At 72.6% G+C, this 111,484-nt stretch carries 110 protein-coding genes (1 of these 110 only partly in view); 64 read left to right on the forward strand and 46 right to left on the reverse strand.

Features of this window, described 5'->3' with window-relative positions; genetic code table 11:
- Positions 1–85: 85 nt before the first annotated feature.
- A complete protein-coding gene (locus ACWEN0_RS22035) occupies positions 86–946 on the reverse strand; it encodes a PaaX family transcriptional regulator (protein ID WP_451976354.1) in 861 nt (286 codons plus the stop codon).
- A gap of 117 nt (positions 947–1,063) precedes the next feature.
- Between ACWEN0_RS22035 and ACWEN0_RS22040 the strand changes: the two genes are divergently transcribed.
- Together ACWEN0_RS22040 and ACWEN0_RS22045 are read left to right on the forward strand one after the other, a co-directional pair.
- Positions 1,064–2,365 (forward strand): MFS transporter, encoded by a 1,302-nt coding sequence (locus tag ACWEN0_RS22040; protein ID WP_451976357.1) that lies wholly within the window; start codon positions 1,064–1,066, stop codon positions 2,363–2,365.
- Positions 2,362–3,687, forward strand: coding sequence for an alpha/beta hydrolase (locus ACWEN0_RS22045; protein WP_451976360.1), 1,326 nt, complete (start codon positions 2,362–2,364; stop codon positions 3,685–3,687). Before ACWEN0_RS22040 ends, ACWEN0_RS22045 begins: the two co-directional genes overlap by 4 nt.
- Here the strand turns inward: ACWEN0_RS22045 and ACWEN0_RS22050 are convergent.
- The 3 genes from ACWEN0_RS22050 to ACWEN0_RS22060 form a co-directional block, all read right to left on the reverse strand.
- Positions 3,599–4,291: an alpha/beta hydrolase gene (locus ACWEN0_RS22050; protein WP_451976363.1), complete on the reverse strand. Its 693-nt coding sequence runs from the start codon at positions 4,289–4,291 to the stop codon at positions 3,599–3,601. The two genes, ACWEN0_RS22045 and ACWEN0_RS22050, sit on opposite strands and share 89 nt — an antisense overlap.
- A complete protein-coding gene (locus tag ACWEN0_RS22055; RefSeq protein ID WP_451976366.1) occupies positions 4,288–5,475 on the reverse strand; it encodes an acyl-CoA dehydrogenase family protein in 1,188 nt (395 codons plus the stop codon). Before ACWEN0_RS22055 ends, ACWEN0_RS22050 begins: the two co-directional genes overlap by 4 nt.
- Positions 5,476–5,556: 81 nt before the next feature.
- Positions 5,557–6,510, reverse strand: a complete 954-nt coding sequence (locus tag ACWEN0_RS22060; protein ID WP_451976369.1) for a VOC family protein — start codon at positions 6,508–6,510, stop codon at positions 5,557–5,559.
- A gap of 138 nt (positions 6,511–6,648) precedes the next feature.
- Between ACWEN0_RS22060 and ACWEN0_RS22065 the strand changes: the two genes are divergently transcribed.
- From ACWEN0_RS22065 to ACWEN0_RS22075, 3 genes are all read left to right on the forward strand, one after another.
- On the forward strand, positions 6,649–7,629 hold the full coding sequence (locus ACWEN0_RS22065) for an AraC-like ligand-binding domain-containing protein (RefSeq protein WP_451976371.1): 981 nt from the start codon (positions 6,649–6,651) through the stop codon (positions 7,627–7,629).
- Between the two features lie 96 nt (positions 7,630–7,725).
- The gene (locus ACWEN0_RS22070; protein WP_451976374.1) at positions 7,726–8,370 is read left to right on the forward strand and encodes a helix-turn-helix transcriptional regulator; all 645 of its coding nucleotides are present in this window, start codon (positions 7,726–7,728) and stop codon (positions 8,368–8,370) included.
- Positions 8,367–9,326, forward strand: a complete 960-nt coding sequence (locus tag ACWEN0_RS22075) for a pyridoxal-phosphate dependent enzyme (RefSeq protein ID WP_451976377.1) — start codon at positions 8,367–8,369, stop codon at positions 9,324–9,326. Before ACWEN0_RS22070 ends, ACWEN0_RS22075 begins: the two co-directional genes overlap by 4 nt.
- Here the strand turns inward: ACWEN0_RS22075 and trpA are convergent.
- From trpA to trpM, 3 genes are all read right to left on the reverse strand, one after another.
- Positions 9,289–10,116: a tryptophan synthase subunit alpha gene (trpA, locus tag ACWEN0_RS22080; protein WP_451976380.1), complete on the reverse strand. Its 828-nt coding sequence runs from the start codon at positions 10,114–10,116 to the stop codon at positions 9,289–9,291. The two genes, ACWEN0_RS22075 and trpA, sit on opposite strands and share 38 nt — an antisense overlap.
- The gene (gene trpB, locus ACWEN0_RS22085) at positions 10,113–11,336 is read right to left on the reverse strand and encodes a tryptophan synthase subunit beta (RefSeq protein ID WP_451976383.1); all 1,224 of its coding nucleotides are present in this window, start codon (positions 11,334–11,336) and stop codon (positions 10,113–10,115) included. The genes trpA and trpB overlap by 4 nt, the downstream gene beginning before the upstream one ends.
- A gap of 99 nt (positions 11,337–11,435) precedes the next feature.
- Positions 11,436–11,600, reverse strand: coding sequence for a tryptophan biosynthesis modulator TrpM (gene trpM, locus ACWEN0_RS22090; protein ID WP_451976386.1), 165 nt, complete (start codon positions 11,598–11,600; stop codon positions 11,436–11,438).
- A 24-nt stretch (positions 11,601–11,624) separates the two neighbouring features.
- Here trpM and ACWEN0_RS22095 point away from each other — a divergent pair, with 24 nt between their 5' ends.
- On the forward strand, positions 11,625–11,888 hold the full coding sequence (locus tag ACWEN0_RS22095; protein ID WP_451976389.1) for a hypothetical protein: 264 nt from the start codon (positions 11,625–11,627) through the stop codon (positions 11,886–11,888).
- Between the two features lies 1 nt (position 11,889).
- Positions 11,890–12,639, forward strand: coding sequence for an LLM class flavin-dependent oxidoreductase (locus ACWEN0_RS22100; protein WP_451976392.1), 750 nt, complete (start codon positions 11,890–11,892; stop codon positions 12,637–12,639).
- Here the strand turns inward: ACWEN0_RS22100 and ACWEN0_RS22105 are convergent.
- The 3 genes from ACWEN0_RS22105 to ACWEN0_RS22115 form a co-directional block, all read right to left on the reverse strand.
- Positions 12,636–13,289: a DUF4230 domain-containing protein gene (locus ACWEN0_RS22105; protein ID WP_451976395.1), complete on the reverse strand. Its 654-nt coding sequence runs from the start codon at positions 13,287–13,289 to the stop codon at positions 12,636–12,638. The two genes, ACWEN0_RS22100 and ACWEN0_RS22105, sit on opposite strands and share 4 nt — an antisense overlap.
- A gap of 78 nt (positions 13,290–13,367) precedes the next feature.
- Positions 13,368–14,246, reverse strand: a complete 879-nt coding sequence (locus tag ACWEN0_RS22110) for a glycosyltransferase family 2 protein (RefSeq protein WP_451976397.1) — start codon at positions 14,244–14,246, stop codon at positions 13,368–13,370.
- A gap of 105 nt (positions 14,247–14,351) precedes the next feature.
- Positions 14,352–15,485: a hypothetical protein gene (locus ACWEN0_RS22115; protein WP_451976400.1), complete on the reverse strand. Its 1,134-nt coding sequence runs from the start codon at positions 15,483–15,485 to the stop codon at positions 14,352–14,354.
- A gap of 658 nt (positions 15,486–16,143) precedes the next feature.
- On the opposite strand from ACWEN0_RS22115, the gene ACWEN0_RS22120 reads away from it, so the two are divergent.
- Genes ACWEN0_RS22120 through ACWEN0_RS22150 form a run of 7 tightly spaced genes read left to right on the forward strand, consistent with a single transcriptional unit; the run spans position 16,144 to position 23,380 of the window.
- Positions 16,144–18,405 (forward strand): YcaO-like family protein, encoded by a 2,262-nt coding sequence (locus ACWEN0_RS22120; protein ID WP_451976402.1) that lies wholly within the window; start codon positions 16,144–16,146, stop codon positions 18,403–18,405.
- A 9-nt stretch (positions 18,406–18,414) separates the two neighbouring features.
- Positions 18,415–19,641 (forward strand): MFS transporter, encoded by a 1,227-nt coding sequence (locus ACWEN0_RS22125; RefSeq protein ID WP_451976404.1) that lies wholly within the window; start codon positions 18,415–18,417, stop codon positions 19,639–19,641.
- The gene (locus ACWEN0_RS22130; protein WP_451976406.1) at positions 19,638–20,813 is read left to right on the forward strand and encodes an insulinase family protein; all 1,176 of its coding nucleotides are present in this window, start codon (positions 19,638–19,640) and stop codon (positions 20,811–20,813) included. Before ACWEN0_RS22125 ends, ACWEN0_RS22130 begins: the two co-directional genes overlap by 4 nt.
- The gene (locus tag ACWEN0_RS22135; protein WP_451976409.1) at positions 20,810–21,850 is read left to right on the forward strand and encodes an insulinase family protein; all 1,041 of its coding nucleotides are present in this window, start codon (positions 20,810–20,812) and stop codon (positions 21,848–21,850) included. Before ACWEN0_RS22130 ends, ACWEN0_RS22135 begins: the two co-directional genes overlap by 4 nt.
- Before the next feature lie 11 nt (positions 21,851–21,861).
- On the forward strand, positions 21,862–22,350 hold the full coding sequence (locus ACWEN0_RS22140) for a GNAT family N-acetyltransferase (RefSeq protein WP_451976412.1): 489 nt from the start codon (positions 21,862–21,864) through the stop codon (positions 22,348–22,350).
- A gap of 23 nt (positions 22,351–22,373) precedes the next feature.
- Positions 22,374–22,961 (forward strand): Chromate resistance protein ChrB, encoded by a 588-nt coding sequence (locus ACWEN0_RS22145; RefSeq protein WP_451976415.1) that lies wholly within the window; start codon positions 22,374–22,376, stop codon positions 22,959–22,961.
- A complete protein-coding gene (locus tag ACWEN0_RS22150) occupies positions 22,958–23,380 on the forward strand; it encodes a YkvA family protein (protein ID WP_451976417.1) in 423 nt (140 codons plus the stop codon). The genes ACWEN0_RS22145 and ACWEN0_RS22150 overlap by 4 nt, the downstream gene beginning before the upstream one ends.
- Positions 23,381–23,391: 11 nt before the next feature.
- Here ACWEN0_RS22150 and ACWEN0_RS22155 read toward each other — a convergent pair whose 3' ends face one another.
- The 3 genes from ACWEN0_RS22155 to hxlA (ACWEN0_RS22165) are packed head-to-tail and all read right to left on the reverse strand — an operon-like array spanning position 23,392 to position 24,974.
- Positions 23,392–24,009, reverse strand: a complete 618-nt coding sequence (locus ACWEN0_RS22155) for a GPR1/FUN34/YaaH family transporter (protein ID WP_451976420.1) — start codon at positions 24,007–24,009, stop codon at positions 23,392–23,394.
- 46 nt (positions 24,010–24,055) lie between these two features.
- Complete coding sequence (locus ACWEN0_RS22160) at positions 24,056–24,325, reverse strand: hypothetical protein (RefSeq protein ID WP_451976423.1); 270 nt, start codon at positions 24,323–24,325, stop codon at positions 24,056–24,058.
- Positions 24,326–24,344: 19 nt separating this feature from the next.
- Positions 24,345–24,974, reverse strand: a complete 630-nt coding sequence (gene hxlA, locus ACWEN0_RS22165; RefSeq protein WP_451976426.1) for a 3-hexulose-6-phosphate synthase — start codon at positions 24,972–24,974, stop codon at positions 24,345–24,347.
- A gap of 258 nt (positions 24,975–25,232) precedes the next feature.
- Here hxlA (ACWEN0_RS22165) and pqqB point away from each other — a divergent pair, with 258 nt between their 5' ends.
- The 9 genes from pqqB (at position 25,233) to ACWEN0_RS22210 (ending at position 34,796) form a co-directional block, all read left to right on the forward strand.
- A complete protein-coding gene (pqqB, locus tag ACWEN0_RS22170) occupies positions 25,233–26,144 on the forward strand; it encodes a pyrroloquinoline quinone biosynthesis protein PqqB (protein WP_451976429.1) in 912 nt (303 codons plus the stop codon).
- Positions 26,141–26,836, forward strand: coding sequence for a pyrroloquinoline-quinone synthase PqqC (pqqC, locus tag ACWEN0_RS22175; protein ID WP_451976432.1), 696 nt, complete (start codon positions 26,141–26,143; stop codon positions 26,834–26,836). The genes pqqB and pqqC overlap by 4 nt, the downstream gene beginning before the upstream one ends.
- Entirely contained in the window at positions 26,836–27,111 is a 276-nt protein-coding gene (pqqD, locus tag ACWEN0_RS22180) for a pyrroloquinoline quinone biosynthesis peptide chaperone PqqD (protein ID WP_451976435.1), read from the forward strand. Before pqqC ends, pqqD begins: the two co-directional genes overlap by 1 nt.
- Entirely contained in the window at positions 27,108–28,208 is a 1,101-nt protein-coding gene (gene pqqE, locus ACWEN0_RS22185; protein WP_451976438.1) for a pyrroloquinoline quinone biosynthesis protein PqqE, read from the forward strand. The genes pqqD and pqqE overlap by 4 nt, the downstream gene beginning before the upstream one ends.
- Positions 28,205–30,595, forward strand: a complete 2,391-nt coding sequence (locus ACWEN0_RS22190; protein ID WP_451976441.1) for a M1 family aminopeptidase — start codon at positions 28,205–28,207, stop codon at positions 30,593–30,595. The genes pqqE and ACWEN0_RS22190 overlap by 4 nt, the downstream gene beginning before the upstream one ends.
- 148 nt (positions 30,596–30,743) lie before the next feature.
- The gene (locus ACWEN0_RS22195; RefSeq protein WP_451976444.1) at positions 30,744–31,781 is read left to right on the forward strand and encodes a LysR family transcriptional regulator; all 1,038 of its coding nucleotides are present in this window, start codon (positions 30,744–30,746) and stop codon (positions 31,779–31,781) included.
- Between the two features lie 27 nt (positions 31,782–31,808).
- Entirely contained in the window at positions 31,809–32,786 is a 978-nt protein-coding gene (locus tag ACWEN0_RS22200; protein WP_451976447.1) for a class I fructose-bisphosphate aldolase, read from the forward strand.
- A gap of 85 nt (positions 32,787–32,871) precedes the next feature.
- On the forward strand, positions 32,872–33,795 hold the full coding sequence (locus tag ACWEN0_RS22205; protein ID WP_451976450.1) for a fructose-bisphosphatase class II: 924 nt from the start codon (positions 32,872–32,874) through the stop codon (positions 33,793–33,795).
- A complete protein-coding gene (locus ACWEN0_RS22210; RefSeq protein WP_451976453.1) occupies positions 33,792–34,796 on the forward strand; it encodes an HAD-IIA family hydrolase in 1,005 nt (334 codons plus the stop codon). The genes ACWEN0_RS22205 and ACWEN0_RS22210 overlap by 4 nt, the downstream gene beginning before the upstream one ends.
- A 142-nt stretch (positions 34,797–34,938) precedes the next feature.
- On the opposite strand, the gene ACWEN0_RS22215 is transcribed toward ACWEN0_RS22210, so the two are convergent.
- A complete protein-coding gene (locus tag ACWEN0_RS22215) occupies positions 34,939–35,403 on the reverse strand; it encodes a ribose-5-phosphate isomerase (RefSeq protein ID WP_451976456.1) in 465 nt (154 codons plus the stop codon).
- 530 nt (positions 35,404–35,933) lie between these two features.
- Between ACWEN0_RS22215 and ACWEN0_RS22220 the strand changes: the two genes are divergently transcribed.
- From ACWEN0_RS22220 to ACWEN0_RS22240, 5 genes are all read left to right on the forward strand, one after another.
- The gene (locus ACWEN0_RS22220) at positions 35,934–36,482 is read left to right on the forward strand and encodes a manganese efflux pump MntP (RefSeq protein WP_451976459.1); all 549 of its coding nucleotides are present in this window, start codon (positions 35,934–35,936) and stop codon (positions 36,480–36,482) included.
- Positions 36,483–36,505: 23 nt separating this feature from the next.
- Positions 36,506–38,707 (forward strand): catalase/peroxidase HPI, encoded by a 2,202-nt coding sequence (gene katG, locus ACWEN0_RS22225; protein WP_451976462.1) that lies wholly within the window; start codon positions 36,506–36,508, stop codon positions 38,705–38,707.
- Positions 38,708–38,848: 141 nt separating this feature from the next.
- Positions 38,849–39,304 (forward strand): MSMEG_3727 family PQQ-associated protein, encoded by a 456-nt coding sequence (locus tag ACWEN0_RS22230; protein ID WP_451976464.1) that lies wholly within the window; start codon positions 38,849–38,851, stop codon positions 39,302–39,304.
- 16 nt (positions 39,305–39,320) lie between these two features.
- On the forward strand, positions 39,321–41,003 hold the full coding sequence (locus tag ACWEN0_RS22235; RefSeq protein ID WP_451976467.1) for a PQQ-dependent dehydrogenase, methanol/ethanol family: 1,683 nt from the start codon (positions 39,321–39,323) through the stop codon (positions 41,001–41,003).
- Between the two features lie 104 nt (positions 41,004–41,107).
- Entirely contained in the window at positions 41,108–41,302 is a 195-nt protein-coding gene (locus tag ACWEN0_RS22240) for a recombination activating protein 1 (RefSeq protein WP_451976470.1), read from the forward strand.
- A 10-nt stretch (positions 41,303–41,312) separates the two neighbouring features.
- On the opposite strand, the gene ACWEN0_RS22245 is transcribed toward ACWEN0_RS22240, so the two are convergent.
- On the reverse strand, positions 41,313–42,707 hold the full coding sequence (locus ACWEN0_RS22245) for a LytTR family transcriptional regulator DNA-binding domain-containing protein (protein WP_451976473.1): 1,395 nt from the start codon (positions 42,705–42,707) through the stop codon (positions 41,313–41,315).
- Positions 42,708–43,078: 371 nt separating this feature from the next.
- On the opposite strand from ACWEN0_RS22245, the gene ACWEN0_RS22250 reads away from it, so the two are divergent.
- On the forward strand, positions 43,079–44,530 hold the full coding sequence (locus ACWEN0_RS22250) for a LytTR family transcriptional regulator DNA-binding domain-containing protein (RefSeq protein WP_451976476.1): 1,452 nt from the start codon (positions 43,079–43,081) through the stop codon (positions 44,528–44,530).
- Between the two features lies 1 nt (position 44,531).
- Here the strand turns inward: ACWEN0_RS22250 and rpe are convergent, their stop codons facing one another.
- Positions 44,532–45,194 (reverse strand): ribulose-phosphate 3-epimerase, encoded by a 663-nt coding sequence (rpe, locus tag ACWEN0_RS22255; protein WP_451977130.1) that lies wholly within the window; start codon positions 45,192–45,194, stop codon positions 44,532–44,534.
- A gap of 169 nt (positions 45,195–45,363) precedes the next feature.
- On the opposite strand from rpe, the gene hxlA (ACWEN0_RS22260) reads away from it, so the two are divergent.
- From hxlA (ACWEN0_RS22260) to phoU, 6 genes are all read left to right on the forward strand, one after another.
- Positions 45,364–45,993: a 3-hexulose-6-phosphate synthase gene (hxlA, locus tag ACWEN0_RS22260; protein ID WP_451976479.1), complete on the forward strand. Its 630-nt coding sequence runs from the start codon at positions 45,364–45,366 to the stop codon at positions 45,991–45,993.
- Positions 45,994–46,020: 27 nt separating this feature from the next.
- Positions 46,021–48,120 (forward strand): transketolase, encoded by a 2,100-nt coding sequence (gene tkt, locus ACWEN0_RS22265; RefSeq protein WP_451976482.1) that lies wholly within the window; start codon positions 46,021–46,023, stop codon positions 48,118–48,120.
- The gene (hxlB, locus tag ACWEN0_RS22270; RefSeq protein ID WP_451976485.1) at positions 48,117–48,704 is read left to right on the forward strand and encodes a 6-phospho-3-hexuloisomerase; all 588 of its coding nucleotides are present in this window, start codon (positions 48,117–48,119) and stop codon (positions 48,702–48,704) included. The genes tkt and hxlB overlap by 4 nt, the downstream gene beginning before the upstream one ends.
- Before the next feature lie 50 nt (positions 48,705–48,754).
- Positions 48,755–49,696 carry a fructose-bisphosphatase class II family protein gene (locus ACWEN0_RS22275; RefSeq protein WP_451976488.1) on the forward strand — a complete coding sequence of 314 codons (942 nt, stop codon included), beginning with the start codon at positions 48,755–48,757 and terminating at the stop codon, positions 49,694–49,696.
- Between the two features lie 9 nt (positions 49,697–49,705).
- A complete protein-coding gene (locus tag ACWEN0_RS22280; RefSeq protein ID WP_451976491.1) occupies positions 49,706–51,088 on the forward strand; it encodes an ATP-dependent 6-phosphofructokinase in 1,383 nt (460 codons plus the stop codon).
- 119 nt (positions 51,089–51,207) lie between these two features.
- Complete coding sequence (gene phoU / locus ACWEN0_RS22285) at positions 51,208–51,861, forward strand: phosphate signaling complex protein PhoU (protein WP_451976494.1); 654 nt, start codon at positions 51,208–51,210, stop codon at positions 51,859–51,861.
- Between the two features lie 42 nt (positions 51,862–51,903).
- Here phoU and ACWEN0_RS22290 read toward each other — a convergent pair whose 3' ends face one another.
- From ACWEN0_RS22290 to ACWEN0_RS22305, 4 genes are all read right to left on the reverse strand, one after another.
- The gene (locus ACWEN0_RS22290; RefSeq protein ID WP_451976496.1) at positions 51,904–53,046 is read right to left on the reverse strand and encodes an FAD-dependent oxidoreductase; all 1,143 of its coding nucleotides are present in this window, start codon (positions 53,044–53,046) and stop codon (positions 51,904–51,906) included.
- Between the two features lie 239 nt (positions 53,047–53,285).
- Positions 53,286–53,720, reverse strand: coding sequence for an SRPBCC family protein (locus ACWEN0_RS22295; protein ID WP_451976499.1), 435 nt, complete (start codon positions 53,718–53,720; stop codon positions 53,286–53,288).
- 18 nt (positions 53,721–53,738) lie between these two features.
- Positions 53,739–54,176 carry a PPOX class F420-dependent oxidoreductase gene (locus ACWEN0_RS22300; RefSeq protein ID WP_451976502.1) on the reverse strand — a complete coding sequence of 146 codons (438 nt, stop codon included), beginning with the start codon at positions 54,174–54,176 and terminating at the stop codon, positions 53,739–53,741.
- Between the two features lie 81 nt (positions 54,177–54,257).
- Entirely contained in the window at positions 54,258–55,352 is a 1,095-nt protein-coding gene (locus ACWEN0_RS22305; protein WP_451976505.1) for a CaiB/BaiF CoA transferase family protein, read from the reverse strand.
- 189 nt (positions 55,353–55,541) lie between these two features.
- Between ACWEN0_RS22305 and ACWEN0_RS22310 the strand changes: the two genes are divergently transcribed.
- Positions 55,542–56,768 (forward strand): acyl-CoA dehydrogenase family protein, encoded by a 1,227-nt coding sequence (locus ACWEN0_RS22310; RefSeq protein ID WP_451976508.1) that lies wholly within the window; start codon positions 55,542–55,544, stop codon positions 56,766–56,768.
- A 6-nt stretch (positions 56,769–56,774) separates the two neighbouring features.
- Here ACWEN0_RS22310 and ACWEN0_RS22315 read toward each other — a convergent pair whose 3' ends face one another.
- Positions 56,775–57,413: an MFS transporter gene (locus tag ACWEN0_RS22315; protein ID WP_451976511.1), complete on the reverse strand. Its 639-nt coding sequence runs from the start codon at positions 57,411–57,413 to the stop codon at positions 56,775–56,777.
- Between the two features lie 250 nt (positions 57,414–57,663).
- On the opposite strand from ACWEN0_RS22315, the gene ACWEN0_RS22320 reads away from it, so the two are divergent.
- Positions 57,664–58,512 (forward strand): SCO6745 family protein, encoded by an 849-nt coding sequence (locus ACWEN0_RS22320; protein WP_451976514.1) that lies wholly within the window; start codon positions 57,664–57,666, stop codon positions 58,510–58,512.
- On the opposite strand, the gene ACWEN0_RS22325 is transcribed toward ACWEN0_RS22320, so the two are convergent.
- Together ACWEN0_RS22325 and ACWEN0_RS22330 are read right to left on the reverse strand one after the other, a co-directional pair.
- Entirely contained in the window at positions 58,509–58,868 is a 360-nt protein-coding gene (locus ACWEN0_RS22325; RefSeq protein ID WP_451976518.1) for a hypothetical protein, read from the reverse strand. The genes ACWEN0_RS22320 and ACWEN0_RS22325 overlap by 4 nt on opposite strands.
- Entirely contained in the window at positions 58,865–60,040 is a 1,176-nt protein-coding gene (locus ACWEN0_RS22330) for an FAD-dependent monooxygenase (RefSeq protein ID WP_451976520.1), read from the reverse strand. Before ACWEN0_RS22330 ends, ACWEN0_RS22325 begins: the two co-directional genes overlap by 4 nt.
- Positions 60,041–60,151: 111 nt before the next feature.
- Here ACWEN0_RS22330 and ACWEN0_RS22335 point away from each other — a divergent pair, with 111 nt between their 5' ends.
- Together ACWEN0_RS22335 and ACWEN0_RS22340 are read left to right on the forward strand one after the other, a co-directional pair.
- Positions 60,152–60,634 carry a MarR family winged helix-turn-helix transcriptional regulator gene (locus ACWEN0_RS22335; protein WP_451976523.1) on the forward strand — a complete coding sequence of 161 codons (483 nt, stop codon included), beginning with the start codon at positions 60,152–60,154 and terminating at the stop codon, positions 60,632–60,634.
- A 114-nt stretch (positions 60,635–60,748) separates the two neighbouring features.
- On the forward strand, positions 60,749–62,767 hold the full coding sequence (locus ACWEN0_RS22340) for an acyltransferase family protein (protein WP_451976526.1): 2,019 nt from the start codon (positions 60,749–60,751) through the stop codon (positions 62,765–62,767).
- Between the two features lie 27 nt (positions 62,768–62,794).
- Here ACWEN0_RS22340 and ACWEN0_RS22345 read toward each other — a convergent pair whose 3' ends face one another.
- Entirely contained in the window at positions 62,795–63,553 is a 759-nt protein-coding gene (locus ACWEN0_RS22345) for an FAD-binding domain-containing protein (RefSeq protein ID WP_451976529.1), read from the reverse strand.
- Positions 63,504–64,067, reverse strand: coding sequence for a deoxyribodipyrimidine photo-lyase (locus ACWEN0_RS22350; RefSeq protein ID WP_451976532.1), 564 nt, complete (start codon positions 64,065–64,067; stop codon positions 63,504–63,506). Before ACWEN0_RS22350 ends, ACWEN0_RS22345 begins: the two co-directional genes overlap by 50 nt.
- Positions 64,068–64,148: 81 nt before the next feature.
- On the opposite strand from ACWEN0_RS22350, the gene ACWEN0_RS22355 reads away from it, so the two are divergent.
- Complete coding sequence (locus ACWEN0_RS22355; RefSeq protein ID WP_451976535.1) at positions 64,149–65,162, forward strand: Ppx/GppA phosphatase family protein; 1,014 nt, start codon at positions 64,149–64,151, stop codon at positions 65,160–65,162.
- A gap of 1 nt (position 65,163) precedes the next feature.
- Here the strand turns inward: ACWEN0_RS22355 and ACWEN0_RS22360 are convergent, their stop codons facing one another.
- Positions 65,164–65,343 carry a hypothetical protein gene (locus ACWEN0_RS22360; RefSeq protein ID WP_451976538.1) on the reverse strand — a complete coding sequence of 60 codons (180 nt, stop codon included), beginning with the start codon at positions 65,341–65,343 and terminating at the stop codon, positions 65,164–65,166.
- Between the two features lie 162 nt (positions 65,344–65,505).
- Between ACWEN0_RS22360 and ACWEN0_RS22365 the strand changes: the two genes are divergently transcribed.
- The 3 genes from ACWEN0_RS22365 (at position 65,506) to ACWEN0_RS22375 (ending at position 68,057) form a co-directional block, all read left to right on the forward strand.
- Complete coding sequence (locus ACWEN0_RS22365; RefSeq protein WP_451976540.1) at positions 65,506–66,120, forward strand: DUF47 domain-containing protein; 615 nt, start codon at positions 65,506–65,508, stop codon at positions 66,118–66,120.
- Entirely contained in the window at positions 66,120–67,115 is a 996-nt protein-coding gene (locus tag ACWEN0_RS22370; RefSeq protein ID WP_451976543.1) for an anion permease, read from the forward strand. Before ACWEN0_RS22365 ends, ACWEN0_RS22370 begins: the two co-directional genes overlap by 1 nt.
- A gap of 90 nt (positions 67,116–67,205) precedes the next feature.
- Positions 67,206–68,057, forward strand: a complete 852-nt coding sequence (locus tag ACWEN0_RS22375; protein WP_451976546.1) for a MerR family transcriptional regulator — start codon at positions 67,206–67,208, stop codon at positions 68,055–68,057.
- On the opposite strand, the gene ACWEN0_RS22380 is transcribed toward ACWEN0_RS22375, so the two are convergent.
- From ACWEN0_RS22380 to qcrB, 3 genes are read right to left on the reverse strand one after another with little or no spacing between them, the layout of a single operon-like run.
- Positions 68,022–68,342: a DUF3099 domain-containing protein gene (locus tag ACWEN0_RS22380; RefSeq protein ID WP_451976549.1), complete on the reverse strand. Its 321-nt coding sequence runs from the start codon at positions 68,340–68,342 to the stop codon at positions 68,022–68,024. The two genes, ACWEN0_RS22375 and ACWEN0_RS22380, sit on opposite strands and share 36 nt — an antisense overlap.
- Positions 68,339–68,737 carry a hypothetical protein gene (locus ACWEN0_RS22385; protein WP_451976552.1) on the reverse strand — a complete coding sequence of 133 codons (399 nt, stop codon included), beginning with the start codon at positions 68,735–68,737 and terminating at the stop codon, positions 68,339–68,341. The genes ACWEN0_RS22380 and ACWEN0_RS22385 overlap by 4 nt, the downstream gene beginning before the upstream one ends.
- Complete coding sequence (qcrB, locus tag ACWEN0_RS22390; RefSeq protein WP_451976555.1) at positions 68,734–70,302, reverse strand: cytochrome bc1 complex cytochrome b subunit; 1,569 nt, start codon at positions 70,300–70,302, stop codon at positions 68,734–68,736. Before qcrB ends, ACWEN0_RS22385 begins: the two co-directional genes overlap by 4 nt.
- Before the next feature lie 171 nt (positions 70,303–70,473).
- Here qcrB and ACWEN0_RS22395 point away from each other — a divergent pair, with 171 nt between their 5' ends.
- The 4 genes from ACWEN0_RS22395 to ACWEN0_RS22410 all read left to right on the forward strand — a co-directional run bounded on the left by ACWEN0_RS22395 (position 70,474) and on the right by ACWEN0_RS22410 (position 74,766).
- Positions 70,474–71,835, forward strand: a complete 1,362-nt coding sequence (locus ACWEN0_RS22395; RefSeq protein WP_451976558.1) for a TIGR01777 family oxidoreductase — start codon at positions 70,474–70,476, stop codon at positions 71,833–71,835.
- The gene (locus ACWEN0_RS22400; protein WP_451976561.1) at positions 71,832–72,305 is read left to right on the forward strand and encodes a TspO/MBR family protein; all 474 of its coding nucleotides are present in this window, start codon (positions 71,832–71,834) and stop codon (positions 72,303–72,305) included. The genes ACWEN0_RS22395 and ACWEN0_RS22400 overlap by 4 nt, the downstream gene beginning before the upstream one ends.
- A 12-nt stretch (positions 72,306–72,317) precedes the next feature.
- A complete protein-coding gene (locus ACWEN0_RS22405) occupies positions 72,318–73,253 on the forward strand; it encodes an SDR family NAD(P)-dependent oxidoreductase (RefSeq protein WP_451976564.1) in 936 nt (311 codons plus the stop codon).
- Between the two features lie 355 nt (positions 73,254–73,608).
- Positions 73,609–74,766 (forward strand): acyl-CoA dehydrogenase family protein, encoded by a 1,158-nt coding sequence (locus tag ACWEN0_RS22410; RefSeq protein ID WP_451977133.1) that lies wholly within the window; start codon positions 73,609–73,611, stop codon positions 74,764–74,766.
- A 4-nt stretch (positions 74,767–74,770) separates the two neighbouring features.
- On the opposite strand, the gene ACWEN0_RS22415 is transcribed toward ACWEN0_RS22410, so the two are convergent.
- Positions 74,771–75,925 carry an epoxide hydrolase family protein gene (locus ACWEN0_RS22415; protein ID WP_451976567.1) on the reverse strand — a complete coding sequence of 385 codons (1,155 nt, stop codon included), beginning with the start codon at positions 75,923–75,925 and terminating at the stop codon, positions 74,771–74,773.
- A gap of 82 nt (positions 75,926–76,007) precedes the next feature.
- On the opposite strand from ACWEN0_RS22415, the gene ACWEN0_RS22420 reads away from it, so the two are divergent.
- Positions 76,008–76,583: a CGNR zinc finger domain-containing protein gene (locus ACWEN0_RS22420; RefSeq protein WP_451976569.1), complete on the forward strand. Its 576-nt coding sequence runs from the start codon at positions 76,008–76,010 to the stop codon at positions 76,581–76,583.
- A gap of 244 nt (positions 76,584–76,827) precedes the next feature.
- Here the strand turns inward: ACWEN0_RS22420 and ACWEN0_RS22425 are convergent, their stop codons facing one another.
- The 3 genes from ACWEN0_RS22425 to ACWEN0_RS22435 all read right to left on the reverse strand — a co-directional run bounded on the left by ACWEN0_RS22425 (position 76,828) and on the right by ACWEN0_RS22435 (position 80,071).
- On the reverse strand, positions 76,828–78,162 hold the full coding sequence (locus ACWEN0_RS22425) for an NtaA/DmoA family FMN-dependent monooxygenase (RefSeq protein WP_451976572.1): 1,335 nt from the start codon (positions 78,160–78,162) through the stop codon (positions 76,828–76,830).
- Positions 78,163–78,173: 11 nt separating this feature from the next.
- Positions 78,174–79,379: an LLM class flavin-dependent oxidoreductase gene (locus ACWEN0_RS22430; RefSeq protein WP_451976574.1), complete on the reverse strand. Its 1,206-nt coding sequence runs from the start codon at positions 79,377–79,379 to the stop codon at positions 78,174–78,176.
- Between the two features lie 116 nt (positions 79,380–79,495).
- Positions 79,496–80,071, reverse strand: coding sequence for a TetR family transcriptional regulator (locus tag ACWEN0_RS22435; RefSeq protein ID WP_451976577.1), 576 nt, complete (start codon positions 80,069–80,071; stop codon positions 79,496–79,498).
- 100 nt (positions 80,072–80,171) lie between these two features.
- Here ACWEN0_RS22435 and ACWEN0_RS22440 point away from each other — a divergent pair, with 100 nt between their 5' ends.
- Positions 80,172–81,191: an NAD(P)-dependent alcohol dehydrogenase gene (locus tag ACWEN0_RS22440; protein ID WP_451976580.1), complete on the forward strand. Its 1,020-nt coding sequence runs from the start codon at positions 80,172–80,174 to the stop codon at positions 81,189–81,191.
- Here ACWEN0_RS22440 and ACWEN0_RS22445 read toward each other — a convergent pair whose 3' ends face one another.
- The 3 genes from ACWEN0_RS22445 to ACWEN0_RS22455 form a co-directional block, all read right to left on the reverse strand.
- Positions 81,192–83,039 (reverse strand): DUF5107 domain-containing protein, encoded by a 1,848-nt coding sequence (locus ACWEN0_RS22445; RefSeq protein ID WP_451976583.1) that lies wholly within the window; start codon positions 83,037–83,039, stop codon positions 81,192–81,194.
- Positions 83,036–85,228, reverse strand: a complete 2,193-nt coding sequence (locus ACWEN0_RS22450) for an RICIN domain-containing protein (RefSeq protein ID WP_451976586.1) — start codon at positions 85,226–85,228, stop codon at positions 83,036–83,038. Before ACWEN0_RS22450 ends, ACWEN0_RS22445 begins: the two co-directional genes overlap by 4 nt.
- Positions 85,229–85,372: 144 nt before the next feature.
- Positions 85,373–86,125, reverse strand: coding sequence for a PIG-L deacetylase family protein (locus tag ACWEN0_RS22455; RefSeq protein ID WP_451976589.1), 753 nt, complete (start codon positions 86,123–86,125; stop codon positions 85,373–85,375).
- Positions 86,126–86,485: 360 nt separating this feature from the next.
- Here ACWEN0_RS22455 and ACWEN0_RS22460 point away from each other — a divergent pair, with 360 nt between their 5' ends.
- Positions 86,486–87,001: a hypothetical protein gene (locus tag ACWEN0_RS22460; protein ID WP_451976591.1), complete on the forward strand. Its 516-nt coding sequence runs from the start codon at positions 86,486–86,488 to the stop codon at positions 86,999–87,001.
- Here the strand turns inward: ACWEN0_RS22460 and ACWEN0_RS22465 are convergent.
- The 3 genes from ACWEN0_RS22465 to ACWEN0_RS22475 are packed head-to-tail and all read right to left on the reverse strand — an operon-like array spanning position 86,945 to position 89,401.
- Positions 86,945–88,243 carry an APC family permease gene (locus tag ACWEN0_RS22465; protein ID WP_451976595.1) on the reverse strand — a complete coding sequence of 433 codons (1,299 nt, stop codon included), beginning with the start codon at positions 88,241–88,243 and terminating at the stop codon, positions 86,945–86,947. The two genes, ACWEN0_RS22460 and ACWEN0_RS22465, sit on opposite strands and share 57 nt — an antisense overlap.
- A 28-nt stretch (positions 88,244–88,271) precedes the next feature.
- Entirely contained in the window at positions 88,272–88,661 is a 390-nt protein-coding gene (locus tag ACWEN0_RS22470) for a VOC family protein (protein ID WP_451976598.1), read from the reverse strand.
- Positions 88,658–89,401 carry a metalloregulator ArsR/SmtB family transcription factor gene (locus ACWEN0_RS22475; protein ID WP_451976601.1) on the reverse strand — a complete coding sequence of 248 codons (744 nt, stop codon included), beginning with the start codon at positions 89,399–89,401 and terminating at the stop codon, positions 88,658–88,660. Before ACWEN0_RS22475 ends, ACWEN0_RS22470 begins: the two co-directional genes overlap by 4 nt.
- Positions 89,402–89,491: 90 nt before the next feature.
- Between ACWEN0_RS22475 and ACWEN0_RS22480 the strand changes: the two genes are divergently transcribed.
- From ACWEN0_RS22480 to ACWEN0_RS22520, 9 genes are all read left to right on the forward strand, one after another.
- Positions 89,492–91,087, forward strand: coding sequence for a carboxylesterase/lipase family protein (locus ACWEN0_RS22480; protein WP_451976604.1), 1,596 nt, complete (start codon positions 89,492–89,494; stop codon positions 91,085–91,087).
- Between the two features lie 145 nt (positions 91,088–91,232).
- On the forward strand, positions 91,233–92,552 hold the full coding sequence (locus ACWEN0_RS22485) for an MSMEG_0569 family flavin-dependent oxidoreductase (RefSeq protein ID WP_451976607.1): 1,320 nt from the start codon (positions 91,233–91,235) through the stop codon (positions 92,550–92,552).
- Positions 92,552–93,388, forward strand: a complete 837-nt coding sequence (locus ACWEN0_RS22490; protein ID WP_451976610.1) for an amidohydrolase family protein — start codon at positions 92,552–92,554, stop codon at positions 93,386–93,388. Before ACWEN0_RS22485 ends, ACWEN0_RS22490 begins: the two co-directional genes overlap by 1 nt.
- A 4-nt stretch (positions 93,389–93,392) precedes the next feature.
- Positions 93,393–93,905, forward strand: a complete 513-nt coding sequence (locus ACWEN0_RS22495) for an MSMEG_0572/Sll0783 family nitrogen starvation response protein (protein ID WP_003073383.1) — start codon at positions 93,393–93,395, stop codon at positions 93,903–93,905.
- 9 nt (positions 93,906–93,914) lie between these two features.
- Entirely contained in the window at positions 93,915–94,985 is a 1,071-nt protein-coding gene (locus ACWEN0_RS22500; RefSeq protein ID WP_451976613.1) for an MSMEG_0568 family radical SAM protein, read from the forward strand.
- A gap of 1 nt (position 94,986) precedes the next feature.
- Complete coding sequence (locus ACWEN0_RS22505; protein WP_451976616.1) at positions 94,987–96,357, forward strand: MSMEG_0567/sll0787 family protein; 1,371 nt, start codon at positions 94,987–94,989, stop codon at positions 96,355–96,357.
- Positions 96,354–97,184, forward strand: coding sequence for a carbon-nitrogen hydrolase family protein (locus ACWEN0_RS22510; RefSeq protein ID WP_451976619.1), 831 nt, complete (start codon positions 96,354–96,356; stop codon positions 97,182–97,184). Before ACWEN0_RS22505 ends, ACWEN0_RS22510 begins: the two co-directional genes overlap by 4 nt.
- On the forward strand, positions 97,185–98,015 hold the full coding sequence (locus ACWEN0_RS22515) for a carbon-nitrogen hydrolase family protein (protein WP_451976621.1): 831 nt from the start codon (positions 97,185–97,187) through the stop codon (positions 98,013–98,015). It abuts the gene before it with no gap.
- Positions 98,015–99,055: an MSMEG_0565 family glycosyltransferase gene (locus tag ACWEN0_RS22520; protein ID WP_451976624.1), complete on the forward strand. Its 1,041-nt coding sequence runs from the start codon at positions 98,015–98,017 to the stop codon at positions 99,053–99,055. The genes ACWEN0_RS22515 and ACWEN0_RS22520 overlap by 1 nt, the downstream gene beginning before the upstream one ends.
- Here ACWEN0_RS22520 and ACWEN0_RS22525 read toward each other — a convergent pair.
- Positions 99,037–100,635: an FAD-dependent monooxygenase gene (locus ACWEN0_RS22525; RefSeq protein ID WP_451976627.1), complete on the reverse strand. Its 1,599-nt coding sequence runs from the start codon at positions 100,633–100,635 to the stop codon at positions 99,037–99,039. The genes ACWEN0_RS22520 and ACWEN0_RS22525 overlap by 19 nt on opposite strands.
- Before the next feature lie 234 nt (positions 100,636–100,869).
- Here ACWEN0_RS22525 and ACWEN0_RS22530 point away from each other — a divergent pair, with 234 nt between their 5' ends.
- The gene (locus ACWEN0_RS22530; RefSeq protein ID WP_451976630.1) at positions 100,870–103,554 is read left to right on the forward strand and encodes a BTAD domain-containing putative transcriptional regulator; all 2,685 of its coding nucleotides are present in this window, start codon (positions 100,870–100,872) and stop codon (positions 103,552–103,554) included.
- On the opposite strand, the gene ACWEN0_RS22535 is transcribed toward ACWEN0_RS22530, so the two are convergent.
- The 4 genes from ACWEN0_RS22535 to ACWEN0_RS22550 form a co-directional block, all read right to left on the reverse strand.
- Entirely contained in the window at positions 103,547–104,068 is a 522-nt protein-coding gene (locus ACWEN0_RS22535; protein ID WP_451977135.1) for an SRPBCC family protein, read from the reverse strand. The two genes, ACWEN0_RS22530 and ACWEN0_RS22535, sit on opposite strands and share 8 nt — an antisense overlap.
- A 5-nt stretch (positions 104,069–104,073) precedes the next feature.
- Positions 104,074–104,601 (reverse strand): hypothetical protein, encoded by a 528-nt coding sequence (locus tag ACWEN0_RS22540; RefSeq protein WP_451976633.1) that lies wholly within the window; start codon positions 104,599–104,601, stop codon positions 104,074–104,076.
- Entirely contained in the window at positions 104,598–105,095 is a 498-nt protein-coding gene (locus tag ACWEN0_RS22545) for a SigE family RNA polymerase sigma factor (RefSeq protein WP_451976636.1), read from the reverse strand. The genes ACWEN0_RS22540 and ACWEN0_RS22545 overlap by 4 nt, the downstream gene beginning before the upstream one ends.
- Positions 105,096–105,251: 156 nt before the next feature.
- Positions 105,252–107,690: an FUSC family protein gene (locus ACWEN0_RS22550; protein WP_451976639.1), complete on the reverse strand. Its 2,439-nt coding sequence runs from the start codon at positions 107,688–107,690 to the stop codon at positions 105,252–105,254.
- Between the two features lie 113 nt (positions 107,691–107,803).
- On the opposite strand from ACWEN0_RS22550, the gene ACWEN0_RS22555 reads away from it, so the two are divergent.
- Positions 107,804–108,256 (forward strand): MarR family winged helix-turn-helix transcriptional regulator, encoded by a 453-nt coding sequence (locus tag ACWEN0_RS22555; RefSeq protein WP_451976642.1) that lies wholly within the window; start codon positions 107,804–107,806, stop codon positions 108,254–108,256.
- A gap of 122 nt (positions 108,257–108,378) precedes the next feature.
- Here the strand turns inward: ACWEN0_RS22555 and ACWEN0_RS22560 are convergent, their stop codons facing one another.
- Together ACWEN0_RS22560 and ACWEN0_RS22565 are read right to left on the reverse strand one after the other, a co-directional pair.
- The gene (locus ACWEN0_RS22560) at positions 108,379–109,080 is read right to left on the reverse strand and encodes an AfsR/SARP family transcriptional regulator (RefSeq protein ID WP_451976645.1); all 702 of its coding nucleotides are present in this window, start codon (positions 109,078–109,080) and stop codon (positions 108,379–108,381) included.
- Between the two features lie 136 nt (positions 109,081–109,216).
- Entirely contained in the window at positions 109,217–109,393 is a 177-nt protein-coding gene (locus ACWEN0_RS22565; RefSeq protein ID WP_451976648.1) for a hypothetical protein, read from the reverse strand.
- A 199-nt stretch (positions 109,394–109,592) separates the two neighbouring features.
- Here ACWEN0_RS22565 and ACWEN0_RS22570 point away from each other — a divergent pair, with 199 nt between their 5' ends.
- The 3 genes in view from ACWEN0_RS22570 to ACWEN0_RS22580 are tightly spaced (at most 22 nt apart) and all read left to right on the forward strand, a layout consistent with a single transcriptional unit that may run on beyond the window.
- On the forward strand, positions 109,593–110,165 hold the full coding sequence (locus ACWEN0_RS22570; protein WP_451976651.1) for a DUF4255 domain-containing protein: 573 nt from the start codon (positions 109,593–109,595) through the stop codon (positions 110,163–110,165).
- Positions 110,162–110,884: a carboxypeptidase regulatory-like domain-containing protein gene (locus ACWEN0_RS22575; protein ID WP_451976654.1), complete on the forward strand. Its 723-nt coding sequence runs from the start codon at positions 110,162–110,164 to the stop codon at positions 110,882–110,884. Before ACWEN0_RS22570 ends, ACWEN0_RS22575 begins: the two co-directional genes overlap by 4 nt.
- A 22-nt stretch (positions 110,885–110,906) precedes the next feature.
- Positions 110,907–111,484, forward strand: partial view of a phage tail sheath family protein gene (locus ACWEN0_RS22580; protein ID WP_451976657.1) — the 5' end (the start) only. The gene runs 1,690 nt beyond the window's last position; 578 of the gene's 2,268 nt are visible here — the first part of the coding sequence; the start codon lies at positions 110,907–110,909; its stop codon lies off the right edge, out of view.

Raw genomic sequence — 111,484 nt, forward strand, 5'->3', positions numbered from 1 at the left:
ACGCACCGTCGAGCCCGGCGGCAAGATCCCGTCGTGCGTCAGGGTAGGAAGAGGAACCGGCCTTGCCCGATCACCGGGGACCGGTTCAGTGCGCTTCTTCGGCCTGCTTGTCGGTGATCGTGTCGAGGATGTCCGCGGCGATCGCCCGGGCGGCCGGCTTCAGTTCCGTGCTGAGGGCGTAGAACAGCTCCTGCGCCGGTTCGGCGGGCCAGGCGGCGGGCAGGTGCTCGCGGGGGAGGCGGGGGTCGGTGCGGATGGTCCGCAGCCAGTCGGACTCGAGGAGCAGGTCGCGGGCGAGGCTGTCCGGCGCCTGGCTTTCGGGGTCCTGCCAGCGGGCCAGGAACGCGCGGTAGTGCCCGGCCAGCTGGTCGATGTCCCAGGCTTCCCGGACGATCCCGGCGACTTCGGTGGGCGGGAGCGCGCGGGCCTGGAAGACCCGGACGTGCCCGTCGGCGCCGAGGCCGTCGAGCAGGGGGACCGTGTCGACCTGGCCCGGGGCGATCCACAGCCCGCCCTGCAGGCTGCCGAAACCCGCCCACAGCAACCGGGAGCGCAGGGCGTGGCGCTGGCGCTGCCACGACTCCGGCATCGAAAACCCGAGCAGCGTCCACGTGCCGTCCCAGTGCCGCTCGACCGCTCCGGCTCGCCAGATGCGCCGCTCGCCGTCGTGCAGGATCGCCCGTGACCGGTCGGTGAGACCGACGTAGACGTGGCGGCCGCGGCGCACCCGGTGCAGCAGGTCGCGGCGGGCCATGCGGCTCAGCGTCGAACGGGTGGCGTGCTCGGAGACGCCGACGCGCTCGAGCACGTCGAGCACGCTGGCGGTCGCGACGTGGATCCCGCGGTCGAGGATGTGGCCGCCTAGGAACGTGAGCAGCAGCGTCTGGGGGCGCGGGGTATCGGCGCTGATGCCTTCGGCGGCGGCCGGCACGGCCAGATCGGTCACTCCGCGAGCATAAGCCTGATCCATATTGGGCAGACTGTTGACGGCAGTCATCAATGTGCTTAACGTTCGTCGCGGCGTGGCGCGGGTCACGCGCAGTCGGCGACGAGGCAGGGCGCGATGGCAGACAACCTCCGACCGCGGGCGCAGCTGCGCCGCGCGGTGCTGTCCAGCTACTTCGGCAGCGTGATCGAGTACTACGACTTCCTGCTCTACGCCACCGCTTCGGCAGTGGTGTTCAACAAGGTCTTCTTCTCGAACCTGGACCCGGTGGCCGGCACGGTCGCCAGTCTGGGCACGTTCACCACCGGCTACCTGGCCCGCCCGATCGGCGGGATCGTCTTCGGGCACTTCGGTGACCTGCTGGGCCGCAAACGGATGCTCGTGATCACGATGTCGATGATGGGCATCGCGAGCACGCTGATCGGCGTTCTGCCCACTTACGCGCAGATCGGCGTCTGGGCCCCGGTCCTGCTCGTCGTGCTGCGCGTGCTGCAGGGCGTCGCCGTCGGCGGCGAGTGGGGCGGCGCGGTGCTGATGTCGGCCGAGCACGCGACCAGCCGTCGCGGGCTGTGGGCGAGCTTCACCAACGCCGGGGCGCCCAGCGGGATGGTGGTCTCCACGCTGCTGCTGACACTGATGGGCGCGGTGACCACCGACGCGCAGTTCCTCGCGTGGGGCTGGCGGGTGCCGTTCCTGCTCAGCGTCGTGCTCCTGGCGATCGGCCTGTTCATCCGGCTGAAGGTCGACGAGACGCCGGTGTTCGCGGCCTCCCGCGAGCGCTCCGGCACGCCGTTGCTGGAGGTCCTGCGCCGCCACCCCAAGAACCTGCTGCTGGCGATCGGCGTCGGCTTCGGGGCCTTCGTCGCGCAGGGCACCCTCACGACGTACGTCCTTTCGTACGCCGTGCACGCGGGCTTCTCGCGCCAGACCGTGCTCAACGCGATCACGGTGTCCTCGGTCGGCGCGGTGATCGGCATCATCGGCTACTCGGCGCTGTCCGACCGCGTCGGGCGCAGGCCCGTCGTCATCGCCGGGGCGATCGCCACCGGCGTGGTCGCGTTCCTCCTGTTCCCCATGATCGACAGCGGCTCGCCCGTGCTGCTGACGCTCGCGGTCGTGCTGGGCCAGTCGGTCGCCCACCCGGCGATGTACGGGCCACTGGCCGCGCTGTGCACCGAGTTGTTCCGCACCCGCACGCGCTACACGGGCGCGTCGCTCGGCTACCAGATCGCCGGGCTGGGCGCGGGGGTCGCTCCCGTCGTGTTCGCGGCGATCGCCGGCGCCGGCACGGGGGTGATCTCCGCGGTGATCGCGGCCTGCTGCCTCGTCACCGTGCTGTGCGTGCTCGCCCTGCGCGAGAGCAACCAGGTCGACCTGGCGGATCCGTCCGTGACCCGGGCCGTGGGAGCGGACCGGTGAAGCGCCTGATCCCGGTGGCGGTCGCGACGCTCTTGGCGGCGGGCCTCGCCTCTCCCGCGGAAGCCGCCGACGCGGGACACCACAGCGGACAGCTGCCCGACGGCGCGACCTGGGTCGCGGACGTCCCGGCGGCGTGGAACGGCACGATCATCCTCTACAGTCACGGTTTCGGCCCGCTCGTCGCGCAGGACGCGCCGGACGGGGCCACGGCGGCGGCCCTCCTCTCCGAGGGCTACGCGCTCGTCGGCTCGTCCTACTCGGGGCCGTCCTGGTGGGCGCTGGAGTCCGCGGCCGGGGACCAGTTCGCGGCGCTGGGCGAACTCGAGGCCCGGATCGGAACGGCGAAACGCACCATCGCGTGGGGGACGTCGATGGGCGGGCTCGTGAGCGCGCGGGAAGCCGAGGACCGCCACGACCGCATCGACGGCGCGCTCACGACCTGCGGGCTGGTCGCGGGTGCGCTGAACCTCGACGACTACCAGCTCCACGGCGAATACGCGCTCTCGCACCTGCTCGCGCCCGGGCAGCCGGTCAAGCTGGTCCGCTACGGCAGCCAGGACGAAGCCGCCGCGGCGGCCGCGACCTTGGCGAAGGTGACGAGCGACGCCCAGGCCACGCCGGCCGGCCGGGCGCGGATCGCTCTCGCCGCCGCGCTGATGAACGTGTCCACCTGGTACACCGGCGCCGCACCACCGGCACCCCGGGACTACGAAACCCAGGAGGCACAACAGGAACAGACGCTCACGGGGTTCGTGCTCGGCTTCGTCATGACGGGCCGGCACCAGGTCGAGCTGGCCGCGGGCGGGAACAGCGCGGCCACCCGCGGCACCGACTACCGGGCCCTGCTCGCCCGCAGCAGTCACCTCCCGCAGGTCCGGGACCTCTACCGGCACGCGGGGCTGAACCTCGACGCCGACCTGGCGAAGCTGACCCGGGACGCGGACATCACGGCCGATCCGGGTGCGGTGGCCACGCTCGCCCGGACGTCCGTGCCGACCGGGCGCCTGCGGGTGCCCGAGCTGAACGTCCACACCATCGCCGACCAGCTCGTGCCCGTGGAGCAGGAAAACTGGTACGCGCGGCGCGTGGGCGACGGGCACCTGCTGCGGCAGGCGTTCGTCGAGGGCACCGGGCACTGCGCCTTCCAGGCCTCGGAGACGATCGCCGCGCTGCACGCCCTCGAGGCCCGTATCTCGACCGGCCGCTGGGGCGACGTCGCCGAACCCGAACGGCTCAACGCGGCCGCCGGGACCGGGCGCTACCTGCGGTACGCCCCTGGGCACCTGGTGGGCTCGGATCCCGGCCCGACGCCACCGCGGTGAGGAGGGCGGCCGCCGCCGCGCAGGCCTCGTCGGTGATGACGTGTTCGGTGCCCGGGGCGATGCGCAGGTCCACCTTCGCCCCGGCCCGGCGCAGCAGTACGGCGGTCTCCTCGACCCGGTGCCGGGGCACCCACGGGTCGTCGGAGATGCTTCTCAGGACGGCCGGAACTCCGTGCAGGACCGGGGTGTCCGGCACGGGCGGGGCTGCCGTGCCCGCGTAGCCCCCGGTGAACAGCACCAGCCCGGCGACCGGGCGCGGCGCCGTGAGCATCAGGTGCGCCAGCAGGCAGGCGCCCTGCGAGAACCCCCACAGCACCACCCGTTCGCGGCCGAAACCGGCCTCGGCCAACCGGTCCAGGCACGCTGCCACGGTCCGCAGCGACCGGCCGAGGGCGGGTTGGTTGCGTTCGACCGGTTCCAGGAACGAGAGCGGGTACCACGTGGTGCCCGGGGCTTGCGGTGCGAAGAACCGCACCGGCACCGCGCCGAGCCGCTCGGCGGTCGTCCGCATGAACGCCGGGTCCTGGCCGCGGCCGTGCACGGCGAGCACCGCCAGCCCGGCCTCGTCCGCCGGGAGGCCCCATTCGACGAGCGCGGGAGTCACCGGACGGCCGCGTGCTCGTCGAGGTCGAGGAACACCCAGCGCGCACCGGGCGCGAGGCCGCTGAGCAGCTTGCCGCAGTTCTGCAGCACGAGCGGGCCGGAGGTGACGTGCTGGGTGCCGGCGTGCAGGTCGCGGAAGAACCGCTGCAGGGTCCCGTGCCGCAGGGCCGCCGTCCCCGCCCACTTGTAGACGGTCTGGCCCACCGCGTGCACCGACCACGTGGTGTTGTTCAGCATCAGGCGGGTCAGCGTCTCCTGCTCGGTGTCCATCGGGTCGCCGCGGTCCAGGGTGGCTTCGCAGTCCGCCCAGACCTCCGCCGCCCAGGCGCGTGCCGCGCGCAGTTTCGCTTCGGCCTGGGCGTACTGCGCGGAGAACTGCTGGGTGTCGACTGTCGCGTTCGGACGGCCGGTCTTCTCGGCGGCCAGCGCCTTCAGCTCGTCGAGCAGCCGGCGGCCGACGCCGAGGGCCCAGCCCGTGTGGCAGATCCCGGCCAGGTTGGCCAGTCCCATGCGGTAGAGCGCGCCGCCGTGCCGGGTTTCCGTGGTGGCGATGCCGTACACGTGGCTCTCCGGCACGAACAGGTCCTCGCACACGTAGTCGTGGCTGCTGGTCGCGCGCAGGCCCATGACGTCCCAGTTGTCGATCAGCCGCGCCTGGTCCTTGGGCAGCGTGAAGACCAGCGCCTCGCCCGTCTCCGCGCAGAACGCGGCGGTGTGGATGTGGGTCGCCATCGAAATCCCGGACGCGAAGTGCCAGTGCCCGCTGATGCGGTAGCCGCCCTCGACCCGGACGGCCGTGCCGAGCTTGGTGCCCTGCCCGGCGATGAGCGCGTGCCCGCCGGCGCCGGCGTCGGGGTAGAGGTCCGCGGCGGCCTCCGGTCCCAGGTAGGCGGCCGTGGTGCCGGTGACCATCTGCAGGGCCATGACGGCCCAGCCCACCGAAGCGTCCGCATAGGACAGTTTGGCGATCGTGGCGATGACCTGGCGAGGGGAGAACTCGTAGCCGCCGAGCTCGCGGGGGATGCCGACCCTGAACACGCCGGTCCCGTGCAGGGCCTCGGCGGCTTCGTCGGGGACGCGGCCGAGGGCCTCGCCCTCCTCGGCGGTGGCCTCGATGACGGGCGTGATCGCGTCGAGCCGCGCCATGAGCGCGTCGAACTCGGCGCTGACGTGCAGCTGGTTCATGCGGTCCCTCCCCGGGCGGCCCGGATCCGGCCGGTGATCTCGTGCCCGCCGGCGACGTGCCGTGCGGCCATCGCGGCCGGCTCAGATGTCGATCGGTTCCAGCCGGCCCAGGATCTCCTCGCGGCGGTGCTCGAACTGCTCGGGCAGCTGGAAGCGCTTGCCGAGCTCGTGCGGGGACTCGTCGCAGGTCCAGCCGCCGTCGGCGTGGGTCACCGCGAGCTCGAACAGCGCGCCGCTCGGGGTGCGCACGTAGACGCTCTTGAAGTACTTGCGGTCCTTCAGCTCCGAGATGTCGGTGTAGCCGCGTCCTTCGATCTCGAACTTCACCGCGTCCTGGTTCTCCAGGGTGGCCACGTTCCACGCGAAGTGGTGGTAGGTCCCGGCGCCGTAGGACCAGGTGCCCTGGTCGTCGGTGCGGTTGACGGTGATCTCGAGGTGGTTGCCGTGCTTGGCGTCGCCGATCCGCAGCCCGAGGACGTCGCCCTCCTCGGCGAGGCCGTCCTGGGCGAAGAAGGACTCGCCGGCGAACTCGACCATCCGGTCGGGGGTGGCCATGTGCACGCCCACGCCGTGGATGCCGTGGATCGCGTGCTCCTGCGGCACGCCGTGGCCGGGGTGGCCGACGCGCTCGTCGCCGTCGTTGCCGACGAAGAAGTACTCGATGCCCGACGGGTGCCGGAACGCGAGCCGGCGCCGGCCGAACCGCTCGACGTCGGCGACCTCGACGCCGTGCTCGCTCAGCCGGCCGTGCCAGAAGTCCAGCGAGTGGCCGGGAACCGACAGCAGGACCTCCCGCGCCTGGTTCGTGCCGCGCTTGCCGAAGAACCCGGCCTGCGCCCAGGGAAAGGTCGTCACGACGCTCGAGGGGTCGCCCGCGGCGTTGGAGTAGTACAGGTGGTAGATCGGCAGCGAGCCGTCGAACAGGACCGTGCGCTTGATGAAGCGCATCCCGAGGATCTTGACGTGGAAGTCGACGTCTTCCTGCGCGTCCGCCACGGAAAGCGTCACGTGGTGCGAACCTTGCACAAAGGTCATGGTGGCTCCTCCACACTGAGATGTCCGCCGGGCCCGACTCTAGGAATACCGCGCCTCCGCGGGTGGCGCGAGCGCGCACGACGGTGTCGAACCAGCGCGCGGTTGGTACCGTGGGCCGGACCGACCGTGGAGCCGACGATGACGTCATTCACCGCACTGACGGAGCAGTTCGACGGCGTGGCACCGCGCCCGATCGCGTTCACGTCCTGGGCCGACGCCGTCCGGCGCAGCGTGCTGAGCTTCGAATTCGACTGCGACCGGCCGGAGGAGTTCACCGGCCGGGTCCGGGACCGGCGCCTGCACGGGGTCAGCTTCGTCGACATGGCCTCCGGCCGGCACGCCGCCTACCGCGACCACCGGACGATCCGGCCCGCCGACGCCGGGTTCTACGTGCTCACCCTGCAGCTGGCCGGCGAGATCCGCATCGCGCAGGACGGCCGCGTCGCCCGTCTCGAGCCGGGCCTGTTCGCGCTCTACGACTCGGGCAAGCCGGCCGCGCTGACCGTCGGCGACGGCTACCGCTCCACCTGCATCCGCTTTCCCAAGACCGCGATCTCACCCCGGCAGGAGGACCCGCTGGCCGAGATCACGGCGAGGCCGTTCGCGTGCGCGCCGGGCCTCACCGACACGGTGTGGAGCGCGGTGCTCAGCCTCAACCGCAACCTCGAATCCCTCGGCGTGCACGGGCCCACCGCCGTCCGGTCCCTGATGACGCTGGTCGGCACGATGCTGCGCGCCGAGCTGGGCCACCACGTCCCGGCCCGGCCCCCGCACGAGGAGCTGCTCGACCGGATCCTCGACCACATCGACGCCCACCTGACCGACGCGGCCCTCGGCCCCGGCCCGATCGCCGCCGCCCACTTCCTCTCGCCGCGCGCCTTGCACGCGTTGTTCGAGCGGACGGGCAGCACGGTGTCCCGCCACATCCGCGAGCGGCGCCTCGAGCGGTGCCGGTCCGACCTGGCCGACCCCGTGCTGAGGCACGTCCCGGCGGCGGCGATCGGGGCTCGGTGGGGGTTTTCCAGTGCGTCCCACTTCGGGCATGTTTTCAAGCAGGAGACGGGTTTGACGCCGGCGGAGTACCGACGGCAGACGGTGGGCACCGGACTCGTCACCTAGTCGGCGAGCGAGGTGACGCGCGTCATCTGGACTCTTCGTCCAGGCGCTATACAGTCTGTCTGGTGAGCAGTGGTGACGCCCTTGGCCGGGTGCGCGATGTCTGAGCGGGACGCCATTCTCGCCGCGCTGGCTCCCGTCGCCGACGGTATCGCGGCGACCCTCGGCTCCTTCTGCGAAGTCGTCGTCCACGACTTCCGCCGGCCCGAGACGTCGGTGGTGGCGATCGCCGGGTCGGTCACCGAACGCAGCGTCGGTGGGTCGATGAGCGAGATCGGCATGGGCCTGCTGGCGCGGGGGGACGACGCCGAGGACCAGCTGAACTACGTCACCCGCACCGCGTCCGGGAAGCTCATCAAGTCCTCGACCATGCTGGTGCGCGACAGCGGCGGCTCGGTGTTCGGCGCCCTCTGCGTGAACCTCGACGTGACGGCCCTGGGGCAGCTGCGGACCCTCGTCGGCGAGCTCGCCGACGTCGGCACGGCCGCCGAGACAGCGACCACGACGTTCGGCGACGACGTCGAGGCCGTCGTGGACGCGATCGTCGACGAACACCAGCTGCGCCTGAACAAGCCGTGGGCCGCGCTGAGCCGCGACGAACGCCTCGACCTCTTCCGCAGCCTGCACCGGCGCGGCGTGTTCGCCATCCGGGGCGCGGTGCCGCAGGTCGCCGCCCGCATCGGCATCTCCCGCGCCTCCGCCTACACCTACCTCGCCGACGTCCGAGCCCCAGGAGAAGCATGACCCCGCCCGTGACCCTCGCCGACATCCGCGACGCCGCCGCCCGGCTGGCCGGCGTCGCCCACCGGACCCCGGTGGTGCGCTCCCGCACGCTCGACGACCTCGTCGGCGCCGAAGTCCTGCTGAAGTGCGAGAACCTCCAGCGCATCGGCGCCTTCAAGTTCCGCGGCGCGTACAACGCCGCCTCCCGGCTCTCGCCGGAGCAACTGGCCAAGGGGATCGCGGCGTACTCGTCGGGCAACCACGCCCAGGCCGTCGCGCTCGCCGCCCGCGAGCTCGGCAGCAGCGCGGTCATCCTCGTCCCCGAGGACACCCCGAAGTCCAAAGTGGACGCGACCAGGGGGTACGGCGCCGAGATCGTCACCTACGACCGCTACACCGGCGACCGGGTCGCGCTCGGCGAGGCGCTGGCCGCCGACCGGGGCCTGGCCCTGATCCCGCCGTACGAGCACCCGCACGTCATCGCCGGCCAGGGCACCGCGGCGCTGGAACTGCTCGAAGACGCCGGGCCGCTGGACACCCTGGCCGTGCCGGTCGGCGGCGGAGGCCTCATCGCGGGCAGTTCGACCGCGGCGAAGGCGGTCCAGCCCGGCATCCGCGTCGTCGGCGTCGAACCCCAAGAGGGCGACGACACCAAGCGGTCCCTCGACGCCGGCGAACGCGTTGCGATCGCCGTGCCGCGGACCATCGCCGACGGCCAGGCCGCGTCGATCCCGGGCGAGCTGACCTTCTCGATCAACCGGAACCTGGTCGACGACATCGCGCTGGTGTCCGACGACGCCGTGCGCGAGGCGATGCGATTCGCGTTCGAACGCCTCAAGCTCGTCCTCGAGCCCAGCGGCGCGACCGGTCTGGCCGCGCTGATCAGCGGCCAGGTGGCCGCGTCCGGGCGCGTCGGCGTGATCCTCAGCGGCGGGAACGTCAGCCCGGAGCGCTTCGCGGAACTGATCGCCTCGTAGCCGTGGGGGTGCGCATCCCGGCCGCGAGCTGGGCCGTGAGCCGTTCGAGCGCGGCCTGGTCGCGCGCGCCGAGCAGGGTCTCGACCAGGGCCGAGCCGACGATCACGCCGTCGGCGAACGCGGCCACCTCGGCGGCCTGCCGGGCGTCCGAGATCCCCATGCCGACGCACACCGGCAGCGCGGTGACCGCGCGGAGCCGGCGGGTGAGGACGGCGGCGGCCTCGTCCACCGCCTCGCGCGTGCCGGTGACGCCCATCAGCGCCGACGCGTAGACGAACCCGGTGCCGGCCGCGGCGGTTTCCGCCAGCTGGGCGTCGGTGCTGCTCGGCGCGACCACGAACACCGTGGCCAGCTCGTGCGCCGCCGCGTGCCGCCGCCAGGCCGCGGACTCCGCCACCGGCAGGTCCGGCAGCACGCAGCCCGAGCCGCCGGCCGCGGCCAGCTCACGCGCGAACCGCTCGGCGCCGTAGCGGGACACCGGGTTCCAGTAGGACATCACCAGCACCGGCTTGCCCGTCGCGTCGTGGACCTCGCGGACCGTGCGCAGGACGTCCGCGATCCGGACGCCGCCGCGCAGCGCGATGTCGTCGGCGGTCTGGATGACCGGGCCGTCCAGCACCGGATCACTGTGCGGCAGGCCGACTTCGACGATGTCCGCACCGGCGTCGAGGACCGCCCGGAGCGCCGCGATCCCGCCGTCGACGGTGGGGAACCCGGCCGGCAGGTAGGCGATCAGCGCGGCCCGGCCGTCCTTCTTGGCTGTTTCGAAGGCTTCGGTCAGCAGGCTCATCGCGCGCCCTCCAGTCCGAAGTGGACAGCGGCGGTGTCGAGGTCCTTGTCCCCGCGGCCGGACAGGTTCACCAGGAGGACGGCGTCCGGGCCGAGCTCGGTGCCGACCCGCAGTGCCCCGGCCAGCGCGTGCGCGCTTTCGATCGCCGGGACGATGCCTTCGGCCGAGGCGAGCAGGCGGAACGCGGCCATCGCCTCGTCGTCGGTGACCGGGCGGTACTCGGCCCGGCCGGAGTCGTGCAGGTGCGCGTGTTCCGGGCCGACGCCGGGGTAGTCGAGCCCGGCCGAGATCGACCAGGCCTCCTGGATCTGGCCCTCGTCGTCCTGCAGGACGTAGGAGCGGGAGCCGTGCAGGACACCGGGCTCGCCCGCCGAGAGCGACGCCGCGTGCTGCCCGCTGCGGACGCCGCGGCCCGCGGCTTCACAGCCGATCAGGCGGACGCCGGGGTCGTCGAGGAAGGCGTGGAACAGCCCGATCGCGTTCGACCCGCCGCCCACGCAGGCGATCGCGGCGTCGGGCAGCCGCCCGGTCCGCTCGAGGAGCTGACGGCGGGCCTCCACGCCGATGACGCGCTGGAAGTCGCGGATCATGGCGGGGAAGGGGTGCGGCCCGGCGACCGTGCCGAACAGGTAGTGCGTGTCCTCGACGTGGGCGACCCAGTCGCGGAAGGTCTCGTTGATGGCGTCCTTGAGGGTGCGGGACCCCGACGTCACCGGGACGACCCGGGCGCCGAGCAGGTCCATCCGGGCGACGTTGACCGCCTGGCGGCGCATGTCCGTCTCTCCCATGTAGACGGTGCAGGCGAGCCCGGTGAGCGCGCAGGCGGTGGCCGTCGCCACGCCGTGCGAGCCCGCGCCGGTCTCGGCGATGACGCGGGACTTGCCCATGCGCACGGCCAGCAGGGCCTGGCCGAGCGCGTTGTTCACCTTGTGGGAGCCGGTGTGGTTCAGGTCCTCGCGCTTGAGGAACACGCGGGCGCCCCCGGCGTGCTTGGCGAAGCGCGGCACCTCGGTGAGCGCGCTGGGGCGGCCGACGTAGTGGGCGAGCAGGTCGTCGAACCGGGCGGCGAAGGCGGGATCCGCTTTCGCCCGCCGGTATTCGGCGGCGACCTCCTCGACCGCGGCGACGAGCGCCTGCGGGACGAACTGGCCGCCGAAGGCACCGAAGTACCCCTTGGCGTCGGGAAAGGGCCCCGGCGCGGCCGGGAAGAAGAAGTTCATGGTGGATGTGCTCCTGACCCGGGACGTCCCGGGTGGTTCGTGGCTGGTCGGGGATCACCGGAGCGCACGACCCCGCGGGCTCACCGGGAAGAAGATCCCTCAGCGACCCCACGCGACGCGCGGCGCACGGTGCCATCGCATCCCGTCGACCTGGCCCGCCTCGGAGCCGATCGCGTACCGCACCCGCCGCCCGCGCACGCGCCGCGCGGGCGCCTGGCAGCCACGCGGCCGGCGGCCACGGGCGAAACGGACGGTGAGAGGCACGCGGCCAGCTTAATCCGACGGCGCATGGTCGTCGCAAGCGTTTTCGGCGTGAGCCCGGTCGCCCCGCACGGCCCGGTTCGGGCCAGTGTCGAGATACCGACCGTTCTCTCTGTTAACCTCGGTGGTTACGCAGCCGAAGCCGGTGCACCTCCGGAACGACCCCGGTTTCGCGCGCTACACGGACTGCTGACCGGCAGGGAACTGGAGAAGGCCGTGAACCTCGCCTCCGTCGACGACCCGGACGCGCTGCGCTGGTACGCCCGGTTCGCCGCGGACCGGGCCCGCTGACGTGCGCCTGGGAGCGACGCTCGCCCGCCTGGCCCCGGGCCCGCCGATCGCGCTCGCCGAATGGGCCCGGCGCCTTGCGGGCGAAGGGTTCGAGAGCCTGTGGACGCCCCAGATCGTCGGGCGCGGCTTCCTGGTGCCGGACCCGTTCGTCACCTTGGCGGTCGCCGCGACGGCGACCGAGGGCGTCGAACTGGGCACGGCCACCGTGCAGGTCCCGCTCCACCACCCGGCCGACCTCGCGCACCGGGTGCTGTCGCTCGTGTCCGTGTGCGGCGACCGGTTGACCCTCGGCGTCAGCCCCGGCTCGACCGACCTTGACTACGGCGTCTTCGACCGGGACCACGCCGAGCGCTTCCGGACCTTCCGCGCGAACCTGCCGCGGCTGCGGGACCTGCTCGAGCACGGGCGGGACGAGCACGCCGACCTCGCGCCGCCACCGGCGTCCGGCCGGCCGCCGATGCTGCTCGGTTCGTGGGGCGCCAACGTCGAGCGGGCCGCCCGCGAGTTCGACGGCTGGCTGGCCTCCGCGTACCGCCGCAGCGCGGACCAGATCATCGCCGCCCACGAACGGTTCCGCGCGGCCGGCGGCCGCCGGGCGGTCGTGTGCGCCGTCCCCCTGTCCGGAAAGGACAGTCTCGGGCCCGCGCGCGAGGTGCTGCACCGCTACGCGGAGGCCGGCTTCGACGACGCCGTCGTGCTGATCGGACCGGAGGGACCGGATCCCGCGGAGGTCCGGGCGCTGTACCCCTAGGGACCGGTGGCGCCGTCGGCGTAGTTCACGGTGACGTTCTTGAAGCCGAGCGACTGCAGCAGGCCGGTCAGCATCGTCCGGGTGTTGCGCTCCGCGTCGGCGATCAGCGGGCTCTTCGCGGCCGCGCCCTGGATTTCCTTCTGGGCCAGTTCGTACAGGGCCTGCTGGGAGTTCGGGTTTCCGCCGAGGAACTCGTTGATCTTGGTGAACAGGCCCTGCTGCTGCGCGTAGACGCGGGATTCGTGCACGTCCAGGGTCGCCGGCTCCAGCTGCGCGTGCCCCAGGGTGACCGTGGCGGACTGGCGGTCGTCGGAGACCTTGACCGCGTCTCCCTTCAGCCGCGAGAAGTCGACGAAGGCGTTGTCCTTGCCGACACCGATGAACAGGGTCTGGCTGCCCGCGAGGAAACTGGGCAGGATCGAACTGGTCGTGATGTCGACGACCACCTGGAACGACCCGCTGGCGGCCTCGTAGCGCGAAAGCTCGACGATCGACTGCAGCAGCACCGGACCGGAGTGCTCTTCGGTGTGTTCGGCGAACGGGTTCCGCAGTTGGGGTAACAGGTGTACGGCCGATCCGACGAGGACGGCGGCGGCGAGGACCACCACTGCCACAGCCAACGCGACGAGCCGCTTGCCCCAGGCACCCATGCCGCCAGGAATACCCACCCGGCGGGCGAACCAAGCTTTTCCGAGGTCAGTACCGACCGGCGGTCGCGCTCGCCGGCGCTACGGTTCGCGCAGGACGTCCTTCAGGGCGGCGGCGACGACCGCGGTCGGCAGCAGTGCGGTCAGCCGGTCGGTGAGCCGGCTGTCGCGGACCAGGGTTCCGTCGGCCAGCCCGGCGCTGACGGCGGCCGCGTCCGGCTGGCGCCGGGCCCAGGTTCGCGCCAGTTCGCCGTCGAGCAGGAGCCGGTAGTCCTCGCGCATGTGCCAGCCGATGCCCGGGTCCAGGCGGGTGTTGGCGGCGAACGCGGCTCCCGCGTTGGCGACCTTGCGGGTGAACTGCGCCAGCCCGCGGTCGGGCACGTGCAGGATCGTCAGCGGCCGCTCGGGGGCGAGCTCGCCCAGAGCACCGGTCGCGCTGTGGTTGCCGACGCCGACCGTCACCGCCGGATCGGCGCGGTGGCACACCTTGTTCCCGATCCGGGTGCCCCGCGCCGACAGCGACAGGGTGTCGCGCAGGACGTGCGTCGACGGCCACGGGCCACGGCGAGCGGGATCGGCCACCAGGTTGTCGCGGACCATTTCGACGGTGCCGCACCGGCTGTCGACGGCGGCCAGCGCGTCCGCGATGGCCGTCCGGCCGGCTTCGGTGGCCGCGCCGGGCCAGAGGAACTCGTCGGCGTCACCGTTGATCACCCAGTCGGCGCCGTGCGACTCCGCGGCGCGCCGGGCCATCGCGGTGACCCAGCGGGCCTGCTCGTAGTCGCGGCCCGGCTCGTGCCACAGCTCGAGCACTCCGGCGTCGCGGTAGCGTTCGAGGATTTCCGTGGTGCCGTCGACGGACCCGTTGTCGGTCGCCACCACGAAATCCACGCCCGCGGCGAGGTGGTGCTCGACCGTGGCCGCCACGATGTCGGCCTCGTCGCGCACCAGCAACGTCATCACGATCCGCACTCGCCGGCCCCCGTCGCCTGCACCGGAGATCAGCATACAAAGGCGCGACGGGCCGTCCCCCTCGGAGTGAGGGAGACGGCCCGCCGGCGCGGCTCAGCCGTGCGCCACCGCGACTGTCCGGTCGGTGGCCGGCGGCATCAGCTTCGGGTATTCCTTCTGGAACTTCTCGATCATCGAGGCGGTCGGGACGATCCGGTTCGGGTTGCCCTGGCTCGTCGCCTGCTTCTCGCCCCACGCGCCGGCGGCCTTGCGCTGGTCCGGCGTGCCGTGGCTGTGGTAGCAGTCGCCGATGGAGGCGTCCAGGTAGGTGACCTCCTGCTGGGTGCGGGCGTCCCACGCGAAGCCCTTGGCGTGCGCGACGAAGTAGCCGCCGTAGGCGTCGGGGCCCATCTCGGACGACTCGTTGCGCGGGTGGTTGTCGTGCGCGAAGTCGACCTGGTGGCCGTACTCGTGGCCGACGACCGACTCCACCGAGACGTCGTCGAACCCGAGGAGGTCGACCGTGTCGAGCAGGCCGTCACCGAGGGCCACGCGCTTGCCGCCGAGGCTGTCGGCCGGGGCGGAGAACGCGTTCAGGGTGAGCAGCGGGTGGCGGCCGCCCTGCAGGGCCGGCACTTCGTAGAGCACCTTGGTGGCGAGCGCGGCGGCGTCCTTCACCTTCGCCGGCGCGAGGCCGAGTGCGAAGGTCTGCGCCATCTTCGCCTGGCTGCCGAGGTCGGTGCCCTTCCAGGCGACGAGCTGGATGTTCCAGCTCTCGATGTCCCAGAAGCCGCGCAGCTTGTCGATGGTCCGGGTGGCGCGCGGGGTGTACTGGCCGTCGGTGCCGAAGACCTGCGGGGTCTTGTCCGACGCGACGCCCTGGACGTAGAGCTGGCTGAGCCCCGACAGCGCGTTGAACGCCTGGTTCTCGAGCGGGGTGAGCTGCGCCGCGAGCTTGTTCGCGTAGGTCAGCAGCGAACCCTCGGTGCAGCCGGGAATCGGCCCCGCCGCGGCCCGGCGCTGCGGCCCGATCGGCGGGATGGGCGACTCGATGAGCCGGTCGACGCCGCGCACCGCGCTCGCGGGCAGACCGTTGTAGAGGTCGACGACGTCCTGGTACAGCTGCGCGACGTCCTGCTCGACGGTGGACGGCGCGGCCGCCGCGGGCACGGCCGTGGCGAGCGCGAGCGCCGCCGCCGTGCCCGCGGCCGCGAGCGTTCTGCCGAAAAATCGGGTCCGGTCTGGCACGGTGGTTCCCCTCTTCTGAGCCGGTTCAAGATCACGAAGCACCGCCACGTTAGGGCGGAGATTGACGGCAGAACCGGCACCGGCCCGAGAACCCCGGAATGGCTCACGCCTTTCGAAGGGTTTTCGCCGTGCGACATCGGCCGAAAGTACTAGGTTCACCGCGGCGGCGCGGATCGTCTTCACGAGGGGGAACGGACGCTTTCCCGCGCGACTGGCCACCAGGGTTCCCGGCTCCCGGTCGCGATGGACAAGCCTTGCTGTCGCGCACCTGGCCACGGGCGCCGCAATCGAGGAGACGTGCGTGTTCCGGCCGGTCGCCACTATGGGAACACGCACGGCGAACCCATGAGGAACGCACATGAACGGCAGTGAGTCGCACCCGGAGTGGGCCACGCCGAAGCAGCCTCCGCGCCGGGCGACGTCCATTACCGATCGAGGAAGGAAGTACCCCGCACATGCTGGAAATCTTCGAGTCCATCGAGAACGAGAACGAGCTCGCCATCCTGGCGAACAACAACGTCGCCCCGGAGATCGAGTTCAGCTGGGACGAAGACTGATCACCCGCTGATCGGATTGGTCCCCGGGGTGCGTCCGTAGCACACCCCGGGGACCAACCGGCATGTCCAGGATAACGCGCGCAGCAGCGTGGAGGAAGCAGATGTCACCTGAGTGGATCGCCGGGCACGTCCGGGTCGTCGCCGAGGGGCCGGACCGCTGCCTCCTGGTGCCGCCGAGCCGGACCGTTCTCCGCGTGCGCGTCGCCGCCGGGCGGATGCGGGACTGGCTCGCCCTCCTCGACGGGACCCGCACCGAGGACGAACTGCTGGCCGCGGCGCCCGACCCGGGTGAGTTCGCCGAGGTCTGGGCCGCGCTGACCCGCGACGGCTGCGTCCAGCCGGTCGCCGACACCCGGGACCGGTCCTGGTACCGGCTGCTTCCCCAGGCCCTGCGCACGCAGCGGCTCCACGACTACAGGTTCCTCTGGCTCGGCCCCGCCGGGCCCGTGTCGGTGCTGGCCGAGGCCTGGCAGGCCGCCGGCCTGCGGGCCGAAGCCCGGGCCTGTGCCCAGGACGGCCTGCTCGCCGCCGCCGAACAGGCGCTCGACGAGCGCCTCATCGTCTGCCCGGTGTTCAGCCACGCGCCGGCGAAGGCCGTGATCGCGCTCGACGACGAGCTCGAACGGCTCGAGGCGCTGCGGCTGGTCGTCCGGCTGCTCGACCACAAGGTCTTCGCCGGGCCGGTGATCAAACCCGGGACCGGCGCGACGATGTCGGACGTCTACCGCCGCCGGGAGGCCGCCGCGGCGTCGCCGGCCCTGTTCCAGGCCGAGCACCGGGATCCGCCGCCGGCCGAGCCGGATGCGGTGCGGCCCGCGGAACTGCGCTGGGCCGCCTCGACGCTTGCCGTCCAGGCCGAGCGCTGGCTCGCCGGGGCCGCGCGCGCGGAGATCCAGTCGGCCGAGCTGGTGCTGGACTGCGCGCACCTGAACGTCGAGCACCACGGCATCCTCGCCCTGCCCGACCAGGGCGATCGGCGTCGCGCGGTCCGCCGCACCGACGCGTGGCACCTGCGCGATCCCGAGGCCGGGGTGATCCGCTCGGTGAAGGCGCAGCCGACGCCGGCGCACTTCCCGCGGTCCCTGCACATCGCGGTGGCCCGCGCGGCCGACATGCGCCGGGTGATGGACTTCCCGAACGACCTGACGGCGTTCGGCTCCAGCTGGGAAAGCGCCGCGGCCGCGGAAGGCCCGGCGATCGGCGAGCTGATCGAGCGGTACTGCGCGAACTGGGTTTCGCCGCGGACGCCGAGGGTGTCGGCGAGCCACGCAGAACTGACGCGCCGCGGGCTGGCCGCGGTGGCACCCGGCAGCCTGGTCGGGTACTCCGCGCAGCAGCACGCGGAACGCGGGTTCCCGTTCGCGCCGCTGGACGAGCACACGACCGTCGCGTGGGTGCCCGGCCGCGGGCTGCTGAGCGGCGAAGAGCGGTGGGTCCCGGCGTGCTGGGTGTACGTGTCGTGGAACTCCGTCCGGCCGGACGGCGAACAGCGCCACCTCTACCCGAACCTGTCCGGCATCGCGGGCGGGCGGACCTGGGCGGAAGCCGTCGCGAACGGCCTGTCCGAGACGGTCGAACGCGACGCGTCCATGGTCTGGTGGGCGAACACGCCGGTGCTGCCGCGGGTTCCGCTCGAGGACTTCGCGCCGGAGCTCGCCGCCGAGCTCGGCGACCGGTTCCGGACGGCGATCATCCCGATCTCGGACCGGTACGGCATGGCCACCGCGGCCGCCTGCGTGCAGGACGTGCGGTCGGACTTCCTGGCCATCGGGTTCGCGACCCGGCCCGGTTTCGCCGAAGCGGGGCGGAAAGCGCTGGCCGAGGGGATCGGTCTGCAGTGGACCGGGCTGACGATGGCGGGGGCGCGACCGGGCAGCGCGCAGGCGAACGTCCTTTCCGCGCAACGGAACCTGAAGCCGTTCCGCGAGGACGGGCGGTACCTGGACTCCTACCGGGCCGACTTCCGGGACGTCAAGGACCTGTCCTGCCAGCTGCAGATCTACCTGGACCCCCGCGCGGCCGCGCACGTCTCGCCGTGGACGCTCGACGTCCCCGCCGGACCCCGCCCGGCCGAGCCGGCGCACGCATCGCAGTCCGCGGACGCGGTGATCGGGCGGATCGCCGGGGACCTGCGGGCGGAGTTCGGCGAAGAGCCGATCGCCGTCGACCTGACCACCCCGGACATCGCCGAGGCCGGGTTCTCGGCGGTGCGCGTGCTCAGCCCCGGCCTGGTGCCGAACTTCCCGGCGGCGTTCCCGCAGTGGGGCCGGGACCGGGTGAGCCGCGCCGCCGTCGACCTCGGCTGGCGCGAAACGCCCCTGCCGGAGTCCGGGCTGAACCGCTTTCCCCTGGCCCACTACTGAGGAGGCAGCATGTTCGCCCGCTGGACGCAGCTCGACCTCACCCGCATCCCGCGCGGGCGGTCCGTGCTCGCCTCCGTCGCCATCGACTCGGTCGCCACCGGTGCGCTGCTGCCGTTCGTGCCGCTGTACTTCGTCTTCCGGGCCGGGCTTTCCCAGGCCGAGGTGGGCGTGCTGATGACGCTGGCCGCGGTCCTGGCCCTGCCGGCCGGGACGCTGGCCGGCCGGTTCGTCGGGCGGTTCGGCTCGGCGCGCTGCCTCGTGGCCATCAACTACGTGCGCGCGTTCGCCGCGGTCGGCGCGTTGTTCGCGACCAGCCGGGTGCTCGCCCTGGTCGTCCTGCTGCTGTCGACGGCGGGCGACAACGCGTTCTGGGCCGGGAACTCGACGTTCGTCGCCGACATCACCGGCGACCAGCGGCGCCGCTGGTACGCGCTGGAAGGCAGTCTCCGCAACGCCGCGATGGGGCTCGGGGCGCTGGTCGGCGGGCTCGCCGTCGGGTTCGCCGGGAGCGGCGGGCTGACCGTGTTCATGGCGCTGAACGCCGTGTCGTTCGTGGTCGCGGCCGTGCTGCTGCGCGGAGTGCGCACGACGCCGCGGGTCACCGGCTCCGAACGCCCGGCGCGCGCGTTGTCCGTCTACGCGGACGTCAAGTTCGGCTTCTTCCTGATCGCCTCGGTGCTGCTGGTGGTGCCCCTGCTGGCGATGCCGTCCGTCCTGACGCTGTCTCTCGTCCAAAGAGGACAGTGGGGTGCCGGGCTCGCCGGGGTGCTGATCGCGCTCAACGTCGTGATCCTCGTGCTGATGCTGCCCGTGGTGTCGCGGCGGGTGGAGCGGTACGCCCACCGCACGGTGATGATCGCGGCCGCGCTGTCGATCGCGGGCGGGGCCGCCGTGCTGGGTGCCGGATTCCTGCTGCCGTCCGGGGGGACGGCGGCGTGCGCGGTGCTCGGCATGGTCGGGATGACCGCCGGCGAGCTGCTGAGCACGTCGGTGATGAACGACTTCGTGGCCCGGATCGCGCCGCCCGCCCGGCTCGCCCAGTACATGGCGGCCTACCAGCTCGGCTGGGCCGCCGCCGGGCTGCTCTGGCCGGTGGTCATGCTGTCGCTGACCGCCCGGGGCGGGGCGGTGGTGTGGCTGGTGACGGCGGCGTGCGGCGCGGCGGCCGCCGGGGCCTGCACCCTGGTCCGCCCGGCCCCCGTCGACGCGCCGGTCGCGCTCGCGGCGGTCCGGTGATCGTCGTCGAACGGCAGCGGGGCCGCGCGCTGCAGACGGTCTGCCTCACCTTCGGACGCGGGCAGCGTGACGAACCGCTGCCCGGCATGGCGCACCTGGTGGAGCACGTGTTCCACTGCCGCGGGCAGGCAGGGTCGGGGCAGTTCTTCGCCTCCCTGCGGACGGCCGGGGCGATCTGCAACGCCTACACGGGCGCCGATTACGTCCAGTTCTGGGTGAGCGTGCCCCCGGCCGGGCTCGGCCGCTGGGCGCGGATCGCCCGGCGGCAGCTCGCCGACCCGGTCCACGAGCCGGCCGCCGTGCGGCGCGAGCTCGACGTGATCGCGCAGGAGGTGGCGCTCAAGGTGCTGCGGCACCCGCAGCGCGGGTTCAGCGTGCAGTACAACCGGGCGGCCCTGTTCGACGACGAACCCAACGCGCACACCGGCTTCGTCGACAACCCGGCGCTGCGGGAACTGACGCCCGGTGACCTGGACCGCGCGTTCCGGTTCTTCCTCGACCCGGCGGTCGCGCAGGTCGCGAGCGTCGGGCCGCTCGGGCCGGACGACGTGGCCGAGCAGCTGTCGCCGGTGCTCGACGTGCTCGACGGGAGCGCCGTGCCGGGCGCGCCGCGTCCCCACGAGCCGAGCGGGCCGCGGGTCGTCCGGATCGGGCGGGCCGACGACTCGCCGCACGCCCGTGCGGTGTGCTTCCCGGTGGTCCGGAGCGGGCGGTGGCTGACCGATCTCGCAGTGGCCCAGGTCGTCGCGGCGCTGCTGGGCCAGGGTGGCGCACGGTCCCTCGTCGGCCGTCACGCGCCCGCGGGGACGAGCGTGACGGCACGCGTCGGGATCAGCGGCGACCCGAACGAGGACCGCTCGCCGACCTGCCTGACCGTCGAGGCGACGGGGGAGACGGACTGGCTGCCGGACGCGCTGGGCTCGGCGCTCGGGGTGCTCGCCGACGGGCCCGGCCCGGCGGCGGTGGCGGACGCCGCGCGCTGGGTGCGCACCGGGGCGCTCAAACGGTTCGACCGGCCGGTGCCGCGCACGCGCGCCGCCACCTGGTTGCGGATGTTCGCCGGGGCGTCCGTCGGCGACCACCTCGCCGCGCTGTCCGATGTGGACGGTGAGCGGGTGGCCGAGGCCGCGGTGGAGCTGGCCGCGCACGGTGGCCGGGAGATCGTGCTGTGACCGCCGTCCTGGACTGCCTGCCCGAGCGGATCGCGACCGGGTGGCCTGCCGACGTGTACCGGTCCGGGATCGCGTCCGGGCTGGCGCACGTCCGCTGGACGCTGGACGCGACCGGCGCGTCCGCCAAGGTTGCCGAGGCGTGGAAGCGGGCGCTGGTCGCGCGTCCGGGGTGGCGGGGGACGGCCGCGAACACCGGTGCCGGGGTGGGCACGAAGGTGCTCGCCGGACGCCCGGCGTTGTCGTTCACCGTGACCGAAGACCGGCTCGACGAGCTGCTCGGATTCCTCGGCGGCACGGCGCTGACCTGGGCGGATCTGGACGTCGCCGGCACCGGGCCCGCGGGGAGCCCGCGGCTGGCCGCCCGGCGCCTCGCCGTGGGTGAAGACCCGTGCGTCCGGGCGGACGGCCCGCTCGGGACGCACCTCACGGTCCTCGCGGACCTCGACGGAACGCCCGAGCCTCTCGCGGTCCGCGAGCCGCCGGCCACCACCGCACGGCCGAGGCGCGGTGGCGAAACGCACCAGGACGGAACGGGCGGGCAGGCCTGGTACGCCGTGTGCTGGGACCTGCCGCCGGTGGACGCCGAACAGGCCGCGGCGGCGGAGCTGTTCCTGTTCGGGGTGGCCGGAGCGCCGTTCGCGCCGCTCTACCAGGCGCTGCGGGACGATCTCGGGATCAGCTACGGCCTGCGCACGAGCGTCCAGTGCCGGCCGGGCGCCACGCGGGCGTGGCTCGAACTGGGCTTCCCCACCGAGCGCGCGGCCGAGGTGCGCGAAGCGATCGAGCGCGTGCTCGGCCACGACGACGTTCCCCGGTGGATGGAGAACGCGCGGAACGTGCTGCTCTCGTCGGTGCTCGCCGCGCTCGACTTCGGGAGCGGGCAGGCGGACGCGCTGGCGTTCGGGCACGCCGTCGGCGATCCCGCACACTCGTGGCAGGTCGCGGGACACCTGGGCGGCACCGGGCGGCTTTTCGACCGCGTCCCGGCCGCGCTGGGCACGCTCGCGACCGCGAACATCGGCAGCTACCACGCATGAGGAGAAGAACCGTGCTGATCCGAAGGGCCGTCGAGGCCGACGTCACCGCCATCGCCGCGGTCGGGCACCGGACCTGGCCACCCACCTACGAACCCTTGGCGGGCAAGGACTACGTCGCGAACGGGCTGGCCCGGTGGTGGTCCGGCGACCTCCTCAGCCAGGCCGTGGCGCGCACCTTCGTCGCGGAGGACGCCACGGGGGAGATCGTCGGCATGACCAGCTTCGGGCCGGTCGACGACGTCCTGGTCGTATGGAAGCTCTACGTCGTCCCGGAGGCGCAGGGCACCGGCGCCGGGTCCGCGTTGCTGCGCAAGGTGCTCGACCACGCGGCGGGACGGCACCGGGCCGTGCGGCTCGCGCACATCGCGGGGAACGAGCGGGCGGCGAAGTTCTACGCCCACCACGGCTTCACGTACCTGAGGCGGGAGAGCGACGCCGACGGCGGCCCGGATTCGGTGTGGCTGGAGCGGCCGTCCGTTGTTACGACTGGACCAGTCTGATGTTACGAACGTAACCTGGCGGCATGAGCATCGAACCCCGTGCCCGGGGCTGGCTGGTGATCAGCGTGTCGACGGCCGGCGCCCCCGACTCGCTGCGCGTGCAGGTCTGGCGGAAGCTCCGCTCGCTCGGCGCGCTCTACCTGCAGCAGTCGGTGTGCCTGCTGCCCGCCCGGCCCGAGGTGGTGCGGGAGGTCCGCCGCCTGGTCGACCGGGTCCGCCACCAGGGCGGGACCGCACGGGTGCTGCCGATGCAGTTCACCGACCCGGCCGAGGAACAGGCCGTGATCGCCGAGCTCGACGCCGCCCGCGACGTCGAATACCACGAAGTCCTCGAGCGGCTGCCCGCGCTGCGCCGCGAACTCGCCGACGAACGGGCGCGCGGCAACGTCACCTACGCCGAAGTCGAGGAGTCCGAGGCCGACCTGCAGCGCTTCCGGAGCTGGCTGGACAAGATCGCCGCCCGCGACTACTTCGGCGCGCCGGGTGGCCAGGCCGCCCGCGAGGCCGTCGACCTGGCCGCCACCGAACTCGCCGACTTCGAAGAAGCCGCCCTGCACGCCGAAGCGCCCGACCGTCCGGCGCCCCGCCTGCGCGTCGTGGACGAGCGGTGACCGGTTCGTTCTGGGCGGACCTGCTGATCGGGGCCGGCGCCGCGCTCGTGCTGGCGTGGGTCGCGCTGATCGTCGCGCTCGTGCTCGTCCGGCCGCGGGGCGGGCTCCTGCGCGAGGCGCTGCGGTTGCTGCCCGACGTGCTGCGGCTCATCCGGCGCCTGGCCGCGGACCCCGCCCTGCCCCGCGGCGTCCGGATCCGGCTCGCCCTGCTCCTGGCCTACCTCGCGCTGCCGATCGACCTGATCCCCGACTTCATCCCCCTGCTGGGCCACGCCGACGACGCGATCATCGCCACCGCCGTGCTGCGCGGGGTCGTCCGCCGGGCGGGGATCGACGCCGTGCGCGCCCACTGGCCCGGCACCGACGACGGCTTCGCCGCGGCAGCCCGCCTGGCCGGAATCCGGACCCAGGCGGGCTGAAGCGGCTCGCCTCAGGCGAGCACCGGACGGCCCAGCGGCAGCGGCTTGCCGCCCGTCGCGGCGGACACCGCGCCCGCGAAGAGGTACACGCCGACCGCGGTGAACGCGAACACGGCGTAGCCGCCCAAGGTCGTCGCCGTCGTCGAGCCGGCCACCGTGCCGTACAGCACCAGCGCGAGCGCGAGGTCGACCAGCGCGAACAGGACCGTGAACGCGGCCGGCAGCCGCAGCGTCGTCAGCGTCAGCAGGACGATCGTGACCAGCCAGGCGATCAGGAACAGGCCCTGCGTCGCGACCGCCGCGTCGGGGGAGACGCCGAACCAGCCGTGGATCAGGCCGAGGACCAGCGCCGCGTAGCTGAGCCAGAACCCGGCGAACACCCCGAACACCGCGGCGACGGCGCTCTCGCCCAGCGCGGCCGCCCACACGGCGGCGACGAGCTGGCCCACGCCCGTCGCGGGCAGGATGATCGCGATCGACGCGCCGACGGCGGCGGCCGGGACGTACCCGGTCAGCACCAGGCCGAGCGCGGTCGCGCCGACGATGAAGGTGGGCACGCCGATCAGGGCGGGATCGCCCGGGGGTGCGGAGCGGGCGGGGGCTTCGGTGGCAACGGCGGTGGTGGTCATCGGGTACTCCTCGTTGAGCGCGATCGATCCCCGGGTGCGTCGGTTCTCACCGGGGCTGGGGCCACATCCCCGACAGCTCGGGGTGGTCGTCGTCGAGCAGGCGGTTCGCCAGCGCGATCGCCTCCTTCGGGTCGACCTGGTCGAAGGCGGGGTCCCCGTGGGCGACGCGCTCGAAGACGTCCGCCAGCTCGTTCGCCGCGGCGGGGGACAGGCTGGTGTCCTGGCTGCATTCCACGTACCGCAACCGAAGCACGCCGGCGGCCTGCAGCATCAAGGAGCTGTAGGTGTCGCGGGCACGTGTTTTCCGGTCTTCCACGCCGGCTCCTTCCCGAGGTTCAGCGGGTGGCGTGCCGCTTGAGTTCGGCCGCGGCGGCGCCGGGGTCGGGGGCGTTGTAGATCGCGCCGCCCGCAACGGCGACGACGGCACCGGCTTCGCGGACGGAAGCGATGGTGCCGGCCTTGACGCCACCGGCGATGGAGAACGGCACTCCCGCGAGACGGCCGTCTTCGAGCAGCTGCTCGATCGAGTAACCCGGACGCGCCTGCTCGTCGAGTCCGGCGTGGATCTCCACGAACGAAACACCGAGCTTGGCGACTTCGCGGATCCGGGCGACGCGGCCGTCGACGACGCCGATCATGTCGGCGACGACCTGCTTGCCGTGCTGGCGGCCGGCGGCGACCGCGCCGCGGATGGTGTCGTCGTCGACGGTGCCCATCACCGTCACCAGGTCGGCGCCGGCCTTGAAGGCCAGCGCGGCTTCGAGTTCGCCGGCGTCGGCGGTCTTGAGGTCGGCGAAGACCAGCTTGTCCGGGTGCGCGGCCTTGATCGCGGTCACCGCCGCGATCCCCGCCGACTTCACCAACGGCGTGCCCAGTTCGAGGATGTCGACGTGCTCGGACACCTGGTGGGCCAGGGTCAGCGCCGAGGGGAGGTCCAGGACGTCCAACGCCACCTGCAACTGCACGATGTTCTCCTCATCGGTACGGGAACGGCTGAGTCCACCCACCATCACCGCCGCACCCGAACCCCGGCAACCGCCCCGGACATGCGAAAACGCAATCCCCCGATGCGCAGATCGAATACCCGGCCGGACCGCGCGCCGCTCGTGGCCGGGCGGTCGCCGTTCGTCCGTGATCCGGCGCCGGTCGTTCGCGGGCGGTTGCCCCGTCCCGGCGCGGGCGCGGAAGGTGGTGGCCAGGCCGACGGTGCGGGAGGGGTGAGGGTGGTGTTCGTCCATTGCCTCGGCGCCGCGGCGGGCGGCGGCTATCCACAGTGGAACTGCGCGTGCGCCGGCTGCCGGAAGGCGCGCGCCAAGCCCGAAGCCGCGACGAACCACGCCGGGATCGCCGTTTCCGGCGACGGCGAGCGGTGGTTCCTGCTGAACGCGACCCCGGACGTCCACCACCAGATCGCGGCGGATCCCGCGCTGCACCCGGGCCCGGGGATCCGGGAGACGCCGGTCGCCGGGGTGCTCCTGACGGACGCCGAGTTCGACCACACGATCGGCCTGCTGGTGCTGCGCGAGGGCTCGGCGCTGACGGTGTACGGGACGGCGCCCGTGCTCGAGGCGCTGACCTCGTTCTTCCCGGTCCGGGAGCTGCTCGGCGACTACGCGGACCTCACCTGGTCCCGGATCGACGTCGGCACGCCCCTGGACCTGGACGACCGGGTGCGGGCGACCGCGTTCCTCACCGGGTCCAAGGCACCCCGGTACGTCGGGAGTTCGCGGCACGCGCCGCAGCGCGCCACGGCGGAGTGGGAGATCGGCTTCCGGCTGGAAGACAAGGTCACGGGCGGAACCGTGGTGTACGCGCCGACGCTGCCCCGGTGGGACGCGGACTTCGCCCGGCAGGTGGCCTCGGCCGACTGCGTCTTCGTGGACGGCACGTTCTGGACCGACGACGAAATGTCGTGCCGGGGCGCGGGAAGCCGGACCGGCCGCTCGATGGGCCACCTGCCGGTCGGCGGCGCCGACGGTTCCGCTCGCGCGCTGGCCGCGTTGACCGCGAAACGCAAGATCTACACGCACATCAACAACACGAACCCGATCCTCGACGAAGGGTCCCAGGAGCGGCAGTGGCTGACGAGCCTGGGCATCGAGGTCGGCAGAGCCGGTCTGGAGGTGGAAGTATGAACGCTTGGTCCGCGGAAGAGTTCGAAGCGCGGTTGCGGTCGATCGGAGAAAAGCGGTACCACCATTTGCACCCGTTCAACGAACGGATGCACGCGGGCTCGCTGACCGAAGAGGAGTTCCGGGGGTGGGTCCGCAACCGGTTCTACTACCAGGTGAACCTGCCGGTGAAGGACGCGTTCATCCTGACCAAGCTGCCCGGCCGCGACGACCGGCGCCGGTGGATCCAGCGCATCATCGACCACGACGGCCGCACCGGGAACGAAGGCGGCATCGAGAAGTGGGTCCGGCTCGGGGAAGCCGTCGGCCTGACCCGTGAGCAGCTGTTCGACACCGGCACGGTGCTGCCCGGCGTCCGCTTCGCCGTCGACGCCTATGTGGACTTCTGCCGCACGCAGCCGTGGCTGGAGTCCGTGGCCTCGGCGCTGACCGAACTGTTCGCGCCGGACCTGCTCAGCCGGCGGATCACCGACGTCAGCCACCACTACCCGTGGATCGCGCCGGACGGCCTGGAGTACTTCCGGGCGCGGCTCACGCAGCAGCCCAAGGACATCGCGCACCTGCTCGAGCTGGTGCTGAACCACGCCACCTCCCGGGAGCAGCAGGATGCGTGCGCGCGGGCACTGGAGTTCAAGTGCGACGTCCTCTGGAGCCTGCTCGACGCCGTCGAACTCGCCTACGGCAAGAGCTCGTGATGGACGCGGACGACCTCACCGCCATGCCCCGGCTGGCGACCAAGGCGATGCTCAAGCACGACAGCGTCCGGGACGTCGAGCTGCTCCTGCTCCCGGAACGGGTGGTGCTGCTGAACAAGTCCGGCGCGGCGATCCTGGGCCTGTGCGACGGCAGCCGGACCGTGCGGCAGCTGGTCGACCAGCTCGAGCGCGACTTCGAGGCGACCGACCTCACCAACGACGTCATGTCGTTCCTCGAGGACGCCAGCGGCCGCGGCTGGGTGGTGGTCCCGTGACCCCGCAGCCGTTCGGCCTGCTGGCCGAGGTCACCCACCAGTGCCCGCTGCACTGCGTCTACTGCTCGAACCCCCTGGCGCTGATCGAGCGGCCGGACGAGCTGGCCACCGAGGACTGGACCCGGGTCATCGGCCAGGCGGCCGAGCTCGGCGTCGTGCAGGTCCACTTTTCGGGCGGGGAACCGCTCGTCCGCGGCGATCTGGAGTCGCTGGTCGCCGAGTGCCGCCGCCTGGGCCTGTACACGAACCTGATCACCAGCGGCCTCGGGCTCACGGAGAAGCGGGCGGCGTCGCTCGTCGCGGCGGGGCTCAACAGCGCCCAGCTGAGCATCCAGGGCGACGCCGCCGAATCGACGGACCTGGTCGCGGCGAGCAAGCGGTTCGACAAGAAGGAAGCCGCCGCACGGATCATCCGCGACGCCGGGCTGCCGTTGAACATGAACGTGGTCCTGCACCGGCTGAACCTGGGCCGGCTCGACGCGATCATCGACGTCTGCGTGCGGTGGGGCGCGGAACGGCTGGAGCTCGCCAACGCCCAGTACTACGGCTGGGCGCTGCGCAACCGTGAACTGCTGATGCCGAGCAAGACCCAGCTGGACGAGGCGGTCGGCGTCTACGAACGCCGGAAGGCCGAACTGGCGCGGACCACGGAGCTGCTCTGGATCCTCCCGGACTACTACGAGCCGTACCCCAAGCCGTGCATGGGCGGCTGGGCGCAGAACGCGCTGACCGTCGCCCCCGACGGCGTCGTCTACCCGTGCCCGGTCGCCGCGGAGATCACGACGACGGAGTTCCCTTCGGTGCGCGACCACGACCTCGGGTGGATCTGGGGGGAGTCGCCCGCGTTCGAGGCGTACCGGGGCACGGACTGGATGCCGGACCCCTGCCGGAGCTGCCCGCGCAAGGAGCTGGACTTCGGCGGCTGCCGGTGCCAGGCCTTCGCCCTGACCGGCGACGCGGGCCGGACCGACCCGGTGTGCCAGCACTCGCCGGACCACCACCTGGTGCAGGACGCCCTGGTCCGGGCGAACCAGGAGGACGCCGGTGGCGGGGAGCCGAAGTACCGCCGGCCGACGGTGTCCGCACGAGGCCGATGACCCTCACCCGGGACGAGGCGGCCGCGCGGTCGGCCGAGGTCTTCGGCGTCGAGTACACAGTGGACCTCGACCTGACCGCCGGGGAGCGGGACTTCGCGACGAGCACGGTGGTCCGGTTCCGGGCGCGGACCGGCGCGCCCGTCTTCCTCGACTTCGAGGGTGCGGTCGAGTCGGTGTCGTGCAACGGGTTCGAGGTGCCGGACGCGCACGCGGGGACGCGCGTCCGGCTCGACGTCCGGCCGGGCGCGAACACGGTCCGGGTGACCGGCACGGCGCCGTACTCGCGGACCGGCGAGGGGCTGCACCGGTTCCGCGACCCGCTCGACGGCCGGGTCTACCTCCACACCAAGTTCGAGCCCTTCGCGGCGCACAAGGTGTTCGCCTGCTTCGACCAGCCCGACCTGAAGGCGACGGTCGAGCTTTCCGTCGCGGTAGCGGACGACTGGGTCGTCGTCGCCAACACCGACCCGGCGGAGTCCGGTGCGAAGTGGCGGTTCGGCCGGACGCCCCCGCTGCCGCCGTATCTGGTGGCGTTCTGCGCGGGCCCGTTCCACCGGGTGAGGTCGGCGCACCGCGGCGTGCCGATGGCGCTCTACGCCAGGAAGTCGCTCTCCGAGGAGCTCGCGGGCGACGCGCCCGAGATCTTCGCCGTGGTCGGCCGCGGCCTCGACCACTACGGCCGGCGGTTCGCCCTCCCGTACCCGTTCGCCAAGTACGACCACGTCTTCGCGCCGGAGTATGCGTTCGGGGGCATGGAACACCCCGGCTGCGTGACGCTCAACGAGCGGTTCCTGTTCGCCGGCCGCGTCACCGAGGACGAGCGGCGGCGGCGGGCCGAAGTACTGCTGCACGAAATGGCGCACATGTGGTTCGGCGACTACGTGACGCTGCGCTGGTGGGACGACCTGTGGCTGAACGAGGCCTTCGCGGAGCTGATGTCGGTCGTCGCGCAGCCCGAGGTCACGCGGTTCGGGGAGGGCTGGACCGCGTACGCCCACCACGCCCTGCCCGCGGCCCGGCACGCCGACCGGCTGCCCACCAGCCACGCGATCCGCGCCGACACCCCCGACACGGAGGCGGCGCGGGTGAACTTCGGCCCGATCGTCTACAAGCGAGGCGCGGCCGTCCTCTACGACCTCGCCGAGCGCGTGGGCTGGGAGGCCTTCTACGCCGGGGTGGGGACGTACCTGCGCACGCACGCGTGGGGCAATGCCGCCCTCGAGGACTTCGTGACGGCTTTGCGGGACGTGTCGGACGTGGACGTGGACCGCTGGGTGGCCGAGTGGCTGGTGCGCCCCGGTGTCAACACGGTCAAGGTGTCCCGTGTGGACGGTCGAGTGAGGCAGCTGCCCGGCGTCCCGCCGCGAGACCTGAACCTGCGGATCGCCGCGTTCGATGATCTTCTGGTGCCCAACGCCGACGCGGCGTGCCACGTCAAGGTCCGGCTGGACCCGCGGTCGCGGCGTTCGGCGTTGCGCGGTTTGTCCACAGTGGATGACCCGCGCGCGCGTGCGGTCGTCTGGGGAGCACTGTGGGACGACGTGCTCGACGCGCGCCTGCCCGCCCGGGACTACGCGTCCGCCGTGGTCCGGCACGGACTGGTGGAGAGCGACGGCGTCCTGGAGACGCTTCTGGAGCGAGCCGTCACGGCGGTCCAGGTCCACGGGGATCCCGCGGCGTGTCGCGTGCTGGCCGGCCGGGTGCGGGAGCGGCTGGCCGGTGCCCGTCCGGGCAGTGATCGGCAGCTGGTGCTCGTGCGGGCCTTCGTCGCTGTCGCCGAGGCCGACGAGCACGGCCTGCTGCGGGAAATGGTGCACGGGCGATCGCCTTGGGCGCAGCCGGCCGTGGACCGGGACCTGCGGTGGCGGTGCCTGGTCCGGCTAGCGTCGACCGGAGGGGACATCGACGGGCTGCTGGACGTCGCGCGGGAAGCCGACCCCGGGGAAGCCGGTCGCCGCAACGCCTTGACGGCCGAAGCCGCACGGTCCACAGAGGCCGCGAAGGAAGAAGCGTGGGACCGGCTGCTCGGCGACGACCTTTCGCTGGCGGAGAAGAAGGCCGTCATGGCGGGATTCCGGCAGCCGGGGCAAGAGACGCTGCTGACCCCGTACGCCGACCGCTACTTCCGGGCGCTGGCGGACGGTGCGCGGCCCGAGTTCGCCCGGGCGCTCTACCCCCGGTTCACCACCGTCGAGCCGCGCGTGCTGGCGGACACCGATGCCCTCCTGGAGCGCGAACCGCTGTCCGAAGAGGTGCTGAAGGCCGTGCGGGACGAGCGTGCCGAGCTGCTCATCATGCGGGCGGCCCGAACGAGCGGCGGTCCGCCGAGGACGAACGGCGCCGGTGGTGCCACGAACGGGACCGTGAGCCGCGTCACGGCCCCCTGAACGGCGAACGGGCCCGCAGAAGGCCCTTCGCGCGCCGTTCGTGCCTGTGCCCCGTCTGTTCGTGCCCGGCCCGTTGACCACGGATTCCGTTGCCGGGCAAGGTCGTTGCCGACCGCGAGTCGCAGGTTCCGAGCGAGAGGGTGAAACCATGGTTCTTCCGTCCAAGATGCCTCAGCTCGCCGACCTCGATCTGCTGCTGTCGGTGGAAAGTCACGGCAGCGTGGGAAAAGCCGCGCAGGCGCACAGCCTTTCCCAGCCGGCCGCCAGTATCCGGATCAGCGCGATGGAACGCCGGCTCGGGCTCCGGCTGCTGGAACGCTCGCCCGCGGGTTCGAAGCTCACCGAAGACGGCGAGCTGCTGGCGAAGTACGCCCGCAACGTCATGCAGGCGGCGCGCGAGCTGCTGGAGTTCGGTTCCGGGGCAAGGTCTTCGGAAGCGAAACGGCTTCGCGTCGCGGGCAGCCCGGCCATCGCCGAGCACCTGATCCCCGAATGGCTGAACCGGCTCGGGTTCTCCTTCGGCGAGGCCCGGGTCGAGGTGCAGACCGGCAGCGTCGACTCGCTGCGGCAGCTGATCCGCGCGAGCCACGTCGACCTCGCCTTCATCGACGGCTGGTGCCAGGCCGGCGGACCCCGGCAGCAGGCCCGCGACGAGCTCGTGACCCGGTACATCTGCGACGACAAGCTGGCCGTGGTGGTCGGCTCGCGGCATCCGTGGGCGGCGCGAAGCACCCCGTTGACGGTGCCGGAGCTGGCGGCCGCGCCCCTGGTGCTGCGTGAGCGCGGCTCCGGGCTCCGGGAGTTCACCGACGAGCTGCTCGGAACCGCGGGCGTGCCGCAGGGCTACGTCGAGTTCCCGTCCACGTCCGCGATCAAGCAGGCGGTCGCGACCAGCCGGCGGGTGACGGTGCTGAACGTCTCCACCGTGCGCGCCGAGCTCGCGGAAGGGCGGCTGCACCTGGTGCCCGTCGACCGGGAAATGCCCGCCAAGCCCCTCTACGCGGCGTGGAGCGAGCGCCGGGGCCTCCCGGAACACGCGGAAGAGCTCGTGGAGATCGCCGCGTCGAAGGGCGCTCCCGTGCCCGTCGTCGTGCCGGGGCGAAAACCGGGAGAAGCCGGCTCGCGCAAGCGGCCGAGGACGCGCAACCCCAGCTTGGCGATCGACGTCCACGAATCCATCGCCTGAGCGCCGACCGCAGGAGGAGCAAGGAAAGTGTCTGCCCTGAACAAGATCGCGCGAACCATGGTGTCCGACCGCCGCGGCATCCTCGCCGCCGACGAGAGCATCGGGACGATGTCCGCCCGGCTGGAGAAGGTCGGTGTCGAGGCCACCGCGGAGAACCGCCGGGCGTACCGCGAGCTGATCGTCACGACCCCGCGGCTGTCCGAGTCGATCAGCGGCGTCATCCTCGCCGACGAGACGTTCCACCAGCAGCTGAGCGACGGGCGCACGTTCCCGCAGTACCTCGAGGACATCGGGATCCTCGCCGGGATCAAGGTCGACACCGGGGCGAAGCCGCTGGCGGGCGCGCCGGAGGAGAAGATCACCGAAGGCCTCGACGGGCTGCGCGAACGCGTCGCGGCCTACGCGCGCGGCGGGGCGACGTTCGCCAAGTGGCGTGCGGTGATCACGATCGGCGACGGCACGCCGTCCGCCGCCGCGGTGCGCGCGAACGTGCACGCCCTGGCCCGGTACGCCGGCCTCTGCCAGGAGGGCGGCCTCGTGCCGATCGTGGAACCCGAGGTGCTGATGGACGGCGACCACTCGCTGGCGCGCTGCCGCCAGGTGACGACCGCCGTCCTGGCGGAGCTGTTCGAGGAGCTCGACCTGATGCGGGTCCAGCTCGACGGCATCGTCCTCAAGCCCAACATGGTGGTCGCCGGGACCGGCAGCGGTGAGCGGCCCTCGGTCGCCGAGGTCGCCGAGGCCACGGTCGAGGCCCTGCGCGAGACGGTGCCGGCGTCCGTGCCGGGCATCGCCTTCCTCTCCGGCGGGCAGCGTCCGGAGGTGGCGACGCAGCACCTCGGCGCGATGCAGCACCTCGGCCCGCGTCCGTGGGAACTCACGTTCTCCTTCGGCCGGGCCCTGGTCGGGCCCGCCCTGGAGACCTGGCGGGGCGACGACGACAACCTGGCCGCGGCTCAGAAGGCCCTTTCGGAGCGCGCGATCGCGAACGCCGCCGCGCGCTGACCCCGATCCGCCGCGGGCGGCCGGAAGCCTTCCCAGTGGTCCCGATCCGGCCGTCCGCGGTATCCACCCGAGTGAATCGAGAGTGATGAGTACTCAGGAACGGGTCGCCACCGGCGTTTCCCGGGGACCCGGCCAGGCGCTCGCGCTCGAACTCGTGCGGGCGACCGAAGCCGCCGCGATCGCGGCCGGCCGGTGGACCGGCCGCGTCGAACGGGACAGCGCCAAGGCCGCCGCGACCGGCGCGCTGCGCGACCACCTCATGGCCGTGCCGATGCGCGGCGTCGTGGTGGCCGGCGAAGACGAGCTGCGGGGCGAAGACGTCGGGTGCGGGGACGGGCCGGTGTGCGACCTCGCCGTCCTCGCGGGTGACGGCGCGCTGTCGCCGGTCCGGGACGTGCCGGACTCGCTCGCCGCGGTCGTCGTGGCGGAACGCGGTGCGCTCTACGACGCCCCGCCGGACGCCGTGATGGAGAAGCTGGCGGTGGGCCCCGAGTGCGCCGACGTCGTCGACATCGCCCGGCCGGTCGCGGAGAACCTGCGCGCGGTCGCCGAGGCCAAGGACGTCCGGGTGTCGGACGTGGTCGTCGCGGTGCTCAACCGGTCACGGCACCGGGAGCTCGCGAACGAAATCCGCGACGCCGGCGCGCGGGTCCACCTGCTCGAGGGCGGTGAAGTCGCGGGCGCGATCGCCGCGGCGCGTCCCGAGAGCGCGATCGACCTGCTGATGGGCACCGGGGGAGCGGCGGCGGGCGTTCTCGCCGCGGCCGCCCTGACCTGCCTGGGCGGGGCGCTGCAGGCCCGGCTGCGGCCCGAAGGCTTCGACACGGTCCTCCACACCGGCGACCTGGTGCGCGGCGAGCGCGTGCTGTTCTGCGCCACCGGCGTCACCACCAACGAGCTGCTGCGCGGGGTCCAGCACCACTGGGGCCGCAGCACCACGCAGTCGATGGTGCTGAGCTCCCGGCCGGACACCGTGCGGATGGTCAAGTCCGAGCACCGGTTCGCATGACGTCGCTCGTCGCCCGGTACCGCGGCCTCATCTGCGATCTCGACGGCGTGGTCTACCGCGGCCGGTTGGCCGTTCCGCACGCCGTGGCGACCCTGAACCGGGTCACGGCGGACGGCGTGCCGATCGTGTTCGCGACGAACAACGCGTCCCGCGCCCCCGCCGACGTCGGCGACCACCTCCGCGAACTCGGTGTCGCGGGGCGGGGCTGGTCGGTGGTGAACAGTGCGCAGGCGGCCGCGGCGCACCTGGCGCGGCGGCTGGCCCCGGGAGCACGCGTGTGCGCGGTGGGCGGGCCGGGCGTCGCGCAGGCCCTCGCCGAAGCCGGGTTGACGCCGGTGCGTGTCGCGGACCTGGCCGACAAGCCGGTCGAAGCCGTCGTGCAGGGACTGGGGTCCGACGTCACCTGGCGCGAGCTCGCGGCGGTGGGCCACCTGGCCGAAGCGGGCGTCCCCTGGGTGGCGACGAACGTCGACTTCACCCTGCCCACGCCCTCGGGGCGAGCGCCCGGCAACGGCGCGCTGGTGGCGGTGGTCCAGTCGGCGACCAGCGCGTCGCCGCACGTGGTCGGCAAGCCGCAGGCCGCGTTGTTCGACCTCGCCCGCGCCCGGCTCGGCACCGACCGGCCGGGCACCCTGGTGTGCGGGGACCTGCTGGGCACCGACATCGAAGGCGCCAACTCGGCCGGCCTCGACTCGCTGTTCGTCCTGAGCGGGTCTTCGCGGCTGCGCGACCTGGCCTTCGCCGGGCGCGCCACGCGTCCGACGTACGTCGCGGGCGACCTGAGCGGGCTGCTGCAACCGGCCCGGCCGCTGCGGGCCGTCCCGCGGGAGGCCCGGCTCGGCATCGGGCCGGACGGCGTGCTCCGCGTGCCGGACACCGGCGACCACGGCGAGCTGCTCGCGGCCGTGGTCGCCTCGGCGTGGGCCGCCCGCGACGCGGGCCGCGCGGTCTCCGACCACCCGGGCCTGTGGGAGCGGATCGAACACCGCCTGCGGTCGTGAGCGGTGTGCTGTCCCAGGACCTCACGGACAGATTCGTGTCGGGACTTCCCGGACGGCTGGCGGGCGGCGTGCTCGCGACCGGACCGTGCCACGGTGATCTTCTCGCGGTGGGCGGCCGTTCACGCACACGACGGGCGGGCCGTCAGGGGAGGGCGGGTGGCTCGCCGGTGCGTTCGTAGTCGTCGAGCAGGGCGTGCCGGCGTTGGTGGCGGCCACCTTCGAACTCCGCCGCGAGAAACGCGTCCACGATGCGCTCGGCCTCCTCGACCGGGTGCATCCGGGCGCCGAGCGCGGCCAGCAGCGCGTTGTTGTGCCGGCGGGCCAGCCGGGCGGTGTCGACGTTCCACGTCAGCGCGGCGCGGGCGCCGGGCACCTTGTTCGCGGCGATCTGTTCCCCGTTGCCGGAACCGCCGATGACGACACCGAGACTGCCCGGGTCGGCGACGACGCGCCGTGCCGCTTCGACGCAGTACGGCGGGTAGTCGTCTTCCGCGTCGTAGGTGTGGGGGCCGACGTCGGTCACCTCGTGGCCGAGTGCGGAAAGCCGTGCGGCGAAATGGTTCTTCAGGTCGAGGCCGGCGTGATCGGAGCCGAGGTAGATGCGCACACCCGAAGTCTAAGTCCGCATATCGGGTGTAGTGTCATAGCAATTGCCGGGTGGGCCTTCGGCTTTTCCCATGCCCCGCACCGTGTCACGCAGTGTAGCCTCCGTGGTCGCCCGCGCCGGCACTGCCGGTGCCCCCGCCCTCCCCGCTCGTGGTTCCCGGGGTGCCGTTCGGCACCGGTTGCCGACCACTGGTTCGAGGTCGGTTGCGGCTGCTCCGTTAAATCCAAGATGCTCCTTGATGACCGCGAAATTTCGCGACGTTGTCCTCGGAGTTGCGCGGAACACGAATGCCCGGTCGACAGGAGGAGCAGGACATGAAGTGGGAAACCCCGGAGTACACGGTCGTCGAGGTCTGTGCCGAGGCCACCGGCTACTTCTACCGGGGCTGACCGCCGGGCCGCAGAGCCCGTGTCGCCCCGCGCCGGCGCAAGGCCCCGGATCCCGGAAACCTTCTCGGGCCGGGGCCTTGTGCCATGCGCAGCCAGCCGCTCTCCCCGCAGCACCCTGGTCTTCCTTTCGAGGTGGTTCAAGTGACTCTTGAATTTCTTCCGCTGCTCGCCCTCGCCTTCGGGCTCAGCCTCGACAACTTCCGCTCGTCGATCGCCATCGGCACCATCCCGTTCGGCTGGCGGCGCGCGCTGCAGGTGGCGCTCGTCTTCGGGGTGTGGGACGCCGTGGGCCCGCTGGTGGGCGGGTTCCTGGGGCACTACCTGGGCGACTTCCTCGGCGACTCGGCGGAGTACATCGGCGCGGCCGCGCTCGGGCTGTACGGCGTGTACTTCATCGTCGGCGCGATCCGGAACCCGGAGCCGGAGGACATGGACCACCCGTGGGTGACGCTCTTCGGGATGCCGCTTTCGCTGACCATCGACAACTTCATCGCCGGAGCCGGCCTCGGCATCGCGGGGTTCTCCCTCGTGATCCCGATGCTGACGTTCGGGGCGATGACCGTGCTCATGTCGTTCGCCGGGCTGTACATCGGGCGGATGGCCGCCAAGGTCGTCCGGGTCCGCGCCGACCTCTTCAGCGGGATTTCCCTGGTCGGCGCGGCGATCCTGCTGCCGCTCGTGTTCGGCTGAACCCTTGGGGGGCGAGGAATCCGATGCCCGAGAACCCCGACACCCACACCTACCGCACCTACGACAAGGTCCTGGGCGAGACCCGGCCGGCGGCGCGCCGCACGACCGCGGACCGGTGGCCGGAGCGGGTCGACCTGAAGCCGTTGCGCCGCAACCTGCCCGAAGCCGGCCCGCTGGGCGCGGACTTCGACTACGCCGGGCAGTTCGCGTCGCTGGACCTCGGCGAGGTCGCGCGGGACATCGACGAAGTGCTGACGACGTCACAGGACTGGTGGCCCGCCGACTTCGGGCACTACGGGCCGCTCGTGCTGCGCATGGCCTGGCACGCCGCGGGCACCTACCGCGTCAGCGACGGCCGAGGCGGTGCGGGCGCCGGGATGCAGCGCTTCGCCCCGCTGAACAGCTGGCCGGACAACCGCAACCTGGATAAGGCACGCCGGCTGCTGTGGCCGGTGAAACAGAAGTACGGGCGCAAGATCTCGTGGGCGGACCTGATGGTCTTCGCGGGCAACCGGGCGCTGGAATCGATGGGGTTCAAGACCTTCGGGTTCGGCGGCGGCCGGCCCGAGGTGTGGGAGCCCGACGAGACGTACTGGGGCCCGGAACTCAAGTGGCTGGCCGAAGACCGCTACCGCGGCCTGCGTGAGCTCGACGAACCCCTCGCGGCCGCGGAAATGGGGTTGATCTACGTCGACCCGCAGGGCCCGGCCACCAACCCCGACCCGCGGCTCGCGGCCCGCGACATCCGCGAAACCTTCAAGCGGATGGGGCTGGGCGACGAGGAGACGGTCGCGCTCATCGCGGGCGGGCACACCTTCGGCAAGACGCACGGCCCGGCGGACCCGAACCTCGTCTGCGGCCCCGAGCCCGAGGGGGCGCCGCTCACCGCGCAGGGCCTGGGCTGGGCCGGCGGGCACGGCCGCGGCATCGCGGCCGACACGGTCACCAGCGGACTGGAAGGCATGTGGACGCGCACGCCCGTGCAGTGGGATCACACGTTCTTCGAGACGCTGTTCGAATACGAGTGGGACGTCGAGCTCAGCCCCGCGGGCCTGTGGCAGTGGATCCCGCGGGACGGCGGGGGCGAGGGCACCGTGCCGGACCCCTTCGACCCGGACGTGAAACACCACCCCGTCATGCTCACCACGGACCTCTCGCTGCAGGAAGACCGGCGCTACGAGGCGATCTCGCGGCGGTTCCTGGCGCACCCGGACCAGTTCGAGGACGCGTTCGCGCGGGCCTGGTTCAAGCTGACCCACCTCGACATGGGCCCGATCGAGCGGTACCTGGGGCCGCTCGTCCCGGCCGAACGGCTGATCTGGCAGGACCCGGTGCCGCCGGTGGACCACGAACTCGTGGACAGCGACGACATCGCCGCCCTCAAAAGCGAAATCCTCGCCTCCGGCCTGACCGTCGCCCAGCTCGTGGCCACGGCGTGGGCGTCGGCTTCGACCTACCGCGACAGCGACAAGCGCGGCGGGGCGAACGGGGCGCGGATCCGGCTCGAACCGCAGTGCGGCTGGGCGGTCAACGAACCCGGGCAGCTGGCCGTCGTGCTGCCGGTGCTGCAGGGGATTCAGGAGCGGTTCGACGCCGGGGGAGAAGGCAAGCTGGTCTCGCTGGCCGACTTGATCGTGCTCGGCGGGTGTGCCGCGGTGGAACACGCCGCCGCGGCCGGTGGCCACGAGGTCGGCGTCCCGTTCCGGCCCGGGCGCACCGACGCGACCCAGGAGTGGACCGACGTCGAGTGGTTCGAAGCGTTGCGGCCCACGGCGGACGGCTTCCGGAACTACCTGGGCGACGGGTTCCGGCTGCCCCCGGAGCACCTGCTGGTCGACCGCGCGAGCCTGCTCAGCTTGAGCGCGCCCGAGATGACGGTGCTGGTCGGCGGGCTGCGGGTACTGGGCGCCACCCACCGCCGGTCTCCGGTGGGGGTGCTGACGGAGTCGCCGGGTGTGCTGAGCAACGACTTCTTCGTCAACCTCCTCGACATGAGGACACTGTGGACACCGGGCGAGCACGGCAACCGTTACGAGGGCCGCGACCGGGAGACCGGCGAGCCGAAGTGGACGGCGAGCCGCGTCGACCTCCTGTTCGGATCGAACTCCGAACTGAGAGCGCTTTCGGAGGTCTACGCGAGCGAGGACGCCGGCGGGAAGTTCGTCCGGGACTTCGCCGCGGCGTGGGGGAAGGTCATGGAGCTCGACCGGTTCGACCTCCGTTGAACGGTACCTCTCGCCGGGTGAACGGTGGAGCAGAGCCATTGTGTGGCAACGGATATCGGAACCACTCCGCCGGAGGTAGTGTCCGAACGCGTTGCAGGACAACGAAAAGTGCGAACCAGCCGCTGTAGGAGGTGAAGTCCGATGACGATCGCCCGGGAACGCGAAGATCTCTTGGCCGAGCTCAACGGGCAGAACAAGGCGACCATCGGGGCCGTGCTCGGCACCGGTTCCATCGCCAAGGCGACCGAACGTCCCGACGGGACGATGGAAGCGACCATCCGGATCCCGGAGGACGCGATGGCGTGGGAGCCGGGCGTGCTGATCATGCCGCACGCGGGCACCCTCGAGCTGACGATCATCAACGACGACAAGAACACCCACGCCTGCTTGCTGCCCAGCAACGGCGACCGGCAGTTCATCGGGCTGCTGAACCACTCCAAGGGCAGCGCGACCCTCGAGCTGGACGGCCCCGGCTGCTACTGGTACGGCTCCCCGGCCGGCAACGACGAGGGCCGCGGCCTGCAGGCCGCCATCGTCGTGACCGGCGAGGTGCCGCCGGAAGCCAAGCTCGACCGACCCGCCCAGCCGCGGCCGTAGGAAGGCAGGAACCACCATGACCCTCGAATACGTCGACGCCGGCAAGGCGTTCGACCACAGCAAGCTGTCCAACCTGCCGCACCGCGCGCCGGACGTGACGCGCGGCGTCGACTACGAGCGCATCCTCCGGGCGCGCAGCGAGGCCGACAACTGGATCACCTACTACGGCGACTACGACGGCAAGCGGCACAGCCTGCTCGACCAGATCACCGTCGACAACGTCAAGAACCTGAAGGTCGCTTGGATCTTCCAGGCGAGCGCGACCGGCATGATCGCCTCGACCTCGACCTACGCGTTCGAGGCCTGCCCGCTGGTCGTCGACGGCGTCATGTTCGTCACCGGCTGGGACGGCTGGCTGTGGGCGCTCGACGCGAAGACCGGCGAGCAGCTGTGGCGCTACAAGCACGCGATCCCGATCGACGTGACGCTGTGCTGCGCCAACGTCAACCGCGGCTGCGCGGTGGCCAACGGCAAGGTGTACATGGTGACCCAGAACGCGCAGCTGGTCGCGCTCGACGCCACCACCGGCCGGAAGGTCTGGCAGAAGACCATCGGCGACGTGCGCGCGGGCGAGAGCGCCTCGATCGCCCCGCTGGTCATCAAGGACACGCTCATCACCGGTTCCGCCGGCGGCGAGTACGGCGTCCGCGGCCACATCGACTGCTGGGACCTGGAGACCGGCGAGCAGCGCTGGCGCACCTACACGGTGCCGAAGCCGGGCGAGCCCGGGTCGGAAACCTGGCCCGCCGACGGCGAGGCCTGGCAGCGTGGCGGCGCGAACCACTGGGTGACCGGCACCTTCGACCCGGAGCTGAACCTCTACTACGCCGGTACCGGCAACCCGGCGCCCGACTTCGACGGCGAGGTCCGGGAAGGGGACAACCTCTACACCGACAGCGTGGTCGCGCTGGACGTCGACACGGGCGAGATCAAGTGGCACTACCAGTTCACCCCGCACGACCTGTGGGACTACGACTCCACGATGGAGATGACCCTGTTCGAGCGGGACGGCAAGAAGCTGCTGGCCCACTTCGACAAGAACGGGTACATGTTCGTCCTCGACCGCACCAACGGCGAGCTGCAGCACGTGACGCCGTTCGTGGACCGGATCGACTGGGGCGTCATCACCCGCGACGGCAAGGTGACGCCGCGGAAGTACCCGGACAAGGAAGGCGAGCCCTGCCACTTCTACCCCGGTCCCGCCGGCGCGAAGGAGTGGACGCACGCCTCCTACAACCCGGACCTCGACCTGTTCTACGTGCCGGTCGCCGACGTGGGCGCCACGGCCACCCGGCGTCGCCGCGAGTTCAAGGAGGGCATGCCCTACTGGGGTGCCGCCGTCGAGGTCGACATCGACAACATGGCCGGCTCGGTCAGCGCGTTCGACTCCCACGGCGAGGAGAAGTGGCGCCACCGGATGAACAACATGCCGATGGCCGCGTCGACCCTCAGCACCGCGGGGAAGGTCGTGTTCGCCGGCACCCCCGAGGGTGAGTTCCTGGGGCTGCACGCCGAGACCGGCGAGAAGCTCTGGAGCTTCCAGTGCGGCAGCGGGCACCACAGCAGCCCGAGCACCTTCACCGTCGACGGCAAGCAGCACATCGCCGTGCCGGTCGGCTGGGGTGGCTGGCTCGAGGGCATCGTGCCCGGCATGTCCGGCCAGGGACACGGCGCCGCGCTGATCGTGTTCTCGCTCTGACCGGGGAGTCCCCCCGAGGTGTGCCGGCCGGTGGCCGGGTCGTCGCGGCGACCCGGCCACCGGTCTCGGTGCTTTCCGCCACCGGCGAGGAGAAAGGTGAGGCGATGAACCAGCCGTCCGCACCGCCGCAGGAGCGCCTGCCGTGCCTGTACTGCGGGGAACGCTACGGGCCCGACGAAGTCGCGCGGCACACGGAACCGGTCGCGTGCGGGCCCTGCATCACGTGCGTGGGCAAGCCCGCGTGCTTCGAATGCCGGCTGATGTACTGCGTCTGCGAGGTGCACCAGTACCGTGGCTGACGGGCCGGGGTCAGATCTCCAGCGCCCGGCGCACGGTCGGCGTGTTCCGCCGGGAGACCGGCACCATCGTCTGGTCCGGGTCGTCCATGACCAGGACCAGCTCGCTCCTGTTCCGGCGCTCGACCTCCCGGATCCGGCTGAGGTTCACCACGTACTGGCGGTGGACCCGGAGGAACCCGGCGTCGGTCAGCTCGGTTTCGAGCCGGTCGAGACCCGGCGAGGCCGAGCGCAGCAGGCCCTGGTCGGTGGACAGCCACACGTCGTTGCCGTCGGACTGCGCGAAGGAGACTTCGGGCAGCCGCAACAGGACCATGCGGTTCTCGCGCGTCGCGACCATCCGGTGCGGCTGCGTGCGCAGCGGCGAGTCCTCGCTCGCCCGGGGCAGCGGATCGCCTTCGGAGACGCCGAACGTGACGACGTTGCCGACCAGGTGCCCGGTCAGGAACACCGGCCGGAAGCTGATCGACGTCGGTTCGTTGGCCAGGCGCGTGAGGATCTGGGTCGAGCCGGACCAGTCGTGGTTGCGGGTCGCCTGCCCGGCGGCGTACTTGGCGGCCCGGATGAACTCCGGCAGTTCCGGTTTCCACCGCACCGCGGGATCGGGGGCCGGCGTGGAGCCCGGGATGCCCAGGAGGACGCCCGCCGTGTCGTCGGCGAGCACGACCCGGCCCGCGGCGTCGACGGCCGCGAGCGGCGCGCTCGTGCCCGACCGGGCGTGGTTGAAGGCGGCCATCAGCTCGGCGCCGTCGTCCTTGGCGCGCCGGCGCAGGATGCGCTGCGTCATCGTGGCGGCGTTGCCGAGCCAGGCCCCCACGGTCGCGGGGAGGTCGCCGCGCCAGCACGAGATGTTGAGCACCGCGACCGGTTCCCGGGTCACGACGTCCCGGACCGCCACGCCGGCGCAGGTCCAGTCGTGGAAGGCCTGGCACCAGTGCTCGGCGCCGCGGATCAGCACGGGGGCGTAGGACATGAGCGCGGTGCCCATGCCGTTCGTCCCGGTGGCGCCTTCGGCCCAGCAGAACCACCGGGCGAGGTTGGCTTCGGCGGCGACGGCGCTGGTGGCCTGGTCGCCCCACTGGGCGAGCACCCGGCCGGTGCCGTCGGTGAGGGTCACGATGCCGCCGTGGGTGCCGACCTCGCGCGCCAGGGAGGCGGCGCGGAAGCCGAGTTCGGCGAACACGACGTCGTGCTCCAGTGCGTGGCCGACCTCCGCGACCGCCGCCGGGGCCGCGGTCAGGCCCGGGTCGACCCCGTACTGGTCCCGGCACCGGTGCCAGGAGATCGCGATCTCGGGCCGGACGCCGCGGAGGTCGTCCTCGCCGCGCGCGAAGCGCTCCCACGCCTGGTACACGGTCGCCTCGCCGCGGCCGCGGGAGCCCGGGTCGAGCCGGTGTACCTGGGGCATGGGAGACCGCCTTTGGTCCGTGGGGCGGGACGTGGTGATTCGCCTTCGTCGCAAGCTAAAACCCGGGCCGGACCGAGGGCAAGGAGAGTGGGATGACGGTCGGCGGACACCTGACGAACGGTCGTGAAGCGAGGACCGGCGGCGCCCGGGCGCCCACCAGCGGTCGGGTGGCGCGGGCGAACGCCCTTGCTGGTAAACCGGAACGGTGGTGCTGCCGGGCTACCTGTCCGATCGGGTAGTTCTACAGCGATGCGGCCGAACGACGTGAACATGTCTTGAAAAGCGTTGCCGCAGCGAGTTACTTTGTGACGACTTTCAGTGCCCGGCGGTGACGGAAAGCCCCCGGCGCACCCGGCGACAAGGAGGTCGCGATGACCGGGAGAGTGCCGCCGCTGGTGATCGCACCGAGCCGGCCCGGTGGACGTGACCGCGCGCCCGGCGGCTCCCTGGTGGCCACCTCGTCGGCGAAGGAAGTGGCTCGCGCGTGGGAGAACTTCGCCGCGGGTGAAGACGTCGAAACCGGCGTCCGGCCCGAGATCCTGGCGTCGTGGTACCGGTGCCGGGATCGCTACGACGTCGACCGGACACTCGACGTCGCGCCGGGCGCCCGGGGCGACGAGGCCCAGCGGATCGACAACGGCGTCATCTTCACCGCGCTCGGCGGCCTGGGCGCACTGGCCGGCCGGGAAGTCGAACGCGACGGCGCCGTCGTCACCGTGACGGACGGCGACGGGCGCGTCCTGGGCGCGTGGGGCGATCCGGCCGCGCAGCGGCGCGCCGAGCTGCACAACCTCGCGCCCTGGTCGTCGTGGTCGGAGGAGTGCACCGGCACGAACGGGATGGGCACGTCGCTCGAGGTGTCCGGCCCGGTGACCGTGACCGGCCCGGAACACTGGTGCGAAGCGTTCCACCAGTGGGCGTGCGCGGGTATCTCCATCCGCGACGTCGTGACCGGCTCGCCGGTCGCCTCGATCAACATCTCGCGCTGGAACGCGTCGTTGTCCAAGCTCGTACCGCCGTGGCTGACGAAAGCGGTCGCGTGCGTGGAGCAGGAGATCTACCGGCGGGCCATCTACGAAGCCGACAAGGTGATCGCCGAATTCACCCGGAAGTGCCTGCAGGCCAGCGGCTCGTTCATGGCGATGGACCGCGGCGGGAACGTGATCGCCGCGAACGAGGCGGCCGTCGCGATGCTCGGCCTGGCCGGCGAAACCCCGATCGTCGCGGGCGCGACGGAGCCCGCCGAGCGCTGGACCCCGGACATCGCCGGTCTGCCGGAAGTGCTGCGGTGGGCCAAGGAACGGGCGCAGGGCAGCGCGGAGTGGAGCGGCTACGCGCGCCTGCCGGTGTGCCCGGGCGAAGAGCCCACGTCGCTGACCATGCGGTCGGTCGTCGACTCGAACCACGTGGTGGGCATGCTGTGCGCGTTCGGCGTGCAGGAAGGCGAGCCCTACGAAGGGAATTCCGACGACGCGGTCGGCCCGCTGCCGCGGTGCGTCATCGGGATGCGCAACGACCGGCTCGTCCTGCTGGCCCCGTCGGAGATCCGCTACGCCGAGGCCGACCGGAACATCGTCTGGCTCGTCACCGAACGCGGCCGGATCCAGGCGGCGACCCGCGGCCTGGACAACGTCGAACGATCGCTGACGTCCTACGGGTTCCGCCGGGTGCACCGGCGGTTCCTGGTCAACCTGCGCCGGGTGGCGGAGATCGAGCGGGGCATCAAGGGGGAGCTGTTCCTGATCATGGACTCCCGGGCCCACGAGTTCGTGCCCGTTTCCCGGCGCCACGCCCCGGATCTGCGGCGCATGCTCGGGGTGTGAGTCAGCGGCACAGGGCTTCCACCTGCCGGCGCAGGCCTTCCACGGCCTGCGCCGGATCCGTGGCCGCGTAGACGGCCGAACCGGCGACGAAGCAGTCGACGCCGGCCTCGGCCGCCTGCTCGATCGTGCCGGCGTTGATGCCGCCGTCGATCTCCACCACCAGGTTCAGGTGGCCGGTATCGACGAGCCGGCGGGCCTCACGCACCTTCCCGAGGACGTCGGCGATGAACTTCTGCCCGCCGAACCCGGGTTCCACCGACATCACCAGCAGGGTGTCGTAGTGCTTGAGCACGTCGAGGTAGGGCGCCAGCGGCGTGCCCGGCTTGATGGCCAGCCCCGCCTTCGCACCCGCGGCCCGCAGGTTCTTCGCGAGCATGACCGGGTCTTCGGCGGCCTCGACGTGCACGGTGACGTTGTAGGAACCCGCTTCCGCGTAGCCGATCGCCCAGTGGTCCGGCTTCTCGATCATCAGGTGGCAGTCCACCGGCAGGTCGGTGGTCGCCAGCAGTGAGCGCACGACCGGCAGGCCCAGGGTCAGGTTCGGCACGAAGTGCGCGTCCATGACGTCCACGTGCAGCCAGTCCGCGCCGCGGTTTCCCTGCACGGCGGCGACTTCCTCGGCGAGCCGGGCGAAGTCGGCGGAGAGGATGGACGGGGCGATCAACGGCTGGTTCGTCACGTTTCGAGCGTAGGAGCCTCGGCCGGTGCGCGGTTATCGGCGCTGTGTATCGGGGGATTGCCGTTTCGCATGTGCCGGTGTATTGCCGCGGCTCGCGAGGCCGGGCGATGGTTGGGGGGACTTCGCAATTCCCCGTACCGATGAGGAGAGTGCCGTGCAGTTGCAGGTGGCGTTGGACGTCCTGGACCTTCCTTCGGCGTTGACCCTGGCCCACCAGGTGTCCGAGCACGTGGACATCCTGGAGCTGGGCACGCCGTTGGTGAAGTCGGCGGGGATCGCGGCGGTGACCGCGATCAAGGCCGCGCACCCGGACAAGCTGGTCTTCGCCGACCTCAAGACCGCCGACGCCGGGGAACTCGAAGCCGCGCTGGCCTTCGAGGCCGGTGCCGACCTGGTGACGGTGATGGGGTCGGTCGACGACGACACCGTCCGCGGCGCGGTCGCGGCCGGCCGCAAGTACGGCAAGCAGGTCGTGGCGGACATGATCGGCGTCGTCGACGGCCGGGTGGCCCGGATCCGCGAGGTCGCCAAGCTCGGAGTGTCCTTTGTGGAGATCCACGCGGGACTGGACGAGCAGGCGCGTCCGGGTTACTCGATCGAGCAGCTGCTGGAGGACGGCCGTCTCGCGGGGGTGCCGTTTTCGATCGCCGGGGGCGTGAAGGCCGGCACGATCGGCTCGGTGCGGGACGCCGGTGCCGTCGTGGCGGTCGCGGGTGGTGCGATCTACAACGCCACCGACCCGGGTGCGGCCGCGGCCGAACTCAAGAAGCACGCGACCCGCTGACCGAAACCACCCGAGGAGCGCGTGTCCATGGCACCGAACCACTCCGCCGACGAGATCGTCCGCCTGACCACCCGGCGGCTTCCCGAAGACTGGTCCGATGTGGACCAGCGTGCGGTCGACACCGCCCGGGTGCTGGCCGCGGACGCGGTCGAGCACTGCGGGAACGGCCACCCCGGCACCGCGATGAGCCTCGCACCCGTCGCCTACGCGTTGTTCCAGCGGGTCATGCGGCACGACCCGGGTGACGCGCGGTGGCTCGGGCGCGACCGGTTCGTGCTCTCGGCCGGGCATTCGAGCCTCACGCTGTACATCCAGCTGTTCCTCGCGGGGTACGGCTTGGAGCTGGCGGACCTGAAGGCGTTGCGCACGTGGGATTCGCGGACGCCGGGCCACCCCGAGTACGGGCACACCACGGGCGTGGAGACCACGACCGGCCCGCTCGGGCAGGGCCTGGCGAACGCGGTCGGGATGGCGATGGCCGCCCGCCGCGAGCGCGGCCTCTTCGACCCGGACGCCGAACCGGGCAAGAGCGTGTTCGACCACCACGTCTACGTGATCGCCTCCGACGGCGACATCGAAGAGGGCGTCACGTCGGAGGCCTCGTCGTTGGCCGGCACCCAGCAGCTCGGCAACCTCACGGTGGTCTACGACAGCAACGAGATCTCCATCGAAGACGACACCCGCATCGCGCTGTCCGAAGACACCGCCAAGCGGTACGAAGCCTACGGGTGGCAGGTCCTCACGGTCCACGGCGGTGAGGACGTCGCGGGGTTCCTGGACGCGGTCGAGCAGGCCAAGGCCGAGACCGCCCGCCCGACGCTGATCGTGCTCCGCACGGTGATCGGCTTCCCGGCGCCGACGAAGATGAACTCCGGCAAGGCGCACGGCGCCGCGCTGGGTGCCGAGGAGCTCGCCGGGGTCAAGCGGGCCGTCGGGTTCGACCCGGAACGCAGCTTCCAGGTCGAGGACGAGGTCCTGCGGCACACCCGCGAGGCCGCCGAGCGCGGCCGGGCCGACCACGAAAAGTGGCAGCTCGAGTTCGACGCCTGGGCGCGGGCGAACCCGGAGCGCAAGGCACTGCTGGACCGGCTCGCCGAACGCGAGCTGCCGGCGGGCTTCGCCGGCAACCTGCCGAAGTGGGAGCCGGACGGCAAGGGCGTCGCGACGCGCAAGGCGTCGGCCGCGGTGCTCGCCGCGCTGGGCCCGGTGCTGCCCGAGCTCTGGGGCGGGTCGGCGGACCTGGCAGAGAGCAACAACACCACGATCGAGGGCGCGGACTCCTTCGGCCCGGCCGCGATCTCGACCGGCGCCTGGACGGCCCAGCCGTACGGCCGGACGCTGCACTTCGGCATCCGCGAGCACGCGATGGGCTCGATCCTCAACGGGATCGCGCTGCACGGCGGGACCCGCCCGTACGGCGGCACGTTCCTCATCTTCAGCGACTACATGCGCCCGGCGGTGCGCTTGGCCGCGCTGATGCGGCTGCCGGTCGTCTACGTCTGGACGCACGACTCGATCGGTCTCGGCGAGGACGGCCCGACCCACCAGCCGGTCGAGCAGCTGGCGTCGCTGCGGGCGATCCCGGGCCTGTCCGTGGTCCGCCCGGCGGACGCGAACGAGACCGCGCACGCCTGGAAGGCCGTGCTGGAGGACACCGGCGGCCCGGCCGGGCTGGCGCTGACCCGCCAGAACGTGCCGACGCTGGAAGGCACGTCCGCCGAAGGTGTTTCCCGCGGCGGTTACGTGCTCGCCGAGGCTTCGTCGGGCCGCCCGGAGGTGGTGCTGATCGGCACCGGCTCCGAGGTCCAGCTGGCGGTGGCGGCCCGGACGGTCCTCGAAGCCGAGGGCATCGCCACCCGCGTGGTGTCGATGCCGTGCGTCGAGTGGTTCGACCGGCAGGACCGGACGTACCGGGACCGGGTGCTGCCGCCGTCGGTGCGGGCCCGGGTGGTCGTCGAAGCGGGCGTGGCCCAGCCGTGGCACCGGTTCGCCGGCGACGCGGGCGAAATCGTGTCGCTGGAGCACTTCGGTGCTTCGGCGGACTTCAAGACCCTGTTCAGCGAGTTCGGGATCACCACCGAGGCCGTGGTCGAAGCGGCCCGGCGCAGCGAGAGGAAGTCGCGGTGACGAAGTCGATCGAGAAGGAGCTCGACGCCGGTCTGTTCTCGGACGCGACACGCGCGGTCGTGGGCGAGGTCGACCGGGTCCGGGCCGGGGTCCGGTCCGAGGCCTGGGTGCGGGCCGGGGAACTGCTGCTCGGCGCGCCGAAGGTGTTCACCGTCGGCACCGGGCGCAGCGGGCTCGCGCTGCAGATGGCCGCGATGCGGTTCATGCACCTCGGGCTGCCCACCCACGTCGTCGGCGAGGTGACCGCGCCGGCGATCGGCGCGGGGGACGTCCTCGTCGCAGCCTCGGGCTCGGGGACGACGGGCCGGGTGGTGCGGGCCGCGCAGACGGCCCGCGACCAGGGCGCGGACGTGATCGCCCTGACGACAGCGCCCGGATCACCGCTGGCGGAGATCGCGACCGAGGTGCTCGTCGTCCCGGCCGCGGACAAGCAGGACTTCGACGGGACCGCCTCCGTCCAGTACGCCGGCAGCCTGTTCGAACAGTCCGTCCTGCTGATCACCGACGCCCTGTTCCACACGCTGTGGAAGACCGGCGGCAGCCAGGCCCGCGAGCTGTGGCGCCTGCACGCGAACCTCGAGTGACCACCGCGGATTCCCCCGTCCCGACACCCCTTCTGCCCCGAGGAGCGCCGATGCCGGCCACCGATATCAGCACGTTGGAAGCGGTCGCGCTGGCCGCTACGCGCAGCGCCGCGGTGGCCAGCCACGCCTGGGTGGGCCGCGACGACCAGAAGGCCGCGGACGCGGCGGCGACCGCGGCCATGCGCGCGGCGCTGGCCGGAGCGCCGGGACGGGGGACCGTGGTCATCGGGGAGGGCGAAAAGGACGACGCCCCGATGCTGTTCAACGGCGAAGTGGTCGGCACCGGGTACGGGCCGGACTTCGACATCGCCGTCGACCCCCTGGAAGGGACGTCGTTCTGCGCGCGGGACCTGCCGGGTTCACTGGCCACGATCGCGTTCGGCGAATCCGGCACCCTGTGGTCGCCCGGCCCGGGGTTCTACATGGACAAGATCGTGGTGCCGCCGCGGGCGAGGGACGTCATCGACCTCGACGACCCGCCCGAGCGGACGCTGGAGCGGGTCGCCAAGGCGCTCGGCAAGCAGGTCGGCGACCTGCGCGTCATGATCATGGACAAGCCGCGCCACAAGGAGCTGATCGACCGCGTGCTGCGGGCGGGCGCCTCGGTGCAGACGCCGGCGGGTGGCGACGTCGGCGGGAGTCTCGCGGTGCTGCTGCCGACCCTCGACGTCGACCTGCTCCTCGGCGTCGGCGGCACGCCGGAAGGGGTGCTGACCGCGGCGGCGGTCCGGGCGCTGGGCGGCGGCATGCTGGGCCGCCTGGCCCCGCAGCGCGACGAGGAGGCCGACGCCCTCCGCGCGGCCGGCCTGTCCCTCGACCGCATCTACGACTGTGACGAGCTCGTGTCCGGCGAAGCGTTCTTCGTCGCCACCGGGGTCAACGGCGGGCCACTGCTCGGCCGGCCGCGCCGCGGCGGCGGCACGACGGTCGCCGAGTCGCTGCTGATCTCCCGGGGTCAGGTCCGGCACATCACGCACACGACGTTCGACTGAGGAGATCCGGTGACGCTGCACCTCGACGACCTCCGCGTTCGCCGCCTCGGCGAGTGCCGCTTCGATTCGCCGTTCTCCGCGGCGCTCTCCACCAAGGAGACTTCGCCGCACTACGTGGCGGAGGGCGACCGCGTCCTGCTCGAGGACACCGTGTCCATGCTGGCCGGGCACGGTCTCCCGGCGGGCCTGGTGCCGAGCTTCGAAGCCGCCGGACCGCGCCGGAAGATCTACTTCGACCCCGCGAACGTGACCGCCGGCGTCGTCACCTGCGGCGGCCTGTGCCCCGGTCTCAACAACGTCATCCGCGGGCTCGTCCAGGAACTTTCCGTGCACTACCGGGTGAAGCGGGTGCTGGGCTTCCGGAACGGCCTCCGGGGGCTGACCGCGGAGAACCGGTACGACACCGTCGAGCTGACACCCGAGGGCGTCCGCGACATCCACAACGCCGGTGGCACCATCCTGGGCAGCTCTCGCGGCGGCCAGGACGCCGGCGAGATGGTCGACACCCTCGTCGCGCGCGGCGTCGACATCCTGTTCGTCATCGGCGGCGACGGCGGGATGCGCGCCGCGACCTTCCTGGGCGAGGCGATCCGGGCGCGCGGGCTCGACATCGCGGTCATCGGGGTGCCGAAGACGATCGACAACGACCTGCCCTTCACCGACCAGTCGTTCGGGTTCCAGAGCGCGTTCGCGCGGGCCACCGACTTCATCTCGGCGGTCTCCGTCGAAGCCGCGGCGAGCCCGAACGGCGTCGGGATCGTGAAGCTGATGGGGCGGCACTCGGGGTTCATCGCCGCCTATGCGGCGTTGGCCGCGGCCGCCGCGGACATCGTCCTGATCCCCGAGATCCCGTTCGCCCTCGGGGGAGCGGACGGCCTGCTGGCCCACATCGAGCAGCACGTGCGGGCCAAGGGCCACGTGGTGATCGTCCTCGCCGAGGGCGCGGGCCAGGACCTCGTCGAGGAGCACGGCCTGCCGCAGCACAACGGCCGCGGCACCGACGCCTCGGGCAACGTCAAGCTCGGCAACATCGGGGAGCTGCTCAAGGAGCGCATCACGGTGCACCTGACCGCGGCCGGGCTGGTGCCCACGATGCGGTACATCGACCCGAGCTACGCGGTCCGCAGCATCGCCGCCAACGCCTACGACAGCGTCTACTGCCTGCGGCTGGCCCACGCCGCGGTCCACGCGGCGATGGCCGGCCACACGGAAGCGGCGGTCGCCCGCTGGCGGCGCCGCTTCGTGCACGTCCCGCTGTCCCTGATGACGAGCCGCCGCAACCAGGTCGACCCCGACGGCGACCTGTGGATGTCGGTGCTGGAAACCACCTGCCAGCCGGCCGAGTACGGGTCGGGGGTGGGCCGGGAGAAGGTGCGCGCGGGCTTCTGCTGAGTTCGGGCGGCCCGGCGCACTCGATTGAATGGTCATTGCGCGTCGCGACGGCGAATTGTTCGGAAAAGCGGCGAACATACGCGGCGATGGTGCCGGGGAATCGGTCCTATACTGTCCGGATGCGCGAGAAATTCCACGGTGAATTGGCTGAACTCGGCGAAGAGCTGACGCGGATGTGCCGGCTGGCGGCGGAATCCATGCGCCGGGCCAGCACCGCCCTGCTGACCGCCGACCTCGCGCTGGCCGAGCGGGTCCTCGGTGCCGACGACGACCTGGACCGGGCGCGGGTCGAATGCGAGTCGCACGCCCATTCGCTGCTGGCGCTGCAGGCGCCCGTCGCCGGGGATCTGCGCACCGTCCTGGCCGTGATCTACTGCGCGGAGAAGTTCGAGCGCATGGGGGACCTCGCCGCGCACATCGCCGACACCACGCGCTTCACCCATCCCGGCCGCGCCGTCCCGGCCGAGCTGCACCCCGTGTTCGCCGACATGAGTGCCACCGCCGCGCGGATGGCCGACCAGCTCGCGGACCGGATTTCCGGTGACGCGGCCGGCGCGTTCGACGAGCTGGACGAAACCGATCACGTCGTCGACGCGCTGCACGCCGACGTGCTGCGCCGGATCACCAAGGACGAATGGCCGCACGGCGTGCAGGCCGCCACCAGCCTGGCGCTCCTGGCGAGGTTTTACGAACGGTTCGCGGACCAAGCCGTTTCCGTCGCGAAACGGCTCGAGTTCGCCGAATCCGGCGACCTTCCGATTCGCTCGGGGTGAGCTGCTCGGCTGTCCTCGTGCCGTGGGCGGGCGATTCAGCCGCTACCGGGTTTCGGCGGCGAAGGAGGCGAACATGTCGAGCAGTCCCTGAGGGGAGTCCTCGCGGAAGAGGATCTCCAGGCTCCGCGCGGATTCGCCGGCGGATTCCGCGGAGCGGGGGAACAGTTCGGTTTCGTAGGCGAGCAGCGCCGCCTCGGTGTCGCCGGGGTGATCGGCGATGGCCAGCGCCAGCGCCATTCCGTCGTACATCGCCAGGTTCGCGCCTTCGCCGGCGAACGGGGACATGAGGTGGGCGGCGTCGCCGAGCAGGGTCACGCCGGGGACGCGGTCCCAGGAGACACCGACGGGCAGGGCGTTGATGCGCCGCGGGGTCAGGCCGGTATCGGCGTGGGCGATCATCCCGCGCAGCGCGTCGTCCCAGCCTTCGAGGCGGGCCAGCATCTCCCGCTTGGCGGCTTCGGCGTCGTCCCAGTCGACCGTGTCGATCCAGTCCTCGGGCACGCGCAGGCCGAGGTAGACGTGCAGGCTGCCGTCGGTTTCGAGGTGGCCGAGGATGCCGGTTTCGCCGTGGAGGGCGAACAGCGCGCCGGCGCCCATGGCTTCGGCCTCGGCGGGGTGCCGGGTGGCGGCGTCGTGCAGGTCGGCCTCGACGAAGGAAATGCCGGTGTAGGCGGGCCAGGCGTCGGTCAGCACGCGGCGCACGCGTGACCACGCGCCGTCGGCGCCGATGAGCAGGTCGGTGGTGATCGTCTCGCCGTCGTCGAAGCGGACCGTCCAGCGGCCTTCTCCGGCGGCGACGTCGACGACCCGCCGCCCCCACCGGATGGTGCCTGCGGGAAGCGAGTCGATGAGGATGTCGCGCAGCTGGCCGCGGTCGACCTCGGGGCGCTGGAGCTCGCCGTCGTCGTGCTCGTCGAACAGCACGGTGCCCCGGGAGTCCAGGACGCGGGTGGCCTCGCCGCCCGGGTGGATGATGCCGGCGAACTCGTCCCACAGCTCGCCGGCGCGGATCGCGCGCTGGCCGTTGTACTCGTGGATGTCGAGCATGCCGCCCTGCACGCGGGCGTCACGGCCGGGTTCGAGCTCGAAGACGGTCGCGGGGATCCCGTGGACGTGCAGGACGCGCGCGGCGGTCAGCCCGCCGAGGCCCCCGCCGATGATGGCGATCGGGTGGTGGGTGGTCATGGTCCGGTCCTTTTCGGTGTGCGCGAAGGGGTTCACGTGCGCAGCTGCGGGTCGAGCCGTTCGTCATCGGCGACGCAGGCCGGGGCCGAGCGCGGTGAAGATCGGGCCTTGCCGCCCACTCGGCGTGGAGGTGGTCGATGACGAACATGTTCGTTCACCATAGCTGGCGACGAACATGTTCGCAACGAACATGTTCGTAGGAGTGACGCGCGTCCCCTCGCTACGAGTTCATCCCGCGGCTAGGACGTGGCGCCGAGGATCCGGGTGAGGCTCTTCTCCGTGTCGGCGCCGACCTTCTCGAACACGGCCTTGGCCAGCGGTGCGGCGAGCCGCGCCGCGCCGTGGAACTCGATCGTGGCGTGGTAGGTGAGCTTGGTGGCCTCGCCGTCCGCGGTCAGGCTGATGTCGTCGGTGGACGTCGCCGTGTCGTTGCGGCCGACGAACACCACCCGGCCGGGCTCGAGCCGGGTCAGCTCGTAGGTCAGCTCCGTCTCGATGCCGGCGATCTTCGACACGTTGCGCCAGCGCGACCCGACGGCGACCGGCCCGCCGTCGAGCCGTTCACAGGACTGCGTGCCGGGGTCCCACTCCTTGGCGTTGGCGAAGTCCTTGAGGTAGTCCAAGGTCTCCCGCGGCGCGGTGGCCACGGTGAAGGTACGGGTCACGTCGACCATGTCGGGCTCCTCGGTTCGTCAGTCGGCCACGCCGTTGTTCTGGTCGATGAAGGTCTGCCGTTCGGGCGTGACGCGCAGGATCACGCGCTCGGACTTGATCGCCTCGGGCGGGTAGTCGCCGCCGGTGTACTTGCGGGCCAGTTCGTCGACCTGGCGGCGCGCGCGTTCGCCGTTCTCGACGCCGGTCACCCTGCCGCGGACCTCCGCGTAGCGGTACGGGTCCTGTTCGTCGCGGATGAGCACCGTGATCCGCGGGTCGCGGGCGACGTTGCGGCTCTTCGCCCGGTGGGCCTCGGTGTTGAGCACCAGTTCGCCGTCTTCGACGTGCACCCAGACCATCTGGGTCTGCAGCCGTCCGCTCGGCAGCACCGTCGTGACGGCGGCGAAGTTCTTGCCCGTGGCGAGTTCTTCGGTCTCGGGCAGCAAAGCCGGGCCATCCGCGGTCCGTGCGGGCATGACGGCTCCTTCCGGTCGCGGTGCGCCATCAGCTCCACGGCTACCCGGCGAACGGAGCACCAAACGCGCGCACTGCTGCCCTCAGGCCTCCCAGCCGGCGATGACGGCGTCGGTGTCCGCGCCCGGCCGGGGCGGGGAGGCCGGACGGGCCGTGGCCGTGCGGGAGAAGCGCGGTGCCGGCGCGGCCTGCGGGACGCCGTCGACCTCGATGATCGTTTCCCGGTGGGCCAGGTGCGGGTGGGCGGGCACCTCTTCGGGGGCCAGCACCGGCGTCACGCAGGCGTCCGTGCCGGCGAAGACCTCGGCCCATTCGTCGCGGGGGCGGGTGCGGAAGACGCCGGCGATGCGGTCGCGCAGCCGCGGCCAGCCGGCGCGGTCGAGCTGGCCGGGGAGCGTGGCCGGGTCGAGGCCGAGGCCGTCGAGGAGGGCGCGGTAGAACTGCGGTTCGATCGCGCCGACCGCCACCCAGCGGCCGTCCGCGCAGGTGTAGGTGTCGTAGAACGGGGCGCCGCCGTCGAGGAGGTTCGCGCCGCGGTCGTCCGACCACGTGCCCTGCCCGCGCATGGTCCACAGCATCTGCAGCAGGACGCTGGTGCCGTCGACCATCGCCGCGTCGACGACCTGGCCTTCGCCCGAGCGTTCGCGCTCCCACAGGGCGGCGAGGATGCCGGTGAGGAGGAACATCGAGCCGCCGCCGAAGTCGCCGACCAGGTTCAGCGGCGGCACCGGGCGCTCGCCGGCGCGGCCGATGGCGTGCAGCGCTCCGGTGAGGCCGATGTAGTTGAGGTCGTGGCCGGCCCGCTGGGCCAGCGGCCCCTCCTGACCCCAGCCGGTCATCCGCGCGTAGACGAGCCGCGGGTTCAGCTCCCGGCACGCGTCCGGGCCGACGCCGAGCCGTTCGGCGACGCCCGGCCGGAAGCCTTCGAGCAGCACGTCGGCCTTGGCGATCAGGCGGCGCGTCAAGGCGCGTCCGTCGTCGGACTTGAGGTCCGCGGCCACCGAGCGCCGGCCCCGCAGCAGGTGGTCGGGCCGGCCGCCGGTCAGGTCGAGGGTGCCCCGGGGGCGTTCGATCCGGACGACGTCCGCGCCGAGGTCGGCGAGGACCATGGCCGCGTGCGGGGCCGGGCCGATGCCGGCCAGTTCGACCACGCGCAGCCCCGTCAACGGTCCTGTCATGTCGTGCTCTCCAGTCAGTGGAACTTCGGCGTTTCGTCGCGACCTGGGCCGCCTCGACCCGGAAGCCAAGCGTCGCACGACGCGAGCTCATGACGTGAGGCAGCCGCACCGCGGCGGGGCCGGACGAGCACCTCGACGAGCGCGTACGGTCGGTCCGGCCCATTGCCCGGTCCTGTTCAGGAGTGACGCGTGTTCGATTACGATCTTCCCGCCCCGTCGCCGCGCGCCCGCGAGCTGCAGGAGCGGATGCTGGCGTTCGTGCGGGACCGGGTCCTCCCGGCGGAGGCCGAGTACCTGGCGCACCGCCGCGCCGCGGGCCCGGACGACCACGTCGTCCCGCCGGTCGTCGAGCGGCTGAAGACGGAGGCGCGCGCCCAGGAGCTGTGGAACCTGTTCTTCCCGGCCGAATCCGGGCTGACGCAGCTGGAGTACGCGGCGATCGCGGAGCTGTCGGGCTGGAGCCTCGACCTGGCGCCCGAAGCCATCAACGGCCAGGCGCCCGACACCGGGAACATGGAGCTGCTGCACCTGCTCGGCAGTGAAGCGCAGAAGCGGGACTGGCTCGCGCCGTTGCTGGCGGGGGAGATCCGGTCCGCGTTCGCGATGACCGAGCCGGACGTCGCCAGCAGCGACGCCACGAACATCGCCACCCGCATCGTGCGCGACGGCGAGACCTACGTGATCACCGGCCGCAAGTGGTGGACCAGCGGGGCGATGGACCCGCGGTGCGCGTTCTTCATCGTGATGGGCAAGACCGACCCCGAAGCCGCGACGCACCGGCAGCAGACGATGGTGCTCGTCCCGCGCGACACCCCCGGCGTCACGGTCGTGCGGGACCTCCCGGTGTTCGGCCACCACGACCGGCACGGCCACGCCGAAGTCCGCTTCGACGACGTCCGCGTGCCGGTGGAGAACGTGATCGGCGAAGAGGGCGGCGGGTTCGCGGCCGCGCAGGCCCGCCTCGGGCCCGGCCGGATCCACCACTGCATGCGTGCCCTCGGCGCGGCCGAACGCGCGCTGGCGCTCATGGTTTCGCGGGCGCGGGACCGCGTCGCCTTCGGCGGTCCGCTGGCCGATCAGGGTGTGGTGCAGCAGCAGATCGCCGAGTCCCGGCTGGAGATCGAGCAGGCGCGGATGCTGTGCCGGCGGGCGAGTCACGTCATCGACGTCTCGGGCAACAAGGCCGCCCGCGACCTGGTCGCGATGGCGAAGGTGGCGGTGCCCCGCGCGGCGACCCGCGTGATCGACCGCGCGATCCAGGTCCACGGCGGCGCGGGCGTCACGGACGTGACCCCGCTGGCGGCGATGTACGCGTGGCACCGCGCGATGCGGCTGTTCGACGGCCCGGACGAGGTCCACCTGCGGTCGATCGCGAAGGCGGAGCTCCGGCGGGACCCGGTGCTGCCGCCGGCCTGACCCGGGTCAGGCCGGCGGGTAGGGCATGCCGTACGGGACCGGGCGCTTGGCCGAGGTGAGCCGGACGATGCCGAGGACGCCCGCGACGACGAGGGCGATGAGCACGAACAGCACCGCGATCATCTGGATCACCCGGAACCCCATCGCCTCGGAGACCAGCTGGCCGATGACCGGCGCGAGCACCAAGGCGAGCACCGCCAGCGCGCCGAGCACCCCGGCGATGAGGCCGCGCTTTTCGCGGACCTTCAGGATCAGGGCGACCGTCGCGCCGGCGGCCGCGCCCGTGCCGAGTCCGGCGAAGACGCGGCCGGCCGCCAGGAGGCCGCCGCCGTCGGCGAAGGCGGCCAGCAGGACGCCGACCAGCAGGAACCCGAGCGCGGGGAGGGTCACCGCGGTGGGGAAGCGGGCGCCGAGCAGGAGCCCTGCGGGCAGCGTGAGCGCCATCCCGGCGAGGTAGGCGACCAACCCGCCCAGGAGCAGGCTGTGGGTGGACAGGTGCAGCGCACGCTGGATCTCCGACATGCCGTCGAACCGGTAGATCACGGTCAGCAGGAACAACCCGATCAGCGCGGCGAACCCGGGGCCGATCACCTGCCACCACACGGGCGCGGCAGCCGGGCGGGCGACAGGGGGCGTCACGTGCATGGGCTCACCGTATAGCGCCGAAGGTGGCCTTGTACGGCGTTTTCGGGACTACGTGCAGCCAGGGGAGGGGGACGCCCGCGTAGTCCGGGCTGAGCCGCTCTTCCAGCCGGTCGAAGCGGTGTCGAGCCGTTCGGCGGCCGGCGCGTCCGGGTCCGGGCTGCTCATCGCTCCGTGGCGTCCCGAAGATCCTTGCCCGTCAAGGCATTGCCGGATCATCCACGCCGTACCGACCGGATGGTATGTTGACGCCGTGATCGCAGTGGCGCGCCGGACCTGGCGCTACCTCGAGCCGTACCACGGGATGATCTACTTCGCCCCGGAAGCCGCCGCCGCGTACCGGGAACTCGGGGTCACCGGCCGTGCCGGGTACTTCGCCTCCCGGTCGGCCGCCCTCGGTGCCGTTTCGGCGTCCGTGGTCGTGGCGACCTTCTACAACTTCAACCCCGCCCTCGTCGGGGAGTCGATCGCCGCGGCCTGGTCCGCGACCGAACCCGCCGCCGTCCTCGAGGCCCGCTACGCCGCGGCCGACCAGGCCCTGCGCGGCATCCTCGGCGACGCGGTCACCTCGCCCGAGATGCGCCGCGCCGCCGCGCTCCTCCGGGAGGCCGCGGAGACGGTCGTCGAAGACGTCACCGGCCGTCCCCTCTTCGCCGCCCACGCCGCCTTGCCGTGGCCGGCCGAGCCCCACCTGGTCCTGTGGCACGCGCAGACCCTGCTCCGGGAGTACCGCGGTGACGCGCACGTCGCCGCCCTGCTGACGGCCGGCTTGAGCGGGATCGAAGCCCTCGTCACCCACGCCGCCTCCGGGGCCGTCCCCGCCGAAACCCTGCGCACTTCGCGGTCCTGGTCGGAAGACGACTGGAACCGGGCCGTCAGCGGCCTGCGCGAGCGGGACTGGCTCACCGGCGACGCCGACCCGGCGTTCACGCCCGCCGGCGCCGCCCGCCGCGCGGAAATCGAGAAGGCGACCGACGAAAACAGCGTCACGCCCTACGCCCAGATCGGCGAGTCCGCCTGTGTCGAACTGCAGACGCTGGTCCGCCCGTACAGCCGGGCGCTCGCCGAAAAGCTCATGCCGTGGGCCGCCGCCAGGACCTAGCGCAACCACCGCAGGGCCGCGTCGGCGCAGTCCTCGGGGCTGGTGTTGAACGCGATCGCCGCGTTCGGCGCGTACCGCCGGACGTCGTTGACGACCCGTTCGAAGAGCCCGAGCAGCGGTTCGTGCGCGCGGATGCCGCCGCCGATCACGACGCAGGCGTAGTCGTTGCCCCGCAAGGCTTCGACGACATCCGCTTCGGGGTGCTCGTCGACGGTCAGCAGGCAGTAGTCCGCGTCGATGCCGTGGCCGTCGAACCGGGCCCGGCCGCGTGCCACCGCCGCTTGGACCGGCTCGGGGTCCCAGCCCTCGAGCTTGGCCGGGTCGAGACCGATCACCAGCACTCGTCCGAAAGTCACGCGGTCAACGGTAGCGTCAGCGCCGAGTGCTCGGGGCGTGGCTTGGCCGAGGGCGCCGCGGCGCGCTGCCGGAGCGCGGAGTTGCGCTGGGCGAGGGCTTCCGCCGTGGTGGGGAACAACGTGGCCCGGCCTTCGCCGACGGTGGCCTGGTTGCGTTCGACGAAGTCCCGCACGCCGGTTTCGTAGGCCGCGAAGGCCGCCGTGTGGTCCGGGACGGTGGCCAGGGCGTGGCCCAGCATGTAGGCGCCGACGAGAGCGAGGCTGGTGCCCTGTCCGGTCAGGAACGAAGGCGCGTACGCGGCGTCGCCGACCAAGGCGACCCGGCCGTTCGTCCACTGTGGCAGGTGGATCTGGCTGACGACGTCGAAGAAGAGGTCGTCGGCCACGGTCATCGCCTCGACCAGGCGCGGGATTTCCCAGCCCTCGCCCGCGAACGTGCGCGCGACGAGGTCGCGTTGTGCCTCGGGGTTCCGGAACGCCTCGATCGGCGCGTCCGGGCGGGCGAAGACCAGGAACCCGTGGATCTCCGGGCTGTCGCGCACCGCGTAGAGCGCCGCACCCTTGCCGGGCGTGCTCCACACGAGCCCTTCGCGGTGGAGCCCGAAGTCGTTCGGCAGGGTGAACCCGGCGAAGCAGTAGCCGAGGTAGTGGTGGAACTGCCGCTCGTCGCCGAAGACCAGGCCGCGGGTGTGCGAGTGCAGGCCGTCCGCGCCGAACACCAGGTCGTAGGTCTCCTGCCGGCCGCCGCGGAAGGTGACGTCGACGCCGCCTTCGTGCTGCGCCAGGGTTTCCACGCTCTCGCCGAACCGGAAGGCGACGTCGTCGCGCACCAGGTCGTAGAGCGTCCGTGTGAGGTCGCCGCGGCGGATCTCGACGTCCTGGCCTTCGACTCCGCCGGCGACCTCTTCGGGGCCCAGCGACGCCACTTCGCTGCCGTCGACGTCGAGGAAGGTCAGCCGGCGGGTCGAGATGTGCAGGTCCCGCAGGGCGGGCAGGATCCCCATCCGCCGCACGGCCTCGAGGGCGGTGCCGCGGATGTCGATCGGGTAGCCGCTCGCGCGCAGCTCCGGCGCCTTCTCCACGACGGTCACGGCGTACCCGGACCGCCGCAGCCAGTAGGCGAGCGCGGGTCCGGCGATGCTCGCGCCGGAGATCAGAACTCGGGTGGTCATCGGTGCCTCCGATAGCTAAGTTAGGTATCTGTTGTCCGGATGCGACAATGCCCGGGTTCGCTCCGGCGACAGGGTCAAATATATACCTAAGTTAGCTATCTAAGGGGTGTGATGGCGGTCACCGGCGACGCGGCGGACCTGCGGTCCGTGCTGCCGCGGATCATCCAGCTGGGCAACCTGCTGAACCGCAGTGGCCTGGGGGAGCGGGCGTTGAAGAGCATCGGCGCCGACCTCGACCGGCCCGGGTTGTCGATCATCCTCGCCCTGCACATGACCGGGAAGGCGATGCGGGTCGGCGAGATCGCGGACCGGATGCAGGTCGCCGGGCCGCACGTCACGCGCCACCTGCACGTGCTCGAACGCCGCCGGCTCGTGCACGGCCTGGCCGACCCCGACGACCGCCGGGCCCGCCTGGTCGAGCTGACTCCGGAGGGTGCCGAGCTGGCCGGCCGGTACGTCACGACGCTGCTCGGCTGGTTCGGCGACGCGCTGTCCGGGTGGTCGGCGAAGGACCGCGAAACCTTCTATTCCCTGCTCCTGCGCTTCACCGACGACCTCTCGGCGTTCCTGGCCTCGGCCGGCGAAGCGGAGTGACGCGCCGCCCGGCGGATACTTGCACTCCGTAACGATCTAGGCTGTGAACAAATCTGCGACCTTCATCCGGTTCGCACGATTTGTCCGGACAAGGTCGTCTCGTGAGGACTGCGCATGCCATCGACCGACGTGGCCCGGCCGCGGGAAGCGCGGCGGTACCGGCCGGAGCTGCAGGGGCTGCGCGCGGTCGCCGCGCTGCTGGTCGTCGTCTACCACGTGTGGCTGGGCCGGATCTCCGGCGGCGTCGACGTGTTCTTCCTGATCTCCGGCTTCCTGATCACCGGGCAGCTGGTCCGGGCCGCCGGGCGGGGGCGGATCGCCTTCGCGCCGATGTGGGGCCGGATGATCAAGCGGCTCTTCCCGGCCGCGCTGACCGTGCTGTTCGCGGTGCTGGTGGCGGGGATGGTCCTGCTGCCGCAGGACCGGTGGTTCCAGACCATCAAGGAAGTGTTCGCCTCGGCGCTGTACGTCGAGAACTGGCGCCTGGCGGCGGACTCGGTCGACTACTTCGCGCAGCACAACACCGCCAGCGTCGTCCAGCACTACTGGTCGCTGTCGATCCAGGGCCAGTTCTACGTCGCGTGGCCGTTGCTCGTCGCGCTAGTCGCCCTGGTCGCGGCCCGGCTGCGCCGCTCGCTGACCGCGTCCGTGGCGGTCGCGCTCGGAGTTCTGTTCGCCGGGTCGCTGGCGTATTCGGTGCACCTGACCGCGGTCAACCAGCCGCTGGCCTACTTCCACTCGCTGACGCGGGTGTGGGAGTTCGCGCTCGGCGGCCTGCTCGTGCTGGTCGTCGACCGGGTCGTGCTGCCGCGCGTGCTGCGGGTCCTGCTGGGCTGGGCCGGCCTCGCCGGCCTGGTGACCTGCGGGATCGTGCTGAACGTCGGCGAGGTGTTCCCGGGCTGGGCGGCGCTCTGGCCGACCCTGTCGGCGGTGCTGGTGATCCTGGCGGGCGCCACCGGCAGCCGCACGGGCGCCGACCGGCTGCTGTCCTCCCGGCCGCTGGAGTACCTGGGAAACCTCAGCTACGCGCTGTACCTGTGGCACTGGCCGGTCCTGTTGTTCTACCTGATCGCCCGGCACCGCGAAGCCGTCGGACCGCTCGGCGGCGCGGTCGTGATCGGCCTGTCGGTGCTGCTCGCCGCCGCGACGCACCACCTCGTCGAACAGCCGGTGCGGGCTTCGAAGGTGGGCGACCGGACGCGCTGGGGCGCCTACCGGTTCGGCGTGCTCGCGCTGCTGCCCGTCCTGCTGGTCGCGTTCAGCTGGCAGGTCGTGAGCACGAAGAAGGCCGCCTTCTCGATCGCGCTGGACGACGACGACCACCCGGGCGCGCTCGCCCGCGACCCGGACTCGCCGAAGAAGACGTTGCCCGGCAAGAACGTCGTGCCGCCACTGATCGCCGTGCCGAACGACTGGGGCGGCATCCCGGGCGCGACGTGCGTCCCGTCGCGCTTCGACAAGATCCTCGAGGTGTGCACGGCGCGCCCCGAAGGGACACCGGTGAAGCGGATCGTCGCGGTCGGCGACTCGCACATCCAGCAGTACCTGGCCGCGCTCAAGCCGATGGCCGAGAAGAACGGCTACGAGATCACGTTCATGCTCAAGGGCGCGTGCCCGTTTTCGACCCGGTCGGAGGCGATGCCGGACGATCCGGGCTGCCTCGCGTGGAACTCGGCGGCCCAGCGGGAGATCCTCGCGCTGCACCCGGACGCGGTGCTGACGCTCGCCAGCCGCGACGTGCGGCCGGGCCTGACCGAACGGACGCCGCAGGGTTTCGTCGACCAGTGGAAGGTGCTGGACCGGGCGGGCATCCCGGTCGTCGCGGTCCGCGACAACCCGCGGCTGGGCTTCTCCCCGACGACGTGCATCGACACCCGCGGCACCAAGGCACCCGAGTGCAGCGTGCCGCGCAGGACCCTGCTGGCCGAGCCGCCGCCGTACGCCGCGGTGGCCGGCATCCCGCCGTCGGTGTCCGTGCTCGACTTCAGCGACTACTTCTGCGGGCACAGCCTGTGCCGCCCGGTCGTCGGGAACGTCCTGGTGTACATGGACGACAACCACGTCACCGCGAGCTTCATGACCACGCTCTCGCCGGTGCTGGAGAAAGCGATGGTCGCGGCACTCGGCTGGTGACGCGTCAAGCCGGGGCCCGGCGGGCGGTCAGCCCTTGTCCCGCGCGGCCTTGAAGCGCCGCGCGCCGTCGCGCAGGTCGACGATGGGGCCGGGGTAGCCGACGTCGTCGAGCTTCCAGGGCTCGTGGACGGCGCCGCCCGGGACGCCGGCGAGCTCGGGGACGCAGCGCCGGACGTAGTCGCCGTCCGGGTCGTAGCGGTGGGCCTGGGCCAGCGGGTTGAGGACGCGGTTGGGCCGGGTGTCGGGGCCGGTCCCGGCGACCCACTGCCAGTTCAGCTGGTTGTTCGCGATGTCGCCGTCGACCAGGAGGTCGGCGAAGTGCCGGGCGCCCAGGCGCCAGTCCACGTAGAGCGTCTTGGTCAGGAAGCTCGCCGCGATGAGCCGGGCCCGGTTGTGCAGCCAGCCTTCGCGGGCGAGCTGGCGCATGGCGGCGTCGACGATCGGGTAGCCGGTCCGGCCGTCGCGCCAGGCCGCGAGGTCGCGGTCCGAGCGGCGCCACCGGTCGCCGTGGGGCCGGTAGTCCTCGCGGGCGCAGTCCGGGCGCGCGGCGGGCACCTGGTGGTGGAAGTCCCGCCACGCCAGCTGCCGCGAGTACGCCCGCGCGCCCTCCGAGCCGTCGCCGGCCCGGTCGAGGAGCTCGGTGACCGAAATCGTGCCGAAGTGCAGGTGCGGCGACAACCGCGAGGTGCCGTCGCCGGCGAGCGCGTCGTGCTGGGCGGCGTAGTCGTCGAGGCCGTCACGCAGCCACGACGTCACGAGCTTGCGGGCGGCTTTTTCGCCACCCACGGGCAGCTCCGGGGACGTCCGGCCGGGGCACAGCTGCTCGGCGCGGGACTGACGCCCATTTGCGGAAGTAGGGCGTGAAGACGGCGAAGTGGTCTTTGCCGCCGGTGGGGGTGAGGAACAGCGGAGCCACGGCGGCGGTGACCGTGTCGTGGACGTGCAGGTCGACGCCGAGCTCGCCGAGGTGCTCCGCCAGGGCGTCTTCGCGCTGCCGGGCGTACTTGCTGACGTCGGCGGCGAGGTGGACCTCGCCGACGTCGTGCCGGCGGACGATCGCGAGAAGCTCGTCGAGCGGGTTCCCCTTGCGCACCACCAAGGCGCCGCCGCGGTCGAGGTCTTCGAGGCAGCCGGCCAGGAACGCGGCCCGGTTGGGCCTGCCGAACGCGCGGCCGATGGCGTCGTCGACCACGAACAACGGGATGCACCGCTCGGCCGTGGCCGCGGCGTGCAGCACGGGGTTGTCGTGCACCCGGAGGTCGCGGGTGAACAGGGCGATCGAGGTCCGGCCGGTGCTCATCACGTCCGCGTACCCACCGGCGGGCCGGTCGACGCGGATCGCGCCGGGACTAAACGCTGCGAGCCGGGGTATTCCGTCCCGATGAGATTGGCTGTACTGGACATCGGGTCGAACTCGGCCCAGCTGCAGGTGGTCGACGTCTCCGCCGGGGCGCCGCCGCTGCCGGCGCACGCGGTGAAGGAACCGACCCTGCTGGCCGAAGAGCTGCTGCCCGACGGCGCGCTGAGCGAAACCGGGATCGAGCGGGTGGCCGCCGCGGTGGGCCGGTCGGTCGACGCGGCGGTGCGGCTCGGCGTCGACCACCTGTACCCCTTCGTCACCGCGGCCGTGCGCGACGCGGCGAACCGCGAAGAGGTCATCGACCGCATCCAGGCGGATTCCGGGCTGCGGCCGCAGTACCTGTCCGGTGAGGAAGAGGCGCGGTTGACGTACTTCGCCGCCCGTCGCTGGTACGGCTGGTCGGCGGGCCGGCTGCTGCTCGTGGACATCGGCGGCGGGTCGATGGAGCTGGTCCTGGGCCGCGACGAGGAACCCGAGCTGGCGATTTCGCTGCCGCTGGGCGCGGGCCGGCTCACCCGCGAGTTCCTGACGGCCGATCCGCCCACGGGCAAGCAGCTCAAGGCGGTGCGCCGGCACGTGCGCGACGCCCTGTCCGAGGTCTTGGACCGGTTGCGCTGGGAGGGCCCGGCGCGGCGGGTGGTCGCGACGTCGAAGACGTTCAAGCAGCTGGCCCGCCTGGCCGGCGCGGCCCCGCAGCGCAAGGGCCCGTTCGTCGCGCGCGAGCTGGCGACGGCCGACCTGCGCAAGTGGATCCCGCGGCTGGCCCGCGTCCCCGCGGCCGAACGTGCCGGGCTCCCCGGCATCTCGCGCCCGCGCGCGCCTCAGGTGGTGGCCGGAGCGCTGGGAGCCGAAGCGACGCTGTCCGCATTGGACGTGTCCACTGTGGAGGTCTGCCCGTGGGCGCTGCGGGAAGGGATCCTGTTGCGCCACCTGGAACGGGTCGCCGACTCGCCGGACCTGCCGCTGCAGCCGTTGACCCGCCACCCGGACGCCACGGTCCGCCCGTTGCACGCGATGGCGGACCAGCCGACCTGAGCTACGGCAGCGGGACGGCCTCCGCTTCGGAGCGGTGGCGGCGGCAGGCCGTGCACACCACCGTCTGGCCCAGCAGCGTGCCGTCCCCGGCCACCAGCCGGGCGACGTGCAACGCGGGCAGCCCGCACGCCTCGCACGGGATGGGCCTGCTGTCGCGGCTGATCATGACTCGGTTGGGCACGGTGGAGCCCCCTGACGGGATCGAAGGTCCCGCCCGCATACCCCGTGGCCCGCGCCACACTCGTCCGGCGCAAGAGACTCACCCGAAAGGAGTAGCGCGCTGGTTGACGCGCCGTGAGGCGGGGTACGAGGTGGGCGCGCGCCGACGAAGGGACGTCCATCCATGCGCTTCACCCCACGGGGTACCCGGTTCTTCGACCTGCTCACCGACGCGGCGGGAAACCTGGTGGCCGCGGCCGCGCTGCTGCGTGAGCTCACCACCGCCGAGCCCGGCGACCGGGAGGCCCTGGCCAAGCGCCTGCACGAGGTCGAGCACCGCGGCGACGAGCTCACGCACACGATCATGGTGGAGCTGAACAGCTCGTTCGTGACGCCGTTCGACCGCGAGGACATCCAGGCGCTGGCCGCGAAGATCGACGACGTGCTCGACTTCATGGACACCGCGGCGGACCTGGCCGTCCTGTACCGGATCGACGCCTTCCCGCCCGGCACCGACCTGATGGTCCGGGTGCTGTGCCGCGCCTCCGAGCTCACCGCGAACTCGATGCCCGGCCTGGCCAAGGTCGGGGAGCTCGAGCCGTACTGGATCGAGATCAACGAGCTGGAGAACGAGGCCGACCGGATCTACCGCCGGATCCTGGCGCACCTGTTCGAGCCGGGCGGCGACGCCCTCGAAGTGCTCAAGACCAAGGAGGTCGTGGAGCAGTTCGAGCTGGCCGCGGACGCCTTCGAGCACGTCGCCGACGTGGTGCAGACCATCGCGGTCAAGGAGTCGTAGTGACCGGCACGGCCGCCCTGGTCGTGGTGATCGTCCTGACGCTGTTCTTCGACTACACCAACGGCTTCCACGACGCGGCGAACGCGATCGCGAGCGCGGTGTCGACGCGCGCGCTGACCCTGCGCGCGGCGCTCGTGCTGGCGGCGGTGATGAACCTGGCCGGCGCGCTGCTGTCCACCGGCATCGCCGCGACGGTGGCGAAGGGCATCATCGACGTCCCGGCCGGGCCGGACGCGCTCACGGTCGTCTTCGCCGCGCTCGCCGGGGCGATCACCTGGAACCTCGTGACGTGGTACTTCGGGCTCCCGTCGTCGTCTTCGCACTCGCTGATCGGCGGGATGGTCGGCGCGGCCCTGGCGGCGGCGAGCACCGTGCACTGGGCCGGGATCGCCGAGAAGGTGCTGATCCCGATGGTCGCGTCGCCGCTGCTCGGGTTGGGTCTGGGCTACCTCGCGATGGTAGGCACGCTGTGGCTGCTGCGCCGCGCGAACCCGCACCGCAGCGGTCGGGTGTTCCGCCGGTTCCAGATCCTTTCGGCGTCGGCGCTCGCGCTCGGCCACGGCCTGCAGGACGCGCAGAAGGGCATGGGCGTCATCGTGCTGGCCCTGGTGGCGGCCGGGCAGCAGGCGACGTTCGCGGTGCCGTTGTGGGTCACGCTGCTGTGCGCGGCGGCGCTGTCCCTTGGCACCTACTCGGGCGGCCTGCGGATCATGCGGACGCTGGGCCGCCGGGTGTTCCCGCTCGACCCGCCGCACGGGTTCGTCGCGGAGTCGGTGGCGTCGTCGGTGCTGTACGTGACGGCGTTCGCGGTGAAGGCCCCGATCTCGACGACCCACGTGATCACGGCGGCGATCATGGGCGTCGGCGCGACCCGCCGCCTGTCGGCGGTCCGGTGGGGCATCGCCCGCGACATCGTGCTGGGCTGGGTCCTGACGTTCCCGGCGGCGGCCGCGGTTTCGGCCGCGGTCTACCTGGTGGCCGACGCGCTCACGTGAGCCGCCGGACCGATGCGTCGAGCCTGCTGTCACGAACCGCGACCCGCCTCCGGCTCCGTGTTTCAATACGGGTTCAAGCGAGGAGGCCGGATGGGCAGTACCGCGGGCGCGCGGTCGCTCGGTTCCAATGAGGTGGCGCGGATACTGGGCGTGTCCCAGGTGACGCTGCGCACCTGGGAACAGCGCTACGGGATCGGCGCCGCGGAGCGGGAGGCCAACGGCCGGCGGCGGTACACGCCGGAGGACGTCGAACGGCTGCGCCGGATGCGGGCCTTGCAGGCACAGGGGACGAGCGCGCGCGACGCCGCCCGGCTGGTGCTCGACCGGTCCGCCGCCGAAGTGACTTCCGGGCAGCGGCGGCAACGGCTCGCCGAGACGGCGGAGCTGCTCGACCTGGCCACGATGGGCGGTCTGGTCGACGACGCGCTCGGCACCCTCGGCGTGGCGACGGCGTGGACCGAGGTCGTCTCCCCGGTGCTGCGCGCGATCGGGGAACGCTGGGCGCAGCTGGGCGACCGCACCGCGATGGCCGCGGAATGGGCGCTCGCCACCGCGGCGTCGGGAGCGCTCGACCGGTACCCGGCGCCCGCGCCGGCCCGGACGGGCCGGGCACCGGTGATCTTCGTGTGCGGTCCGGCGGAACGCCACGAGCTGCCAGTCAAGATGCTCAGCGCCGCCCTGAGCGACGTCGGCGCGCCGGCGATGTTCCTCGGCGGCCTGGTGTCGCTCGACGTCCTGCGCGTGGTCACGGCCCGGTTCACCCCGAGCGAGGTGGTGGTGTGGTCGATGACGTCGCCGTCCGCGGACGTGCGGATCCTGCGCGCCCTGCACGGCGACGGCGTGCCGGTCCGCCCGGCCGGACCGGGCTGGCGGGGCCTGCCGACCGTGGGCGAGCCGTTGCCGCCGTCATTCACCGCGTCCCTGGCCGGCTTCGGCGGCTGACCGCGTCAGCCGCCGCCGCGTCTCCCGGGGCCGGTAGCCGTTCGCGTGGTCGCTGCGGCGGGGCGGGACGTCGTTGGCGATCAGCACCGCCGCCCACGGCAGCGGGACGGAGATCGCCAGGAAGGCGAGGGCCAGCCACCAGATGTGCGCGGTGAGCCCGGCGAGCACGAGGCAGGGGATCCGGCAGGCCATCATCACGACGTACTTGCGGCGGCGCCGGGCCAGCTGGTCGTCGGCCGAGGGGGCGGCCGTGGTGATGAGGACGGGGCTGCGGTCGCGGCTCACGAAGGAGTCCTCCCGGGTGGTGGGTGGACGGCGAGCACGGCGAGCGGGCCGACCGTGGTGGTCAGGACGCAGCTCAGGATCGCCAGGGGCTGCCCGGGAAAGTGCCGGGTGGCGGCCCAGAGCGACCCGGCGACCAGGAGAGCGGCCAGCGCGCGGCCGACCACGATCGCCGTGCCGCGCAGGCGCGCGTCGCGGCTGTCCACAATGGTCAGGTTCAGTCCGGCGTGGACGGTCAGGGCCACGCACGCGGCCGGCAGCACCGACTCCAGGGGCGACCACGTGAGGCTGACCGTCGTGGCGACCGCGGACAGCACCGCGGCCGCGACCGCGCACGCCTGCGCGAACCGGTGCGTCAGGCGGGTCGCCGTGGCGGTCCGCGGCAGGGTCGCGGTCATCGGCGGCCCCGGTCCAGGGCCCGGGTCTCCTCGGGCGGGTCCGGGCTGAGCAGCGAACCCGGCACGGCGTGCCCGGCCGAGCCCAGCTTGTTCATCTTCTTCGGCACCGGGGCGCCCTGGTAGTCCAGCGGAACCCGGGCCAGCGGCTGGTGGATTTCGATGAACTCACCGTGCGGCAACCGTTTGATGATGCCCGTCTCGACGCCGTGCTCGAGCACCTCGCGGTCGGCCCGCTGCAGCCCGACGCACAGCCGGTAGGTGGCGAAGTACACCAGCGGCGGCCCGACGAGGAGCCCGATCCGGCCCGCCCAGGTCATCGCGTTGAGCGAGAGGTCGAACTGGACGGCGAGGATGTCGTTGAAGCTGGACAGCGTGAGCACGGCGAAGAAGGTGATCGCCATCGCCCCGATGGACGTGCGGACGGGGGCGTCCCTCGGGCGCTGCAGGAGGTTGTGGTGCGCGGTGTCCTTGGACAGCTTCCGCTCGATGAACGGGTAGCTCAGCAGCAGCGTCACCAGGACGGCGATGCCGATGGCACCGGCGAAGAACACCGGCGGCACCGTGTGGTCGCCGAGGTAGAGCTCCCACGGCGGCCACACGCGCAGGAGCCCGTCGGCCCAGCCCATGTACCAGTCCGGCTGGGATCCGGCGGAGACCTGAGCCGGGTTGTACGGGCCGAAGTTCCACACCGGGTTGATCTGGAACAGCCCCGACATCAGCGCCAGGACCCCGATGACCAGGGTGAAGAACGCGCCGCCCTTGAGCGCGAAGTACGGCATGATCCGCACGCCGACGACGTTGGTCTCCTTGCGCCGCACCCCCGGGAACTGGGTGTGCTTCTGGTACCACACCAGCGCCAGGTGCACCCCGACCAGCGCCAGCATGATCCCCGGCAGCAGCAGGATGTGCAGCGTGTACAGCCGCGGGATGATCTGGTCGCCGGGGAACTCCCCGCCGAAGAGCGCCCAGTGGATCCAGGTACCGATCACCGGCACCGACAGCACGATCCCCGACAGCGTCGCCCGGATCCCGGTGCCCGAGAGCAGGTCGTCGGGCAGCGAGTAGCCGAAGAACCCTTCGAAGCAGCCCAGGATCAGCAGCAACCCGCCGATCACCCAGTTGGCCTCACGCGGGCGCCGGAACGCACCGGTGAAGAAGATCCGCAGCATGTGCACGGCCATCGACGCCACGAAGATCAGCGCCGCCCAGTGGTGCAGCTGCCGCATGAACAGCCCGCCCCGCACGTCGAACGAGAGGTCCAGCGTCGTGCGGAAGGCCTGCGACATCTCCAGGCCCTGCATGTTCTTGAAACTGCCGTGGTAGACGACCTCCTGCATCGAGGGGTCGAAGAACAACGTCAGGTACACACCCGTGAGCAGCAGGATGATGAAGCTGTAGAGCGCGATCTCGCCCAGCAGGAACGACCAGTGCGTCGGGAACACCTTGTTCAGCTGGTGCCGCAGGCCCTTGGCCAGCATGTACCGCTGGTCCGCGCTGTCCGTGGCCTCGCCCAGCGCCTTCTCGACCGGGCTCGACCCCTTGGTCGGCGTGGTCAGTGAGCTCATCGCCCCCTCCTGGCTGGTCGGCTCCTTCGATCGTCACACCGGCACGGCGGCAACGCACGCGCTTGCATCGAAGATGAATCGCAAATGAGCAGCCAAAGCAGCGGAAATCGCCAGCTCAAGCTACGGTCTGACGCATACTGAATCGGAATCGCATTGGAGGCGAAGAGGGTCATGGAGTTCACCGGGGTCGTCTCCGCGCCGCTGGACGAGGTCTTCGCCTGGCACGGCCTGCCGGGCGCGATCACCCGCCTCACGCCGCCGTGGCAGCCGGTGCGGGTCGGGGCGGAAGCCGACTCGCTGCGCGACGGCCGGGCCGAGCTCGTCCTGCCCGGCGGGGTGAAGTGGATCGCGGCGCACGAGGCCGCCGGCTACCGGCCGCCGCACCACTTCGTCGACCGGCTCGCCACACCCGTGCTGTCGGCGGTCGTGCCGTGGCGGCACACCCACCGGTTCGAGGCCGACGGGCCGGACCGCACCGTGGTGACCGACCGCGTCGAGACGCGGGTGCCGGAAGCCTTGCTGCGCGCGATGTTCGCCTACCGCCACCGCCAGCTGGCCGACGACCTGGCCGCGCAGCGGCGGTATTGGCACGAGCCGCTGACCGTGGCCGTGACCGGGGCGAGCGGCCTGGTCGGCACGGCGCTGACCGCGCTGCTGAGCACCGGCGGGCACCGGGTGATCCGCCTGGTGCGCCGGCCCGTGCGCAGCCCCGACGAGCGGACCTGGAACCCCGAAGCGCCCGCCGGCGACCTGCTCGCCGGCGTCGACGCGGTCGTGCACCTGGCCGGGGCTTCGGTCGCCGGGCGGTTCGGCGACCGCCACCGGCGGGCCGTGCGGGACAGCCGGATCGGCCCGACCCGGAAGCTCGCCGAGCTGGCCGCGCGTACCCCGGACGGCCCGGGGGTGTTCGTCTCGGCGTCCGCCGTCGGCTTCTACGGGCCCGAGCGGGGTGACGAGCTCCTGGCCGAGGACAGCGCGCGCGGCGAAGGCTTCCTCGCCGACGTCGTCGGCGACTGGGAGGCGGCCACCGGACCGGCGTCCGCGGCGGGCCTGCGCGTGGTCCGGGTGCGCACCGGGCTGGTGCTCAGCCCGCGCGGCGGCGTGCTGCGGCTGCAGCACCCGCTGTTCGCCGCCGGGCTGGGCGGCCCGCTCGGGACCGGCCGGCAGTGGATGCCGTGGATCGGCATCGACGACCTGACCGACATCTACCTGCGCGCGGTGACGGACCGGTCCCTGAGCGGCGCGGTGAACGCCGTCAGCCCGGAACCCGTGCGCAACGCCGAGTACACCCGGATCCTCGCGCAGGTGCTCAACCGCCCGGCCGTCCTGACCGTGCCGCCGCTCGGCCCGCGCCTGCTGCTCGGCCGCGAAGGCGCGCGCGAGCTGGCGTTCGCCGACCAGCGGGTGCACCCGGCGCGGCTGCTCGACGCCGGTCACCGATTCCGGCACCGGCGGGCCGAGGACGTCCTCGCCCACCTGCTCGGCACCGCGACCGCTCCGACTGCGCACCCGACCGTGGGAGAACCGGCATGACCACCGTCCACCGTCCCGCCCCGCCGCTCGCGCTGGCGGGCTTCGTCGCCGCGGTGGCCGTCGTCGCCGCCGTCGGCAGCCTGGCCGCGACGCGGTCCCGCGCCGTCTACTCCGGACTGGCGCAACCGCCGTGGGCGCCGCCCTCCTGGCTGTTCGGTCCGGTGTGGACAGTGCTCTACCTGGTGATCGCCCTGTCCGGCTGGCTGTTCTGGCGGGCCGGGGGAACGCGGCGCGAGTTCGGCTGGTACGCCGCCGGGCTGGTGCTCAACGCCGCCTGGACGCCGTTGTTCTTCGCGGCCGGGGCCTACGCGGTGGCGTTGGCGGAGATCGTGGTGCTCGACGTCGTGATCGTGGGCACCGCGCTGGTCTTCCGGCGCCGCTCGCGCGCGTCGGCGGCCCTCCAGCTGCCGTACCTGGCTTGGACGCTCTTCGCGACGGCGCTCAACGCGGCGATCGTCGTCCTGAACTGATCGGAGTTTTCCTTGCTGCTGCTCGACACCCTGCTCGACCGGACCGTGGTCCTCGGGTACTCCCGCGTCGGCTACGCGCTGCGCAGGCGCACGTGGGCGGTGGACGACCCCGCGCCGGACGCGCTCGGCGGCCGGGTCGCGCTGGTCACCGGGGCGAGCTCCGGCCTCGGTGAAGCCACGGCCGCCGGCCTGGCCCGGCTGGGCGCCGAGGTGGTGCTGGTCGTGCGCGACCTCGAGCGCGGGGAGCGGGCGCTCGGTCGCGTCCGCGCGGCGGTGCCGGAGGCGAAGGTCCGGACGTCGCGGTGCGACGTCGCGGACTTCGCTTCGGTGCGGGAGTTCGCGGCCCGGGAGTCGCGAGTGGACGTTCTGGTGCACAACGCGGGCGTGTTGCCGCCGGAGCGCGCGGAGAGCGTCGACGGGCACGAGGTCACGTTCGCCACGCACGTGCTCGGGCCGTTGCTGCTCACCGAACTGCTGCGGCCGGCCTTGCGGGCCTCGGCCGACGCCCGGGTGATCTGGGTGTCGTCCGGCGGGATGTACACCCAGCCGCTCGCCGCCGAGGACCCGGAGTACCGGTCCGGCCGCTACCGCGGCGCGACGGCGTACGCGCGCACGAAACGCATGCAGGTCGAGTTCACGCCGCTGCTGGCCGAACGGTGGCGACCGGACGGCATCGCCGTGCACAGCACCCATCCCGGCTGGGCGGACACCCCGGGCCTCGCCGACTCGCTCCCGGCGTTCCGGCGGGTCCTCGAGCCCGCGCTGCGCACGGCCGACGAGGGCGCCGACACGGCCGTCTGGCTCGCGGGAACGCGGCCGGCGCCGCCGTCGGGGCGGTTCTGGCACGACCGGCGTGAGCGCCCGCGGCACCTGCTGCCCCACACCCGGCCGCGGCCGGGCGAGACGGAGCGGCTGCTGCGCCACTGCCTGGACGCGGTGGGGCAGTGAACCGGCGGCGGAGGGGGACCTGCGCGAGCGCGGGCGGGACTTAGGCCACGTCGGCCCGTGGGACGGAGCAGGCCCGGCGCGTGCTCCCCGCGCACGTCGTAGGCCCTCAGGCGGAAGCCGGTGTCGGCGGCGACCTGGCCGAGCACCGGCTCGGAGAACTCCGCTGGAGGTTCCGCTCCCCGAGAACGGTCCCAGCGCGCGGACCCGCGTTGACACCCCCGTGGCGGCCCGGTGTACTCGGGCACACCTGACGAATCTTGATCGCCCCGTGCCCCGGGGCTTGTTCGTCGTGCCCGCACGGAGAAGGGAACCGCTTTGACCACAACGGAGAAGACCGCCGCCGACGTCCTTCGCGATCGCGAAGGACGTCGCCGCGAAGCTCGCGGTCGACGCGGTCGAGCGCGATCGGCGCAACGCCACGCCGTACGAAGAGATCCAGCTCCTCAAGGACGCCGGCCTGGTGACGTTGCTCGGCCCGGCCGAGCACGGCAAAGGCGGCCGGACCTGGGACACGGCCTACCGGGTGACCCGGGAGATCGCCCGCGCCGACGGCTCGATCGGGCAGCTGCTGGGCTACCACTACCTCTGGGCCTGGGCGGCCCGGCTGGTCGCGACCGACGAGCAGATCGCCGCCGTCGAAGAGCTCTACACGGCCAACAACTTCTTCTTCGGCGGCGCGGTCAACCCCCGCGACTCCGACCTGACCATCACCGAGGACGGCGACGAGCTCGTCTACAACGGACACAAGTCGTTCTCGACCGGCAGCAAGGTCTCCGACCTGACCGTGCTCGAAGGCGTCCTGACCGGGACCGAGGACCACGTCTTCGCGATCGTTCCGTCCGTTCAGGAGGGCATCGTCTTCCACGACGACTGGGACAACCTCGGCCAGCGGCTCACCGAGTCCGGCAGCGTCACGATCACCGACGTGCGGGTGCCGTGGGCGAGCGCCGCGGGCTACGTCGACCGGAAGTTCCGCCCGCTGACCTACAACACGCTGAACGTCCCGGCGATCCAGCTGGTGTTCACCAACTTCTACCTCGGGATCGCGCAGGGTGCGCTCGACGCGGGGCTGGCCTACACCCGCGAGCGCACCCGGCCCTGGCCGTACGGCGGTGACGACAAGGACGCCGCCGCGGACGAGTGGTACATCCTCGACGGCTACGGCGATCTGCAGGCGAAGCTGTGGGCGGCCGAAGCACTCGCCGACAAGGCCGGCGCGGCGATCTCGGAGGTGCTGCACGCGCCGCGCGAGAACCTGACCCCGGAAGCCCGCGGTGAGCTGGCGGTCCTGATCGCGGCGGCCAAGCAGCGCGTGATCGAGACGGGCCTCGAGATCGGGACGAAGATCTTCGAGCTGACCGGTGCCCGCGCCAGCGCGTCGAAGTACGGTCTGGACCGGTTCTGGCGGAACCTGCGCACGCACTCCCTGCACGACCCGGTGGCGTACAAGCGCCGCGAGGTCGGGGTCTACGCGCTGCGCGGCGAACTGCCGGAGCCGACCTGGTACACCTGAGCCGTCAGCGGTCGGCGGCCAGCACCGCCACGAGGCCCTCTCGCAGATCCCTGACGAAGTACTCCGGCACCTCCAGCGAAGGGAAGTGCCCGCCGCGGTCGGGTGACCGCCAGCGGACGATCCGGCGGTACCGCTCCTGTGCCCAGGGGCGCGGGTACTTCTCGATGTCGCGCGGGTAGACGGTGATCGCCGACGGGACGTCGACCCGGAGTGCCGGATCGAGCGAGTTGTGGCTTTCGTAGTAGATGCGGGCCGCCGACGCGCCGCTGCGCGTCAGCCAGTACAGGGTGACGTCGTCGAGGATGCGGTCGCGGGAAATCGTTTCGAATGGGCTGTCTTCGGTGTCCGACCACTCGGCGAACTTGTCGAGGATCCAGGCGAGCAGCCCGGTGGGCGAGTCGACGAGCGAGTAGCCGATGGTCTGCGGCCGGGTCGCCTGCTGCTTTGCGTACGCCGCGCGGTGGCGCCAGAAGTGGCGGGTTTCCTCGGCCCACCGGCGCTCGAGGTCCGTGAGCCCGTCCGTGGTCAGCCCGGGCGGGCCCTCCGCGAACGTCGTGTGGATGCCGAGGACGTGCTCCGGGAACCGGCCGGCGAGCACCGTGGTGATGTTGCCGCCCCAGTCGCCGCCGTGGGCCAGGAACTCGCCGTAGCCGAGCCGGCCCATCAGCTCCACCCAGGCGGCCGCGGTCTTTTCCGTTCCCCAGCCGGTGGTGGCCGGCTTGTCGCTGTAGCCGAAGCCGGGCAGGGACGGGACCACGACGTGGAACGCGGGCGTGTCCGCGTCCGCCGGGTCGGCCAGCTGGTCCACCACGTCGACGAACTCGGCGATGCTGCCCGGCCAGCCGTGCGTCAGGAGCAGGGGAGTGGCGTCCGCGCGCGGGGACCGGCGGTGCAGGAAGTGGATGCCGAGCCCGTCGATCGTCGTGCGGAACTGGCCGATCTCGTTGAGGCGCGCTTCGAACTTCCGCCAGTCGTACCCGGTGCGCCAGTAGGCCACGACGTCGGCGAGGTCGGCGAGCGGAACGCCCTGGTCCCACCGGCCGTGAACCGTCTCGGCTTCGGGCAGCCGCGCCGCGGCCAGCCGCGCGCGCAGATCGTCGAGGTCGGCTTCGGGTGCGTGGGCTTCGAACGCTCGGACGTCGCTGATGAGACGGGGCACGGGACCTCCTGGTCGATGCTGAACCGGCTTAGACGGTTCTAACACGACGACGCGCTCGCCTGCAACCGGCTAAGGTGGTTCCATGTCCGCTGAGTTCCCCGACTTCCGCCTCGGCACGGTGCTGGCGACCAGCTTCACGGCGACGTTGACCGAGCGTCAGGGCGACCGCGTCGAGCGCATCCCCACCCCGCAGCGGCTCGTCGACTGGCTGGCGGTGAGCGGTCTCGCCGTCGAGTCCTGCACGGACGCGCAGCTCGACCTCGCGCGCGAGCTGAGGGAGGCGATCCACGCCGCCGCGACCGCGGCCGCGAACCGGGACGCGCTCCCCGCGGCCGCGGTCCGGGTCATCAACGACCGCAGCGCCGGGGGCCGGGCCGCGGCCGTCCTGACGCCCGAGGGCGAGCGGCGGTGGCAGCTCGGCTCGGCGTCCAGTGTGGAGGACGCCCTCGGCGTGATCGCCGCCGACGCGATCGGCGTCATCTCGGGCGAACGCGACGGGAAACTGGCCCTGTGCGCGTCGCCGACCTGTCGAGCGGCCTTCTTCGACACCAGCCAAAGCCGCACCCGCCGGTGGTGCGACATGAACACGTGCGGGAACCGGCAGAAGAAGGCGCGCTTCAACGCCAAGAAGACCGGCTCGGGCCGCGCCACACCGTGAACCGGTCCGGCTGCGCCGCCGCCCAGTCCCGCGCCCGGTCGCGGGGTGGCTCGGCGAGCAGTTCTCCGGGCGAGTGCCGGACGCCCGGTGCCGCCATGATCTCCTGGGCGCTCACCGTGGCGCACCGAATCCGAGCACGGGTTGTCCGCGCCGCTCGCCGCGCGCCGGTCGAGCCGCGCCGGTTTACGGCTTTCGTCCGGCCTGGGCGCGGAACCGTTCTGTCACACCGGCACTCGGCCGGCGCTCAGCCGGTCAGCCCGAGGTGGTCGCGCAGCGTCGGACCGGTGTACTCCGTGCGGAACGAGCCGCGTTCCTGCAGCAGTGGCACGACCTTGTCGGCGAACTCGTCGAGCCCGCCGGGGGTGACGTGCGGGACGAGGATGAACCCGTCGCTCGCGTCGGCCTGGACCAGGTCGTCGATCGCCGTCGCGACCGTCGCCGGGGAGCCGATGAACGTCTGGCGGCCGGTGACCTCGACGATCAGCTCCCGGGTCGACAGGTTCTTCGCCTCCGCCAGCTGCCGCCACTCGCGGGCGGTGGCCAGCGGGTCGCGGTACATGCGGACGCTGGCGCGGCCGGGCGCGATCGTGGACCCGTCGACGACCGGGTCGCTCGACGGCAGCGGGCCGTCCGGGTCGTGGCCGGACAGGTCGGTGTTCCAGACCTGCTCGAGGAACTTGATCGCCGTCTGGCCGCTGACCTGCTGCAGCCGCACGATGTGGGCGCGCTCGTGGGCGTCGGCGTCGGTGTCGCCGAGGACGAACGTCGCCGCGGGCAGGATCACCAGCTGCTCGTTCGTCCGGCCGTACTTCGCCAGCCGGCCCTTGACGTCGGAGTAGAACGCCTGGCCCGCCTCCAGTGTCCCGTAGCGGCTGAAGATCGCGTCGGCGGTGGCCGCCGCGAACTCGCGGCCCTCTTCCGAGTCGCCGGCCTGGATGATCACCGGGCGGCCCTGCGGGCTGCGCGGCACCGGGAACCGGCCCTCGATGGTGAAATGCTTGTCGTGGTGGGCGAAAGCGCCCGCGGCGGGGTCGCGGAGGAACACACCGGACCCGGCGTCCGCGGCGATCTCGTCACCGCGCCAGGAGTCGAACAGCTCCCACGCCGTGCGCAGGAACGTCTCGGCGCGGTCGTAGCGCTGGTCCTGCGGCAGGAACCCGCCGCGGCGGAAGTTCTCGCCGGTGAACGCGTCCCACGAGGTCACGACGTTCCACGCGGCACGTCCCGCGGAAAGGTGGTCCAGGGACGCGAACTGGCGGGCCACCTCGAACGGCTCGTTGAACGTCGAGTTGATCGTGCCGGCCAGGCCGAGCCGCTCGGTGACCGCGGCGAGCGCGGACAGCACGGTGAAGGTGTCCGGGCGGCCGACGACGTCGAGGTCGTAGATCTGCCCGCCCTGCTCGCGCAGCCGCAGGCCTTCGGCCAGGAAGAAGAAGTCGAACTTCGCGCGCTCGGCGGTCTGCGCGAGCTTGACGAACGAGCTGAACTCGATGTGGCTGCCGGCTTCGGGGTCGCTCCACACGGTCGTGTTGTTGACGCCGGGGAAGTGCGCCGCGAGGTGGATCTGCTTCTTGGTCATCCCGGGCCTCCTCAGGCGACGGCGTAGCGGTTGGCGGGCCGGGCGAGCCCGAGCAGCCCGCGCAGGGTGGCGGCTTCGTACTCGGTGCGGAACGCGCCGCGGGACCGCAGTTCGGGGACCAGGCCACCGGTGATCGCGGCCAAGTCGTGCGGCACCGCGCCCGGCCGCAGCCGGAAACCGGAGAGCCCGGCGCCCCGCCAGTCGAGCAGGAGGTCGGCGAGACCGGCCGGCGTGCCGGTGAAGACGTAGGCGTCGGAGGTGTACTCCGCGCCGGACAGGTCGTCGAGCCGGGCCTTGCGGTCGGCGGCGGCCTGCTCGGTCTCGCCGAGGAACACCACGACGTCGCCGAAGACGTGCAGGGTTTCCCCGGTGCGCCCGGCCCGCTCCTGCTCGTCGCGCACGGCCGAGACGATCGTGCCGGCTTGCGCGCGGTCGAACGGCGTCACGTAGACGACGTCGGCGGAGCGGCCGGCGAGCCGGTAGGGGACGGCGGCGTGGGCCAGGGCGCTGACCGGTGGCTGGCCCTGCGGCGGCCGCGGCGTGATCGACGGGCCCTTGACGGAGAACCAGCGGCCGGCGAAGTCGATGTAGTGCAGCTTGTCGCGGTCGACGAACCGGCCGGTGGCGACGTCGCGGATCTCGGCGTCGTCCTCCCAGGAGTCCCACAGCCGGCGCAGCACCTCGACGTAGTCCGCGGCCTCGTCGAAGAGGTCGGCCAGTGGGCTGGGCTTGTCCGGTTCCGCGGAGTCCTCGAGGCGGAACTCGCCGAACTCACGGCGCCCGAAGTGCGCGTTGTCGGCGGCGCGCCCGGCGACCTGGACACGGACGCCGGCCCGCCCGGAGCTGACGTAGTCGAGGGTGGCGATCGCCTTCGACAGGTGGAACGGCTCGGTGTGGGTGACCACCGCGGTCGGTACCAGCCCGATGCGCGAGGTCAGCGGCGCGACGCGGGCGGCGATCAGCACGGCGTCGAGCCGGCCCTGCACGATGTCGGTCCGCTCGCCGGGCCGGTCGAGGTAGTCGACCGTCTGCAGGGCGAGGGAGTCCTCGATGGTGACGAAGTCCAGCTTGGCGGCCTCGGCCTCGCGGACCACGTCGGTCCAGTAGCCGGCGGTCAGCAGGTCGCCGGGCCGTGCCCCGGGTTCGCGCCACGCGGCCGGGTGCCACCCCGCCCCGTCCAGTGCGACGGCGATCCGTGGTCCGGTTCCTGATGCCATCCCGGCGTTCCCTTCTCTCGGCCCGTGTCCGCAGTGTGCGCCGAATCCCGGGCTGCGGGCGGAAGTGGCCACCAGGCGGGAAGATCCGGGCGCCGGGAATAACCGGGACGCCGGGGTTACGCCGGCGGGGAGAAGGCGCGGCGCACCGTCTCGGCGAGGGTTTCGCGCCGGCGCCGGTGGTCGGCTTCGGGGTCGGCCGGGGTCGCCGCGTGGAACAGGCTGGCCGGGGACCAGGTGAGCGCCATCGTCGACACCATCGCGAGGACGTCCGCGGGCGCGAGTGCCGGGTCGACGAGGCCGTCGCGCTGGGCGTCGGCGATGGCCGTCAGCTTCTTCTCGGACTCTTCGCGCATCGAGGAGACCAGCTGACCCGTCGGGACCCGTTCCAGCCGGGCCCAGGTGGCCAGCCGGACCAGGTACGGCTTGGCCAGGCAGGCGTCGTAGATGCCGACGGCGTAGCCGGGGAGGTCGCCGGCCGTCATCGGCACGGCGTTCACGATTTCTTCGGCGTGTTCCCGGAACACCGTGTCGAACAGGCGGTCCTTGTCGCCGAAGTAGGCGTAGAGCTGCGCCTTGTTGGCCTTGGCGGTCGCCGAGATCCGGTCGACCCTGGCGCCCGCGATGCCGTACTGCGCGAACTCCGCGGCCGCCGCCTCCAGTAGCCGCCGTCGCGTGGCCTGCCCGTCCTTCATGCCGCCAGTGTAACCAACCGGTTTGTTTGACACGCCGTCCGCGTGTGGCTACGGTCAACGTAGAAACTAACTAGTTTGTTTGATTCGGGACGGTGACGACATGAAGGTCCAGGCGTATGCGGCGCACGAAGCCGGTGGCCCGCTGCGGCCCTACGAGTACGAGGCCGGGCCGCTGGGACCGGGCGAGGTCGACGTGCGCGTGACGCACGGCGGGATCTGCCACACCGACCTCGGGATGATCGACGACGAGTGGGGGATCTCCCGCTTTCCCGTCGTCGCCGGGCACGAAGCGGTGGGCGTGGTCGAAGCCGTCGGCGACGCCGTCGACCAGGACGTCGTGGCCGTCGGGCAGCGGGTGGGCGTCGGCGCGACCGCGGGCTCCTGCTTCCGCTGCGAGTGGTGCGTCGCCGGCCGGACGAACCTGTGTCCCCGCAAGGACGACACCGTCCTGCGCGGCGACCGCGGCGGATTCGCCGGCCATGTCCGGGCGAGCGACTGGCGGCACGTCCACCCGATCCCCGACGCCCTCCGCTCCGAACACGCGGCACCGCTGCTGTGCGCCGGCACGACGGTGTTCTCGCCGCTGCTGGACAACGACGTCCGGCCCACCGACCGCGTCGCGGTGGTCGGCATCGGCGGCCTGGGCCACCTGGCCGTCCAGTTCCTCGCGAAGTGGGGATGCGCCGTCACCGCCATCTCGACGACGCCGGCCAAGCGTGCCGACGCGGAACGGTTCGGCGCCACCGGCTTCCTCGCCTCGGGTGAGCCCGGCGCCCTGCGGGACGCCGCCGGCTCGTTCGACTTCGTCCTGTCCACCGTGTCCGCGGACCTGCCCTGGGACGACTACCTCGGCCTGCTGCGGCCGGCGGGGAAGCTGTGCGTCGTCGGCGTCCCGAAACGCCCCGTCGCCTTCTCGCCGTTGAGCCTGCTGCCCGGAGCCAAGACGATCGTCGGGGGCATCGTGGGCACCGCGGTGCAGACCCGGCAGATGATCGCGTTCGCCGCCCGCCACGGCATCCGGCCCGAAGTCGAGACGTTCCCCGTCACGGACTTCGACGCGGCGATCGACCGCGTCCGCCAGGGCCGCGCGCGGTACCGCGCCGTCGTCGAATTCGGGTAGTCACTTCATCCGGAAGTCGTACCGCCGCGGCAACGGGCCGGCCGAGAGCGTGGCCCACGTGTCCGACAACGACGTCTCGCCTTCCCGGATGTTCGCGACCTCGAAGCCCGCGTCGAACACGGCCTTCGCGCCCTCGTGGTCGCCCAAGGCGAGCCGGGTGAGCGCCGTCAGGAGGGCGAGCCGTCCGTCGGCTTTCTCCGGGAGCAAGGACAATGCCGTCCGTGCGTGTCCGGTGGCCAGCTGCGCGGACACCGCCTCGACGAGCAACGGCCGCACGTCCGGCGCGAGTTCGAGGGCACGCACGGACAGCCGCGCCGCTTCGGCCGGGTCCGCGGTGGCGACGGCGAGGTTGCGCAGCGCCCACGCGTTTTCCGTCGCCGCCACCGACGACTTCCACGCCACCCGGGCCGCCTCGTGCTGCCCGGCGGCCCACCGGGCGACGCCGCGGTGGTACCACGTCAGCCAGGTGTCCGGCGCGTGGTCCATCAGGTCGGCCCAGTAGCGGTTGACCAGCGTCGCGGGCGGCGGGAGCCGGTGGTCCGCCCGCGGCGGCTCGCCGTCGAGGAGGTCCAGCCACGGCTGCTGCTCCGGACCCAGCGACTCCGCGGGGAAGGGCGTGCCCGGCAGGTCGGTCACCATGCGGAGGGTCTCCAGCGCACCCCAGCCCGAACCGGTGGCCAGCAGTGCGCCCGGCTCGACGTCCGCGACGCGCCGCCACGCCCGGTGGAGCTCGTCGAGCCGTTCCGCGGGCGGCAGCTGCCGGACGACGGCGTGGGTCGCGGTTGCCCAGTCGTGCACCTCCGCGGTGACCGGGCCGTACGCCTCGAGCCAGTCCCACGACTCGCCCGAGGGCAGGCGGAGGTGCTCCAGCTGCGTGCGGGCCAGCCCCGCCTGGATCTCCAGGTAGCCCGTCCCGGCGCCCGGGGCGAGCCAGTCCTGCCAGCGGCGGCCGCCGGGGGACTCGCCCCACAGGAACAGTTTCCGGCCGCGCAGCCGGGCGGTGGACACCTGGGCGAGGCCGGTGCCGGAGTCGTCGACCGCGGCGATCCACGGGCGGTCCGAGGCGAGCTCGAAGAAGTAGTCCGCGGCCGCCGTGGCGCGCGCCGGGTAGGTCAGCTCGCCGGGGACGTCGACGAGGTCGAGCCGTCCCGAATAGCCGTAGTGCCAGGCCCGGTCCGCGGGCACGAGCACGCGCGTCGACGGCGTCTGCGGCACGGCGGTGTTCGACCACCAGTAGACCGGGACGTCGTGCGGGTGCGGGTTGCGGATCCGGACGCCGACGAACAGGTGCTCGGCACCGTCCGGGAGCCAGAAGTCCAGCTGGTAGGGCAGGTCCCGGGTGCGTTCCCACTCCCACAGCCGCAGCACCGGCGTCCCGTCCGGGCCGTCGACCGCGGCCGCGAACATCGGCGCGCACGTCTGCGCCGTGTGCCCGGTGCTGCCGAGGTTCCATTCGACGCCGCCCGCGAACCACGCGTCGCGCAAGGCCAGGTTCGCGGGCTGGAAGACGGGGTTGCGGTAGAGCAGCTCACGGCCGGAGGGCCGGTGGACGAGCGACCACAGCCGGCCGCCCAGCGACGGCAGGATCGTCGCCCGCAGCCGGTCGTTCTCCAGCACGAGCGCGGGCAGTTCGCGGGTCCGGCGCTCCCGCGTGTAGCCGTCCTGCAGCCGGTACGGCAGCACGGTGTCGAGCCGGCCGTACGCCAGCCCGGCGGCCAGGTCGGCGGGCAGCTCGTCCACATTGGACACCGACGCGACGGCTTCCGGCTTCACCAGTGGTGGCAGCGGGTTCTCCGGCCCCAGCTCGGCCGCGGGCAGCCGGAGGGACGTCCGGTGCAGGCGGGTCACGAGAGCGTCCATCCCTGGTTGCCGCGCTGCTGGGTGACGGCCGCGCCGTCCGCGGGCCCGGCCGTGGTCATGGCGAGTCCACTGTGGACCGAGGTCAGGGTGTAGCCGCCGTCGGCCCGCCGGGTGGCGGTCCAGTGCTGGTTGTCCCCGCCCGTGCACGTCCACTGGATGACGGCCGCCCCGGCCGTCGTGGCTCCGCCCTCGACGTCCGCGCACAGACCCGATTCGGCGCTGCGCAGTTCGTAGGAGCCGTCCGGTTGGCGGGTGAAGGTCCAGCGCTGGTTCGCGCCGCCGTTCGCGGTCCACGTGACCAGGTGCGTCCCCGGGGTCTTGCTGTGGCTGGGCACATCCAGGGCCTTGCCGCCCACGGTCAGGACGTGGATGCCGTCGGGCCCGGGGCTCACCGGGGTGATGGACAGCGTCTGCTGGGCCGCGGTGCGGCCACCGCCGACCGGGCTGCCCGTGGTGTCCGTCCAATGCCGGACCGGGGTGGTCTCGGCCTGCCGCCCGGCCGTCCCGGACATCCCGAGCACCAGGCCGCTGTAGCGGTTGACCAGGCGGTACGTCCCCGCCGCTCCCGGGATGACGAACCACTGCCGACCGGCGGCCGGGGTGCCGGCGGCCGTCACGGTCGGCGCCGTGCCCCACGCCCGGGTGGCCGTCGAGGACGAGGCGACGCCGAGCAGCCCGCCGGTCGCGGCGTTGGTGATCCGGTAGGAGCCGTCACCGTTGCCGGTGAACGACCACGCCTGCGCCGACGAGCCGTCGCCCGCCGCGACCGACGTCGTCGCGGAGCTGTTGGCGACCTGGGCGAGCACCCGGCCGTCACCGCTGGCGATCCGGTAGGACTTGGCCGGGTCGAACGGCACCGCCGCGTGCTTCGCGTTGTCCACCGACACGTTCACGTACTCGCTCGAAGCGCCGCCGGAGCAGCCGAAGGAGCAGTACGCGCGGAAGTTCTTGCCCACGATGGAGGAACCGGTCCTGTTCACGCCGTCGACGAACCACCGGTACCACGACGCCGTGTGGTAGCCGCCCGTGCCGCCGATCGGGTACCACTTCTGCGTGGCCAGGTCGTCGGTGACGTAGTACTGCTGCGGGGCGTTGCCGCTCTGGTCGACCGCCTGCGGCTCGCCGAGGTAGAGGCCGAGGTAGGCGTTGTAGGTGATGTCCATGACGAACAGCGGGGACGTCGCGGGCATGGTGCCCGCCGCGATCTGCTGGTCCGCCGTGCCGGTGTGGGCGGGGTCGTATTCCTTGGCGGGCGGCGTGTAGCCGGTGTCGCCGGCGGAGGTCACTGGCACCTGGTTGCTTTCCTTGCCGCCCACGCCGGGCTGCGACCACGCGCCGTCGTACCACTTGCGCCACGAGCCGGGCGCCATCTTCGAGGCGATGGGCGCCCGCGCGACGTGGGAGTAGAACGCCTTCCAGCTGCCGGTCTTGTCGACCACGCGCGAGCCGTAGAAGACGTAGAAGTAGCCGGACGCCGTGTCGACGTAGAGCCGCTGGTCGCCGTCGCCGTAGTAGTAGGTCTGGTTCGGGAACGCCGTCGTGTCGCCGCGCTGGGTGCTGTGGGGCGAGGTGAGGACGTGCGCCTCGATCTTCCACGTCCGGCCCTGGTCGGCGGACACGGCGTAGTCGATCGCGTCGTAGTGCAGGCCGTCGCCGAAGGGCTGCGGCGTGAATTCGTTGTGCACCAGGCCGTACCAGTCGCCGGTGTCCGGGTCGACCCAGGTGCCGACGAGGTCGCAGTAGTTCTTCTGCGCGTACCGCGAACCGGCCGGCGGGCTGGTCGCCGTCACGCCGGTGGGGCTGGTGTTGCACCGCCAGGTGGTGTCGTCGTTGCGGTCGTCGGGGTTCGCCGGGTTCACCGCGCCGCTGACCGGGTCCTTGGCGAAGCTGTCGAAGTCGCGGCCGCTGTAGAACTCCCACTCACGCGGGTCGTCGGCGCCGTAGAGGGCCGCGGACTGCTGGAAGTAGAACTTGCCGTCCTTGTCGAGGTAGGGCGCCGCCGGCGAGTCGGTCGGCGCCGACCAGCCGCCCTTGGCGCCGACGGAGATGGTGTAGCCCGCGGCGGGTGGCGCGGCCGCGGCCGGTGCCGCGGCCGAGCCGGCCAGCACGAGGACGGCGGCCGCCAGCGCGAGGGCACTCCTCGGGTGAGCCGATCCGGACGACAAGGCAGGGCGCATCGGAACTCCTCGGGTCTCCACACGGGCAGCGTGCACGCAGTCTGCATGAAGGTGCACAAAGTCGCAAGAAGTGCGCCACAATCAATCAACATTCGTCACGACGGCGACGTTGGGCTGCAAGAACGTGCTCGAAACCCGTCCGCGTCAGTCCTCGTCGGCGGGGAAGTCCGGCGGTGCCTCCAGGTCGTGGGCGCGGAACAGGACGGCGTGCTCGACCCCCATGGCCTTGCCGCTCATCGCGGCGAACGCCGGGATGAAGTCCGCGGGGGCGGGGTGGTCCGGGAGTGCGGCGAGGTAGGCGGCGTGCGCTTCCAGCGAGGCGACGCCGCGGCGCAGCGGCTCGCCGGTGACGTCGACACCGTGGGTCGCGGTGCCCCCGAAGGCGGGACTGAGCAGCCAGCGCACGGAATGCGGTTCGAGGTGCTCGTCGTCGATCTGCTCCGGGAAGACCCACCGGTTCCCGGCGTCGCGCACCGCGTCGAGCGCCGCGAGCCCGGCCGCACGGTGGTCGGCCTGGTCGAAGCCGTAGGGCGTCTCGACCTCGTGGCCGGTGCGGAACACGACGTCGGGCTTGAACCGGCGGATCTCCCGGCAGATGTCGCGGCGCAGGTCGAGGCCGTAGACGAGCACACCGTCCGGGTGCTCGAGGACGGTCAGGTGCGCGACGCCGACGACGTCGCAGGCGGCGCGCTGCTCGGCGACGCGCAGGCGGGCCGTCTCCTCGGGCGGGTTCGGCATGCCGGCTTCGCCGCGGGTGAGCAGCAGATAGCCGACTTCGATGCCGCGAGCGGTCCACCGGGCGACCGCGGCGGACACGCCGTACTCCATGTCATCGGGATGCGCGACGACGCAGAGCACGCGCCGGAAGGTCTCTTCGGGAAGGGCGGGCAGTGTCATGCGGTCACCTTGCCGCCTTCGGCCCCGGCTGTCAGGGTGCCCGTTCGTGCCGGATCCGTCCGCGTGCGGACGCCCGCCGGGCGAAGGCACAGCCGCACGGGCGCCCGGCGACGATATCCGCCGTGCCGGTCGCCGCGCTTGCACGCCGGTGTCGCCGCGTTACCTCGATTTGGTGGTCAGCGGATGAATGTCAAGTGAACACCTTTCTGTCCGGCTTCGGGGAGCGCGTCCCTGACCTCGGGGTTCAGCGCGCGTCCGGCCGGTCGGCGCAACGGCGTGGGCCGCCCAGTGGTACCACGCAACGGACATGAGTCACTACGTTGTGCCGATCCGAGGGGGCCGCGTCCGCAGGGAGGTGCCATGCCGACTCTCACCACCGTGGCCGACTGGACGATCATCGCGTCCGGTGACACCGCGAGCGTCACGCACGCCGCCACCGGCGACTACTGGTCGCCGCGGGTGTGGAGCGGACACGGGCTCGCCATGGCCGAGTCCGACCTCGCCGCGTTCGACAAGGTCCTGGGCGAAGTGCTGAAGCTGCCGGTCTACTGGCTGGCCCGCGCCCGCCGCGGGGACAACAAGGCCGGGGACGCCACCGTCTGGTCGGCGCCGCGGCTGGACCCGGACGACGACTTCGTCTACCTCACCGGCCCCTGCCGCACCGACGAGCCCGCGCCGGGGTACCGGCCGGTCTCCACGTTCGCCGTCGACCTGGTCCACCTGCGGGGACTGCGGATCCGGATCGCCGCCTACCTGGCCGCAGCCGCCCGCCGCGCGGACGCGACGCGGGCCGCGCACCGGCACGCCGCCCTGGAGCTGTCACTGGCGGCGCTCGCCACCATCCCGGCGAGCCGGCCCGCGCAGCCGTCGAACTGACCGGCCGGCGAGACCGACCGCGAACACCGCGACCCCGGCCACGATCGACGGCCACGGCAACGTCGTCACCAGGACGAGGCAGCCGGCCAGTCCCAGAACCTGCAGCCAACGTGGCCACCGGCGGTCCGGCGGTCGCTGGGTGAAGGCCGCGAGGTTCGCGATCGTGTAGTAGAGCAGCACGCCGAACGACGAAAACCCGATGACGCCCCGCAAGTCGGCGGTCAGGACGAGCACCGAAACGACCGCGGCGAGCGCGAATTCGGCGTGGTGCGGGACCTGGTACCGGGGGTGGACCGCGGCGAGCGACGCCGGCAGGTCGCCGTTGCGGGCCATCGCCAGGCTGGTGCGCCCGATCCCGGCGATCAACGCGAGCAGGGCGCCGAGACTGGCCACCGCGCCGCCGACCCGCACGACCGGGGCGAGCGCGCCCGCGCCCGCGTCGGTGACGGCCGTCGTCAGCGGGGCGGCGGATCCGGCCAGCCTCGCCGGGCCGGACGCGAGCAGCGCGGCGACGCCGATCACGAGGTAGACGAGCACCGCGATGCCGAGCGCGAGCGGGATGGCGCGCGGGATCGCCCGCTTCGGGTCGCGGACTTCCTCGCCCATGGTGGCGATCCGGGCGTACCCGGCGAAGGCGAAGAAGAGCAGCCCGGCGGCCTGCAGGATGCCGTAGAGCCCGCCGGACGTCCACGCGCCGGCGTCACCGAGGTGCCCGGGCGTGGCGCCGCCGCCGAAGGCGATGCCCGCGACCAGCACGGCCAGCGCGACGAGCGTGATCGTGACCAGCACCCGGGTCAGCTGCGCGGTGCGGGTGACGCCCCGGCTGTTGAGCACGGCCAGGGCGAGGACGCCGGCGACGGCGACGAGACGCTGCAGCCACCACGGGCCGGGCACCGCGTAGGTCGCGAACGTCAACGCCATGGCCGCGCACGAGGCGGTCTTGCCGACGACGAACGCCCAGCCCGCGGTGAACCCCCACCACGGGCCGAGCCGTTCGCGGCCGTAGGCGTACGTGCCACCGGAGGTCGGGTACTGCGCGGCCAGCTGTGCCGAGGAGGTGGCGTTGCAGTACGCCACGACCGCGGCCAGCACCAGCCCGATGAGCAGGCCGCTGCCGGCGGCCTTCGCCGCGGGCCCGAACGCCGCGTAGACGCCGGCGCCGATCATCGAGCCGAGCCCGATCACGACGGCGTCGCCGGTACCCAGCCGTCGCGCGAGCGCGGGGGAGCTGCCGCTGGTCATCGTCGTGCCTTCCCGGAACGGTCGTGGGTCAGGGGCGGGGCTGGAACAGCTCGACCGGGTTGCCCGCCGGGTCGTCGAGCACGATCTGGCGGCCGCCGGGGCCGCTGATGACGTCGCTGCGGAACGCGACCCCGGCCGCGCGCAGCCGGGCCACCTCGGCATCGATGTCCTCGACGATCAGGTGGATCCGGTTCCAGTCGCCGGGAACGGGCCGGGCGCCGCCGGGCAGGGTCCGCCCGGCCGAACTGGCCGGCCCGCTCAGCAGCAGCCGCAGGTTCGCGCGGGTGACGTCGGCGAACGCCGGCGCGAACCGCGTCCGCACGGTGAACCCGAGGTGCTCGGTGTAGAAGGCGATCGCGGCGTCGACGTCGTCGACGAGGTACCGCACGCTCACGAGGGTGGTCAGGTCGGTGGTCATGGCCGGGTCTCCTCCGCATCGGTCGAGGGAGTGAGGGGCAGGAACCGGATCCGGGTGGCCAGCTCGGCGGCGGTGCGCCGGAACGCGCGGCCCGGATCCGGTTCGCGGGCGGGGTCGGCGAGGCTCCAGTGGATCGTCACCGGCCGTCCGGGGAACGCGGGGGCGACCTCCCGGACCTTGTCGCACAGGCTGATCACCCAGTCGAACCGCCGTCGCCGCAGCGAATCCAGGTGCGTCGGCTCGTGCTCGAGGGTGATCCCGTACTCGGCGGCGACGCGCACGGCCTCGGGGTGCAGGGGTTTCGGGTGGCTGCCGGCGCTGACGACGTCGACGGCGTCCCGCGCGTGGTGCCGCAGCAAGGCTTCCGCCAGCGGGGACCGCCCGCTGTTGCCGGTGCAGAGGAACAGCACGCGGCTGCGTCCCCGGCGGTTCGCGCCGGCCGCGGGCCCGAACCCGGGGTGCAGGGCCGCGCCGGCCTCGGCCCAGGCTTCGGCGCAGCGAGCGAGGTCGAGGTGGTAGTAGCTGTCCCGGCCGTCGAAACTGCTGCGCCGCGCCGTCACCAGCCCGGCCGAGCGCAGCCGGCGCAGGTGGTAGGACACCAGGTTCTGCGGTTGCCCGACGGCCGTGACGAGCTCCCGGACGCGCCGGTCGCCGGCGGCCAGTTCGCGAGCCAGCCGCCAGCGCACCGGATCCGCCATCAACCGCGCGAAAACCGGGGGTTCCACCGGCCGAAGATACATCAATCCAGGTTGATAGATCCAGTGGTACCCGGTCTGACCTGGTCCGAAACAAGATCTGCCCGGATTCCGGCGCGGTCCTATGGTCGGATCATGGAGACCGGGGGATCACGGAAACGCACCATCGCGGTGCTGGCCGCGGCCGTCGTCGTGCTGTCGGGGTGTTCGAGCGGGGACACCGGCGAGGCGTCGCTGACCGTCGACACCACCAGTGGCAAGCTGCACGGCCTGGCCACCGCGTCGACGCGGCAGTTCCTCGGGGTCCGCTACGCGCTCGCGCCCACCGGCGCCCGGCGCTGGACCCCGCCGCAGCCCGCGCCGGCCGCCCCGGGGGTCGTCGAGGCGACCGAGGCGGGACCGTCGTGCGCGCAGACCGCGTCCACGCCCGGGACGAAACCCTCCGACGCGGAGGACTGCCTGTTCCTCAACGTCACCACGCCCCGCGGCGCGCGAGCCGGTGCGAAGCTGCCGGTGATGGTCTGGTGGCACGGTGGCGGGTTCACCTCGGGCTCCGGCGCGGACTACGACGCGCAGCGCCTCGCCGACCGCGGGAACGTCGTGGTCGTGACGGTCAACTACCGGCTCGGCGTCTTCGGCTACCTGGGCCTGCCCGGGCTCGGCGGCTCCGGCACGTTCGGGTTCGCCGACCAGCTCGCGGGCACCCGCTGGGCCAGGGACAACGCCGCCGCGTTCGGCGGCGACCCCGGCAACCTCACGGTGTTCGGCGAGTCCGCGGGCGGCATGGCCGCCTGCGCGCTGCTGACCTCCCCGGCCGCGGCGGGGCTCGTCCAGCGGATCGCCATCTCCTCGGGGTCGTGCGCGCTGAGCTGGCCCGCGGGCGGCCTGTTCCCCGGCATCCCGGCCGAAACGCCGTACAAGCCGGTAGCCACCACGCAGCAGGACGGGCTCCAAGCGGCGAAGACGGCGGGCTGCCCGCAACCCGAGCCGCTCGACTGCCTCCGCGGCCTGCCGGTTGCGGCGTTGTCCAAGATCACCCAGACCTTCTCCGACCACCTCAGCTACGGCACCGACCTGCTGCCGGCCGACCCCGCCGCCGCGGTCCGCGACGGCAAGGTGGCGGCGATTCCGGTGCTGTCGGGCGGGAACCACGACGAGCACAACTCGTTCGTCGCGGCGGCGGTGGCCGCCGATCCGCAGGCGATCACCCCGCAGACCTACCCGCGGCTGGTCGCGGCGGCCTTCGGGGCGAACGCGCCGCAGGTGCTGCAGCGCTACCCGCTGACCGCGTTCCCCTCGGCGCCGGTGGCGTGGGCCCGCGTGATCACCGACAGCGCGTGGAGCTGCCGCACGCTCGCCGCCGACCGGCAGCTGGCCGCGAAAACCCGGGTCTACGGCTACGAATTCGCCGACCCGGACCCGCCGGACGTCACCGGCACCCCGAGCGGCGAGCTGAGCCACGGCGCGGCCCACGCGACCGACCTGCCGTACCTGTTCGACCTCGGCGGGAAGAACGAGGTCGGCGAACCGGGCCGCGCCCACCTGGCCGAGACGATGATCGACTACTGGAGCAGCTTCGCCCGCACCGGAGTGCCGTCGGCGCAAGGCGTACCGGCCCAGCAGGCGATGACCCCGGACTCCCGCACGGTCCTCAGCCTGGCCCCGGGCGCCGTCCGGCTCGACGACACCGCGGCCGCCCACCACTGCGACCTGTGGCAACCGATCTGGTGACGGTCAGAGCCACGCCGCGGCGATGAACGGCGCCGGGACGGTGTTAAACGCACGGCAGGGGAAGCGTTACTCACCGCGGTTCTGGTAACACGCCGATGTTCCGGATGAAACCGTTCGGAAATACCTGCCCGGTGAACTGCTCGGCATGAACTTCCAGCTCGACGGCTTGCATCGGCCGGTGATCGTGGTCGGCGGCGGCCAGGCGGGACTTTCGATGTCCCATTGCCTGACCTCCGCCGGGGTCGGGCACGTGGTGCTCGAACGCGAGCGCGCGGGGCACGAATGGCGGACCCGCCGCTGGGACAGTTTCTGCCTGGTCACGCCGAACTGGCAGTGCCGGCTGCCCGGATTCCCCTACGCGGGTGATGATCCCGAGGGGTTCATGGTCCGCGACGAGATCGTCGCCTACCTCGAGGCGTACGTGAAGGAGTTCGACGTCCCGCTGCACGAGGGCGTCGAAGCGACGCGGCTGCGGCAGCTGCCGGGCGGTGGCTTCCGGCTCACGACGTCGGCCGGCGAACTGACCGCCGACCACGTCGTGCTGGCCACCGGCCCGTACCAGGTGCCGCTGAAACCCCGCCTGGCCGAACGGCTGCCCGACCACGTCGTCCAGCTGCACTCGGCCGAGTACCGCAACCCCGCGCAGCTGCCCGACGGCGACGTGCTGGTCGTCGGGACCGGGCAGTCCGGCTGCCAGATCGCCGAAGACCTGCACCTGGCCGGACGGCGGGTGCACCTCGCCGTCGGGTCGGCGCCGCGGGTGGCCCGGCGCTACCGCGGCCGGGACGTCGTCGCCTGGCTCGACGACATGGGTTACTACGCCCGGGGAATCGACGAGTTCGCCGACGCGGACGCCGTCCGGTTCCGGGCCAACCACTACGTCACCGGCCGCGACGGCGGGCACGACATCGACCTGCGCGCCTTCGCCACCGAGGGCATGCAGCTCTACGGACGGCTCACCGGGGTCCGAAGTGGACAGTTGAGCTTCGCGGACGACCTGCGCCGCAACCTCGACAGCGCGGATGCGGTGTCCGAAGGCATCAAGGACTCCATCGACGCGTACCTGCTCAAGAACGGTATTTCGGCGCCGCGGGAGCAACGGTACAAGCCGGTCTGGGAACCGCCGGACGGCCCTCGCACGCTCGACGCGGAAGCGCTTTCGGCCGTCGTGTGGAGCACCGGCTTCGGCCGTGACCACCGCTGGATCGACGTCCCGGTCTTCGACGGCAAGGGCTACCCGACCCACCACCGCGGCGTCACCAGCTGTCCCGGCCTGTACTTCCTCGGCCTGCCGTGGCAGCACACCTGGGGTTCCGGCCGGTTCTGCGGCGTCGCCGCGGACGCGGAGTACCTGACCCGGCGGATCACCGGCGGCGGCCGCGGGGACGTCCGGTGGCTCTCCGGCACGCCGGTGAGCACCTACCCGGCCGACGACGACTGGGTCGCCCCGAGGACGGTGGCGTGATGCGCTGGACCAACGACGCCCACCGGCACCTGGGCGTGCTGCCGGCGTACCCGTTCTACGGCGGCCCGCCGGTCGCCCCCGCGACCGGCAGCCGCGCGACGATCGGCGAGCTCCTGTCCGATTTGGACCGCGAGGGTACCGAACGCGCGCTGGTGATCCCGAACTACGGCGTCCCGGACCCGGCGATCGCGTTCTCCTTCAACGAACTCTGCGTCGAGGCGGCGGGCAAGGACGACCGGATCAGCGCGGCGCTGTGGGTGTCCCCGCGGGCCGAAGACGCCGACCGGACCGACGCCGCCCTGAAGCTGGCGGGCGAGCCTGGCGTCCGGGCGCTGAAGCTCAGCTTCCTGTTGGGTGGCAAGGCATCCGACCCGGCCTGCAAGCCGCAGCTGGACAAGATCTTCGCCACCGCGCGGGAGCACGACCTCGTCGTGCACGTCCACACCTCGCCGGGCGCGGCGTCGGACATCGACGAGGTCGGCAAGCTCGTCGACGCCTACGCCGACGACGTCAAGCTGCACCTCGTGCACTTCGGTGGCGGGATGAGCGGGCACATCAAACTCGTCGGAGGCCGGTTCTTCGACTGGATCGCCGCCGGGAAGCAGGTCTACACCGACCTGTCCTGGGCGATCGGCTTCACCCCCCGCTGGCTCGTGGACGAGATCTCGCGGCGCGGCCTCGGCCACGACCGCGTGCTGTTCGCCTCCGACCAGCCGTGGGGCGATCACGAGGGCGAACTCGCCAAGCTGGCCGCCGCGGCCGGCGACGGCGAGCTCGCCGAAATGGTTTTCCGCGGCACTTTCGACGTGCTGTACGGACCGAAGAAAGGGAAATAGACCGATGGCAGAGCTGACCGAGACCGAGAAGACCAGCCTCGACGAGATCCCGCACCCGTCGCTGCCGCAGGGCTCCAACCTGTACGGCGGGACCAAGGTCTTCCCGGACTACCAGGCCGAACCCGGCCAGAGCTACTTCACCCTCGTGCACGGCATCGCGCACGAGTCGTCGGTGAGCTTCGTCGCGATCCTGCAGGCGACCCGCGCGCTGCGGAAGGGCTTCGAAGCCGCGATCTACTTCTACGGCCCGGGTTCGCTGAACTGCCTGGCCACGCGCGGCTTCCCGACCACCGGCAACGCCGCGTTCCCGGGCGAGCTGAACATCAACGACCAACTCAAGACGTTCATCAGCGAAGGCGGCAAGGCCTACTGCTGCCGGTTCGGCCTGTCGCTGCACGGTGCGCGCGAGGAGGACCTCATCGAGGGCGTCATCCCGACGCACCCCCTCGACGTCCAGGACGCGCTGATCCACTACGCGCGCAAGGGCGCGATCATCAACTCGACCTACATGTTCTAGGAGCGGCTCGTGCGCGTTGGCATCGAAGAAGATCTGGACACCCGCGCCGACATCGCCGTCCGCGGGGTGCGTGTGGACGCACCTGTGCAGCGCAGCAAGGGCGCTGGGCCGAGCGACGACGGGCATCTGGTCGTCGACGGTGCCAACGCCACGCTGCCCTTGAACTCCGACAGCCCGTACGAAGTCCGCGAAGGGCGGATCTTCCGCGACACCATCGACCTCGGCCTCAGCGTGACGCCGGTGGGCCGGCCGAAGTTCTACGATCTGTCCACTTCGGACGGTATCCCATACCCGAAGATCGCCCTGATGCACGGGAAGGACGTCCTCGCGACGACCGTCGTGCAGACGTGCATCCGGTACGCCGAGGACCAGCGCTGCCGGTTCTGCACCATCGAGGAGTCGCTGCGGGCGGGGTCCACAGTGGCCGCGAAGACGCCCGCACAGCTCGCGGAAGTCGCCGAAGCGGCGGTGCGGCTCGACGGCGTCCGGCAGATGGTGATGACGACGGGGACGACGTCCGGGCCCGACCGCGGCGCCCGGCACCTCGTCCGGTGTGTCCGGGCGGTGCTCGACGCCGTCCCGGGCCTGCCGATCCAGGTCCAGATCGAGCCGCCGGGCGACCTCGGCGTCCTGAAGGACCTGCGGGACGCCGGGGCGACGTCGATCGGCATCCACGTCGAGTCCCTCGACGACGACGTCCGGCGGCGCTGGATGCCGGGCAAGTCGACCGTTCCCCTGGCGGAGTACGAAGCCGCGTGGGCGGAGGCGGTCCGGGTGTTCGGCCGCAACCGGGTCTCGACCTACCTGCTGATCGGGCTCGGCGAGGACCCGGACGAGCTGGTCGAAGGCGCGGGAAGGCTCATCGACCGGGGTGTCTACCCGTTCGCCGTGCCGATGCGGCCGATGGCCGGGACGCTGGCCCGGCGGGACGGCGAGGTCGCCCCTTCGCCGTCGCTGGTCGCCGAAGTCACCAGCCGGATCGCGGCGTTGCTCCGCGCGGCCGGGATGACCGGCGCCGACCAGGGCGCGGGCTGTGCCGCGTGCGGTGCCTGCGGCCTGCTCAGCGCGGCGGGCGGCTGACGTGGACCACGACATCCTCGCGTTGCTCGGCGACGTCCGCAGCGTCGCCGCGCGCCCGGCGTTCTCCATCGCCGAAGCCGACCACAATGGACTGAGCGCGTACCGCGCGCTGCGGCACGAGGCTTTCGTGGCCCGGCAAGGGCTTTTCGTGGGGCACGACCTCGACGACCACGACACCGACCCGCGCACCCTGGTCCTGGTCGCCCGGGACGCGTCAGGGGAGGTGCGAGGCGGCGTCCGGCTCGGCCCGGCCACCGACGGCCCGGACCTCGGCTGGTGGCAGGGCGGCCGCCTGGTCGTCGCGCCCGGGTCGCCACCCGGGATCGGCTCGGCGCTGGTCCGCGCGGCCTGCGCGCGAGCCGAAACCGAAGGCGCACTGCGGTTCGAGGCCACCGTGCAGACCCGCACGGAACGGCTCTTCACGCGGCTCGGCTGGCAGCGGGTGCGGCCGGTGACCGTCGCCGGCCACGACCACGTGCTCATGCGGTGGCCGATCGGCCGGATCGCCGCCCTGGCGAGGGCGACCAAGGCCGCGCTCGGTCCGCTGCTGCGCGGGCTGACCGGGGTACCGGGCTTCGTCGGCGACGACGGCGTCCCGCTGCCCGGCACCGACGTCGTCGCGGCCTGCGACGCGATCATCCCGTCCATGGTCGAGCGCGACCCGGAATGGGCGGGCTGGTGCTCGGTGCTGGTCAACCTCAACGACCTGGCCGCGATGGGGGCCACCCCGACCGGCCTGCTCGACGCGCTCGGCGCACGCGACGCGTCCTTCGCCGCCCGTGTCCTCGGTGGACTGCGGAAGGCGAGCGAAGCGTACGGCGTGCCGGTGCTCGGCGGGCACACCCAGTTCGGCGTCCCGGCTTCGCTGTCGGTCACCGCGCTGGGCCGCGCCACCGAACCCGTGCCCGGCGGGGGCGGGAAGCCGGGACAGGGCGTCTGGCTCACCGCCGACCTCGGCGGCGGCTGGCGGCCCGGCTACACCGGACGTCAGTGGGACTCGACGAGCTTCCGCCGCACACCCGAGCTGCGTGCCCTGCTCGGCTCGGTCGCCGCCGCCAAACCGGCGGCGGCCAAGGACGTCTCGATGGCCGGCATCGCGGGCACGCTGGGGATGCTCGCCGAAGCGTCCGGCTGCGGCGCGGTGCTGGACGTCGAGCGCATGCCCCGGCCGCGGGGAGCGTCCACAGGGGACTGGCTGACCTGCTTCCCGGGCTTCGCGATGCTCACCGCGGGCGCGCCCGCGCCGGCGGGCCCGGCGGTCACCGCGGACTGCGGCGAACTGGTCGCGGGCACCGGCGTCACGCTGCGCTGGCCCGACGGCGAACGGACGCCCGCCATCGACGGCGGCGTCACCGGATTGGGGAACTCATGACGACACTCAGGATGGCCGCGGTCGCCGCGCCTTTCGACCGCGACCTCGAAGGCGACTTCGCGCGCATCGAAAAGCTGATCGGCGAGGCGAAGGCCGAGGGCGTGCGCTTGCTGGCGCTGCCGGAGGCGGCCCTCGGCGGCTACCTCGCCAACCTCGACGGCGGGGCCGAAGGCCCGCCCGCGCTCGCCGCCGACGGGCCGGAGATCCGGCGCTTGGCCGCGCTGGCGGGCGACCTCGTCGTCACGGCCGGGTACTGCGAACTCGACGACGACCGCCGGTACAACTCCGCGGTCTGCGTGACCGGCGACGGAGTGCTGGGACACCACCGCAAGGTGCACCAGCCGCTCGCCGAGAACGCCAGCTACGGCGCCGGGCGCGCCTTCACCGCGTTCGACACGCCGGTCGGGCGGCTGGGCATGCTGATCTGCTACGACAAGGCGTTCCCGGAGTCCGCGCGGGCCCTCGCGCTCGACGGCGCCGAGATCGTCGTCTGCATGAGCGCGTGGCCCGGCAGCCGGACCAACCCGGCCGCCGACCTCGCGCAGGACCGCTGGAAACGCCGGTTCGACCTGTTCGACCGCGCCCGCGCGCTGGAGAACCAGATCGTCTGGCTCTCGGCCAACCAGTCCGGCGCCTTCGGCGACCTCCGGTTCGTCTCGAGCGCGAAGATCGTCGACCCCGGCGGCGAGATCCTCGCCGACACCGGTGTCACCGAGGGCATGGCCATCGCGGAAATCGACGTCCCCGAGGCCCTGGCCACGGCGCGCCGCTCGATGGGGCACCTGGCGGACAGACGGCCCGACGCCTACCCGGTTAGTGTCCCGTGAATGGGGCAGATCCGGATCGCCGCCGTCGCCGCGCACTTCGGCCGCGACCTCGACTTCGACCTGCAGCGCATCGCGACGCTGATCGACCACGCGCGCTCGTCCGGCGCGGCGCTGCTGGTGCTGCCGGACGCCGCGCTCGGCGGCTACCTCGCCGACCTGCGCCACCCCGACCCCGAAGCCCTGCCCCCGGCACTCGACCCGGACTGCGCGGAGCTGAAGACGGTCGCGTCGCTGGCCGCGGAGATGGTCGTCTGCGTCGGCTACTGCGAAGCCGACGGGCCGCGCCGCTACAACGCCGCGGTGTGCGTCACCGGGGACGGGGTGCTCGGGCGGCACCGGAAAGTGCACCAGCCGCCGGGGGAGAGCGTCGCGTACGAGCCGGGTGACGCGTTCGCCGCGTTCGACACGCCGGTCGGGCGGCTGGGCATGCTGATCGACTACGACAAGACGTTCCCGGAGTCGGCGCGGTCCCTCGCGGTCGACGGCGCCGACGTCGTCGCGTGCCTGAGCGCGTGGCCGACGAGCATCACCAACCGCGCGCCGCGGATGGCGCAGGACCGCCAGTCGCGGTTGTTCGACCTCTACGACCAGGCGCGCGCGGCGGAGAACCAGGTCGTGCTGGTTTCGTCCAACCAGACCGGCGCGATGGGCGGGATGCGGTTCCTCGGCCAGGCCAAGGTCGTCGGCCCGGGCGGCGAAATCCTGGCCCGCACGTGGTCGAAGGCCGGCATCGCGGTCGCCGAGCTGGACGTCGAGCTGGAGATCGCCAACGCCCGGCGCGTACTGCACCACCTGGGGGAACGGAAACCTGCGGCATACCGGGAGGCCTGATGCGCATCGCCCTGCTGAGCTACTCGACGAAGCCACGCGGCGGGGTTGTGCACACCCTCGCCTTGGCCGAGGCCCTCGCGGCGCTCGGCGAGGACGTCACGGTGTGGACGCTCGGCCGTGGCGGCGACGACGGGTTCTTCCGGCCGGTCGACCCGCGGGTGCGGCTGTCGATCGTGCCGTTCCCGGACGTGCCGGGCGAGTCGGTGGGGGAGCGGATCCTGCGGTCGATCGCGGTGCTGCGCGCGGCGTTCACGCCCGGCGAGTACGACGTCGTGCACGCGCAGGACTGCATCAGCGCCAACGCGGTCGACCGGTGCGTCCGGACGATCCACCACCTGGACACCTTCACGACGCCGGAGCTGGCGGCCTGCCACGAACGCGCGATCGTCCGGCCGTACGCGCACCTCTGCGTGTCGGAGGCGGTCGCGGCGGAGGTCCGCGCCGGCTGGGGCATCGAGGCGACGGTCATCCCGAACGGTGTCGACTACGACCGGTTCGCCACGGCTGAGCGTTCGTCGTCGCGGGGGCGGTACGTCCTGGCGGTGGGCGGGATCGAGCCGCGCAAGGGTTCCCTGGACCTGCTGGAGGCGTACGCGCTGCTGGCCGAGCCGGACGTCCGCCTGCTCATCGCCGGCGGTGAGACGCTCTTCGACTACCGCGACTACCGGACCCGTTGGGAGAAGCGCGCGGCGGAGCTGGGCGTCACCCCGGAAGTGCTGGGCCCGGTCGCGCACGACGAACTGCCGTCACTGGTGGCGTCGGCCGCGGTGTTCGCCTTCCCGTCCACCAAGGAGGGCTTCGGCCTGGCGGCGATGGAGGCGCTCGCGGCCGGGGTACCGGTGGTGACCCGCGACCTGCCGGTGCTGCGCGAGGTGTTCGGCGGGGCGGCCCGGTTCGCCGCGGACCCACCCGGCTTCGCCCGCGAGCTGCGGTCGGCGTTGGCGGGCACCGACCCGGCACCCGGCCGGGCGCTGGCCCGCCGCTACACCTGGCCGGCGGCCGCCGAACGGCACCAGGCGTTCTACCGCGGCCTGTCCTGACCACCCCGGGCTTGGTCCAGCACCGCCCGTGGGTCACCGGGGGAGGACTCGCCGCGCCAGGCGACGTAGCCGTCCGGGCGGACCAGGACGTAGCGGGCGGCGTAGAGGTCGTGCAGGTCCGGGCGGTTGAGCCGGTACCGCTTGAGGGGCACCCCGGCCGTTTCCCACTCGGGTGCGGGCGGCGCGGCGATCTCCAGGAGCGTGAAGCCGGGTCCGAACTCGTCCTGGAGCGACCGGTCCCGGCCGAGCCACTGGTGCGGCAGCCGGTGGCCCGGAGCGGCGGACGGCCGGTACTCCGAACCGGTGGAGGCCGGCGCGGGACCGTCGTCGGGGACGACGAGCGGTGAATCGGGGTACGCGGTGCCGAGCACGAAGCCCAAGGTGTACATCTCGGCCGTCTTGGCCTGCCGGATCTGCTCCGCCGTCTTGGCGCGCAGGGCCTCGCCGTCCGGGCCGTCGCCGGTCAGGCCAGGCACGGCCAGTTCACCGGTCAGGACCTGCATGTTGCGCACGGCTTCGGCGATGGCCCGCTGCGCGATGGGACGGCGTTCGGTCTCGTAGGAGTCGAGCAAGGCCGCGCCCGCCCAGCCCTGCACGGCGGCCGCGAGCTTCCAGCCGAGATCGGCGGCGTCGCCGATGCCCGTGTTGGCGCCGAAGCCACCCCACGGCGGGTTCTGGTGGGCGGCGTCGCCGGCCAGGAAACAGCGGCCGTCCCGGTAGCGGTCGGCCACGAGCATCCGGGCCGTCCAGGGATCGGTCGCGGTGACGGTGAGGGGCTCCTCGGCGCCGATCATCCGGTGGACCGCGCGCTCGTACCACGCGGCGTCGGCGTCTTCCGGGGCGTTGATGATGATGGCCCACCAGAGGCCTTCGGTGTCCAGCGTGCCCATCAGGCCGTTGACCTCGGGATCGACGACCCAGTACTGCACGGCGCGGCCCAGGCCGTGGCGGGCCGCCAGCCCCGGCGCGTCGAAGATCACCTGCACGTTGCGGATCTCGTGGCTCCGCCCGGTCAGCGGAATTCCGCAGGCCCGCCGCACGGTACTGCGCGCGCCGTCCGCGCCGACCAGGTACTTCCCGCGCACCACGTGCTCGCGCCCGGCGTCGTCCGTCGCGGTGGCGGTGACGCCGGTGGCGTCCTGGTCGACGCCGGTCAAGCTCCAGCCCCAGCGCGCGTCGACCGTCTCCCGCCGGGCGAGGGTGGCGCGCAACGCCTCCTCGACGTGGTTCTGCGCGCACCAGAGCGCGGGTTCGGCCAGCTCGGTCCGCTGCACGTCGCTGAGGGCGAAGACGCCGTCGAAGCGTTCGAGCCGGTAGCCGGTGAGCGAGGTGCAGAAGACGGCCGAATCGGCCCACCCGAACGGCAGCCGCGCGTTGTCGCGCACGGCGCCGGCGATACCCAGCCGCCGGAAGATCTCCATCGAGCGCGGGTTCATCTGCTTGCACCGCGGCGAAGCCAGGCTCGGCTCCGGCCGCGGTTCGAGCAGGACGCACTCGACGCCCCGGGCCCCGAGCTCGTGGGCGAGGGTCAGCCCGACCGGCCCACCCCCGGCGATGACGACGTCCGTGCTGCTCGACATGACCTGCTCCCCGCGAGTCGGCGTGACCGGCACAGCGCAGACTACGACGAGCCGCGTCCCGGTGGAGGGCGCGACCCCCAACGACGCGCCCGCCACCGGGTCGCCCCGGCATTCCCCCTCTTCCGCCGTGGCCCTAGGGTTCCCGACGCCGTCCTCGTTTCGTCCTCGCGCCGGCATTCCGGGCTCCACCAGCGCGTTCCCGAGGGCGTCGGCCGGGCACACGAGGGGGATGCGATGAGGTTCCGGATTCTCGGGACGCTGGAAGTGCGCGTGCACGGGGACCGGATCTCCCTGGCGAGCCCGCGCCAGCAGCGCGCGCTCGCCGTTCTCCTGCTCAACGCGAACGCCGTCGTCCCGGTGGAGCGCATGATCGACGCGCTCTGGGAGGACGAGCCGCCGGCGACCGCCGCGAAGCAGGTGCGCAACTGCGTTTCCGCGCTGCGGAGCCGGCTCGGCGAGACCGGCGGGATGATCCTCACCGACGGTCCCGGCAACCGCCTGCAGACCGGCGTCGAGGACCTCGACTCGCTCCGGTTCCGCCGGCACGTCGCGGCGGCGCGGGGCCTCGCCGGGCAGGCGAAACTCGTCGACGCCGTCGAAGAAATCCGTGCCGCGCTTGCCTTGTGGCGGGGCCCGGCGCTCGACGGGCTGCGGACGACCACGCTGGCCGGCCGGGCCGCGGTGCTCGACGAACAGCGCGCCGACGCCGTGGAGCTGTGCGCCGAATGGCGGCTGCGGCTGGGCGAAACGGGCGAAGTCGTCCGCGAGCTGACCGAGTTCTGCGGCGAGCACCCGATGCGCGAGCTGTCGCACCTGCTGCTGATGCGTGCCCTGGCGCAGGAAGGCCGTTACGCCGAAGCGTCGACGGTGTTCCACGGCCTGCGCGGGCGGCTGGCCGACGAGCTCGGCGTCGACCCGAACCCCGACCTGCGGCGGTTGCACGACCGGATCCTCGCCGAGGCGGCCCCGAGCGAACCCGCGCCCGCGCCGGAACCGCCGGCGGAGCACCACTCCTTCGACCGCGCGGTCACCGAGCTGGCCGAAGCCGTCACGTGGCAGTGGCGTGCGGAGGCCGAGCTGCGCTCGCTGCACCGGCCGCGGCCGATCGCCCTGCGCTGGTCGGCCCTCCGGGGCGAGCGGCACGGCGCACTCGGCGACATCGCGGAAACGTTCACGGGGTTGCCCGAGCGGCAGCTGATCGTGCTCGGCGATCCCGGCTCCGGCAAGTCGGTGCTCGCCTTGATGCTGACGCTGGAGCTGCTGCGCACCCGGGCCCCGGGCAGCCCGGTCCCGGTGCTGCTTTCGCTGGCCTCCTGGGATCCGCGGCGGGATCACCTCGACCGGTGGCTCGCGGGCCGGCTCGCCGACAACCACCCGGCGCTGCTCAACGCCCGCCAGTACGGGCCGGACGCCCCCACGAAGCTCGTCCTCGGCGGGCACGTCGTCCCGGTGCTCGACGGCCTCGACGAGATGCCGGCCGACCTGCGCGTCACGGCGCTCGACGCCCTGGACCAGACCATGTCCGTGGGCCGCTCGCTGGTGCTGACCTGCCGCTCCGCCGAGTACGAACAGGTCGCGCACGAGTCCGCGACGGTCATGAGCGCCGCCACCGTGGTGCGGCTCGAACCCGTCGCCCGGGAGGAGGCGGTCACCTACCTCTCCGCACGGGAGGGCGCCGGCCGGGACCGGTGGCGCCCGGTGGCCGAGCGGCTGCGCCGGGAACCGGACGGGCCGCTGGGCCGGGTGCTGCGGACGCCGTTGATGGTCGACCTCGCCCGGATCGGCTACGGCCGTGCGAGCGCGGACCCCTCGGAGCTGCTCGCCGCCGAAGACGCGGCCGCGCTCGAAGGGCGGCTGCTCGATTCGTTCCTCCCCAACGCCTACGCGCAGGTGCCCGGGTCTCCCGGGCGGAACCCGAAGATCAGCCCGTCCGGGCGGTACACCGCGGCGCAGGCGACCCGCTGGCTGGGGTTCCTGGCCCGGTACCTCGACCGCGCGCGCAGCCGTGACCTGGCCTGGTGGCAGCTCTACCGGTCGGTGCCCGTGCGGACCCGGTCGGGCTTGGTCGGCGTGCTGGTCGCGCTGTTCTTCGTCGTCACCGGCTGGGTGGACGACGGGCCGGCGCTGGCCGCGATCTACGGCCTGTCCTTCGGGGGCGCCGCCTACCTGACCCACCGCTTCGGGCGCGCGCCGGAGCCGTTGCGCACCGAGGTGCGGTTCGCCGGCGCCGCCGGGAAGTTCGCCGGGCGGTTCGCGATCGGTGCCGTGGTGGGCGTTCTGCTCGGCCTGGGCTGGTCGCTGGCCCCCGGTCTGGTCGTCTTCCTGGCGCTCGTGTTCGGGCTGGTGTTCGCGGTGCACGGGTGGCTCGCGAAGCCGGTCGACGCCAGCCGCGTGTCGAGCCCGCGGACGATCCTGCGCAACGAACGCACCGGGGCGATCGCGTTGTCCCTGTCTTTCCTGGTTTCGCTGGGGTTGTTCGACGGGATGGCGTTCGCGTTCACGGCGGCCACGCGGTTCCTGCCGGTGCTGGGTGGTCGTTACGACCTGGCGCTGGCCGTCGCGGGCGGGCTGGCGGGTGCGTTGTTCGGGTGGTTCATGGGCCGCGGCGTCGCGGCGGTCTGCTACGGCCTGGCGGGCGCGATCGCCGGCGGCCAGGTGTTCCCGCCGGCGACGAACCCGGTGGCGCCCTTCGTGGTCGGCGTGTGCTTCGGACTGGGAATCGGCTTGGCGGTCCTGGTGACGCGCGCGTGGGGCACCTACTTCGTCCACCACGTCTGGCTCGCGGCGACGGGCCGGCTCCCGTGGCGCCTCATGCACTTCCTCGACGACGCCCACCGCCGCGGCGTCCTCCGGCAGACGGGCGGCGTCTACCAGTTCCGCCACGCCCGGGTGCAGGAGCGGCTCGCGGAAGTCACGTGACCCGCTCGCGGAGCCCGGCGGCCAACCCGGCGACGGTCAGCAGGTCCACGAAGCCGCCGAGGTACTCGACGAGCCGCGGCCGCCGGGCACCGGCCAGCCGGAAGCGGAGGTGGACGCGCGTGCCGCCGGCTTCGGCGGTCAGCCGGATGGCCCAGCTGATCTCGAGCCGCCCGCGGGTGGAGCGGTGGACCAGCGCACGCGGCGGGTCGTGGGTGACGATCTCGAACGTCGCGTCGCGGCCACCCCAGTCGTCGATGACGTCGCCGGGGCCCAGGTGCTGGAGCGCGGGATCGAGGTGACGCAGACCGCGGCGGCTCCGCGGCACGAGCGTCTCGACCCAGCGGGGGAGGTACCACCCGGCGCGGTTCTTGCCGAGCTGCGCGAACCACGGCCACACCCGCTCGGGCGGCGCGGGCAGGCCGAAGCCGCGGTCCATGACGACATCGGGCTGAGGGACGAGTTCGTCGCCGGGCGCGGGACCGTCGACTTCGGCTCGGCGAGGGGCGACTCCCATGACGTTCACTGCCGCGCTCCCTGCAGGCCGAGTTCCGCGCACGTGCTCGCGGTGCCCGGAAAGACTCCCACCGCGCCCACGCCGGCGTCGACGGCCTTCGCGGTGAGGACGCAGGCGACGAGCGGGGGAACCGGGTAGGAGGTGGCACCGGGCCGGCGTGGCTGGAAGTCGTAGACGTTCGACTGCCAGCTGTCGCCGCAGATCCGCACGATCTCGCCGGTGACGTCGACGCGGCCGTCGCGGTCACCCAGGCCGATCATGACGTGCTGGTTCGGTGCGGTGCTGCCGATGTCGGCTGTGCGGTAGCAGTAGCCGACCGCCCGCTCGGCGGGCCCGGCGCTGTCCACGGCCTCGTGGCCGTTCACCGCGAGCGCCGCGGCGGAGATCGTGGCCACGGCGATCACCACGCCGATCAGGGCGCGCGTCCGCACGCGAGTACGGGCCCGGGTCTCGAGCGCGTCGAGGTCGAGCCGCAGCGGTGGTTCGTCGGTGCCGAGCGCGCGGACCAGGAGGTCCTTTTCGTCCGTCGTCACCGGCGGCTCCCCTCGGGCGTGGTTTGTTCGCCGAGCAGCTGCCGGAGCGTGGCGAGCCCGCGTGCGGCTTGGGAGCGCACCGTGCCTTCGGAGATCCGCAGCACCTTCGCGACTTCGGTGCTGGTCAGGTCGCTGAAGTAGCGCAACACCAGCACGGCGCGCTGCCGCGGCGGCACCTGCCGCAGGGCGGCGCGGACGTCGAGCGCGTCGGCCCGGTCCGGGCTCGCGACCGGCGCGTCGGGCACCGCATGGCGCAGCTCGGCACGGCGGTACGGACGCCGTGACTCGTCGATCGCCAGCCGGGAGATCACCCGGCGGGCGTAGGCGTCGACGCCGGCGGGATCGATGCGCTGCCACCGGCTGCACAGGCGCAGCAGCGCAGTCTGCACCAGATCCTCCGCCAGCGCCCAGTCCCCGCACATCAGGAACGCTTCCCGCCGCCACACGACCGCACGGTCCCGCGCGACCTCGCCGAACTCCGGTCGGTCTGCCACGATCACCCCCTCTGTCGCCGGTACATACGAGACCGCACCCGCGAACCGTTGCATGATCGGGGTGGCGTGAGGAGACCACCAGTCCGTTTCCGCCTGGTGCGGCCGGCCGGAGCGACCTCTGCTAGCGCGGTGAACCGACCGTGCGGGACCCGGCGGTCAACGGCGAGGCCGGAATCGACAAATCGGCTCGCGAGGGCTGCCGGGGACCGGGACCGCGCTGCGGGCCCTGACCGAGGAGGTCCGGCCCGCGGCCAGCCAGATGTCGTGCACCACCGTGCGGCCGTCGCAGGCCAGAACGGTCGACGCGGCCGGGGCGTGGCGGGCCGCCGCCGTGATCAGGACGTACGTGCCTGCCCGGGGTGCTTCCAGCGCGAAGCTGCCGTCGGCCGCCGAGGTTGCGCGGGCCGTCTGGCCGCCGTGGGCGTCCACCAACGTCAGGGTGGCGCGGGGGAGCGGCGTGCCCGTCGCGCCGTGGACGCGGCCGTGGATCGGGGTGACGCGCGGGGGTGCCGGTTCCGGGAGGTGGCCCGGCTCGTCGCCGGTGGCGAGCTCGTGCAGCAGCCGGCGCAGGTGGATCAGCTCGAGCAGCACCGGCTCGTCCGCGCGGGAGCAGTGCCGCGCCAGCGCGACCTCCGCGAGGCCCAGCGGCGCGGCCGGTTCGCCGGTTTCGGCGACGGCCTCCGCGACGTCGGCCAGCGCGCGGGCCGGGGCGGCCAGGGACCGGTCGCCGCCGCGGCGCAGGTGGGCGACCAGGCGGTGGGTGTGCTGGACCAGCGTGGCCGTCAGCGTCAGGCGGTGGCGCATGGTGCGGGAGCCGCCGCCCCACGGCACGGCCGCGACGAGCGGTGCGGCCACCAGCCGGAGCTGGCGCAGGTCGTTGTCCAGCACCCGGACCCGGGCGTCGAGGTCCGGGGTGCCGGTGTGGCCTTCGATGCGGTTCGCGACGGCGTCCAGCAGCTCGCCGAGCGTGCGGGCCAGGGCGCGTTCGGTGGTGCGGACGGTGTCGCGGGTGCTGAGCGGCGTCAGCACGAGCCCGACCGCGACGCCGACGGCCGCGCCGATCGCCGTCTCCTCCAGCCGCAGGACCAGCAGCCCGGCGGAGAACTCGTTGAGCACGCTGTAGAGCTGGCTCACCATGATCGTGACGAAGAAGATCATGTAGGCGTAGGAGAGCCGCTGCAGGTAGAAGCCGCAGAACATGCTGCCGACGATCACCGCCAGCACCGCCGCGGTGTGCCCGGCCGTCAGGTGGGCGAGCCCGATGCCGGCACCCAGCCCGACGAGCGTGCCCACGACACGGTTGACCGACTTGAGGAACACCTCCGACCGGGTCGCGGTGCCGGTGAACGCGACGAACGCGGCGATCACCGCCCAGTAGTAGCGCTGCTCGGACAGCAGCCGCCCGAGCACGATCGCCAGCCCGCCCGCCACGGCCACCTGCACCGCCTGCCGGGTCGTGAAGTCCAGGCGCCGCAACGGGTTCCACGCCCGTCCGCGCGGTTCGACGTCACCCGCCGCCGCGGCCGATCCGGGCAAGGCGCCCATCGCGATCGTCACGGCGGGCTCGAATTCGCCGGTGCCGGCGAGACCGTCGCGGTCGGCGCGGCGGACGACGCCGAGGTAGTCGTCGACCGCCACGGCCACCAGCCGGACCGGGGACGTGCCCGCCCGCGCCAGGAGCGCCTCGGCGGCGCGTCCGGCGGCGGTGTAGTCGTTGCGGGCGAACAGGTCGAGCACGCGGGCCGCGGCCGCCACCAGGTCCGGGTCGGCGCCGGCCTGCTGCGTGCAGGCGGTGACGAGCAGGTCGATCGCGAGCTGCGCGTCCATCGTGGTGCGCCGGATCGAGGCCGCGGGGACGGCGTCCGGCAGCACGGGCACCTCGGCCGACCACGCTTCGATCATCAGGGCGGTCTCGGCGAGCCGGGCCTGGGCCGCGTGGACGCCGCGCGTGAGCCGCTCGTCCGGCCCGGCTGCCAGGAGGTTCGCACAGCGCCGGACGACCTCGCGGGCCCGGGCACCGAACGCGCGGCGCGTGCGGGCGAGCGTGCGGGCCGGGTTGCCGCGCAGAACGGTCAGCGACAGCAGCAGCACCCAGGCGCTCGCGATGACGACGGCGAGCAGCATGCCCGGCAGCGCGGGCAGCGTCGCGTGCAGGAACGCGGCGAAGAAGTAGCCCATCCAGACCATGAAGCCGTAGAAGAAGAACGGCACGCCGAACCGCCGGACGAACACGGCGGCGAACATGACGACGACGAACACCGCGAGCATCAGGTCGGTGTGCGGCGCGACCAGCACGCCGACGACCATCCCGAGCCCCATCGCGACGGGGAACAGCGCGGCGGTGCCCACCTTCGGCCACGCCGCGGAGCCGCTGAGCGCCATCGAGCCCATCATCGCGGTGATGGCGCCCAGCAGGACGGCGACCAGCGTGGCCTGCGGCCCGGCGCCGGTCAGCGTCGCGTAGCCGTACTCGACGGCCAGGCCGGTCGTCATGGCGACGGCGGCCGAGACGGCGCTCCACAGCCTGGTCAGCCCCGGGTCCGAGCCCATCGCCTTGTCCCTGATCCGGTGCACCGCCGCCGACGCGCGTCCCATCCGAGTGACTGCTCCTACCTCCGCCGTCCGATGTCGGTATCATGCCGACAATTATCGGTATGGTACCGATATCAGGTGTGCCCGGGCAATCGGCCGAAGGGGAGGTTCACGGGATGGACGCGCTCGACCTCATCGAGGCCCACACCGCGGTCATGGTGCGCAACTTCGAGCTGCTCAGCCGCCGCACCGACATCTACGACGACCTCGACCGCGCGGGCTACCTCCTGCTGCGCACGCTCGAGGTGACGGGCCCGGCGGACATCACGACGCTCGCGGCGAGGCTCGGCCTGGACCCGTCGACGGTGGGCCGCCAGGTGTCGGCGATGACGTCGGCGGGCTTGGTGGAGCGCACCCCGGCCCCGGAGGACCGCCGCCGCGGCATCGTCGTCGCGACGCAGGAAGGCCGCACGCGCGCCCGCCGCGTCCACGACCGCCGCCGCGCCAACCTGGCGGAGATGTTCACGGGCGTGCCGGAGGACGAGCTGCGCGTGATCGGGGAGTCTTTCGCCCGCTACAACCGGGCGATCGCCCGCCAGTACGACGTGAGCGTGGTCCCGGAGTCCTGAGCGCCGGATTCCGTCAGCCCGGCCGCGATTTCGCCCAGAAAGCGCGGCAACGCGATCCGGAAATGCCGGTCATCGATGTTTTCACAATGCACGTAGTCCGTTGTGGACGGTGATTCACGAAATCAGTGCGCGGTCATGTGCGGCAGGAGGTGGCGGAGGGAGTCCGACGGTTCCAGGCCCAGTTCTTCGAGCAGCGTGCGGCGGCACTGCTCGTACTGGTGCTGGGCCGACGCGCGGTTGCCGGCCGCCAGGTGGGCGTCGATGAGGACGCGGTGCGCGCTCTCCCGCAGCGGCTCCGCGCGCACCGCCGCCAGGCCGGCCGCCACCGCTTCGCCGTGGCGGCCGGCCGTGGTCAGGCGCTTCGCCATCGCCTCCAGCGCGTACAGCCGCAGCTGGTGGTACTGCTCCTGCTCGATCAGCACCCACTCGTTGTCCGACCACTCGGGCAGCAGGTCGGCGGACAGGTCGTCGCGGGTCTGGCGGGTGAGGATGTCGTCGCACAGGCAGGACTTGTCGAGCAGGCAGTGCGCGCGGGCGACCGCGTCGTGGATGTCGACCGTGATGTTGCCCGCCAGCGCCATCTCGCTCGGTGACGCGTCGATGACCTGGTGGCCGGTGCGGGACGCGCGCCACAGCGACGAGCGCAGGTTCGCGTTCGCGCGGGGCGTCGTCGCCTCCGGCCACAGCGTTCTCGCCACGTAGGTTCTCGTCCGGGGCCGGTCCTGCAGTGCGAGGAAGGCGAGCAGCCGCTGCGCGCTCGACGACACCGGCACCCGGTCTTCCCCCACGAGCAGCGCGAAACCCTTGAGCAGTCGTAGTGTCACGATCTGTGTTGCTTCAGTGCGCATCGGCTCCCCAACCTACGCCGGCACCGTCGGATCCACCCCGCCGTTGAGACAATTCGCGATCCCGGTGCGAAACGTTACGGGGAATTATCGATCGGGTGGCGTCAACAGGGCGTCACGAAAACGTCATCGGCCCTGATCCGAGCGCTTCCAGCCACCTTTGCACGGCCGCGAGCACCTCTTCCGCCGACGTCACGGCGAGCCGTTCGGCTTCGTGCGTCCCGATCGTGCAGAGAACGCGGACCCGAAGGGCGTCCGGATCGCCGCCTTCCAACCACGCACGGAGAACCATGGTGCCGGAGTGTTCCTCGGGTGCCTCCACCACCGCAGGATGCGCGCCGCCTGTCACCGCGGCGTCGCGGGCCCGTCAACGCGGGCCTCGGGAACGCCGCCGTGACGCCGGGGCGACGCGCGGATCGCGGTCCGGCCACGCCACCCCTGCGATGCTGCGGCCCGGCACGAGGGAGCGCGTGCCCCAGGGGAGGACTGGCATGGGCGATTTCGGGGTCGTCGCCGACGTTTCGACGATCATCGTGGACCGGCTCACCGCGGCGCTGCGCGGACTGGATCCGAACGACCCGCCGACGGCGGTGCTCAGCGACCTCGAGGACCGGCCGAGCCGCGCCACGCTCACCGTCTTCCTGTACGAGATCGCCGAAGACCCGACTTCCCGCAACCGGCCGCCGGTCCGGTCGCTGCCGCCGGCCGCGCCCACCAGCCGCAAGCCGCCGATGGCGCTGCTGCTGCGCTACCTGATCACGCCGTGGGGCGGCAGCCAGGCCACGCAGCACCAGATGATCGGGCGCGCCCTGCAGGTCTTCTACGACGACGCGATCTGGACCGGCGAAGAGCTGACCGGCAGCCTGGCGGGCACCACCGAGGCCCTGCAGTTCACGCTCACGCCGTTGACGCTCGACCAGAAGTCGTGGATCTGGTACGCGATCCAGAAGCCGTACCGGCTGTCGCTCAACTACGAGGTCCGGGTCGTCAACCTCGACTCGCTGGACGTCTCCGACCTCCGGCTCGTGCAGAGCCGCACGATCAACGGGGCGACCCTGCCATGACGCGCTTCTACCCGGTCGAGACCTCCGTCCTGCACAGCCCGGCCTGGTTCGTCCCGTTCGACGAGTTCGCCCAGCGCGCGCGGTCCGCCGACGTCGCCGTCGCGCTCGACCGCTTCGACCCGGACACGAACACCTGGGTGCCGCAGGACACGGCGGCGATCCGCACGCCGAGCGCCGCGATCGCCTACCCGGAGCTCGGCCGCCGCCGGGGGCCGGGCGCCGAGCCGGAACGGTTCCGCGTCCGCTTCTCCGCCCTCGGGCTCGCACCGCTGTACCCGGCGGACGGCGCGGACTTCGACGCGGCACTGGCCGGCGTCGAGTTCGTCGCGCCGCCGTACGACGACGACACCCCGCCCGCCACCGGCAGCGAACCGCGGCTGGTCCGGCTGCTGCCGAGCGTGGCGTTCCCGTACGGGCCCGGCGTCCGCACGGTGTACGGCGTCGTCCTCGACCGGGCAACGCGGGCGCCGGTGGTGAACGCGCTGGTCGAGGCGCGCGGCACGACGAGCCGGGACGGCGTCGCGTGGCAGGAGCGGACCCTGGCCAACGCCGACGGCGCGTTCCGGCTCGCCCTGCGCTGGGAGGGCGACCCGGTCACCGGGCCGCCGCCCGAGCAGGTCTTCCACCTCACGGCCACCGAACGGCCGGGGCGGACCGGGGCGCTGGACGTCCGGCTGCCGGCCCAGCGCGACCGGCGGCACGTCATCGAGATCGCCTAGCAGGAGAGAAGGAGCGAAAACCATGCCCGAATACCTGAGCCCCGGCGTCTACGTCGAGGAGGTCGACGCGGGGCCGCGGCCGATCGCGGGGGTGAGCACCAGCACGGCGGGCATGGTCGGGGTCACCCAGCGCGGCCCGACCGACGGGAAGCCGAAGCTGGTCACGAACTTCCTGGAGTTCCGGACGACGTTCGGCGGGTTCCTGCCCGAGCCGGAGCCGGCGATCCGCGACAAGTGGGCGGAAAACCCGGCCGAGGGCGGCCGCTGGTGGCTGTTCCCGTTGGCGGTCAAGGGCTTCTTCGACAACGGCGGTCAGCGCCTCTACGTCAAGCGGGTCGCGAGCGGCGGCGCGCTGGCCGCGTCCGGCACGGTCGGCTCCGGCCTGGTCAGCCCGGTCACCCGCGACGCCGCCGCCGGCGCCACGACGCTGGAGCTGGGCCACGTCGTCGGGTTCACCGGCAGCGACGACGTCACCGTCGTCCGCGGCAGCGACAACGTCGAGATCGGCACCGCGACGATCACCGCCTACGACGCCGCCTCCGGGCGGGTCACGCTCGCCACCGGGCTGGCGTCCGAGGTGAAGTCGGCCCGCGGCGACTA

Source organism: Amycolatopsis sp. NPDC004378, assembly GCF_053602455.1.

Coding starts and splice junctions, on each gene's coding strand:
- ACWEN0_RS22245 (WP_451976473.1), bottom strand. CDS start 42,707: ATGCCCCAGGTACACCGGCTCGACCCGGGCTCCCGCGGCCGCGGCGAG.
- ACWEN0_RS22490 (WP_451976610.1), top strand. CDS start 92,552: ATGCGCTGGACCAACGACGCCCACCGGCACCTGGGCGTGCTGCCGGCG.
- ACWEN0_RS22375 (WP_451976546.1), top strand. CDS start 67,206: ATGGGCAGTACCGCGGGCGCGCGGTCGCTCGGTTCCAATGAGGTGGCG.
- ACWEN0_RS22495 (WP_003073383.1), top strand. CDS start 93,393: ATGGCAGAGCTGACCGAGACCGAGAAGACCAGCCTCGACGAGATCCCG.
- ACWEN0_RS22515 (WP_451976621.1), top strand. CDS start 97,185: ATGGGGCAGATCCGGATCGCCGCCGTCGCCGCGCACTTCGGCCGCGAC.
- ACWEN0_RS22480 (WP_451976604.1), top strand. CDS start 89,492: ATGGAGACCGGGGGATCACGGAAACGCACCATCGCGGTGCTGGCCGCG.
- ACWEN0_RS22440 (WP_451976580.1), top strand. CDS start 80,172: ATGAAGGTCCAGGCGTATGCGGCGCACGAAGCCGGTGGCCCGCTGCGG.
- ACWEN0_RS22110 (WP_451976397.1), bottom strand. CDS start 14,246: ATGACGTTGCTGGTGCGCGACGAGGCCGACATCGTGGCGGCCACGGTC.
- ACWEN0_RS22475 (WP_451976601.1), bottom strand. CDS start 89,401: ATGTATCTTCGGCCGGTGGAACCCCCGGTTTTCGCGCGGTTGATGGCG.
- ACWEN0_RS22530 (WP_451976630.1), top strand. CDS start 100,870: ATGAGGTTCCGGATTCTCGGGACGCTGGAAGTGCGCGTGCACGGGGAC.
- phoU (WP_451976494.1), top strand. CDS start 51,208: ATGCGCGAGAAATTCCACGGTGAATTGGCTGAACTCGGCGAAGAGCTG.
- ACWEN0_RS22190 (WP_451976441.1), top strand. CDS start 28,205: ATGACCCTCACCCGGGACGAGGCGGCCGCGCGGTCGGCCGAGGTCTTC.
- ACWEN0_RS22350 (WP_451976532.1), bottom strand. CDS start 64,067: ATGAGCACCGGCCGGACCTCGATCGCCCTGTTCACCCGCGACCTCCGG.
- ACWEN0_RS22525 (WP_451976627.1), bottom strand. CDS start 100,635: ATGTCGAGCAGCACGGACGTCGTCATCGCCGGGGGTGGGCCGGTCGGG.
- ACWEN0_RS22305 (WP_451976505.1), bottom strand. CDS start 55,352: ATGACAGGACCGTTGACGGGGCTGCGCGTGGTCGAACTGGCCGGCATC.
- ACWEN0_RS22290 (WP_451976496.1), bottom strand. CDS start 53,046: ATGACCACCCACCACCCGATCGCCATCATCGGCGGGGGCCTCGGCGGG.
- ACWEN0_RS22365 (WP_451976540.1), top strand. CDS start 65,506: ATGCGCTTCACCCCACGGGGTACCCGGTTCTTCGACCTGCTCACCGAC.
- ACWEN0_RS22070 (WP_451976374.1), top strand. CDS start 7,726: ATGTCTGAGCGGGACGCCATTCTCGCCGCGCTGGCTCCCGTCGCCGAC.
- ACWEN0_RS22055 (WP_451976366.1), bottom strand. CDS start 5,475: ATGAACCAGCTGCACGTCAGCGCCGAGTTCGACGCGCTCATGGCGCGG.
- ACWEN0_RS22330 (WP_451976520.1), bottom strand. CDS start 60,040: ATGACCACCCGAGTTCTGATCTCCGGCGCGAGCATCGCCGGACCCGCG.
- ACWEN0_RS22120 (WP_451976402.1), top strand. CDS start 16,144: ATGTCACCTGAGTGGATCGCCGGGCACGTCCGGGTCGTCGCCGAGGGG.
- ACWEN0_RS22145 (WP_451976415.1), top strand. CDS start 22,374: ATGAGCATCGAACCCCGTGCCCGGGGCTGGCTGGTGATCAGCGTGTCG.
- trpA (WP_451976380.1), bottom strand. CDS start 10,116: ATGAGCCTGCTGACCGAAGCCTTCGAAACAGCCAAGAAGGACGGCCGG.
- ACWEN0_RS22400 (WP_451976561.1), top strand. CDS start 71,832: ATGACCACCGTCCACCGTCCCGCCCCGCCGCTCGCGCTGGCGGGCTTC.
- ACWEN0_RS22485 (WP_451976607.1), top strand. CDS start 91,233: ATGAACTTCCAGCTCGACGGCTTGCATCGGCCGGTGATCGTGGTCGGC.
- ACWEN0_RS22235 (WP_451976467.1), top strand. CDS start 39,321: ATGACCCTCGAATACGTCGACGCCGGCAAGGCGTTCGACCACAGCAAG.
- ACWEN0_RS22355 (WP_451976535.1), top strand. CDS start 64,149: ATGAGATTGGCTGTACTGGACATCGGGTCGAACTCGGCCCAGCTGCAG.
- ACWEN0_RS22195 (WP_451976444.1), top strand. CDS start 30,744: ATGGTTCTTCCGTCCAAGATGCCTCAGCTCGCCGACCTCGATCTGCTG.
- ACWEN0_RS22395 (WP_451976558.1), top strand. CDS start 70,474: ATGGAGTTCACCGGGGTCGTCTCCGCGCCGCTGGACGAGGTCTTCGCC.
- trpB (WP_451976383.1), bottom strand. CDS start 11,336: ATGAACTTCTTCTTCCCGGCCGCGCCGGGGCCCTTTCCCGACGCCAAG.
- ACWEN0_RS22230 (WP_451976464.1), top strand. CDS start 38,849: ATGACGATCGCCCGGGAACGCGAAGATCTCTTGGCCGAGCTCAACGGG.
- ACWEN0_RS22065 (WP_451976371.1), top strand. CDS start 6,649: ATGACGTCATTCACCGCACTGACGGAGCAGTTCGACGGCGTGGCACCG.
- ACWEN0_RS22060 (WP_451976369.1), bottom strand. CDS start 6,510: ATGACCTTTGTGCAAGGTTCGCACCACGTGACGCTTTCCGTGGCGGAC.
- ACWEN0_RS22040 (WP_451976357.1), top strand. CDS start 1,064: ATGGCAGACAACCTCCGACCGCGGGCGCAGCTGCGCCGCGCGGTGCTG.
- qcrB (WP_451976555.1), bottom strand. CDS start 70,302: ATGAGCTCACTGACCACGCCGACCAAGGGGTCGAGCCCGGTCGAGAAG.
- ACWEN0_RS22430 (WP_451976574.1), bottom strand. CDS start 79,379: ATGGCATCAGGAACCGGACCACGGATCGCCGTCGCACTGGACGGGGCG.
- ACWEN0_RS22420 (WP_451976569.1), top strand. CDS start 76,008: ATGTCCGCTGAGTTCCCCGACTTCCGCCTCGGCACGGTGCTGGCGACC.
- ACWEN0_RS22470 (WP_451976598.1), bottom strand. CDS start 88,661: ATGACCACCGACCTGACCACCCTCGTGAGCGTGCGGTACCTCGTCGAC.
- tkt (WP_451976482.1), top strand. CDS start 46,021: ATGGCACCGAACCACTCCGCCGACGAGATCGTCCGCCTGACCACCCGG.
- katG (WP_451976462.1), top strand. CDS start 36,506: ATGCCCGAGAACCCCGACACCCACACCTACCGCACCTACGACAAGGTC.
- ACWEN0_RS22565 (WP_451976648.1), bottom strand. CDS start 109,393: ATGGTTCTCCGTGCGTGGTTGGAAGGCGGCGATCCGGACGCCCTTCGG.
- ACWEN0_RS22295 (WP_451976499.1), bottom strand. CDS start 53,720: ATGGTCGACGTGACCCGTACCTTCACCGTGGCCACCGCGCCGCGGGAG.
- ACWEN0_RS22250 (WP_451976476.1), top strand. CDS start 43,079: ATGACCGGGAGAGTGCCGCCGCTGGTGATCGCACCGAGCCGGCCCGGT.
- pqqC (WP_451976432.1), top strand. CDS start 26,141: ATGAACGCTTGGTCCGCGGAAGAGTTCGAAGCGCGGTTGCGGTCGATC.
- ACWEN0_RS22575 (WP_451976654.1), top strand. CDS start 110,162: ATGACGCGCTTCTACCCGGTCGAGACCTCCGTCCTGCACAGCCCGGCC.
- ACWEN0_RS22510 (WP_451976619.1), top strand. CDS start 96,354: ATGACGACACTCAGGATGGCCGCGGTCGCCGCGCCTTTCGACCGCGAC.
- ACWEN0_RS22450 (WP_451976586.1), bottom strand. CDS start 85,228: ATGCGCCCTGCCTTGTCGTCCGGATCGGCTCACCCGAGGAGTGCCCTC.
- ACWEN0_RS22460 (WP_451976591.1), top strand. CDS start 86,486: ATGCCGACTCTCACCACCGTGGCCGACTGGACGATCATCGCGTCCGGT.
- ACWEN0_RS22095 (WP_451976389.1), top strand. CDS start 11,625: ATGGTCGTCGCAAGCGTTTTCGGCGTGAGCCCGGTCGCCCCGCACGGC.
- ACWEN0_RS22335 (WP_451976523.1), top strand. CDS start 60,152: ATGGCGGTCACCGGCGACGCGGCGGACCTGCGGTCCGTGCTGCCGCGG.
- ACWEN0_RS22465 (WP_451976595.1), bottom strand. CDS start 88,243: ATGACCAGCGGCAGCTCCCCCGCGCTCGCGCGACGGCTGGGTACCGGC.
- ACWEN0_RS22425 (WP_451976572.1), bottom strand. CDS start 78,162: ATGACCAAGAAGCAGATCCACCTCGCGGCGCACTTCCCCGGCGTCAAC.
- ACWEN0_RS22385 (WP_451976552.1), bottom strand. CDS start 68,737: ATGACCGCGACCCTGCCGCGGACCGCCACGGCGACCCGCCTGACGCAC.
- ACWEN0_RS22275 (WP_451976488.1), top strand. CDS start 48,755: ATGCCGGCCACCGATATCAGCACGTTGGAAGCGGTCGCGCTGGCCGCT.
- pqqD (WP_451976435.1), top strand. CDS start 26,836: ATGGACGCGGACGACCTCACCGCCATGCCCCGGCTGGCGACCAAGGCG.
- ACWEN0_RS22520 (WP_451976624.1), top strand. CDS start 98,015: ATGCGCATCGCCCTGCTGAGCTACTCGACGAAGCCACGCGGCGGGGTT.
- ACWEN0_RS22555 (WP_451976642.1), top strand. CDS start 107,804: ATGGACGCGCTCGACCTCATCGAGGCCCACACCGCGGTCATGGTGCGC.
- ACWEN0_RS22125 (WP_451976404.1), top strand. CDS start 18,415: ATGTTCGCCCGCTGGACGCAGCTCGACCTCACCCGCATCCCGCGCGGG.
- ACWEN0_RS22105 (WP_451976395.1), bottom strand. CDS start 13,289: ATGGGTGCCTGGGGCAAGCGGCTCGTCGCGTTGGCTGTGGCAGTGGTG.
- ACWEN0_RS22535 (WP_451977135.1), bottom strand. CDS start 104,068: ATGGGAGTCGCCCCTCGCCGAGCCGAAGTCGACGGTCCCGCGCCCGGC.
- ACWEN0_RS22315 (WP_451976511.1), bottom strand. CDS start 57,413: ATGCACGTGACGCCCCCTGTCGCCCGCCCGGCTGCCGCGCCCGTGTGG.
- ACWEN0_RS22455 (WP_451976589.1), bottom strand. CDS start 86,125: ATGACACTGCCCGCCCTTCCCGAAGAGACCTTCCGGCGCGTGCTCTGC.
- ACWEN0_RS22210 (WP_451976453.1), top strand. CDS start 33,792: ATGACGTCGCTCGTCGCCCGGTACCGCGGCCTCATCTGCGATCTCGAC.
- ACWEN0_RS22550 (WP_451976639.1), bottom strand. CDS start 107,690: ATGGGACGCGCGTCGGCGGCGGTGCACCGGATCAGGGACAAGGCGATG.
- ACWEN0_RS22205 (WP_451976450.1), top strand. CDS start 32,872: ATGAGTACTCAGGAACGGGTCGCCACCGGCGTTTCCCGGGGACCCGGC.
- ACWEN0_RS22340 (WP_451976526.1), top strand. CDS start 60,749: ATGCCATCGACCGACGTGGCCCGGCCGCGGGAAGCGCGGCGGTACCGG.
- ACWEN0_RS22435 (WP_451976577.1), bottom strand. CDS start 80,071: ATGAAGGACGGGCAGGCCACGCGACGGCGGCTACTGGAGGCGGCGGCC.
- ACWEN0_RS22155 (WP_451976420.1), bottom strand. CDS start 24,009: ATGACCACCACCGCCGTTGCCACCGAAGCCCCCGCCCGCTCCGCACCC.
- ACWEN0_RS22240 (WP_451976470.1), top strand. CDS start 41,108: ATGAACCAGCCGTCCGCACCGCCGCAGGAGCGCCTGCCGTGCCTGTAC.
- ACWEN0_RS22570 (WP_451976651.1), top strand. CDS start 109,593: ATGGGCGATTTCGGGGTCGTCGCCGACGTTTCGACGATCATCGTGGAC.
- ACWEN0_RS22300 (WP_451976502.1), bottom strand. CDS start 54,176: ATGCCCGCACGGACCGCGGATGGCCCGGCTTTGCTGCCCGAGACCGAA.
- ACWEN0_RS22075 (WP_451976377.1), top strand. CDS start 8,367: ATGACCCCGCCCGTGACCCTCGCCGACATCCGCGACGCCGCCGCCCGG.